The following is a 95,601-nucleotide window of genomic DNA, read 5'->3' as shown; positions in this document are numbered from 1 at the left end:
AACACGAGATGAGAGCCACGGGATCGAGCCAAACCCCAAAAACGGTGTAAAATGGGCTGAATTTGGCAGGAAATCCGCACACAACCGGAGCGGGCGCGAAAATAATTGATAAAAATAGCAAAAACCGGTTGATTTAGTAAAAATTACATGATATAATTATAGACTGTGTGACAGAATTACAACAGCACGGCCTATTTTTATATATAACTACACCGGTGTAGTTATATATAAAAATAGGCCGTGCTGTTGTAATTCTGTCACACAGTCTATAATTATATCATGTAATTTTTACTAAATCAACCGGTTTTTGCTATTTTTATCAATTATTTTCGCGCCCGCTCCGGTTGTGTGCGGATTTCCTGCCAAATTCAGCCCATTTTACACCGTTTTTGGGGTTTGGCTCGATCCCGTGGCTCTCATCTCGTGTTTCATCTCCTTTCATGTGCTCAATATGCCTGTAATTTCCTCATAGGTCAAGCCTAAAATCGCATTTTTATCAAAAATATTTCACCCCCCTCGCCATTAATTTTTATTTTAATGCTTGACGGCCTTTGTCCTGTCAGGGTAATGTAATTTTATCAAAAATGAGGACTTTTCCAATGCCCCGTTTCTGGCTTGACCTCGCGACCGATGTCGCTTCCTTCCTTTCCATGCTGGCCTTCCTTTCCGCCTTTGGCTTCTGGCTGGCCGTGCTCTTCGATTGAGGTGTTCCCCATGAGCGTCCGCAATGCTTGGGCTATGATCTGCGCGAACTCCGCCTGCGGTTCTGATGATGAACTCGACATCGCTGCGACCATCTGGGTGCGCTTAGTCGAGGACGGCACCGACGCGGACGAAGCTTCTTGCCATGACCACGAATGGACGGACGAGAGCCAATGTTGCTGCCGTTCCTGTGGCTGGGCTGGCACCGTCTCCGAGGCCGAAGCCGCCTATCAAGCTAGTCTCACGACACGCCGCCGCAAGGCCAGCAGCAAGCCTCACTGATCAACATGAAGGGCCACCGCCAATGAAACCCTCACCCCCCACCGTCATTGACGTATTCGACCATTCCAGCGGCTTAGGAGGCACGTTTACTGTCTCGATCCTCGAAGAGCTGCCAGATAGATCGATCCGCGTCCGCGTCTGGTATGGACGCGCCACATCATCCGGCTGGGAGCCGTGGCCTGATTGGGATGGCTATCAGTTCACAACAACACGCGACCGCCTGCAAAATGCTCGGCGGATGGAGTTAGTTCGTGTCGCTCGCTAATCTGGGCTGCTATACTTCCCCGGCCTCTTCATCAAGCCCCAACGCCTTGCGCACAAGTCGCCGAACCGCTTCTGGGCGGCCCGGTGCGTCTGGTTGCCTCGCGGCAAATGCGTCCAGCTCACCCAGCATGGTTCGATCCATCCGAACATTGACCGCCTCCGTGTCAACGGGCGGCCTGCCCGGTCCAACATTCGCCTTGGGTCGGGTTCGAGGACGACGACTATTTTTAGCGCTAATTATTGACATCCTTCATTTATAGCGCTATTTATTAATCCTGACAAGCCTGCACAATCTGACAGCCAAGATCATGAAAACGTTCACTCTGAAAAAGCCCTATACCGCACGCCATGCTGTGACCATTGGCGACTTGGAGCGCCTCGCCGGCATCGAGCAATCCCATGACGCTCGTTTCGCCTTCTGGGTCCAATTCGCCCCGCTTAAAGACGGGGCATTCGACGCCGGCAGAGCCGAGCTGTACAGACGAATCGAAACTCGCTCGCAGGGCGACAACGAAGGTGACACGCCATGAAAAAACTCTCCAAGCAGGACATCGCCCGACGCGATGCTATCATCAGGAAGCTTGCAGACGCCGCTTTACGCCTTGCGGCGGAGCACGAAGCTCTCTCTGATGCCGTGGAAAAGTTCAATGGGCGGATCGATGAGTACAACGAGCAGCTTGAAGAGGCGCGCGGCTTCGCCGAGGACATGGTTTCAGAGATGGACAACTATATGTCAGAGCGCTCCGAACGCTGGCAGGACGGGGACACCGGACAAGCCTACTCTGACTGGAAATCCGAATGGGAGAACGTCGAGCTTGACGAGCTGGAGCATGTGGAGGTTCCCGAACTCCCCTCTACCGACCACGGCGATGCGCTAGAACAAGCGCCGGAAGAGCCAAATGTCTAAATCGACCCGAAACACCACCGGATACATCATAGAAGTCAGCGGGTCGCCCGGCTCTGGCAAGGCGCACATAACGTTTTCGAGCGGTGCGACCAGCGAGGACATCGAGTGCGCGCAGTTCTTCATGAAGATGCAGGACGAAGGCAAATCCATCGCCGAGGCGAGAGCCTATGCGAAGATCGGCCCAATGCTCGCTCCGCACGTTGACTGGACCGAGATCAATCGCGTCCTTGAGACGTTCTGACCCGCTAAATCCGACACAGCACGGAGATCAACAAGATGCTCACGACCCTCGAAATAGTAACCCGCAAGACAGCCGAAGGCGACATTTACGAAGCCACCCGCGATGACGCTCGCTCCCCTTGGGAAATCTGTTTCCCCACTGGTCAGGAACGGTTCTACGGCAGCAAATCCGAAGTGTCGTCAGAGATTGGCCGGATCATGAAAGCCCATGGGGCTGTTCCCGTGGCCAACTGATGCTCGGATATGACCGATGACCCGTGAACAGATGATTGAAGCGATCCGCGCCGTCCCTGACGCCAATTTCCAGTCGGAAATCGCGCATCGCATGGGGATTGATGATCGAGAGTACGAGTACGACGAGTTGTCCGCGATCCTCGATCTTGAAGACCGTATTGAGACCGCCATCTCCGATAAGGACGCGACGAAAGATGACCGCTCCGCTCTTCGCTTCGCCCGGCAGACCTTGATCAAGATCGGCTACTACAGGGTCATGCCAGCCGACGAAATCGAGAATACTTGGACCAGCAGCGGGCGTAGCCCTTGGACATTCAAGCTAGGCGGGGTCGCATACACTGAAAACGAGGATTTCCCGGAACCGCAATTCCCCGGCGATGACGACGCCGATCCCAACGAACGCCCGGAGTGATCATGGCTACGAAAGAAGACAAGGAACGCAAAGCCATGAGGATTTCCGACTTCACGGACGAGCGCATTTCCGAGGTTCGTAGCGGTCGTTCACCGCTCACACAGGAAGAACGCGGGTTCCTCATCCGAGACACGCCGACCTTCGAGGAATGCGCAGAGACGGCGGACGATCTCGCCAAGATGACCGACGCCGATCTTATGGCCACCGCCTACGGTGTGTGGGCCGACTACGCATCTTGCCTGTGAAATGAACAGACGCCCGGTCCTTGCCGTCCTCGCCGCTCTTCTATGCACTCCTACACAGGCAGGTGAGCCGGCATGGCCTCTCTGCCATGGCGGCCGACGCGTGACGTGCGTTGTGGATGGCGACACCTTCTGGAAAGATGGTGTCAAATATCGCCTGTTAGACATCGACGCCCCGGAATCGTCATACGACAAGGCACGCTGCGGCAACGAGCGCGAGCGCGCTGCCGAGGCGACACAGCTTCTCCAGCGCCTGTTGCGATCAGGGATCGCGTCGATGCGCCTGCACGGTCAGGATCGTTATGGCCGGAACCTCGTGACCATCGATACCAGCCTTGGCAATGTATCGACTGTCCTGCTCAACGCCGAGCTGGCGGTTCCATTCGGCGATAAACGCCTCACCCAGCGTTGGTGTAGGCTGGGGAGGCAATAGCGGTGATCGGAACGATGATTGTGATCGAATCGGACGGTCGGCGCAGAGAACACGTCTTGCGAAGCACTCCGCCTTTGGCTGACCTTCAAAGGGCCGTGGGCGGAGACCTTCAACTTGTCCCCGCATTCCGCCGCGTAGCGCATGCCAGCGGCATGCAGAAGTGCTTTGTGCTCTGCAATGAGCACGGGAAAAATATGAACCTGCCGGTCAACCTCGAAGCTAATAGGCTGTGGCAGCTTTCGGCTGGAGAGCCGCTTGATGATATTCTGGTTGGGCCGGTCGTAATTCTCTTCGGTGATGCCGAGTTCATGGCCGCATTGTAGGGGATGGCCCTCAGTAATGAAACGCGCGCCGCTCTTCGAGCTGCGCCACCTTGTCGATGGAGAGATCGTAGACCTCCATGATCCGCTGCATGTTCTTGTCGTCATAGTCTGCCGCGATCTCGCGTGACGACTCGCCGGGCTTCACGTAAACCGGGTAATCCTCATAGCTGAACGTGTCACACACTACGATCATGTGCGTGGCCCCCAGCGCAGAGCCTCGCTCAAACCACTCACTGATTTCTGCCTTGCTCGTCACCAACATTCACCTGTCGATTTAGAAGAGATCGAGGACATGGCCGTAGCGCCGTGCTCGCTCTTCCGCCATCTCATCAAAGCAGCCCTCTGCGAGCCATTCGCGCTCTTCTGACGCCTCTTCACGTGTCACGCCGAAGGTCCACTTATGAAGCCCCCACGGGCTATCAACTGCCGGCACGTGCCCTTCCTCGATTCCGCAATACAAACACCACACAACCGTTCGCTCAAAGCCAAACGGCGCTGCGGCGTTGCGACCGCATCTCGCACAGGAACAACCAAACCCTTCGCCCCTGCGCACAGCGGCGTCCCCGCTGTGAGCATAAAAGTCTGGCAGCGATGAAACTAGCTTCAACATCCTACTCGGACGCACCCATGAACCGCCTCCCTTCATCGGTCCAATCGAGAGACGTTCGACTGCCTCGAAGAGAGCCGCCCAAGGTGGCTGGGTTTACGATCCTGACAAGATTGTAATCGACCAGAACGCGGAGCCGCCGCCACGGAAGGTCGATTTCCTCGCCCCGCGCTATGGTCGCCATGTCTTCGGCGGCTTGGTCCGCTGCCACTCCTGCGAGTTTGGGCAGCTCGTTGCCGAGATGGCCATCAGGGCGATCCGCCGCCGCGTATTCCGCTGCGATCTCGCCGAGTGCTCGTATTGCATCTTCTCTCGACGCCTGCCCCTGCACGAGCACACTCCACAGCATGTCCTTTAGCGTCTCGATGCCCAGCTTCGGCTTATGGACTATGATCGACATCGCGTCGTTCCCCTAGTTCTTCCACCAGCGCGAGCAGCACATCGCCATGGCATGGCTGCGGCGCGCAGAAACAAACAAGATCGCGGCCCCGCAGCTCGTGCAGCGAGGCCATCAATTCCGGCTTTGTCCTGATCCAGCGTCGGTACTTCGCTATGACGGTATCCCGGTCCCCGTCACGCCCTATGACGAACGGATTCCCCCATTTGCTCGGCCGGCCGATATAGACCTGCGTTGCAGTCGTCTCTCGGCTGGCCTCGCGCACATGCCTTACCTTTGCCATCAGACGCTTCCCGCTCCGGCCTAGAACGGGATTTCGTCATCCAACTCGCGGAACTCGTTTCTGTCGTCGTCGTAATCCTCTTGCGACGATTGCTTGCCCTCCTGCTCTTTCCGGGCACCATCCATGATCTGCAATTCGCCTTTATAGGGTTGCAGCACGATCTCGGTGGTATAGCGATCCTGCCCCTTTTCGTCCTGCCACTTGCGGGTCTGCAACTGCCCCTCGATGTAGACCTTGTTGCCCTTCTTGACGTACTGCTCGGCGATTTTCGTGATCCTCTCGTTGAAGATCACGACATTGTGCCACTCGGTTCTTTCCTTGCGTTCGCCGGTAGTCTTGTCACGCCACGTCTCCCCGGTCGCGATGCGAAGCCGCGCCACCGGTTTTCCGTCATTCAGTCGTCTGACCTCCGGGTCAGCTCCCAGATAGCCGACCAGAGTCACCTTGTTCACTGTTCCCGCCATCGCAGGCTCCTTTCCCGTTTCAAACGATTACAAAACCGCATGCCGTTTCATTGTCATTTATGCTGATATTGTCAGTTCTGACAAGTATGGATTTCGAAACGTGGAATAGGGCGCGGATCGCGCTTATAGTGGGTCGTTTTCCAACCGCCTGACAGGATCACAACAATGCCCCCAAAGAAGAAAATCCCGTCACCGCAGAGGCCGCGCGCACAGTACAGCTATGTGCAGGAAGTGTGGTCTCTGATCGCCATGACCATCGTACTGCTGATTGCGGCCAGCATGTACCTCGCACTCTTCCACGTCGAGCTGAACGAGGCCAAGAGTATCACCGTCGCCACGATGCTGGCGATCTTGGGAGTAATGATCGGGTACTTTGCCCGGTCCCGCAAAAAGTTCATCGACAAGCTCTGATCGACTGTTCGAGGACCATTTTTTGTTAGAAGCTCCCCTAGCATGAGCAGTGCTCCCGCTAGGGTTGCTTCGTTCACCGTTGATAATTTTTAGCGCTAACAATTGACATCCTCCATTTATAGCGCTAGTTAATACAGGAAGCAGATCACCAGCTACCCGGAGGGGGTAAGATGCAAAAAGGCGACACCGTATTCTACAGCACTGGCAGCGCCGATGTTCGTGCTCGTGTCGAGCGCATGCACCGCGACGACAGTGTGACCGTGACCGCCCTCTTCTACGTGGACAGCGATGGCGAGGACGTGCCGGGCTATCTCGGCTTCAAGTACCGCATGTGGGCCGACGATGTGCGTCCGGCTGCGGTCAATTAGAACGGGGGCTACCATGAACAGGATCGACATCCGCAGCACCGTGAAATGTGACGGCCTGCGGGCGCGTGTAAAACGTGAGGTTTTTGCCGCCGCGACTGCACCGGCCGGTCCAGATCGCGATGCTTCCTTGGCCTACTGGCATGCCCGTCAGCGCAATATGGATCGCGTCTACTACGCAAACCGCCTCTTCGAGAATAGGCATCCAACGAAGGAAGAACGCGCTTTCGCCCGCGAAATGGCGAAAGTTGGAAACTGGTACGACAGCGCCGAAGCTCGCGCCGAGCGCCGGCAGTTGGGGACGGCCGATTAGTCCCTGCAAAACAGCTTGGAGACCCACAATGGAAATGTCCGCTGCTGCTCTTCCGCCTCGCCAACCGCTCGTGACCGAGAGGGATCGGGCGGACCCGCTTTTCCCCGAATATGCGCGCTACTGCGCTTCCATGAACAGCTTGCTGGTCGAAGCGTCAGCCTTCTCCGACTGGAAATTCCAGAGGGAACAGAACGCGATCCGCGACACCGCCGCTCAGCATCCACTCTACCCCGATTTCGTAGCGTGGATGCGCAAAACGAAGGCGGGCCGCCGTTCCTGCCCGGCAGGTGTTTTCCCTGACAATTTCAATTTCTGGCTTACTGGTGGCCGCTGGTAAGCTTTGGAGGCGACAATGCCCGATCTAGAACCGACTCTGACCTATCGCCCCGACTATTACGTCAGAAAGCGGGACGGTCGCCGCGTCAAGGCTGGCGACTGGTCCGATGGAACAGTGTCATGGATACTCGACCCGCTCGCTATCGTCTGGCACGGCTACGCTGCGGGCACTTGCTCCGCACAGACCTTCGAGCGGAACCATATCCGCGTCGAGTCCAACTAGGTTAGGGATGCACCTTCAAGGAGACGATCATGACCCGTGAGCGCGCGAAGATCGCTGGCGAGATCGTCGGCAACGGCGTAGCAGTTGTCGGTGAGACGCTGGCAGACGCCCTCAACGTGGATACTTGGACGCAGATGGCCGACACGATACCCCCACGTACACCGGAACAGGAGGCCACGGCGCGACGACAGCTCGAAGAATGGGAGCGCAGCGTCAAAGCCAATCCACCCAAGAAGATCGCGTAGCTCAGGAGAAATACGATGAACACGACCCTAGACTATTGGCTCCGCTATAGCGGACTTGTCATGTCTGGCATGCTCGCGCTGGCGCGCTTCTTATGCGATCATTTTCCCTTACCAATGGCAGTGGCTATTACCTGTTCGCTGCCTATTGCTCTCTATTTTTCGGTTCCGTTTGTCCTGTTCAAACTGATCGCCGTTGCGATACTTGCGCCGTTCTTCACCTACCTCGTGATCGGACTTTCAAGCAGCGCTTGACGGCGGCACTTTGAGACGTACCGATGTTTTTTAGACGCCGACAGCCCCATGAACGGATCGTCGCTGCGGCGGTTCGGCTTGATGATTTGATCGTTAGCCAACCGCCGCCCGCGCGGCACAATTCTCTTCTGACAACCATCCATCGCGTCACGGGCCAGTTGGTCACACCCGACCAGCAGGGCTTTCTCACCAGTGCCGGCCGCTTCGTTTCGCGGCACGACGCCCGCGAAATCGCCATCGCGGCCAAACAGGTCGATGGCGACTGCATGCTGTTGACCAGCGAGCAACTATGGTGATGGCTCGTCTAATCGAAGCCCGGCCCGCTTGAGCGTTGAATGGTCTGCTGTGCCCCTGCGCTCCGCTCCACCGCAGACTTCACCCGCGACAGCTCTTCGACAAAGCCTTGGTAGGCTTCCGGCATCGCGCCGAGTTCATCATTGAATCTCGCAAGCCGGTCTCCGTCATAGGGCCGACAATCTTCCAGATCGCGGGCGAGCTGGCGTGCGACCTCTCTCCCCTCCTGCACCACGTTCGACCACGACACGAGAACGTTGCCTTGGATGCGCGCCGCATCCCGCAGCGCCTCGAAGCGAGATTCCTGCGGCTCCGCCGTGCTCGACGCCTTCTGTACCGCTGCAAGGCCGGGCTTGATCTGCTCTACGATCTTCGCGCGCTCGGCCGAGAGCCATCCCATCGCGTCTCCATATGCCTTCTCGGCCAGAATACGGGCCATTCCGGGCGTTAGCTCCGGGCGTGGGCGTTGTGTCCCCGGCACGACGACAGCCGCGCCAGCGGTCCCCTCTGGCTCTTCTATGAGGATGTAATGCGTTCCCCTACCAACGCCTTCGACGCGAAGCACGCCGCGCTTCACCAGCTCTTCAAGATCGCGGCCGGCCGTCGCGGTGGAACTCTTTGTGATCTTCGACCACTTCTCGGTTGTAACCTTGCCCTCGAAGCCGTCGAAAATCCGACCGATCATCTTGATCTGGCGATCATTGAACCCGCCCCTGTGGTGCTCCCAGAACCGGGTCTGCCGCAGGACGTTATCGAGCACCAAGGACGTGCTATCAATCGACTTTTCGAGGCAATCGAGAAAGAACCGGTTCCATTCGGTCAGATCGGTGCGCGGGTACTTCGTCGTCGCCTCAAGCGCTGCGTAGTAGCCCTTTTGCTCCTTTTTGAGCTGGGTGGACATGCTGTAGAAACGCATCGAGTTGTAGTCCGCTCGCGCGAGCGCGAGATCGCAGATGTTGCGCGTGATCCGTCCGTTGCCGTCATCGAACGGATGGATCGCCACAAACCAGAGATGGGCCACCGACGCTTTCATCAAAGGATCGGCCGACGACCGATCCTCGAACCAACTTTGGAAACGCTCGACCTCCTGCGGAACCTGCGAAGCAGGCGGAGCGACATAGTAGATGCGCTCCCGGCCGGCAGGACCGTCCTGCACGGTCATAGGTCCGAGCTTGTCGTCGCGCCACTTCCCGACCGTAAGCGGCCGACCCCATTCGTCTCGGCCGGTCGGGAACAGTGCGGCGTGCCACTGAAACAGCCGCTCATCCGACAGGCGCTCGTTCGGATTTAGAGCAGCGTCGAGCGCGATGTGCACGACGCCCTCGACGTTCCTGTCCGCCATTACCGGCTTTTCATAGGAGATACCCAAGCGACGGGCGACGGATGATCGAACCGCCTCCGGGTCGAGCACCTGGCCCTCGATCTCCGAAGATTTCACAATGTCGCTCGTGAGCGTGTCCATAAGCATCTTTTCGCGCTGCTTGAAGCCGAGCGCTTCAACACGACCGCCTATGTTGCCCTGCTTGTGACGGATGCGCTGAAGCTTTTCAGCGATGCCGGTCTCATCCCAGCGGAAATTCGGCCAGTCTTGAGCCTGCCATATGTACTCGACCATCATCGTGTCCTGATGTGCAAAGGGACCATTTGCGCATCATATAATGATGTGTAATTATATTGAAAGCCCCTCGTCGGGTTTTCGCCTCACTTTTTGAGGGGTAAACATCGGTTTTTCCCCTCATCGCTCTTTAGCACCTACTGGAGATCGCCGGTACAACGGCGCGCCAGATTGGTCGCGAATACGAGCATCGCCTAGCGACTGGACGCACGGAACAATGAACGACAGAACGGTCGATGAACACGAAGAAGGCGTTGTAGCGCTCAACTACTGCGCTCACGCGATTGAAGATTTAAAGCTCCTTCTGTCGAGAACCCAGCCGGCGTTCGTCCAGTCCAAGCAGGCCATAAATGCCATAATCGGCCTGTTGCAGAACTCGGTGAAATTCATCCTGCCGAACTGCGGCATGCTGCTGGACGTAGACTCCTTCTCTCAAGCACATTTGGACCTGTTTCGCCTCCCCTATCCAGTCGTGGCGCTGGAGATACCGTGGAAGACAGAGAGGCCCATAGAAACCCTTGGCGGGATCAAGCAGGTAACGGCTTCCCGCCGAATAGCGCTTTGCTGGGAACCGGAGGCTACGCCCGCTGCGCTTCGGGCCGTGGGTCTGAACTCCATTCTCGACCGGGCACCGCAAGGCGGTGTTTTTGTTCTGCCTGTGGCATGGTTCGATGACCATTCGATGTGGACGGCAGGCTTAGGTGGCTCGTTCATCCCGTACGATAATACCTTCACCCCGGTTGATGCCGACACACCGACCAACAGCCTGTCCAACCGGGCCTATGAGGCGCTGAAAGAGGCTGGCCTGATCGGCAAGAAGGTCCAGAAATTCGACAGTGAGCCTTTCATCATACAGCCGGAACACTTTGACACCATGTACGGTCATAACAGGGACGAGGGCTTTTTCTCGATCTCAAGCGACTCCCGCGACGAGGTATTGGCACTGATGCAGGCATGCGCCGTCTTGAACTGCGAGAACGTGGCGACGGCCGAGATCGGCGCTAACCCGAAGTTGAACAAGGCGAGGATCGCCAAGGGAAAGCAGCCGTTTTTCTCCTACAAAGTGCTCACGTTGTCAGGCGAGCGGCCGAGCGCCCAACCCGGCGACGGATCAGGCGGCGGAACGCACGCCTCGCCCCGCATGCACCTGCGGCGAGGGCATATCCGTAGGCTTGAGCACAAGGCCGTTTGGGTGCGGGCGGCCGTGGTGGGAGCGGCATCGAGCGGCGTTGCCAAGAAAGACTATGCCGTTCGGCCCTTGCGATCATGAAACACTCCGGAGCCGGCATCGCGGGCCGCCCCTTGTTCGTAAGCCGGCCGCTCTTCGACTATAGCGGCCTTCTCGAATGGGCTGCGCATGAAGGCTTTCGCGAGCCGATCCCGGCCGCAGCTCTCCACGTGACAGTCGCACTCAGCCGCGAGCCGATCCGGCAACCGCTCCCTGAATGCGATAATGGCGATCTCATCGTTCGAAAAGGTCGGCGACTTGTCTGCCGGTTTGGAGGCGTGGCCGTGCTGACTTTCAGTTGCAGGGAATTGAGCCGCCGCCATGCTCAGTTTCGCCGGGCCGGCGCGAGCTGGGATTACCCCACCTACCGACCCCACATTACCTTCGCGATTGACGATGACCGAGACTTGTCACGCATCTCACCATATCGCGGCCCCCTCCATTTCGGACCGGAATCCTACAAGGAGCCGTTCGATGACTATGCGTGGTCAGAACTTCCGGCGAGGACGCCGACCTAACCCCTACAATCGTGGTCCGGCTGTCCAGTTCTGCGGGCGATCCGGGCGCTGATTGGGCAGCGGCGGTTCCGGCACGCCGCGCAACACCGCGTCGGCGCGGCCTTGAATGTCTTCCTTGATCGCGTCCAGTAGCGGTGTGTCGTCGATGCGGTGACGGGCTTCCTCCCGCAAGCTCTCGACGGCCGACGATATGCGGGTCGCCATTTCATCCAGCTTGCGCAGGACGTGTGAAGCCGGCATGCCAATATCGTTCGCGAACTCGACCCAATGATCGCGGGTGATGTTCGGCCTGTAGTCCTCCCGCGCCACCGGGTTGTCGGACCCGCGCTTGCGGCCGACGCCCATCGCCATGCGCGGCATGATGCTCTGATAGTGCTTCGCAAGGCACGCTTGGTTGTTGAGATCGTAGAGTGGCGACAGCCCCATTTCGCCTCTCGGCGTGTAGCGGATCGAGTAGTTCTTTCCGTGAGCGTCGGGGTTGCCGCTTAGGTATTGAAACAGCGCCCTGTCCAGCATGCCCGCCTGATCCACGGCGGGGCTGTGCATATAGCGCATCAACCCGGCAAAGTCGCGCCATGATGGTCCGCCCCGGTTCTCGTACTTGAACTCTGGATGGACCCCCATCGCCTGACACAAGTCTTCCTGATGGACCCTGTGAAGCGTCGAGCGGCCATCGGCCTTGATCTGCTGTCGGCGGTCGTACCTGCCGATGCGCATATACACGATGTCTTCGGCCTGATGGAGCGACGACTTCGGCACGCTGATGTTGCAGGCTTTCGCCAGCCGCAGACAGAAATGCTCCGTGCGGATGGAATCCGGCAAGAGAGGAATGTCTATCTTGAGGATATGCGATGACGGGAACCCATTGACTGGCAGCGCGACAGCGCCTCCCGTCACCACCACAGCCATCTTGGCCTGTGCGCCAGCCAAGGATATGCGAGTGCCGACATCCGGGTCATCCATGAGGGGTGCTCTGGGCAGGTTGCGCAGCCGCTCCGCAAGCTCCGCCTCGTCCATTTTCAGGAGGCCCGGCCGCTCGCGGATCGCGGCATACTTGTCGGCCGCGTCCGTGAACACCACCGCACCGGCACAATCGCGCCCAATGGCGCGCAGCAGCTCGAAATAGTCGTTGGCGTCCTCTCTACCGAACAGACGCGCTATCTCGCGCCTATGGGCCTCAGAATCGGGCAGGAGGCCCGCTAGAAAGGCTGTGGTCTCCCTTGGCCCGTATTCTCGTTTTGTGATGGGCAGGGAGATCGACAGAGCATGTCCCTTGCCGGCCTGCGCCGCTGCGATCCAGCCCTCGTCGTAGATCAGCACCGGGCCGTCATGGGTCTTCTCCAGCACGCCCACCTGCTGATCGTAGAGCTTTATGTCCAGACGTTCGACCATGGGCTACCGGCCGATCTCGATGTCGTCCGGCAATTCGTCGCCTATCTCATATTCCGGTTCGTCCGACTGTTCCTCTTCCATGTCATCGAAGGTGCCCGGCCGTGGCTCTTCCACGTTGCGTCCTACGATCCCTTGGAGCGCGGCCGTGCGCTCACCGACGAGCGAAAGACCAACAGCGCTCGCAACGGCGAGGGCGAACGATAGAGGCGCGTCTACGCCGTCTTCGAGCGCCTTGATCTGGTGACGGGTCGCGCCTACGGCATTACCCACCTGCTCGCGGGTCAAGCCCAGCGCCTCCCGGCGATTCCTGATCTGCTCGCATAGGGCGATCTGGTCCCCGGAGATAGGCAAGACGACCGACGCATTGCGGGTGCCGAGCTGTGCAAGCCACTCTTCGCGCTGCTCGATGCTCATAAGCTCCCACGCGACAACCAGCGCCGCGATGTAGCGCGGCGGCTCTCCCTTTTCACCATAGAACCCCCGGAGTTGCTGGCTCACGACAATCGGCTGACTTCCGGTGATCTGCGCAAGCGTCTTCTGTTGCAGGCCCGTGGCGCGCGCGCGCGCCTGCCACGGCGACAGGGTTCTTTCCTTACGGATCGGCGGCTTTTCCGCTTCTGACATTGATATAGCTGACCTATATTGACAACGGTTTCGGTTTCAGACATCAATATATGTAACCTATATCGCTAACACCAACAAGGTAGCTCTCGAAATGACACATTGGATGCGGTCTCTTCCCGAAGTCGATCAGGCTTTCATTGACCAATACGTTGTTCCCCTCGAAGAGCTTTACCTAGAACGAGATCGCATTCGCGATCAGATCACGAGGCTGGAGACCAAGGCTCACATCGCCGCCACCGAAAGATGGCCTGACGCTATTATCTCCTTCCAGCGCTGCTTGGCCGCAGCGGCGTGACGCCCTTCTCCCAAGCCTGACTAGCCCGGTTCGCCGGGCTTTTTTTTGACTTTATTTTCGGCCCAGCCGGCAAAAGAAAAGGCCCCGGATTCCGGGGCCTTTTTCGTCCGCTGCACGTCCCTGTTAGCCGCCGCTGCCAAGGCCGATATTCTGGACCCAACCTACGAAAATGCCGACAATTCCGATGACGCCAGCAATGCACGCGGCCATGAACGACCGGCCCGCGTTGTTGCGGCTCTGCTCGTTGTTCGTCGCTTCCCACCACTGGTAAAGCGAATAACCGGCGAACAAGAGGCTTAGAGCGCTCGCGCCATAGAGCGCGACACCTGCCAGATTCTCAAAGCCCGACTTCGCCGAGTCAGGGTTCAGTCGCGAGTTCTGCGCGGCCGACTGTGCCTGTTTCTGAAATTCCAGCGGCGCTTTCGGGTCGGCCTGCGCCAACACTTCCACTGCCCCCGACAGATAAACCGAGCCGAAGGCGAGTGCCCCCAGATACACATCGCGGGCCTTCCGGGCCGCCATCATGACGCTATTCTTCATGCCCTTGCTCCTTCGCAAACCAGCGCCGACACCATCTCTTCGGCTGATACCCCATCTCAAAACGTTTTACAACGATAACAGCTACGATTTTATAGTCGTTGCTGCTGTTATATCCCTATTCCGCTGCCTGCGGCAATGGCTGCGCCATGTCAAGTTTCATGATTTCGTCCACCACGGCCGAAGCCAGAGACTTGTCGCTCGCGCGCGTCCTGCGCCTTGCCATATCTTCCCAGAATGGCAACGCGGTCCCCTCCGGGAACCGGCGCGCCAGAAGATCTAGTGCTCGCTCGAAACTGACGCGAGAATACAGCTCATCGCGCACCGCGCGATCCTCTGCTTTGGTCGAAAGCGCCCACAAGAGGCGGATGCCAAGGGCATTGTTGAAGATCACCCAGCGCTGTTCGTCGTTGCGAAGCTTGTACATCGCAAGCACGTTCGCGCCCTTGGACGGGTCGGTCTTATCCGGGCCGTTCACGTGGCGCATCAACGCCTCGTCCACGGCCTCCGTACCACCCATCGTTTTCATGATCTGCTCGCGCGATTCCGCCGAGTCAGAATTGAGGACGAAAACCGTGCTCGCAATGGCTGTCAGCGTGTTGAAGTCGGGCAGCTTCTGGCTGACCAACACGACTTCAAGGTTCCACTTGCGGCCTGTGCGGCAGTCCGCTTCGACCACCCGGTTGATGTAGTCCACGTTCCCGGTGAGATGATATTCGTCCATCATCAGGCGTTTCGGGGTTTCCGCGATCAACGTGAACTGGCGGGTCCAATAGTCGTTGTAGATACGCAGCAAATCGGGATCGGACTTCGGGAACGTCATCGCCGGCAGATCGTCCCGGTGCCCGGCGATCTTTGCGATGAATATCTGCCGCGTCGCCAAGAACATGAGGGTGTTCTTACGCATGACCTCTTCACTGGTCGCGGTGGACACCAAGTCCTGCAAGTCAACAGCCATCACACGGGCCGGCCCCGTGTCGAGGCGCGTATGTGACGTGAACATCGGATACTGCGACTCGATTGATTCCAGATGCCGTTGCAGGTTCTCGATCATGCGCGGGTCGAAATCGACCTTCATCTGCGGATCGGCGATGACGGTCGCAATGTCCTTCATGCGGGGCACGGCGTAGCGCTGGGCACGCTGCGCCATCTTGAAGTTACCACGGCGCATGAACTCGTCTACCAGCGTCCAGTAGCGGGTTTTTTCGCTAAGCTCGATGCCGGCCGCGCGGGCCGCGTCGTTCAGATCGGGATCGACGTTGGCCTGCCAGCGGTTCGGCTTCGAATCCATCGAGATGTCGGACTTGATCTCGTAGATGCGCCCGATGATGCGGGTAATGAGCTGCGGCAGCAGCTCGTCCTTCATCGGGATAGCCGTCATCAGGAAATTATGGATAAACACCTGCTCGCGGTCGAGCGGCGCACGGCAACCCAGCGATATTTCGAAGGGGTTGACGGCATACTCGACCGTGTTCTGCGGGCGGATGTACATGACCTCGCCCTGCCGCTCTGCCGGGAGCAGCGCGCGCAGCAAGTTCATGCAGCCCGACGACGACACGCCAACGTCCGCGACCATAAGAAACGGCATTTCGCTGCCGGACCTGTAGGCGCACAGATCGAAGTTCATTCGGTTCGTCAGAACCGACTTGCCCGAACCCATGCCGGCAGAAACAAGCGTCAGCCACGCCGGCTGCTCCGGGGCGAATGCCCTATGAGGCATGAGATTGCCATCCAGCGACGTGAACAGGCTGTCTCCGCTGTCGAAGATCGGCGCAGTCCTGTGGAACGGCATGATGACCGAAAGGTCTGAAATCGGGGCCAGTGTGCCGCGCCAGCTCTTCGCCGTCGCGGTCATGCCCGCCACTGTCTCGGTGAGCGTCCGGGCCGGATCGGACGGGCTGTCCGACACCGTGCAGTCTCCCCATGACTGGATCGCACTCATGAGCGACGAGGCGCGGCGCGGCAGCTCTTCCTCGCGCTCCCCCGGCTCGATCCACGTGGTCGCGACGATATTTGCTCGCACCACGGCCTCTTCGTCCGAGTTAAGCGCATCGTTGATGACCCGCAGGTTTTTGCCGAGCAGCTTCGTCGTGCCATTCATGATGCCGAGAAGCTGCGCAAAAACCTGACGCATCTTGATCTTGCTCTTGTCGTTCTGGTTGAGCGCTTCGAGATGCAGGGTAATCCGATAGGGTTGTTTGCTCCGATTGAGCCTGTTGATCAGGATGTTGAACGGCCGCAGGTTCTTCGGGAACCTAAGCACCTGACAAACTGAAAACTGGCGCGTGCCCCATGCGATCCGACGCATGTCGGGTGCAATTGTGGGCGCTGACGACAGGATTTGCTTGGCGAGCGGCTGCGCGAAGAAATCCGACACATCGCTATCGAAACGGCCCTTCATGGGCGGATACTTGACCGCGCCGGCCTCGTGAGGCACCCAATCGTCCGGCGTCTCGTGGTAAAGTATCCCCTGACGGATAGCAGCGATGTCAGCACGCGCTCCGTGCTCGTCGGGGCCAATGACCTTCGCCACCACATTACAGCGCCCCAGCGTCTCCATAAATGCCGATACAAACGCCCTGTGGGGAGCATCCAGCGCCTTGAACTCCAGATAGGGGTTCATGGCCGACTTCATCGCCGGCAGTTCGAGGACCGCCTTATCCCGTTCCCTCTTCTGGGTCATGATCTCGCGGTTGTTCGCTGCCTGTGGCCGAGAGACCAAGGCGCACACAATCCGCTCGTTTAGGGCGCGTTTCAGGAGAACCGCGCGCGTCTCTTCAAGCACCGTATCGACGCGCAACTGTTTCAGCTCCGCGTTGTGGCGCTGCCGCGCAAGGTGCCTGTCGATCACCTGCTCGGCATTGTAGGAGCTTTCGTAGCTGATGATGATGTTGTGGCCGGCTGACTTCATGATCTGCGCCATCTCGGCCGCAAATCTGTTGATCATCGCGTTCACATACTCGTCGTCAGAAACAATCGATTTCGTGCCCATGATCTCGACCAGTGTGACATCCGATCCATCATGGGCGAACAGGACCGGCCGCGGATTCTCGGCGTCGAACCCGCCGAGATCGCAAAACTGGTCAGCAAATCTGTTCATGGCCGTCATGCGCCCTCCTTTCCTGCCTCGACGGCGTAGAGCCAGTCCGGCAGGGTCACTTCCTTGCTGATACCCTCAAGGGTCGTTTCATAGTGCACCGACCCGAAGCTGTTGATGACATTCTCACGCTGTTTCAGCGTTGTATCGAATGCAGCCGCCAAGGCGGCACTACCGTTGGCCTTTTCCAGCGCCTTGCCAATTAGCCCCCGCACGTTCGGGCGGCCGTCCAGCTCCGGGGTAAATACGATGCGTCTCGCCTTTGGGTCTTCTTTCCCTGCCATAGCGAGCCTCAATTCATCGTTGGCCCGTAGCCGGGCCTATGGTCGTACTGGTGGCGGCGGTCGCGGTCGCGGCGTTCGTCGTGCTCGAAGCGCTCCCGAAGCGTTTCTATGCGCTCCGCTGTCTCCCTCATCTCGGGTAGCGGCGTTTGAAGAGCAGCGCTGATTTTCAGACGCGGTGCTTCCGCGTGAGGACCAGTGCCCGACAGCCGGCCCTCCAGCCGCTTCATGATCTGCGGTCCCGTTTTCTGTTGCAGCGTGGCCCATGCCACCTTCATGTGCTCGCTGTAGGTGGCGGCGTCACCGAGGGCTTGGGCGCGAGCGCTCATCGGCCGGGTGACATCCTGCGCTGCGTTAGCAGCCTGCTGCGCCTTTGCCGCGAGCTGCTTGATCGCGGCCATCTCCTTCGCAAGCCGCTGCTCGGCCTCTTCCTGCGCCAGCACGGCTTCCACGCGCGCCGTGCCCGGCGTCAATTCGTTGCGGCGGCCGGATTTAGTGCCCATCGCCAAGCGACGTTCATTCTCGACAATTGCGGACACAGACGAAACGGTCTGCATCCGCTGCTGGAACGAAACGTCCTGCACGCTCCCATAAGCCTTGAGTGTCCGTTCGATTGCATCCTTGGCGGCGGCGCGGCTCTCCAGCCCCTTCACTTTGAGTGTGAGCTTAGGGTCAACCGACTTGTAGGGCTGACCATCGCGATCCACGATACGGAAGGCGAGCGCCTGCCGTTCCATGAATGAGAAATTCCGCTCGACCTTGGCCGTCGCCTTTGCAATGGCCTCTTGATAGCCGGGCTTGATAACCTTCTCCATTGCCTCATTCGCCGTCATACGGCCATGCAGGACTGCATTTGATGCGTCCACCAGCGACCTTTTCATGCCGGCGTCCTCGCACCACTGATCGGCCACGTTCACCATTCGGTGCACCCTGTCGGTGGGAGCGAAAATGTTCCCTTCGATCCATGCCCGGTGCAGCCCTATCTCGAAGAAATCCGACAGCCGATTTTCCCTGCCGTTCGGCTCTACCAGCTTCATGTCGCACGGCAGACGATGTGCCGCAGGGAAATCGCGCTGCGCGCGCTTGTCCTGCACCTGCGCACCGGTTGCTTCGAAGTTAGCCGCTTCCGGGAGAATCCCATAAGCTCGTGCCTGCTCGATCAACGCCAGCACCGCATAACTTTGCTGCAACCGGGCTTCCGCATGCCGTTCCAGCGCGCCAAGCGGAATGCTGTCGGCCGTCCTTGTCACGTCGCTGTACAGCTCATCGAACAACGCTTGTGGATCAGGATCGCTTTGGAATATCTCCCGACCGTTGCGGCGCTGCGAATACCGAAGCTGCTGCTCGGCCGTGTGACCGATCTGGATGGGCGCTTCGGGAGTGCCGGGCACCGGCTGGGCGGCGGCGTGGCGCGCAGCGAGCGACACGATGTTGTCGGCCAGCCGTTTAGCCTCTTCGTTAGCCGACACTTCGGCCGCTCGATCAGCTTCGCGCACATACCCCTTCGGCGGCGTGATAAGATCGGTCGCCCGATCCCACTCCGCCGATGCCGCCGCAGCGTGAGCCGGCGAGCGCGCAGCGAATGTCTCAAACGCCTCTTTTGCAGCTTCGACTTCCTTGCGTCCGCGATCTCGCATGGTCGGATCGTCAGAGTACGGATAGTTGAAATCGGTGCGGGCGAACTGGTGCCGAAGCGCTTCGACCTCCGATGCTTCAACTGCCGCTGACGACGACACCGCATACCGAAGCTGCTGCTCGGCCGTGTGGCCGATCTGGATAGGGTTTGCCGCACTGCCCGGCGTTGCATCTGTGCCCGGCGTACTGCTACGCGCCATCGCGGAGGCCGTGCCCCACGCATCGGCGCGGTCACTCGTGTAATAGGCCACCGCCTCCGAACGTTCGCGAGAGAGATTAGGCTGCGTAATCCGATATTCATCTTCGCGCTTGCTGATCGTCAGGCCAAGAGCACGAACTGCGGCGAACAGCGCCTTGTCGTTGCTCGTCGGATTTACGGTCTCTCGAAGCCCGGATCGCGCGATGTCGGCCGTCATCTTTGCGGCCACGATCCGATCTTCAAGACGGCTCCACTCCTGCGGACTTGGCGGATTGCCCTGACCGTACGCCTTGCGCATGGCGTCCCGGTCGTCCAGCACGGCCATATAGCCGGCCTCCGCCTCCAACCATTCGCTCAAACCCGGATTGAGCGCTCGATCCTCGAAAATCATCCCAGCATTGGCCTCTGACGCTGCCTGCCGGCGTTCCTCAAAGCCGGCACGCGCCAGATTGAAAAGTTCCCTACGGTAGTCTTCCTCCGCAGTTGTAAGCGCCTCTATCTGGCGCGCGCCAAGATTGCCCGCCTTGACGGCCGCCGCGTCGATCTCGTCCACCAGTCGTGGCGCTGTGGCATGCTGTTGCGACAGCGACACGATGCTGTCGGCCAGCCGTTGAGCTTCCCGGTTGCGCTGACCCTCGATCAGCGCTTCACTAAAATGGGCTGACAGTTCGGCGTCCGCCGCGACCATCGCTTTCAGCGCGGGATGATCTGCTTTCAGCAATGAGCGGACGCGCTCTGTTGTCCGTTCCAACGACCGTTCCGCGCGAGCAAGGGCCGTCCTTTGCTGTTTAAGATCGTCTTCGGAACTGTAATACCCGCCGTCCGGCTGTTGCTGGGGATCAGGGCGTTCCAGCTCGCTGACCCAGCGCCCTGCGGCTTCCATCGCCGCCAAGGCGTCCTCGGCCTCGTCTACCGCCCTCTGGCCGTATTGAGTGACGAGGTTTTCATAATCCTGCTCCGACCAGTCCGCCATGTCAGTGCGCCCCTTAACTCCACATGCGCGAAAGCGCGTATGTTACGACAGTTGTGATCCCAAGAAGTGCCCCGAAACCGAAGCCGACAACGTTGCCGTACAAAGTACCGTTGCCTGATCGGCTATGCTCGTTCTGGACCATGTACCAGATGTTGTAACCCGTGTAGCAACATACGGCGAGGCTGATGAAGCCGAATGCAATCGGCATGATATTCGCCATGTCCGACAGGAATGTGTAGAAGGCCGATGCGCCGTCTTCGAGCTTTGCATTCTCCATCTTCGCCCGCCTCTCGTCCTAATCAGTTGAGACCTTCCGGCAGAATGACCGGAGCAAGAAATACTATCCCGACACCAGTGCCGGCCGGGGCCGTCATCGTATGGGGGCGAGCAAATTGCTGCTGTGCTATCGACGCGAGGTTGTTGCCGAGCGGCTGCAACGCCGCCACGGCCGCTTGGCCGTAGTTCACATTGTTCGCGCCGGATACCACCACGCCGTCGCTGACCGTGATCGTGCGGTTGCCCCGCACCAGCTCGTTCGCGACCTGCCCGGCACCCTGAATAAGCGAGCCTACGAGAAGCCCTGACCACCGTTGCAGGGTGTGCCGATCGACATCGGTGGCAACGCCTGTGCGCGCCTCTCTCTCCGAGATCGCGATAGCGTTTGTCGTGAACTCGTGACCATCGCGTGTCACAATCTTGGTGAAGTTGATCGCCGACTGTTCGCCGGAATACTGGATTTGCCCGACGAGGCGCATTCCGGTCAGCGGTCCCGGCCGCTGCCCGCGCACCGGATCGTAGATCACATCGTCCAGCGTCACGAGGATCGGCGCGTTGGGGTCATCACTATTGAAGCCGCGATCCAGTCTGGCAAAAATCACGTCGCCAGTGCGAGCAAACATCCTGCTCTTCCGGGGCGGCGGGCCTTTGCTCTGTCCGTTACCCGCCGCAACGGGTTCCTTCTTCTCTTCTGGCTTGGCATAGGTGTTGCTCGCCATGCTGACAGCGTTTTTGTCAGCGGCGGCCCCCGTGCTCAACGTCATCAGCTTCTTGATCTGATCGTTTATGCCTGCTTTAGCTTCGGCATCGTCCACCGGCTGCTCGACCGGAACGCGCGTGACATAGACGGTGCGGTCATGCCGCTCCTTGATGATGCGCTCCTGAATTTCAGGCTCCTTCTTTTCCGGCAAGACCGGGATGTCCGGCTGGTCTGCCGGTCCGGTCTGCGTGATAACCGTGGGGGCCTGATAGTCGCGGTCTTCTTGACGCGCACGCTGCGCGTCCTCCTGATTGACCGTCGCTCGACGGTCGGCGTCGGTCGGCGGAACAGGCGTCATCTGGTCGTTCTTCGGCACGTTGCTCGCCGCAGGCAGCGAACTGTCCGTTCCAGCGCCCCTGTCGATGACGGCATTCTGCGACAGCAGATAAGCGCCAGCGCCCACCGCCAATACGGTCGCTACGCCCGCTCCGATCACTACTTTGCTGACCATGAGAAAGCCCCTTCCTTAGAACGAAACCGTGGCACCGACTTCGGTGCCGTTTCTGTCGGAGAAAAACACGCGGTACGGCACGCCATCGAAACGATACGCCTTCTCGCCATCCGGCGTTGAGGCGCGAGACGAATAGTGTGGCGTCAGCATCTCGATCCGCCCGACCACCACGAGATCGCCATCGGGGGCGACATAGCCGCGAACGCCCGGTGCGCCGATCCCGACCGAGCGCGCCCCGCGTGGCGGCCGGCCGCTGATGTAGAACGCCAGATCATCATCGCCAGTAACCACAGGCCCGCGCTGCTTTTTGGCGTAATTCTGCGATCCCGTGCGCTTCTTGATCGAGACCGGCTTGACCTTCTCCGCCAGCGGCGAGCGGCCTTCGATGACCACCGTAAGCGGCATGTCCACCGAGACCGCGCCGCCGCCTTTCGGCCTGAAACCGGATTGAGTGACCAGAACCACTGGAAAGGTCCAATCCTGCAAGGCAACATTGATGTTGCCGAAGACTTCGAAATAGCACGGCGTCAGGTTGATCGTCGTCGGCCGGGAGCCATCGACGGACTGTGCGGCGGCATTGTTGTTGCCGCAGCCATTCCCGTCCTGTGCCAGCATCGCCGGGTTGTACGTAACCGACGCAATCGGCCACGGGAAACCATTGCTGTCCACAAACGTGACCGGCGTCTGCAATCCGAACGCCAGCCTCACAGTTGGCGGCGTTTGCATGGGCGTCTTGGCGGCGTTGACCACGCGCGGGGTCGCTTGCGGATATGGGTCTTCCGAATAGGTCGGCCGCACCGCCGCACTCTGCGATCCCAGCGCAGCATCCCTGATCCGGCCTACCTCGTCCGGTTTCAACATCGTCCCCACCGACTGATCGACCATCCCCTGCCGGATCGCATCAAGCTCTTCCTTCGTCAGCTTGCGCGGCGGCAGTGTCGGCTTTGTCGAGGTCTCCTGCGATCCTGCCGGAAGCTGGGCGCTATCCGGGACCGTGCCGGCAGGCAACGCATCGTCGTTTGGCGCAGGCCGCACTATTGGGCCTGAATTTTGCCCGTCGCCTATCGGCGCTGTGATCTGCACGTCCGTGTTCTGCCCCGCTTGCTGCGCAAAGGAAATGGACGCGCTTGCAAGTAGAGCGGCGGCGGTAGCGGCCAGTTTCTTCATGTCACCCTTCCAGACCTATCATTGGCGTCACCCGAATACTGTCGATACCAATCCCGTTAGGATTGGCGGGCGATGGCTTCAACTCGACTATGAGCATCGTCAACAACAACAACTGATTGGTCGTCTCCGCATTCGATTCCCGAAAGACCACCAACGGAACCTCGACGTTCCAGTAGTGCCGGTTGCCAATGTACCCCTCTTCCTTGATGTTCGGCGTCCTTACCTTATAGGCAGTCTGCGTCACAAAGTTCGACCGGATCGCCATCGGCGAGCCAGTGCGATTCAGCTCGGCGACATAGACGTCCGAGCCTGCGGCCGTGAAATACTGCCGCAGGGCCGAGCCTACGGTCACGGACTGATTGTAGTAGTCGTACGAGTTGATCGACACGGCCGCGTCGGCCGCGAAGTCCACCACGCGCGCTGTGCTGATCTCCGGGCGGCGAAGCACAGAGCCGTTGCACTCCGCTTCTGTGCCACTCTCCCGCCAGACGAACTTGTAGACCGGCCGTATCCAGTAGGTGTCCGCCGTCAACGCAATCGCGCTCGTCGCCATCAGGCCGAAGAGGGCGCTCATGCCGACGATCATCGTGCGATAGAAGGTGCTGTTCATGGCTTCGCCTGCCCCGCACTGGCGTCGTTCTGACTGGTGGCCGCTGGCGCTGGCGCTGCTGGCGGCAAAGGCCCCGCCTCTGCCGGACCTGTCGAGCCTGACACCGGCTGCGACGAGATCAGGCGGCCAATCGCGATCCCCTTGGGATTCAGCGGGGATTTTGCCGTGCGCACGACACGAGCGTAGAAATCGCGGTTCTCCACGCGACGGTCGCTCGAATTTCGATAAACGAGCATGGTCGGCACCGTGACCTCCCACTCGTAGCGCGGCAGGCCGTTCGGCGCTGTCACCACGCCTTGCGAAGTGATAACCGCCGGGCCGCGCTGCTGGGCCGTCGCCACCTGAAAGCGCCGGGCAACGTCCGCGATGATGCCCCATTCCGAAACCGAAAGCCTGTAGCTGTTGCGGGCGTCGAGCGTCATGTAGTCGGCCGTGTTCTTGTTGATCTGCTCGCGCCACGACCACCAGTCATAGGTCTGGATCGCGCGAACGGCCTCGACGGCGAAATCGCGCGCAACAGCGTCCGACACCATCGGCTCATCGAGGCCGATTGGCGCGCACACGCTCTGTGCGTCTGTCGTTCCGAGGAACGCCGTCTCCGGGTACTTGACGAACCGCCCGTAAAGTATCTGGGCCAGATGCACCCCTATGATCACATTCGCGATCACCAGCAGGACGAGGAACACGTTCATGTTCCTCAAAATTGCCTGACGGGCTTTGTTCTCTTCGATGATCTGCTCTTTGCCCCGCACTTCCTATAGCTCCCCTGCGTTCAGGATCGGGACCGGGCAACCGAATACCCCACCGTCAACCACATACGGTTCGATATTGGCCATGGCCTGCAAAGAGTTCCCCGCCAACAGTGTTGCGATCACCAGCACGAAAAGGACCGCCCACAACGCCTTGATCAAGTTCTGCTTGGAGACGATTTCCTGCTCTGCGAATGACGGCGCGACGGGAGCGGGCAACGTCTCAAACCCGAATGTCGGGAGTGTCGTCGCCGCTGACCGTCGCTGTTTCTTCTCAAAAAGCCCCATATCTGATCCCTATTGCGCCATCAGCGCGTCGATCACCTGCGGCATGGCATCGGTCCATCCCGTCACCACAGCGAGATTTCCCGACTTCTGCGGGATCATGAACAGCGGCACTGCTGCCTGCTTCGACGGCAGGTTCGCCGCGAGCGTCAGCCACAGCTCCTTGTTTCCAAGCATCTTGTCCTGCAAAGACTGGTCCGGCGAAACGTCGAGACCCGACGCATCGCCGTCCATCAGCTTCGTCAGTGCAGCGGCCGGATTGCTCGACCTCACGACGCCTCGAATGCTCGGCTCGGCCGCCAGCATCGTTCCTTCATCGCCACCGAGCACGCTCAGCGGCACGTAGCGCACCGCGTACTTGCCACTCAAATATTTGTGAGCCGCATGGCAGTACGGGCAGCGTGGGTCCATGAACATGATGATCGTGTCCTTGTCCGTGGCCTGCTTGCCGGACGGGATGTCGCTGACCGTGAGCAACTGCGGCATGACTTCCGAGAACACCTTGCCGACAACCTGCTTGTCCGTGATCCTGAACCCGTCGTCGGGTTTCGGTCCTGCGGACGGAGTGAGCGGCGCAGCGCTCGATATGGTGCGGTCAACCGCTGCCGGCTGCGGCGGGGGAGGAGCCGGATACGCTGGCTGGGGCACAGGCGGCTGCTGGTAGCTCTGCTGTGGGTAAGGCTGCGGCTGCGGATAGGGTTGCGGATAGCCCTGCGGCACTGGCGGTGGCGGGGGCGCATATGCCTGCTGCTGCGGCGGTTGCAACCGATCCAGCAGCCCAAGGCCGCCGAAGACCAAAATTCCGATGATAGCTATTGCCGCGAACGCCCAGATCGCATGAACGCCGAAGCCAGACCCGGACTTTCCGGTTCTCGCCGTGGTTTCGCCTGCCTGCTCTGCCGCCATATGCCTGACCCTCGTTTTCTCTAGTCCTTGCGCCCGATTCGCCTTTGCCAAGTGCCAGACTGGCACCACTCTCTCAGCAAATCGACATTATTTTTCGGATTGGTTTTACTGTATAACCCGATTTCCGACAATTGCCAGTGTACAAAAAAGGCCCCGGTTGTCCGGGGCCTCCTTTCCGCTGCCCGCTACGCGGCAGGCTACGCTTTAAGTGCTGCGGCGCTGTGCCCGCAGCTCTTCGAGGATCGCTGCCTGCGTCTCGTTAAGAGCACGAATGGCGGCGGTCTGCGCCTTAGTCGCCTCGATCTGCTCTGCCGCCCGCTTGGCGGCGTCGAGACGCGCGATCTCGCTATGGACCAAGAGATTGCGCAGCCACCCAACCGTTGCCACTTCTCCAGCGGTCGGAGTGGGCGGCTCTTCAAGGAACATGCCGTTCAGCGCGTCGGGCTTGAAGTTGTCCAGAACGCTCGGCAGCTTCCCCTTTTCCGCCCAATCGGCCTTCTTCCGAAAGAAACTCATTTTCGCCTCCTGTCCACAAACGACAGTAATTTCTATGCCCACAATATAAGTCGTTTTATCAAAGTGGGCAATGGCAAATATGTCACATCCGACAGTTTCTACTCCGCCGCCAAGCGGCGGGTCTTTGCCGCGTCCGCCGCCGCCTTGGTACTGCTGGCGATGGCGCTCGTTCTCAGATCAAACGAGCGCGACTGCCGCAGCGGCGCATCGATCAGCATGCCAAACGCTTTCTGCGCAAGCTTCTGTTCCGCGTCGGACAGGCCCCAAGCTCCCATGGATGTTGCATACCCTTCGATCAACGACGATTGCAGGTTGTTTATATTCCTGTTGATCATCGCATCCGTGCTGCGCTCTTCGAGAGCTTCCAAGGCAAGCCGCAGCGCCAGATCGACCTCCCCTTTCTGAAACATGCCGCTGGCGAGCATCTTTTCCAGACTCTCAGCCAACTCCTCGATGCTCCAAGACTTGTTCGGTGGCCCGCTCTTGCCGAACGCGCTTGCGTTGGGCGCAATGGCACCGAGCATCATCGCTACCTCTGCGATCACATAAGCCAGAGCATCATCGCCAAGATGATCGTTGTATTGGCTCTCCGCATCGGCCTGTGTCAGCGACCATTCCCGCACGGACGCCGCCGTGCTCTCGGTCAGCAGGTTCTCTTGCCGCTCGCGGCGACGGATCGCCTCTATGCTCGCGCCATCGCGGGGCTTCACGGGAACAAAGTGGTTGATCCTCCACTCCGTCACTTCCGGCACGTCGCCCGTGTAGAACGCCATATAGCGGATCGTTCTCGTCTCGCCGAGACGCTGCCCGCCATCGTGCCGTTGCGTGCCGACGATCAAATGAAACTGGCCGTTCTCCTGACCGGCGAGGTCCGGGTAGCGCACCACATCCTCTTCCTCGTAGACGATCTCGTCGCTTAGCGTCGTAGACTTGAAAGCAGCCTTAGCAGCCACCTTCATCGACTTCACGCCGCTGGTGAGCTGCTTGCCGGCCCAGCCGCGAATTGTGCGATAGGTATCGCTGTCTTCGCCGCCGACGAAGCGGCCAATATGCCTCAAGGTCGTATTCTGGATCGTTTCGGACGCCTCGGCCTCCGAAGCTTTCTTCAACGAATCCGTTGTCTGCATGCCGAACGTGCATGATACGCCGAAGGAGCGGGCCTGCGCCGCTGCGACCGAAAACCCGTCCACCACGTAGTAGCCATATTCGTCAAAGATCATCGGGTACGGCATCTGTGATTTCGAGGGTGAGGCATCAACGATCTGACGCCTGTCGCCTTCCAGCGGCTTGTAGAGCAGGTTGCCGAGAACCTGCTTGACGGCCGCAACTGTCACCTTGCCAAGGGACCGGGTGCTTTCCGGGGCCTTTTCCAGCGACGGGATCATCACAAACACGAGACGCCGGTTCAGAAAAACGTCGCTCATGTTGATTTCGCCGACTTCGGCGTTGAATACATGCCCGAACGTATAGGTCAGCATCGCGGCCGGTTCCGACAGGCTCATGGTCATGTAGCCCCACTGCCGGTAAATCTCGCTGCGTGTCGCGTCGGCCGACTGATTGCCCTGCTGCTGATCGCCTCCGCTACCGAAGCCCCCTTCGGCGAGCTTCCGGTATGCTGTCATCATGTCCTTGGACAGAGCTTCCACCGACGACTCGCCCTCCATCAACGCGGCAGCGATCTTCGTATCGTTCGCGTCGATCATCGGAGGCGGCTCTTTGGGCATCACCTGTGTGTAGCCCGGCAGATCGGTCAACACCTGCTCCAAGCTCGCGCATGCCTGTTTGAGCAGCAGGAACTCGCGGTGTTTCCCTTCCTTTTGCAGATTGACTTCCTTGCCGTGCTTGTCCCGGAACCGGCCAAACCACACGAGATTTTCAACGTTGTTGAGCTGAAAAAACTCCGTCAAAAGCCGTGGGTTATACTCGACGTAACCCATCTCTTGCAGCAGCGTCAGTGGTCGCGGAAGCGCTTTGTTGAGCTGCATTGCACGTTGCGCGAAAACGCTGTTCGACCCCTCTGCGCGTGGAATGAACGTCTCCATCAAGGTCGATTTCTGATCCGATGATCCCATGGAGAAAGGGTTGAACGTGTTCGTCAGTTTGACATCCGACTGACCATAAAAATCTTTTGCCCCCATCATGAAGCAAAGAACGAGCAAGTCCTCCTCGCGGCCGAACAGGCGCGCGATCTTCCGCAGGGAATTGAGCGTGTCGGCAGACGCCTTGCCGTCCACGAGGATCGCGCCGGAATTGAGCGAAAGCGCGTTGAATACGAGACCAAGTATTTCTTCGGTCTTACCGGAACCGGTGCCACCTATAACGAGTCTGTGCGTCTGGAGATCGCGCGGAGTGCTCCACACTTCCTGACCTGCGAACGCGCCTCGGCCGACACCATGGTAGATCATGCCGTCGCCGGGGGCGTTGGTCGATTTGTCGAGAAAAGCGCCGGGGGCGTTAAAGCCCAGAGCGCGCGGCACACGGTATGGCGCATCCCAAAGCCGGTTCTTGAAACGCGAATTGGAGAGCGCAATCATCACCGTCAGGAACAGGATGATCTCCGGGACGAATGGTGCCCACATGAAGATCAGCGCCAGCAGCCCCAAAACCAAGTACGGTTTCAGGGCCTCTTCCGGGTCATTATGCGCATCCCGAATGCGCTCGAACAGCGTCTTGTGCCGCTCGCGGCGCGTTGCCAGCCTGACGACATCAGTGTGCTCGACGCCCTCAAATTCGCGGCGGCGTGGGGCCATACCTTACCCTTTCCCGATTCTGGGCTGGCCACCGCCGCCTTTGCGGTTCAACCACATCTGACGGGCGTTGGACCCGATCTGGCGGGACGCCGTGCCAGCCAGATGGCCACGGGCGCTCAACAATGCGCCTGTGGCAACAGCAGCGCCGGGATTTCCAAGCGCCCCTTCGGTGCGCTGACGGGCCTCGGACGTGACCAGTCGGCCGACGCCACTTTCAACCAAGTCCATCACGAACTCGGCCACGCCATCGATCAGCGAACAGCACGTCGAGACGAGCACGAAGGCCATCGAAACATAGATGAAGAACCCGCCAACGGCCATCGCCAAGGTCGAGACCGACAGCCCAAAACCACCGGACCCCGAATAGGTCAGCACCGATAGGGCGTTGCGCGTCAGGACGTTCAGGAAGTCCATGCCAACGCGCATCGCGGCCATGCAGAAGACCAGCCCGATGATGATCAGAGCAGGCCGCAGCAAAAGCCCCAACAGTATAACCAAGATGCGAGCCAGACTTGTTCCGCCTATGCCGCCCTGCCGATTTGGATAGAACATCTGCATGAGCACGAGCGGCGCCGATATGATCGTCTGAATCGCAAGAACAAGCCACGAGAAGGCGGCGAGGAAGAAATAGATCAGCGGCATGTACGGGATGACCACCGCCAGCACGAAACCGATTGTCAGCAGCAGCCAGCCGATGGGGCTGACCATCTCCACGATACTTCCGATGATGGCCCACGGCCCCGGAATCGACGTGGCGACCGATCCGCCAGCGCCAACGGCCGCGATAGTACCGCCTATCGCCATGATCTGGCCGCCCGATTGCTGCATCTGCGGGATCGGATCGACCCAGCCGTCTCCGCCAACCGAATTGACGCCCAGCATCCCATTCAACAGCCCTGCGATCTTGCGAGCGATCCAGCCGGTCGCCCCGGCCACATCCCGCTGCGTCTGATCGTTGGTGCCGGCAGAGTTGGTCCCCTGCGAAGCGGCGACAAACGCACCCTCCAGCTTGTCGATAGTGTCGATGTCGTTCTTGTATTGCCGAAAGAACACGTCGAGCTGTTCCGCACAGGCATTGAGTATCCAACCGCAGTTGAAAGCCTTGGCGAGATCGGTCGTGGGCTGCGTCCACGAGACGCTGATGCCGCTATTGCCTAAATTCGTCAGGCCCATGGTGGAGCTGGCAAGCAGACGCTGGTAGAGCACCGCATACATCCAGCCATTCTCGGTGTTCCGGGCCATGGCCTGCTGCGTCAATGACTTGATCGCGGGAAGCGCGGGTTCGAGGGCCGCCATGCCCGCCTGCTTCGCTTCTTGCGCGATACCCTGCACGGCCTCGTTGATGGCCGTTACCTGCTCGTCGCCAAGCAAGCGTTGGCCGCTTGCCGGGAACAGCCGCGCTTTCAGCGCCGAAGAGCGCTGGTCAATACCGTTGATGATCGCCCGCGCGACGGCCGAGCTGGCCGCATTCGAGTAATTGCGAAGCTGCGAAGCGATCTGCTTTTCGCTGTCGCTGCTGACGGGAATAAGGCTGGCATCGCCGCCGCCGCGATCCTCGATAGGCGAGGCGTTGACGTAGGACACCGTGACGCTGCCGCACAGTCCAACCGACTGTGCGAACGCGCCACCAGCGCGATACAGCAACATTTCAGATGCGCGCGCATTGTCCGCCGTTGCCGGCGTCGAGACCGTGGCGCTCCGTATCGTCGTGTCGCCAGTCGTTGCCATCGCCTGCGCGCCGGCAACAATCCCGTCTTTGCACAACTCGCCAGCTACACGCTGTTGCAACCCGCGTGCAATTTTCGTGCGAAGATCGCCCTCTGACCCTTCCTCGTCATTCCAAGGCATCCATGCGTCTTCACCTTCGGAGGTAAAGACCATGTTGAACGTCCGGTCCACCGCGTTGGCGTTCGCCATCTTCTCGGCGGCCTTGCGCCACATATTGTCGCCAAGCCCTGTGGACCACACGGCAACCTGCATCGTTCCCATCTGCAAGGCAGAGAAGCCATTGAAGGCCGGGAAGCACAGAATGGCACCGATAGCCGCCATAACGAGCGTCCAGCTCGGATTCATCGACCGGCCGCCTGCTTGACCATCGTTAGCCGTGTCTTTCAGCGCCGCGTAGATCAGATATGTGGCAACAGCCGCGATAACCGCCAGCATTGCCCAATTGAAGACCTCGATCAGCGTGGCGATGATGTCGTAGACATCACCGTTGCCACTACATGAACCGGCAGCACCACCGGCTGGCGTCCAGATATACTCGAACGTACATCCGACGAGACGGCGAAGGAAAATCAGCGCTACCGAGTTGCGTTCCGGCTCAAAAAGGCCGCTTACGTCTTCACCTTCCATCGCACCGCCCCCTATATGCCCATCGCCATCGGCGTAGGCCCGGCCTTTGCCGCATTTTGTGCACGGCTTTTCGCCTCGGCCGCTGCGCGGACCTCCGCGTGGCTTTCGACCACCAGCCGGCGCATGTCTCCCATGAACGCTTTCAGCGCTTCGCCGCCCGGTACTTGGTTCGACTGCTTGCACGCCGCGAGACACCCGCCATAAGCGGCGGCGTCAGGGTTCTGCGCTACGACGAACTCATCGAAAGCACGGGCGAAGACCTCGTACGGATCGTTCAAATACTCGCCATATTTGGCGGTGATGAACTGCCTCTCTTCCAGCCTTGACGTGATGATCCTCACGTCTCGCATGAACGGATGGCGTTCAACGGCGGCGGCGATCTCAGAAGCGTTCCCGCCATAATGTATTTGATGACCGATCTCGTGCACCAACGCGGCAGGCCGTGTCGGTGAGATAGTGATGCTGCCGGCCGCCAGTTGGTGTTCGGCGTTCCTATACGACATTATGGACGCCTGTCCGGCCGTGCCGGCGCTGCGGCGCGAGACCACGGGCGTCAGATTGAACGTCACGCTGTTGACACCGAACAGCGCGTCCTTCGGCAACCCGATTGCACGAGCCGCAGCGCCCATAGCTGCGCTGATCCGGCTCTTTGCCTCCGCCGCGATCTCCATGCTGACACCAGCTTGCGGCCTGTATTTGGCTGTACCGAGATCAGGAGCGCCCTTTGGCTGCACGAGTGCCCCATCATAGGCACGGTAGCCCAACCCGTCGCCGAGCATCTGCACGATGTCGCCGCGCAGGACCGCCGCGAGCGGCGGCTTCTCACCGGTAACTTCCGCAACGATCTCGACCGCTTCCTTTGAGCGTGCGCAGAATTGCGCCACCGCTTCTGGAATCTCCGTCAGATAGAACCGGCCGCCGGCGGCCATGTCCATGACCTCGCCAACGGCGCTTTCCCATCCGTCGCCATGACGCGCGGCGGCATGCACCGCCGACGCCCACACGAGCGCCGCATCATAGTCCCCACCGAGACGCACCAGCTCGTCGTAAACCTCAAAGCCGCGTCCCTCGAAGGGCAGCACCTTCGCCGCGCCCAATCGCGCGGAGGTGATCTGGCCCGCCAACTCGACCGTTCGCTTGGCATGCTCGATCAACCCTGCCGGTGCGCCGGGCAGACCGGCAAGGAGGGACTGTACCTTGTCCTGCACGTCTTCCTTTACCGCTGTTGGCGCGTTGATCTCCAGCTTGGGCATGCCCCGCTCGACAAGCGCTGCGCGAACACGATCCGGCCCAAAGAAGCAGGACAGGTGCTCGCTCACTTCGCTCAGTTTCGACACGGGGCCGTAGTGATCGAACACCACGCCAGCCTCGTTGTTCGCCCGCTTCCAGTAGGCGTCGAGCGCACGGCGCACGATTTCCGCTGGCGGCATCGTCGCGAGTTCGAGCCGCAGCGTCACATCACTGCCGATCTTCCTCAGCCGAACGGTCGCCTCATCTCCGAAATCAAACCACTTTGTTGCCATCTCACGCCTCCTACGGCGTACTGCAATTGTACGGGTTCATCCCGAACTGCATCTTTTGAACACGCCCGCTCAACAAGTCTTCGGTGAGATCGTCGTTCGCCGAAGGCTTCCCCCCATCCGCGTAGTCGATGCTCCACGCCCCCTTGAAATTCAGCAGTGACCCGTCACTGTTCGCAGCCTGCAAAAGCGCCAGCGACGAAACCTTGATCTCGCCTTCATTGTCGTCGCCTACCGCCAGTATGACTTCGTATCCACCGGCCGCGCCGTCTTGCGCTGTCCTGTCGGCCATCATGTACAGCCAATTGGAAAGCTTCATATCGACGGTCTTGTACCAGAGTACCGACCGCCCCGGCCGGATTGTCTCGAAGCCGAGTTCCTTCGATAGATAGTCAGGAAGCGACAGCCCGGAGCTTTCCCCCCGGATCACAAGCTCCGTCAGATCGTCCACCTTGCCGTGCACCGGCCCAAGGCGATCCGCGAGGTTGATCGGCCGCGCCTCTGTCTCATCAGGGGCGGCCTCGTCCTCGATCTCCATCTCCATTTCACGTTCGACGGCTTTACGCGATACGCCACCATCGTCGTCTTCGTAGTCTTCCTCTTCGTGAGGCCGCATCGCGATTCCTTGCCATCACTCGTTATGGTCCGGCGACATCCTCAAAGTCGCTGTGGACCCTTCCTCTACCTCCGCTCGCACGGCCTCGGCTCCGTGCAGCATCGTTTCACTGCTTTCCGCGAGCGCCCGGACGCGACTTGCCGCTTCCACGGCCGCGTCTATAGCGCTGGCGCTCAACCTGATCCTGCCCAAGCTCGCCGCTTCGGCAGCTCGCGCCTTCAAGGCGCGATCCTTAATATCGACCGAACCGTCATCCGACCCGGACGGATCAAGCTCGACTTCCTCGTCCAGCTCTTCCATGTCGCCGAACAGATCGTCCGGCTGCGGGTCCGGGATGTCCTCGTCACCGCTCTCCACAAGCGTGCTGCGGAGATCGTCGTCTTCGCCGCGCTGGTCGATCTTGAACTGCTCGATGTCGCGGCCTGCCATCGCTACTACTTCCCTGTTGCTTCGGCCGCCAGCAAGCTGGCCGACACGGCCGCTTGCCGTGCCAGAGATTCCGACACGACAGTCCGCAGCCGCATCGAAAGTGCTCTCAACCGGTTGAGTTCGACCGTCAGGCCACGCTCTGACTGCATCTGCAAGGCATTGGTCCACTTCGCGTAGGCCGGGCCGCCGCCATAATTGTCGATCAGCGCATCCATCGCCTGAAACACGCTTCCCGCCGTGTCGCCGATCCCCAAAGAGTTGCTTTGGTTCATCGCCGATACGGTGGAGATCGACACCAGCGCGGGTGAGCGCCACGCTTCCGCCTGCCGGGAGCGGATCAACTGGAATTCGCCATCCACCGTCCCGGACTGCGCGGGAAGCGGCTTAGCTACCGCGAAGCCGGCGAGCTGCTGGATGACCTTTGCCTTTTCGGCTGCCGATCCGTTTGCAAGCAGGACCGACGCATCCGTCGACGCCGGGTCCATACGTGCGGCGGCCTGACTTCTCGCATCCGGCACCGCGCCCGGCGCTACGTCGAGCGATTTGTAGATGGCAGAACCGCCCGACTTGTAGCCGGACAGCGCCGATGTGACCTTCTGCTGAAATCCGACCGTCGCGCAGGCGTTCGCGCCCTGTCCGCTCTCGTAGCTATACTGTTCCTTGATCTCAACGATCCGCTCATTACGGATTTGTTCGTTGACTGTGTTCACATAGGCTTCGTCGGCCTTTTTCGTCGCTTCCTGTTTGCGCGACTCTTCACCCGACTTCTGCCTGTTCACAACCTTGAGCGCGCCAAGAAGCTGCTCCAAGGTTAGCGCACCCTCTCGCGAGACGTTGTGTTCGAGTTCAATCGTCCGGTTGATCAGGTTCGTTTCCGAGATTTCGTGCTGTCGCTTCCAGAAGTCCACGTAGTAGCAGGTTGCCGCCATGGCGAATGATGGCGTCAACATCGTTACGGCGAGGGCAGCGAGACCGATCTTATTCATCATGCGTCTCCCTGCCCTACTGGTTCAATGCAGCGCGCTGGCTTCCGCCATCACGCACCTCGACCGGCGCGATCACGCGATCCTTGCCGGTTATGATGTCGTTGATCCGCGCCAGCGCGTAGCCGGACAGCGCCAGTTCGGTGCGAGCCGTCTCCTTTACCTGATACGCCAGCAAGGACACGTTGGCCGCCTCCATGCGAACCGCGTCGAGCAGCGCCCCGCGCAGCGGCTGGTCCGCCATCGCGTTCGCCCACTTTTCGCCGCCGTCATCGCCGGTCCAGTGGTTGACCATTTCTTGAAGCTTTGCGCGCGCGCCGCCACTGTCATTTTCCGCAGCAATAGACGACATGATCTGCACCGCGAGCGACCGCTTCACATCGTCGCCGTGCTTTCTCAAGGTGGCAACCTGCGTTTCAGCGGCCGACATATTCGGCTTTTCGAGGGGTGGCCCGGCCACCATGTCGATGTACCGCTGCGCCTCGCCGCTGTTTCCGTTGAACAGCGCTTCGGCATCGGTCGCACCGCTGCCTGTCGCTAGCGCAGCCCATGGACGCGGTGATCCCCATTCGCCGGGCCGAAATTTCGTGCCGCTCGCAAGGCCCCTTGTCCTGCCCTGCTCCGCTTGGTTGGCCTGATAGAAGCTCTGGCTCTTCGTAAGCAGCGTACAGGAATCGTACCCTATAGCGCTGTAACGCTCTTTCGCGTCGGCGATCTTGTAGGCCAATCGCTGCGTCGTGTTCGCGTTCGCTGCCGCTTCGCGCGATTTGGCAATGACCGTCGCCGACTGCTGGCCAGACCCCGATTCCTGCCGCGTCACCACCTTGAGCGCGCCAAGCAACATCTGGCGTTGCCGCAGCTCTTCGGTGATCAGCAATCCCTCCGACTTGACGATCTGCGCCGTCACCTTCGCTTCCAGCTCTTTTGTGCGGGCAATGACCTCTGCCGGCACAGCGCAGATCGCCGCACTCGCGACCTGTGGCATCAGGAACGCCGGCAGCGCTGCCCCGGCCAGAAGCAAGACCTTCGTCAGTCTCATTTATCGCCTCCCATACCGGAGATAACCACGCCCATCATCGCCGAGCGCGCGCCGGACGTTACCGTTGCCCGCAACCGCGCCTTCACCAAATTGATCTGATCGGACGCGGTTGACACATCGGGATTGATAGTCGGATACGGCGCGAGCACATCGATGTAATCCGCCGCTGCGACCGCCTCCGCCGCGCCGTACGTCCGGTTGACCAGAAAAGGAGCGGCATTGCTGTCGCCAGCATCGCGTGCGCTGCGCGCATCCGACTGGCAGTATGTTGAGCCGAGCTTTGCCTGCTCAACGTCCGTGCAGTAATAACCGACGCGCTTGAGGATTGAGTTGCGGGCCACATCCGCCGCATTGCCACCGCGAGAGATATAGCCGCTTTCAGCACTGCTGAAAGCCTGACGAACGCGCTGCTGGCTGTTCGACACGCCAGTCAGGCCCTCTCTCGAATAGGCCGTTAGGCATGCAGAGTCGCCCTGCCCCGTCTCATAGCTGTAGCGCTGTTTTGCCTCGGCGATCTTGTAGGCCAGCTCTTGCGTGTTCTCCGCATTAGCCATCGCCTCGGCGCTCTTCTTCGTCACCTGCTGGGTCTGCTGCTCCGACGCGGATACCTGCCGGTCGTACACTTTCAGACCGCCAAGAAACCGTTCAAAAGACAGTGCCCATTCCGTGATTGTCGCGTGCGCGGGCGAAGCCGCTGCCACGGACGACACTGCGGCGATGATCAGGAGCTTTTTCATTTGAAAATGTTCCCGAACGGAGAGCTGTTATTTTGCGGCTGCGTACCGGTGCCCGGCAGTTGCTGGAACTGCGATCCTTCTTGTGGGCCGGGCGGCGTCACCACCGGATTGCTGAACTCGCCCGGCTGGTTCGTTACCGATGCCTGCGTAAAGTCGTACTGCCCCATCCCCGGAAGGTCCGGGATGTTCAGCGACGAAATCGAGGATGAACCCGAACCCAGCAGATCGCCCATCTGTTGACCAACGAGAGACTGGAAATCGAACATCTGCCCGTTGATATTGCCCACGATCTTTTGGAGCTGTTCGTTCAGGATTTGGCATACCTGCTGCTGGGCTTGCTGGATCACGTTGTTGATCAGGCCGCTTGCGGCGGCGCTGAAATCAAAGGACGTGGGGATCAGGTTCGACAAGTCGAGGTTGGTCAAAAGGCTTGAACCGAGACACGAGTTGACGCCGTTGAAGAACTGCGACGAGTCCACCTTCGCGGCATCGAGCAATGCGAGCTGCTTTTGAACCGCCATGTCCGCTGCCTGCTGGATGGCGCAGCCGCCAGCTTGCGCGTTCGCCGGACTGACATTCGCCATCCAAGCTGTGCCGGCTATACCGGTCGCCAAGGCGATACCCAAAAGACCCTTCTTCATCTCTCATGCTCCCTTAGCGTTCGAGCCTAGCGTTCCCAGCTCGCGACGGCCTTCAAGGCGATTTTAACATTCTGCTCATCTATCATAGTCGCCAGAGCATCCGAAGCGCGTGACGACGCTGCAACCGCATTCGGATTGTCCGCCCGCTTCTGGCTCCATTTCCAGAATAGGTCGTTCAACGTCGCGGCTGTCAACGCCGCATGCTCTGCGCTCGCCATCTTCGTTGCCTTCCCTTACGGCATGCCTCGAACGATTATGAAATCACTCTCAGAAATACTGCAAAACACATGCGTTTGCCAACCCCTCCCCGTTCTCGGCCACCGAAGCACGCCAAGCCCTAAAAATAAGGGTTTTCCCAGCTTTTCCGGCTATTGAAGCCGGTGCTGGGACACAAATTTTGTGAAAATCTGTACTATCGACGGATGCGACAGCGACAATTTCCGGCCGGATGCCCATTTTCGGAAGGCGTTCGCGACCAGATCGCAGTCTGGTACGGTTCCTGTCGCGGCACGGATCACGATCTGCCTCCAGTTGGTGAAGTAGATCGATCCTTTCACCGGGAATGACTGTGCGTCAGGCTCGTTTTGGGCCGGCGTTTTGCGATTATCACCCTTTCGATCCTTATTAAAATATATAGATTCAGCTTTCTGGCGGCTTTTCTGGCCACCCCCCCCCACCGGGCCAGAGCCGCCTTTTCCGAAGATTTTAGCGCGCAGGAAGTCGCGGAAACGCAGCAGCAGCGGATTCGTGATGACAATACGCGACGGCAAACCCTTCGAGCGGCGCGAATGGACCTTGATCCATCCCAACTTGCGCTCCAGTTCGCCGAGATAGTAGTTCACGCTGGCTCGCGAACAGGCCGCTTCACGCCCAAGAGTTTCGCGAGCAGCCACGCATTCCCCCAGATCGCGGGCAGCAAACCGGCAAAGCGCCTCCAGCAGCGTGTACATGCACTTCGTCGCCAGCTTCGCCGTTGCCAGCTCCTCGCATAGCTCGCTCGGTAACTGGCCTATAATCCGACCCAGCCGGAGGCTCCGCTCGTGCAAGAGATCACGAGTTGGCTCGCCGGGCTGTTCCGGGCGCTCCGCCTCCCTGCGGCGCGCCGACAAGATACCCAAGGGCAGAAAGCCGATCTTCTTTTCGGGAAGCCTAAAAGCCGATTTTCCAGATCGGTCACGGCGAAGCCGCTCGATCTCTTCGGATATGAATTGGACCCCATCATCGTCCAGCCGCCCATCGCCATAATCGCGATAAGCGGTCGTCAAAAACTCATCTAACTGCTGGTTGCTGCATGTTCGCAGATAGCTCGAAACCGTGCCTCTATCGAGGCCGTTCGACACAGTGTTTCGCATCTTTTTCCCCTCTGACGAGGAGAGCACCGACCGCTTTTTTTGAGGCCAGCAGGCTTGATTTCCGGGCGCAAAAAAGATACGTTCACTCACAACGTGAATGTCCGATCTAACTAGGCCACCCTCCGGTTTCCAGATCGAAAGAGGCCAAATGGATGTTCAAGTCTCGCTAGCTTGCTCTAGCAATCGTACCAAAAAAGCCGTCTCCTAGTGGTCTTGGAGAGGCTTTTTTTTTGCCCTCATTCGATCTCCGTTCCAGTTTCAACGTGCACGCAACGTCCTGCGACTCGTTTCGCAAAACAATTACGTGCGTAGGAAGACAAACAATGTCGAATTTGTCAAATTTCGCCATTGTCTCTTCATCCTATAGACGGTGCCGCCGCACTGGCGCGGCGACTGTCCGTCCGCGTCTGGTGCTCGACATCCGTCGATACTGACATAACGCTCTCGACAGCCGCCCGCAGATCAGCCTCGGCCACAAGCTTGTCGGCCAGCGCGCGAGCTTCCATCTCCAATATTTCGTGACAGGCGACGTAAGCTCCCTTCAAGCCGATCACGTTGTCGGCGGCATCGTCACGCGCGGCAGAGCAGAGGAAGTTTGCAATGTACTGCTGATCGGTCAGCTCCTTGCCAACCGTGCTATGCCGCACCCGCGTCCTGTAGAACGGAGCGTTCGTCCAATCTGCCGCGACATTGCCCTTGGCGCAGGCGCGGTTTCCGCTCTTCACTACAGCGAGCATTTCGCCACGCGCGCCCGAAGGTACGATGAACGCGCCCTTGTCGCTCATGTAGCGCGTCAGGTTGACCGCGCCGTCCACGTCATTGTTGAGGTAGAACGTCACTTTCGCGTCGTCCTTCTCTTCCCTCAACCGCAGGGACGTGCGGCATGTCTGGCCGTCGCCGAAAGGGTCACTCCCGATGAAGAGACCCATGTTCACCACGCCCATAGCACGGACGCTCTGGACCAGATCGACGCGCATCGCGTCGAAACGACCGGCAACCATATTCTCGACCCAGCTTGCAAGCTCTGGCGGCTCTCCCTTCTTCCCGGCCAGCTTTTTTGCCATTGCCGCGAACTCGGCTGGCACGGCCGTGTCGGATAGGCGGCCGAGCAGATCAGCGGAAATCGCCTTGATTGTGCTGGCCCGGTACGTCTCCGTGGCTGCTGGCGAGCATGTTATCATCTGCGCCGCAGACGACAGGAACGACCTGATCCTCTCTTCGTCGGCAGGGACAAAGGCGACACGGTTGCCGACACTCGTGGTCAGCTTCTCCATGAGCTTCTTCGAGGCGTCCTTCTTCAAAAGGTAGCAGTGCCGGATCGCGCCGTTTTCGTCGGTGTACATCGCTTTCTCGCCGACACGCTTGCCGGCGAGCGTTGCGACCGCCGAGAACAGATTGCCTTCGAGGGTCATCATCGACCGCTTGACCTTGCCACCAGTAGCGCCCTCGAAAACGGCGCGCATCGTGGCGGCTTCCACGCACTCTTCCTGATACAGTGCGACCTTCTCCATGTCGCCAAACGGAGCGCCGGCCGGCAACGTTTGATCGACACGCGACAACTCGTCGGCGATAGCCGGAGACCAGATGCCGGCGACCTCCTGCATCAGGCCGAAGCCCGCTCGGCCGGTCACAGCGCGGCGGATGCACCACGGTTCGTCGCCCGCTGCCTCATAGGCCGCGTAGATAGCGGCCATCGTCACCATGAACCCCGTTTCCTGCCCCGGCACAGCGAACGACAGCTTCCACGATCCCAGATTAAGCGGCTTGCTTTCGTCAAAGGTTGCGGCCAGCAAAACCGCAGGGATCGACACGTCCTGATCGGCGTAAACGGTCCCGTCGATCAGATCGCTTGCCGCATGGAATAGCGTCGTCTCGCGAACATTGCCGATGACCGCAGGATTCAGATCGAGGATCGCGCCGGGTTGTAGCAGGTGGGCGTGGTCCTTGAGGAAAAGCGCTTTCTCGCCGGCTTCGACAACCTGACGCTCGAAACCTTTCAGATCCTTTGCCTTCTCCTTCAACTGCGCGCGCCGGGCGAATATCCCGTCCGCTTCCTCCGCAGCCCGCTCTACCGCTCCCATCGAGCGCAGATCGTCCGTGCGGAACATCACACGGTCAAAAATCTCGTCCGCGAAAGAGATCGGCATGCCCGGCGTGCCGGGCGCAATCTCTTCCAGTCGCTCGACAATGCTCATCACCCGGCCGGTTGTCGCATGGTCGGTGAGAAGATCGATGCCGCGATTGACGGCAAGGCCGATGTCTTCGCCGCGCAACGGCTTCACTGTTTCGAAATACTCGACGCGATTAAGCACGAGCGGCCGCTCCGACATCTTACGGGCGTTCTCGACGCCGGCAATCAGACGTTTTTCGAGCTTCACCCTCGCGCGCCAGTCGTACTCGCGCAGGCGCAGCGGGTTCTCGCCAAGCGCATCAAGTATGGCGACCCGCGTGCTGAACGCATTGTCCAGCTCGCTCATGATCGCCTGCTGTGTCCGCGTCGGAAGCGCTATCATACGACCCATCAGCTTCTCGGCGAAGCCGCGCGGGGCAGTGCCGTCCTCGATCAGCTTCTCGATGTCGGAGTCGAGCTTGATGTCAAGCGTTTCAGCAATGTCCGGGTTGTTCTGTAGGTACTGGTAGCAAACGACCTGACCCACCTCATTCAAGAGATCGAGCGATTCCTTGATGTTCGACTCGTTCTCGCGGGTAGCGGTGCTCGCGGCCGTCAGTGAACGGTTCTTGCGGTTGAACAACTGCGCAAGTCGGTCGGAAGACGCGAGGCCCTGCATGGGCACCGTGTAGAGCGGCGACGACACTTGGCCGACGCGATTGACGCGGCCGTCGATCTGCCGCTCCTGTGTCACGTCGCCTTGCATCTGCGCCTTGATCATCTGGCGGCGGCGGATGTCGAAGCCGTTCGCTGGTGACGAATGTACCGAAAGGCCGACAGCCGCCGACTGGTTGATGACCAGCACGTCAGATCGACCGTTGTTGAACTCGCGAACCACGTCCTGTTTCAGCGGCTTGCCGCGTCCCATTACGCGGAATCCCTTCTCGTCCGGTCGAACCATGAACGACCGGCCGGTGATTTCGCCCAGCGACAAGCCATGCTTTTCGAGCGCGACGGCAAGATCATCGATCACGCAAAGCGACAACATCGCAAAATCGTCGCGGTCCACACGGGCGTTGAAATCGGCCAGCCAGTCCTCGTACTCGACCAGCCGCCTTTCCTCCATCACGCCGAAGCCGTCGCACTCCTTCACCGTCAAAAGCCTGTCGGCCATGCGCTTCACGACATGGCCCAGATGCGGCTTTTCGGGGAGCACTACGCCGGAAGCCGAGATGCGCGGTGTCTCACCGTCCACTTCGGTCTCCGCCAGATTCGCGGCGACAAGATCGGCTACAAGCGCATCGCCCGTATTCGCGACGGCGACTACGGGCTTGTGCCCTCGCGCCAGCGCTTCCATCACCATGTCTTCCATGAAGACCCCGTTGATGGAAAGCGTCAGGTAGTTCGACAGATGATGGAACCGCGAGGCCGGCGACTGAATGTGAACATTCACGTTCCCCAACGCCTTCTCCCGCTCCAACTCATCGCGAACGTTGTCGCGGATGTCCGACTTCATCTCCTTTTCGCGCTCGCCGGCCCAATCCTTGATCTCGCGACCAAGGCGCAGCAATTCGGCCATCCGATAGGCAAATTGATCGACCTTTTCGAGCACTTGCGAGTAGCGGATAGGCTCGATGTCTTGGAGCGTCACGACTTCGCGCTCCACATCCGTATTGTCCAGCTCGCGCGCGATCAGCGACCCGCCGCGCGCCATCTCGTAGGAAAGTGCTTCCTGTAGTGCCAACGGCTCCTTTTCGATCAGTGAAATCAAAACCTCCGTTGGCATGCCCAGCGCCGGCAGCGCCGAGCCGTACACGCGCAGGTTCTTCGCCCCTTTCAGCGCGGTTCCCGACGCATAGACTGTGGTGCCGTCGCGAGCTTTCACGGCTTCGACCAGCCCCGTCAGCAGCTTGCCGACATTCGACGTTTCGCCCGCCGCGCGGTGCGACTCGTCCATGATCAGCAAAGGCGGCTGGTCAAGCGAAGCTATCCATTTTTCGATGATGGCCAGCTTCTCTTGCCGCCCGGCCGCTCCGAGCTGCGAATAGGATGACAGCACAAGGTTCACATCTGCGCTGATCCCGGCGGCGATCTTCTTCTTCGTCTCCGTCGAAGCAGCGAAAATGACGCCGGCACCTTTGCGCCGTTCGCCCTCGAACTCCGGGTCGAGGATCGAGGCGGAGGGCGAGCTGTTCATGATGAACGGCCGTACGACATCCGGCAGCTCGGCGGCCGGGCGGCGAAGCACCGTCGCCAGATCGCGGGCAACAAAGTCTGTGAACAGCGACGGGTTGTCCGTGAAGAATATCACCGGACGATCTTCCTTCATGGCCGCGCGCGCAAGCGCGGCGAGTTGCCGGCCTTTTCCGACGCCCATGAGATCGCCGATGATCACGGACTCCCCGCGCAGCGCGGCGTGGAGCGAAAGGCCGACACCATCGACCTGTCCAGCGTGGAGCAGACCACCAAGGTCCGCCTCGTCCACCCCAAGGCTCTCAGCGACAAACTTGTCGATTGGGCCGCGCCGCCGCTCAAGATCGGCGAGCGCCGCTGCGACAGGCTCCGCAAGCGCCTTTTGGATTTTCAGGTTCGGGCCGCCCACCTTCGAGGCAGGCTCATACGTGATCTGGAACGGATCGTTCTCGATCACAATGTCATCGAGCAGGACATCCGGGCTTGCGAGGAACACGGCTTCCTCGTCCGGCTCTTCTGGCTGCTCGATGACATCCGGCACCTGCGTCGTCTCTGGCACGTCCGGTTCGCCAGCAGCGCCAGCGACGGCCGGGGTGGTGCCAGGTGCGACTTCCGTTGCTGGGAGAGGGGGCGGAGGCGTAACCGTCTCCGCCCCCTCTCCCGCCGTTTGACCGGGGCCGGGGGGAGGGCTTTCCCCGGCAACGGCCGAACTTGGCGGCGGTGGCACTGGCGTAGTCGTCGCTGGGCCAGAGGGCGCGACTGGTGTTGCCTGACCCGGCCGCGCCCCAGCCTGTGTGGCAACGCGGCGCGCAGAAACCCCGCCGCTCCACCACCGCCGTACCTTTTTTGCCGGTGCAGGTGGCTGTGCTGTCGCTTCGGGCGTCGGTGCAGGCGCTTCGCTGGGGGAGGCACGGGAAGCTCCGCTTCTCGCGTCGAGCAAAGCGGCCATTTTCTCGGTCGTAGCATCCGCCCACGCGAACAGCTCGTCCGTGCTTCGCAGGACCGGCAGCTTGTTCGGCAGTTTGGCCGCTTCGGCCGCCGTTAAGGGGGTCTGCCGACGCGGGCCAACTGCGTACAGCAGCACCGGGAACTCGGCACCCGACTTCCGGTATAGCTTGCCGTCCAGAGCCACCGCGCCGGCGACCTCGAAAGTCGCGTTCAGATAGTTGTTGAAGAAGCGGCGTGCGCCGTCCAGTTCGCCTTCCTCGATCATCTCCGCAGGAAGGACCAAGAACGCCCTTCCGTCATCTCTGAGCTGTTCGAGGCTGTCGAATACGATCTGATGATCCAGACGGCTGATGCGGAGCTGCGTGCCTGCGCGATCTTTGACCGTCTGTGCCGGGATAGCCTCGAAAGGTGGATTTGCGAGCACGACGCCGAACGTCTTGCCCGGCGCATCGGGCAACGGCCGCTTGAACTCCCGCGCTCGGATATGCGCCGTCTGCGCCCCGACCTCGCGCAGCACTCTGGTAGCGCGAGCGGCGCGCGCCGGATCGATCTCGAAGCCGTCAATAGCCGCGCCGGCCATCGCCGCGCCAAGCGCGAGCGCTCCGTTGCCGGCCGTGGGTTCGAGAACGCTCTCGCCCTGCTGGATGCGCAGAATATCGGACGCCACCGCCGAGATCGTCAACGGCGTCGAATATTGCTGCAAGCGCTGCCGTTGCGCCGGCCGCTCTGCGTGCGGAGCAACCCGGTCGGTTATCTCGCGCGCCAGATCGCGCAGACGCAACCCATAGACATCGCTGTTCGAAGCGGCGATAACAAGGCCGGCCTCGATCTCTTCCTGAAATGCGAAGAGGCCCAATTCCGGCCAATCCAGCCCGCCAGTCACGTCACGGTGAAGCTGCGCGATCTCCTTCGGCGAGAACGTCTCGCCCGTCAGGATCGAGCGCACCACGCCGGCCGCGCAGTCCGCCAGTTCGGCTTCGTTCGTCGCGCGCAGAAAGCGCTCTCGATACGCTCCCTTGACTGTGCCGTCCGGCAAAACATCGTGCTCGTAGTGAACGGCGTTCTCGTCATTCACCGCAACGCGCCCGCCGATGGTCTCATAGACCGTCGAACCAGCGAGATTAACGCCGATCCGTCGAGGCGTTTCCAACGCCTTTATGTCAGCCGCGACCAAGCATGAACGGAAGCGCCGCATCATGCTGATATGGTCGCCTGTATCCACTGAAAACTCCGGTGCCGCCAAGCGCTCGCGAGAGACGCCAAGGCGGCTCCACAGCGCGGCAGGGTCACCCTCGCGCATGAACCGGACCACCATGGCGGTGGCGGTGTCCGCTCCGTTGTCGATTGTCGAAAGCACAGAACCGCCGAAGTCCTTCAAGGACTTCTCGACCTGTGCGCGCTTGGCCGGGGAGGCCACGATCAAGAGATCGTTGGCCGCCCCGTGCATCCGCGTGGCGCGCGGTATGAACGACGCGCCGACACCATCGATATTAAACTGCGGCAGCGGAAAAGCGACCATCCCCTCCGACCCCCTCCCCCGACTAGAAGTCGAGGCTGGCACCCGCGCCCATGCGCGGCTGCTGTTGGGCCGGTGCTTCTTGCTTCGCTTCTTCCTTCGCTTCGCTCTTTTGAGCCGGCTTCGGCAGCTCGATGTTGAATTGCTTCATATGCGCGCGCACCGCCAGCCGGCCGATCTCCATACCCTCCGACGATCTGCTGATCGCTCGCTCGCTCATGACCGCGTAAGCGGCAGGCCGAGCGAACGGCTCACCTGTCTTCGACACATGGTTCACTGCCGCCGCGCCCTCGAATGCGCCGATCTTGGCGAGCTGACCTGTTTTCAGTCGCTCGGCCACCTTCGTGAAGATCGGCACCGTATAGCCCGGCAGCATGGAAACTTTTACGCCGGCCTGCCGGGCGAAGTCGTAATCTTGGCGCAGCGACTGGACCAATTCCGGGTCGCCCGAAGCGTCCAGCCGCTCGGCCACCTTCTCGAACGGCACGTCGCAGAGCGAAGCGATCATCGCAAAGGCCGGGCCGTTCTTCTTGTCGAGCGTCGTCTTCGCCAACGTCTCTGCGAAACCGTTCGAAACAACGTATGCTCCCGGTTCGTCCGGCTTCTCTTCGCTCGCCGAGCGCAGGAAAGTGTGGCTGAACGCATACGTCCCATCCGGCTTCTGGACGGACGTGACCACGAGGCCGACACGGGGCATCGTGCCCCCGCTCCCAACCGGCGATACAGGCGTCAGTGCCTCCTTTACCGCCACGCGGTTCTTCTGAATATCGCCGCTGGTCAGATCGATTGATCCTTTCGGATCGAACACCTGTAACCGGATCGAGTTATCTTTCTCGAAGTGATCGAGCGCGATCAGGCCGCGCATGAGCGCCTGCGTTTCAGGGTTCTGCACCATCCCGTAGCCCGAATGGGCGTAATACTGGCTATTCGAGAAATCGAGGCGCACGTTGTTGAGCTGCAACACGCCGCCCGGTTTCACATGCGCCGTTGATTTAGGATCAGCATATGAGGCGATCTCGACGCGATCCTTGAACCGTTCCTGCCATTCCTCGGCAGTTCCGGTGAGCATCCGCGCGGCTCGTGCCGGCGTCATGAACTCGACGGCAAGTTCCTTGCCGGTCGCCAGATTGATGCCTTTGACGCCGCCGTCCGTATATTCGCGAACCTCTAGGTTCACATTGTGAAGGTGCCCGTCACGGCGGGGGCGGTTCCCGCCCTGCCCGCCGCCCTGATTATTCCGCGTTCCTGCCGCCTTAGCCATTTCCCGGTCCTTTCTCCGTTATCGCCGCTCGCGGTCGTCGCGGAACAAAAAAAGCAGAGGAAGTCCGTGCGCGGGCTTCCTCTGCTTAGAGTGTTCCATGGTTTTTCCGCGCTTGCACCAGATACGTCCGCAGCGATCCGAAAATCGCTGCCGGTAGCATGAAAACGCAGATTTCAAACGATTGTCAAGTCAGTCGTGTTTTGCAAGTCGTTTGCTATCGTCAGATCAAGCCGCGATGGCGTCCCTGATTCCGGCCAGTCGGCGCGCCGTCATAAGCCCGATCTGGGCGGCTGGCGTGCTTGTCAAAACGCTTCGCGTTGCGACCACCACGAGCTGCGCGAACGCCAGCCCAGCCGCCTTCCTCTCGTCGGGCCTGCTGATTACCGTTGCGCTGGTGAATACCACCCCGAATGCGCCGGCTGGCGATGCGTCGAGGCGCACTGCGAAGATGCGAGCCGCCTCGTCCATACCGATCTCGCCGGCAAGCTCGACCGTCTGGCCCATGATCACGGGCATGATGAAATCAGGTGACACCCACACGGAAGACGCCATGCTGGAGAATTGTGGAGATCGCCACGAAGCCTCCAGCGCCTTGCGGGCAACAGGGTCCACCAGATCGAGAAGCGCGGATGTGACGTGCCCGAACATCTCGCGTTGGACCACCCACGGATCACGCCCATCCTTCTGCGCCCGCATCCGCTCGACCATCATCTGCGAGACGGTCAGCTCCACCGTCCGAATAGCGAGGCTCGACGCCGGAAAACCCTGTCCGTCCAGCATGTTAAACCTTGTACCGGCCCCGGAAGACCTGTCGGATCATTATGCGGCGGATCGCCTCTCGCGGGGAATAGCCTGTCATGCGCGCGTATATCGAGAGCACGATATAAACCCCCCAAAAAAGGAAGAATAGATAGAACGGGTTCCTTCCAGTCATTTGGAGGAACATGCCGGCCAGAACGAATGTCGGGAAGATCAAGGCAACGGTCCCATGGAGACCCAGAGGCCCGTTCAAAGGTTCGCCGGTCCAGCGCCAGTTCTCACTCGAAAAGCTTATGTCGTCACTAGCCATTTCTTGCTACCAATCCCTCACACCCACGGGGCCAACACCGATCAGCACCCACGTCCAGATGGGTGAAACGGGAATAAACGCCGACGCCGCCGCCCCGGAACACGCGGCCGGCGATTGCCAATGCCTTCGGAGGATAACCCGGCACTTTAAAGTCGCCGGCTCGGCCGCCCATGTGCAGACTGTTGCGGGCGGCTCCCTCAATCGAACGATTGTGCGCTTGCGTACGAAACCCACTGGTCAGCACAAACGGGAGCACGCTGCCATGTATCTCAGCCATTGTGGATTGGACCGACGAAACAAAGTCGAAGAGCATCGGGTCAACCCACACCGCTTGATCGCCATCCACGCGGTCGCGCCAGAACCACGATAGCTCTGCGAGCGCGCGAGTGTCGTATTCGTCCCCGATTCGATACCGGGCGGCGATAGAATCATCCGTCCCCTCTCGTACGAGCTGCAACGAACCGAAACCGTGTGCGCGGGTATCGCGCTGCTGCGCACTAGGCGCTGCGCGCTCCGCCTCACGGGCCAAGCGTTGGGTCTCAGGCACCGACATCTGGGGTTCTTCGAGAGTGTCCGGCAGACTCGCCGTCTCTGGCTGCACCGCCAGTGGTACAGGCGGCGCAACGGCCGCAACGCGGCGCTCTGCGTCGAGCGTCTTGCGCCAATCGCCCGGCAGAATGCCGACGAGCGGCAACACTGCCGCGCTGCCCAAACCTATCAATATCTGGCGGCGCGGTAGCGTCTTCACAGTACACGCTCCGTTCTGGCATAGCCGTAGCGCTGCATCACCGATTGTGCCGTCTCTTCGTCTATCACGCCGGCTTTGAACTGTGTGCGAACCGCTTCGATCATCGCGCGACCGTTGCCACCCTTGCGCATGACAGAGCCGAGAAAGCCCGATGTGCCGACAAAGCCAAGCTTGATCATCTCGCTACGGATCGTGTCGTCGAGTATCACCCACTCGCGCAGGCATATACGCGAACCTGCGCGCGTTTTGACCAAGACCTGCGACACGACCATATGCGTTGTCGCTACCGCCATTTCGAAAGCTTGCTCGCGCTGGTCCATCGGGAACTTCCCGACGATGCGCTGAATAGCCAGAGCCGCCGTGTTCGAGTGCACAGTGGTGTAGACCGTGTGGCCTGTGTTGGCCGCTTCCTGTGCGGCGGCCATAGTCTGATAGTCGCGCTGCTCGCCGACAACGATCAGTCGCGGCACGCGGCGCATCGCTTCCTGAATGCCGATCTCGAAGGAGCCAAAGTGCGTAGGGATTTCGCTTTGCGCGATCACGCAACGGTTCGACACCACCGAATCGAAAATAAACTCGATAGGCTCTTCGAGCGTCACCACGTTGCCTTGGATTGGTGTGCGCTCTTCCATCACGCGGCGTTGCAGGGCCGCAAATGTCGTCGTCTTTCCCGAACCAGTCGGGCCGGACAGGATCACAGCGCCCATCGTCGGGGTCGATTCCTCGATGATTTCTTCTTCGAGCTGGATTTCCTGTACGGTCGGCGGACGAGAAGGGATATACCGGCACACCATCTGGCCGCCCATGTCGTCGCCGAACTGGCACGCCGTTACGTTCACGCGGAACCGATAGGTGCGATGCTCGCCGTGGTCATCACGCTCCGAACGGTCGCGAGCGTCAACGGCCTTGTTGAAGGCTCGGCCGCCAGCAAGGCGTGTTTCCAAATCGCTGCCGCCGCCGGCCATCATCTTTGCAGCACGCAGAAAATCGGTCTTGTCGTAGCGCCACTCGGTGAGCGCTATGAGTTCGCCCATCAGGTTCATCAGCACTGGCGCGCCAGTCTGAAAAATCACGTCCTGACACCGTTTCTTCGCGGCGTAGCACAGGATCGCCATCACATCTTCGGCGTTCTCTGTGATCCCGAAGTTTTGCGACAAGTCGCGGCGACCGGACCACACCCCTATGGGCCGTGTGCCGTCCGCTTCGCGCAGCAATTCGAGGTTAATTTCGTTCACTCGACCGTCCGTCTCTATTTCTGCTTCGCCTTGCCCATGAAGTTCTTGTAGGTCGGCCGCATTGTCACATCCGCAGACCCTACAGGAAATGATCCCGCCCCGGCCTGTGGCCGGAACTTTGGTGTTACAACGAGTTCGATCCGGCGCATGCCGACAAGCGCGACCGTGCCATTCTTCGATACGCGAAGGGCGCGACCGTTCTCGACTGTGCTCGGCATCGAGATCGCGCCGCGCCGCGCCAGATCATGATAGCGCAACATGCCCTCATAATCACGTCGCATGCGGCGGACGGCCTCTTTGAACGACGCGCGGGCCTCGGCAATCCCCGTAGCCATCCCGTCGCGATAGCCTTTGTCCCACGCCCTCTCGTCTTCCTTCGAACGTGGATGCACATCCACCCCGTTCTGATCATTCGCCTGCATGTACAGGTATGTCCGCCATGTTGGGGGCTGCGCCGTGACACGCGGCGGCGAAGCGATCTCGAAACGGCCTAGTGAAAGCTCAAGCACGCGCGGGCCGTTCTTCTCCACCCGGTCGCCCGTCAACAGCACGACCGGGGGCACGACATAATCCGAGATCATAAGATCGGGAAAAGCATAGGTCCGATCCAGCCAGCCGGCCTGCTTGTTCAGACTGTCGTTGATCCTCGCAGACTCCTGCGAAAACCCATCCCGGACACCAGCGATACGCGCGGAACGCTTCATCAACTGCTCACGGGCCGGCCCTTGGCCGCCCAAACCCGATCCGGGCGACGGCTGTGGGCCGCGACTTGTCGGCGTCTGACCACGCATACGAACCGAAGGATCAACGGTGATCTCGGGGCCGTTCTCGCGAGCACCGCCAGAAGACAACACTTCGCCAGTTGCGGGGTCTCGCATGACCGATTGGCCCGGCATCCCCGGCATGTTCACATTCGCCTCGCCACCCGGATAGCCGGGGTAGCCCGGTGGTGGATAGCCGGGATAGCCGGGATATGCAGGATAGCCGGGATATGCAGGTGGGTAGCCGGGGTAGCCCGCAGGCGGGTAGCCCGGATACGCCGGATAGACCGGATACGCCCCAGCGGCCTGCTGGCCATAAACGTTCTGTCGAACAGGAGTACCGTTATCCTGCGCAAGCGCTGGTACGGACGTGCTGATCATGAGACCCGCGACCAACGTCGCGACGGAGGATCGCATTACGACCACTTGATGGCTCCCCCTATCAAATTCGCCACTGGCATCAACAACTCTTCCTTCATCCCCTTCCGACCGGAAGATCGGCCACCTTTCGCGTTCAACGACCGGAAGCCGATGAAAGCCAAGCGGGCCAGCTCATAGGGCTGGAGACGTGGAGGCAACCTGTCCAGATAATCGAACAACCCGTCGCCCAGCGTGTCCACGGACACCTCTACGGTGTAACCCTCGTGCTGCTCTTTCCCCGTCATCGCGCCGGATTCCCCCAGCGTTTGCCGCTTCTGAACAGGCCCCGCACTATACTCGTTTCACTTTGAATCGCAATGCGAGAAACATAATCGTTTTCCTCGCCGTCGCGTCTCTCGAAGACTGTTGCGTGCCCGCCACTAAACACTACAAGTTCCGACCCGGCTGACGCTATCGAGCGCGCCAGCGCAGGCAGCACTTTTTCACGCGCCGCTGTAGCAGCCATATCAATATAAACGCCAATGTCCAACCGGTTGCGTGGACCGCGCACGAAGCGATTTGCCATCGCCTCGACCACGCCCGACACCTGCGACCTCATGCGCGATTCGACATCAGAACAAACCGCCCTTTCGATTGCAAAGTCGAGGGCGATTTCGTCAGTCGCTATGTCCGTCACGCCCTTGGCTCCCCGCGTCACGTGAGCAATCCGCAAGGCGCGGGGAGAGCAATCGACCACGCTAAAGCGTGTCTGCTTGACCGCCCGTTCTGATAATTCAATCCCCCCCGAAGAAGACAGGATCAGATCAGCAAGGACCGCCTCGCGAGGCGGCATAACACCGATCCGGGTAGGCGGTGTAATCGCTTTCCCGTCCCGCAGTCGGACCTTCGACAGAGCGGCGCGAACATCTTCCGTTGATACGTTGCACACATTCTCGCTGACTGTGAGCATCAGAACGTCAATGGCATCGACGCCCGTCGCGATAACGACACCGCCCACGAGCGCTGCCAACACTTCGCTGGGCGACAGAGCAGGAGCGATTTCTCGTTCAACAAACCCCAAGCGGCTGCTTACATCACCGACCCGCGCGATCCCGCCTCGGATGAGCACTGCGCGGGGTGGAGCCTCGCGACCGTCAACGTCCCGCTCGCCCATGGCAACACGTGTCGGAAAACAAACCCGGCGAGAGCCGCCCGGCGCGCTCACCGCCGCCTTGGTCATAACCTCTCCGATGTCAATCGCCAGAACAGCCGCCCGCCCTGACATGCCGTCAAACCTCAGAGGCAGCGTCCTGTGCGGGCGCATCCGGCGCGGGCGGAAAAACCTTCTTCGCATCCGTCGAGGCCGGTGTAGCGACAGGCGGCATTCCGTCTCTCAATGTGTCTGTCACGAACTTATCGGTCGAGGCCGTGGACGTGGTTTGGCAACCCGCCAGTGAAAGGCCAACGAGGAAGAGGGCAGCAAGTTTCTTAGGCATCAGAGACTCCGAAGTCAGCATCGTTCTATTATGATTACCACTATCCCGGACATAATGAAAAGCGGTTTCCGACATCTGCGTTACGAATAACGCACGAGCGTTGCAAATGACGCACTTGCGATTCAAACACCATTGCGATAGAAGTTTATAACGCATCGATACGTAAACGTGGGCGAATAGATGGGTCTATCGACCAGAACAGAAAGCGCATACAGGCGAGTGGCAGATCGCATGGATCGCGCTTTGAGTGCAGCCGGGCTTGCGGCGACACCAGCGAATTACATCGCGGTGATGACCGCCGAGCAGCCATCATTGGCGAATGCGACTTGGCGTTTTATGCGGGCTGCGGTGAAGTGGTGGATTGGCGAGACGATTAGTGTTGCCGCAGCGGGCGAATTTACCGCTGCATTTCCGAACGCGCGGCCTCCCGTTAAAGCGCGCATTCGGTATCCAAAGAAGTTGCCAAATAAGATCGCCGATATGATGACCGCGTATTTACGAAGCGGGCGACGTGGGCGCAACAAAGCGCTAGCCGCAGACCTCCTTGAAGCTGGCACTCTCACTGGCTTACGGCCCTGTGAATGGGCTGGCGCTACATTGCGCGGGACAACGCTGATTGTGCCTAATGCGAAGTATCGGCCGGGCATCTCCGGTAATGGCGTACAGCGGGAGTTGAGCTTACTGAAAGAGAACCTGACGACGCGTCAGATCGCGACGATCAAGCGGGTACTGAGCGAGCTAAATGGAACACGTTGGGAGGTTATCGGGGGCAACGTGAGGCGCGCATTTAACAACGCCAAGAAGGCGCTGTTGCGCGCTCGGACGATCACACCGAAGGAGGCGCGGACGCGCATCTATGAGGCACGACATCAGTTCGCGGCAAATGCTAAACGCGATCTTGATTATCGTGGCGGAGAGGTTGCGGCAGCTATGGGACAGCGTAGCGCAATGACCGCGAAGGCTGCTTATGGAAATCGCAGCCGAGCGGGTTCGCGAACCCCGGTGAAGCCAAGCGCTGATAGCGTGAAACGTGTTGACGGGAAGTCTGTTGGACGGCTCCAGCGAGCACTTGCGCGGGTAACGAATTTCTTCGCGGCGAAGAGCGTTCGCGGCGATGTTGCGAGGTCTCCGAACCAAAGTGCCGCGACGACAGTTCCGAAGCCCACGCTGACCCGTCCGCACAAGCGCGAATAAGGTGCAATCGAAGAGTGAAAAAGGGTTGGTGGTATAGGGCGCGTTTGGTATAGTTCGCCGTGCGAGAGACAGTGCATGGAGAGTAGCGGTGGCGAAACAGGCGGACGTGGTGACTGACGTGGCGAAAGCGAAGGCGCTTTTCCAGAAAGCCTTGCAGGATTATCAGACCGGAATCACTACCACTTCACAGAAGGGGCGTGATGCAAAGCTGATCCACGACATCCTGTCGGAGGGTGGCGAAGCACCCACCGCAGTATTTGCGACTGTCTTCACGGACCTGTATAAGGTGCCTAGAGAGCGTGCCACGTCGAGGGTCCAAGCAGCGTTGAAATTGCTCACGGAAACCAAGCGTGTCGAGGTAGTCTCTAGCAGCCGGCCTCGCTTCTTCAAGGCGACGGCCGAGGCGAGTAACGGGTGATTGGCCATGGATGGAATGCAGACCACTCAGCAGGTGCGGCGCTACACCAAGGACGGTTGGTTGATTAGGCCGGGGCGGGATCAGCTACCACCGCGCGAGATCGATATTTCTTTGCCGGTGATCCCCTTGCGGTTTGCCGTGCCCATCGACGTGCTTTTGAACATCGAGCTGGAGCCATTGCCCGCGCCGCAGCCAGACGTGATGTTGCGGGTCAATCATCCTGCCACAGGTGCCGTCTTGCAGGCGCGGTTGTCGGGAAAAGTGGTTCGCAAACAGGTGGGCTCTGTTGCAAAGATTGGCGGCAGTCAGAGGTAGGCTGTCGCTCTGCGCCGATCAGGCGGCTGCTGCGAAATGGTGGTTGAGCATGCCCATGGCCTCCGTCAGCGCCGAGGGCCCAATGCCAAAAGCTCTCTCCACAAGGCGCACCTCGCCCCTGATGCCGGGCTGCAGGCACCAGGGGCGAGCCTGTCCTTTGCGCAGGGCTCGCATGACTTCGAATCCCTTGATCGTGGCATAGGCCGTGGGGATCGATTTGAAACCGCGCACCGGCTTGATCAGTATCTTGAGCTTTCCGTGATCGGCCTCGATCACGTTATTGAGATACTTCACCTGCCGGTGGGCCGTCTCCCGGTCCAGCTTTCCTTCGCGCTTCAATTCGGTGATCGCTGCACCATAGCTCGGCGCTTTGTCGGTATTGAGCGTGGCAGGCTTTTCCCAGTGCTTCAGGCCTCGCAGGGCCTTGCCCAGGAACCGCTTCGCTGCCTTGGCGCTGCGGGTCGGCGACAGGTAGAAATCGATCGTGTCGCCCCGCTTGTCGACTGCCCGGTACAGGTAGGTCCACTTGCCCCGCACCTTGACGTAGGTTTCATCCAGGCGCCAGCTCGGATCAAAGCCACGCCGCCAGAACCAGCGCAGCCGCTTCTCCATCTCCGGGGCGTAGCACTGGACCCAGCGATAGATCGTCGTATGGTCGACCGAAATGCCGCGTTCCGCCAGCATTTCCTCAAGGTCGCGATAGCTGATCGGATAGCGACAATACCAGCGCACCGCCCACAGGATCACATCACCCTGGAAATGGCGCCACTTGAAATCCGTCATCGTTCCGTCCGTCCAATCTCCGCCAAGCATGCTCAAGCTTCACGATTTTTGCAACAGAGCCCTCTTGCCTGCCGTCGACTGGAAGAGCCCCACGACCGGCTCGATCTGGCCGGCGCATGCTCGAGCGGTACGGCAAGTGGAATACGGCAAGCTCTTCAGTCGGTGGGCGGCGGCCGGGTGTGGGAGCGTCTGATCGACGAACTGACGAAGGATTGAGACACTCAGTACCTGATGCTAAGCTCGACCGTGGTGCGAGCTCACAAGCAGGCGACGACAGGCCGGGGTTCCAGCACAGAAAAGAGTGGCCTCAATCCGGCTGTGGGGCGTCCCCGAGGCGGACCTTCACTAAGGCGGTGTGGGGTGCCAGTTGGGGACGAAACCTGGGCCCGGCCCGTATCTGTCGGCCGGACCCCATCTCCCGCAAGCATCAGGCCGCTGGGATCTTCCGCGACGGGTTCAGCAATTGGGGCCGCCGAGCGACCCATGGCAGCGCCCCTTCCAACTGCGCGGCCACCTGAAGGAGGAGGTCCTCGCGTCCATAGGCCGCGACGATCTGCACCCCAATCGGCATCCCATCGCTAGACATGCCGATGGGGAGGGAGATAGCCGGCTGCCCCGAAACGTTGAAGGGAACGGTGAAGGCCAGCATCCGCAGACTGCCCGAGATAAGGGCGGTGTGACGCCCTTCCAAGTCGGTTCCCTTGGCGAGCATGAGTTCCCCAATTTCCGGCGTCTGACGCGTTACAGTCGGCAAGATCAGGAGGTCCCAACCCGCCTCCCACCAACGCTCCACCTTCCCAGCGTAGTATCGAAGCTCGTCCACGCACGCGGCGAAGGCGCGCCCCGTGACTTGGTCTGCGCGTTTGACCATTTCCCAACTGGTCCACTCAACGTCATCCTCCGTCAGCGGCCGGCCGATCAGTTCTCCGTTGCGTTCGATCTCTCGCGCGATCGCGACGTCGCAAATCGTCAAGTAGTCCTTGAGGAAGGACCGATCGCCGAGCGCCTCTGGGTAGGCGTCGTTCACGTCATGGCCGAGCGCGGCAAGCGCCGCAGCGGCGCCCCGTGCCGCCGCGGCGCATTCCGGATCCAGAGCGAAGTCGCCAACGGGGTTGTGGGTCAGGACCCCCACGCGGAGACTGCCCGGATTCTCGCTTATGCCCTGGGCGTAGGGCCGTGACGCTGTCGGTGCGCAGAACGTGTCGCCCGGCCGATGGCCGCTGACGACGTCCAGTAACGCCGCGATGTCCCGCACGCTTCGCGCAAAGAGGCCTTCATGGGCGGCTCCTGCGACGTTGTCTGAATCAGTGACCAAGGGGCCTGGGGATATCCGCCCACGCGTCGGCTTGAGGCCGACGACGCCGCAGACGCTGGCAGGTATGCGCACGGAACCTGCCGCGTCATTGCCGTGCGCAACCGGTGACAGAGCCGCGGCTACCGCAGCCCCTGAGCCGCCGCTGGATCCGCCAACCGACCGTCCGAGGTTCCAAGGGTTCCGAGTGGCGCCCCACGCTTCGGGCTCCGTCGTTACCTGCGTGCCCATCTCCGGTGTATTAACTTTGCCGAGCAAAACGAACCCCGCCGCGCGCATCCGCTGCACGAAATAGGCATCGTGGTCGGCTCTGTAGCCGGACTCTTTCATGCCTTTGATGCTGGACGTGTTGATATCGCCTTGGCTCACGACGGTGAGGTCCTTCAGAAGATAGGGCACGCCAGCGAAGGGCCCGGAGGCCAACTCGCTCTCACGCCGCGCCTTCTCAAAGAGCGGGATGATGACGGCATTGATCTCTGGGTTCACAGCTTGGACATGAGCGATCGTCGCCTCCAGCAGTTCGGTCCGGCTTATCTCTCCCGAGCGCACGAGTTCGGCCTGGGCCGTCGCATCCTGCCAAAGGTCCACCTTGCTCACTGTCGCGCTCCTTCTGCTGGTCTAAGCCGCGTGGACAATAACCTACCGCGACAGCTCCGGCGCATGCCCTGACGACACCGCCGACAGCCGAAATATTATGCATATGTCCTAGATTGTCAAGTGACCGTGTGGAGCCTCAGCCGCGCATCTCGTGGACGAAAACATGCGATTATCCACATCATTCGCGGTATCCGGGTGCATTTTTGCGCACGCAGGCGGCGGCCGAGGTGCACCTTTCTGCACCCAAGCAACGCGCCAAAGTCGGACGTTCTACCTAAAATGCTTGACGAATGGGAGGACGAGTCGGAGTCTGCCCTCAGACTTGGAAGCGCCTTCGCCGCCGGTTGTGGGGCGAACCTTCGCTTCACCTGAGCGAGCGAAACTTGAAGGGGAACCATGAAACACGCCGTCCGCATTTCTCTGTGTGCGTCCGCCATGATGGCGCCTTGGCTTCTCACGACGGATGCATGGGGCGCGCAGGCAGAGACGGGTCCTGCTTCAATGGTCGACGAATTGGTGGTCACCGCGCAGAAGCGTTCCGAGACCGTCCAGGACATCCCCGCCGCCATTACCGCTGTCAGTGGCGCGGTGCTTCAGCAGCGGGGGGTCTCCCAACCTGAAGGCCTACAATTCATCGTGCCGAGCATGCAGGCTGGCCGCTTGTTGGGGCAGACAGCAATCACCATTCGCGGTGTCGGACTTAACCAGGGCTCGCCAGGCGTCGCTATCCACGTGGACGGGGTCTATCAACCTCGCCCCTCGATGGGTGACCTTGCGCAAACCGACATTGCCCGTGTCGAGGTGCTGCGCGGACCGCAGGGCACATTGTACGGACGCAACGCCAACGGTGGGGTTGTGAATTTCGTCACGCAGGACCCGACCGACAGGTTCGAAGGCTACGTGCTTGGAAGCTATGCCAGCTATGACGAAGGTCGACTTCAGGGCGTGCTCAACGTCCCGGTCAATGAGCGCATCCGCGCTCGACTAGTGCTAGACAGCTGGCGCCGCGACGAGGGCTTTGTGAAAAATGTCCTGCCGGGCGGCCAGGATGTCGATCGAGGTCGCGCGACTTCGGGCCGGTTCAAACTGGCGGTGGATGTCACGGACGACTTGGCGCTCGATCTCAGTGCGACGGGTCTGCATTCCTCCGGACCGACCTCTTACTTCACATTGTCCAACAAACCCTCGGCCGACGCCGTCGCCAAGAATCCCTACCTGGCCACCGCTATCGTACCTTTGCAGCCGCGTCGCATCTCAGCCGACGATCCGATCGGCGCCGATCGCTCTTACGCTGCAGCAGGCGCGATCATCACGTGGAAGGTGGCAGGCCTCCAGGTCAAGTCGATCACGGGCTATCAGCGGCTCGCCGACCAAGAACAGCGGGATGATGACGCCATCAACGTCAACGGGCTCCCCGTGGAACGCTGGGCGCGCTCAAACACCTTTACCCAGGAGGTCAATGTCGCGGGCAGTCTGGGGGCAGTCGAGGTGCTCGTCGGCGCTTTCTATATGCGTGACACCGCCTACGATAAGCTGCACTATAATTTCCCATTGGGGCTCTCTCCCCTGCCGGCGGGCAGCACCCTCGACTTCGAGTCATTCGACTACGTCACCAAATCCTATGCCGCGTTTGTGGACCTCACCTGGCACCTCACCGAGCGGGCGAAACTCATCGGCGGGTTGCGATATTCCGAGGATCGGCAGAGCGATGTCCAGCGCAATTTCCTGACGTTTGGACCCGCGGCGCCGATCGACACCTGTCCGCTGCAGCGGAACGAGATCCAATTCCACTCCACGACTCCAAGGGTCGGCGCGCAGTATGACGTCAGCGATAACAGCAACCTATACGCGACATTTTCAAAGGGCTTGAAGATCGGCGGCTTCAACCCTTACGATTGCAACCAGGTATTCAAGCCAGAAAAGGTCACTTCCTACGAGGCGGGCTGGAAGAACAAGCTCCTAGACGGAGCGTTACTGTTGAACGTTGGCGCTTTCTACTATGACTACACCGACCTACAGCTGAACCAAGTCGTCGGCCTAGTCTCGAAGATCACCAACGCCGCCGCGGCGCGCGTGGTGGGCGCCGAACTTGAAAGCACATGGCGCCCAGACCCGCATTGGACTCTGACCGGCAACCTTTCGCTTCTCAAGGCGACGTACAAGGATTTCGTCAATCTGGACACGCTCACGCCCGCGCTCGGCGCCCAGGACGTGTCGGGCAACTATCTGTCCAATGCGCCGCGGGTTTCAGCAAATGTCGGGCTGACCTATGACAGCGAGCCGATCGCGTTTGGTGGACATGTGCGTACGCTGTTAGATGTCAGCTATCGGTCGAAGATCTACTTCCGGGAATTCAACACCGCGCTGGATGCGCAGCGCGCATACGTGCTCCTGAATGCTTCCGTGATCTGGTTCAGCGCTGATGACAAGTATCAGGTTCGCCTGTTCGCTCAAAACTTGACAAACAAGAACTACATCGTTCGCATGAGTTCTTCGGACGGCTCTGTTGCAAAGATTGGCGGCAGTCAGAGGTAGGCTGTCGCTCTGCGCCGATCAGGCGGCTGCTGCGAAATGGTGGTTGAGCATGCCCATGGCCTCCGTCAGCGCCGAGGGCCCAATGCCAAAAGCTCTCTCCACAAGGCGCACCTCGCCCCTGATGCCGGGCTGCAGGCACCAGGGGCGAGCCTGTCCTTTGCGCAGGGCTCGCATGACTTCGAATCCCTTGATCGTGGCATAGGCCGTGGGGATCGATTTGAAACCGCGCACCGGCTTGATCAGTATCTTGAGCTTTCCGTGATCGGCCTCGATCACGTTATTGAGATACTTCACCTGCCGGTGGGCCGTCTCCCGGTCCAGCTTTCCTTCGCGCTTCAATTCGGTGATCGCTGCACCATAGCTCGGCGCTTTGTCGGTATTGAGCGTGGCAGGCTTTTCCCAGTGCTTCAGGCCTCGCAGGGCCTTGCCCAGGAACCGCTTCGCTGCCTTGGCGCTGCGGGTCGGCGACAGGTAGAAATCGATCGTGTCGCCCCGCTTGTCGACTGCCCGGTACAGGTAGGTCCACTTGCCCCGCACCTTGACGTAGGTTTCATCCAGGCGCCAGCTCGGATCAAAGCCACGCCGCCAGAACCAGCGCAGCCGCTTCTCCATCTCCGGGGCGTAGCACTGGACCCAGCGATAGATCGTCGTATGGTCGACCGAAATGCCGCGTTCCGCCAGCATTTCCTCAAGGTCGCGATAGCTGATCGGATAGCGACAATACCAGCGCACCGCCCACAGGATCACATCACCCTGGAAATGGCGCCACTTGAAATCCGTCATCGTTCCGTCCGTCCAATCTCCGCCAAGCATGCTCAAGCTTCACGATTTTTGCAACAGAGCCAACAGGTGAAAACCCTGCGCGCGCTGATCCAGAGCGAGGATCGGCCGTCCGGCAAGCTTCTGCTCAAGGGACATCTGACGCCGGGCGGGATCGTGGAGCAGGCCGGTTTCGAATACGTCCAGAAGGGACGGAACCGGGTCGATCAGGCGGCCTGAACCGCCGCCTTCGGGAATGGTCTCACCGTGAGCGTCTGATAGTTGATCCAGAACACGGATTCACCATCAGGCGCTATCCCGGCTTCATCGAGTAGAAACATCACGACCTCGCTGTAGGCCAGCCGGTTCGTCGTCTTGAAAGTCTTGAAGCGCGCGGCCTCAGAGGCCGGAATGCGCATCGAATGGTCCTCATAGCCAGCCTGCGCCGCTTCCTTCCAGACCGGCTCGTATTTGGCGTAGTCGATCATCATGCGCGAAGTCCCCTCCCCGTTCACATTGAGCTGGTTGAACAGGAACGACACGACCTCATCCACGTTTAACCGGTTCAGCGACCGGAAACGGTTCAGGCGCTCCGATTGACCGCCCGGAAGGCGAAAGCTGATCGTCTCGTAACGCTCGCGGTCTCCCGTCTCGCGTTGTCGTTTAGGGCGTCTTGCCATCCGTAAGCTCCGAGATCGCCAGTCCTTTTTGGAGGGACGCAGCAATCGACTTTCAGTAGGATGCACGTTTTGACAGTCGTTCGCAATAGCGTTGTAACTGCCGCACGGGCGGTAATAGTGCCGGTCGATCAATATCAGTATCGAACGTGCGCTATAACGCACGCACATGCGTTGCATATAACGCATTTTTGCATTAACGTATTGAGAACGCAACCATAAGGAGCGCTTCTATGGGCTTCGCGACCCCCACAACGCCCTTTTCGAGCTGGACGCCACTCGATCAGGCGCACACATCCGTCATTGATGGGTTGGGGCACCCTCCCCTCGCAGTCGCCATCCTGCGACTATGGGGAACCTCGGCCGGTGAACACGTGGATGGCCCCGTGTCATTCGCCGTGGACCCCGATGACGCAAGCGTCACAGCGTCCTTCACGACCAGCGAGGACGATCCAGCCGAGATCAGATTGACGGCCGAGGCCATGATACTGCGGATCGGCGGTTTCGAGGACGATCCCGTCATCATTTCAGTGCCAGCAGGGGAGATTTTCGAGCTGGGGGCGTTTGACGACTGGTTCCAGATACTGCCTCGTCCATGACTGGTTCGGCAGATTTCTTCGCCAAAGCGATTTTAACTCTCGACCGTTTTTGATAATAAAAGTCCCAACCTAACCACGGGAGAAGCGCTCATGGCACTGTGGCGGCGGCGTAAAGCTGCTACTGCGGGAGAAGATAACGGCGAGGAAAAGCCCAAGGCGGGCAAGGATGGGATATTCCGCAAGTACCGTCGAATCATCACTCCTAAGCAGATCAAGTCTGAAAACGTCCACATGGCGTCCATGGTCAAGGACGCCTTTCGTGTTGATCGACCCCCCTGCCCCGATTGCGAAGCGCAAGGCCGCAAGGGACGGCTTCTGCCGGTCCCGGAGAGCGCCAACATGCGCAGGTGCGATACCTGCGATCTAACGATCACCCTGCACGATGTAGCGAACGCGGCAGAGCCGATGTTCTATGCGCCTGAAAAGCGGAGGGACTTCTTTTTACGCCGGGCAACGATCTATTTTGTAATCACCTGCTTACTGCTATCCTGCGCCGTGCTCTACAGCGCATGGCGCGGCTCGTGGATGATGTTCGTCTTCGCGCTCGTCTTCTCAGTGCCGCTGTTCATGTCGGTCTTTGCGATGCGCTACAGGGCGTGGCAGGTCAGCAACAACCGCATGTTCGAGCAGACTGCACCTTTTGGTGACTTCGTGCAGGACGAGCTGCGGGGACTGTTCGCCAAAAATGCCCGTTAGACATCATAAACGCCTCATTGACAGGCAATTGGCGGCAGATACTTTAGCGCTCGAATATGCACGTTATGACATGAATTTGCATCAGAACAACGCTGTCGGAACAGGGCAGCACGAGAAGGAAAACGTTTTGTCAGAGAGCGGACGCGCCAAGGGGAGCGACCGGAAGGCTGAGCAGAAGATTCGCGCACGGATTCGAGAGGCCGTCAACGAACTTAGGCAGCTTGTCGGGGAATATTCGGAACTGATTCGGGCGGATCAAGATTTGATTCGCCACATTCAGCGTAGCCATGTCCGTGCGGACTTTCTTGCCCAGCAGCAAATGAGCGCGCCGGCTAACCAATCCACGGTTCTTGCGGAAATGCACGCCGTACTTTCGCAGCATACCGCCGATCTGGATGACATTCTTCATTCCGTGGCCCGGTTCGAAGAACTCGACAGCGAAGCGCGTATGACCCCGGTGGTGCCGGTGAACAAGGCTGTCACCAAGGATGGGATCGTCAACCTAATCGACGGACGGAAAGGCCGTATCCTCTCGCGTGGCCTTCGGCACTACGATTTGGATGGTGATGACTACCGACGCCTGTTTGGCTTGCCCGACGACTACCTTCTGTGGACTGCTGACTTCGCGAAAAAGCGGGCGGCCGTCATGAAGCGCAATGAAGTCTGGACGACACGGCGTGTCAGCAAGCGTGGAAAGTCGAAAAAGTGACCGGCTAGGAAGCCCGTACAGCGCGTTTGCGCACTTTCGACGTAGATTTCCTCATCGGAGCCGCCTAAACGCGCTGTACGGCCGTTTATGGCGGTATTGGCTATCCGCCCCCCTGCTTTTTGGGGCGAGATTGCGACTGCATGCAGGTGCAGTCATCTGCTATCATGCGATAGATTGCACACGACTGCAAACGACTGCACGAGATTGCGCATGTTGACATACGATTGCGAACGCTATAGCGTGACTGCGCTAGATCGCGAAATCATGCAAATGATTGTTAACGATCCTGAAATCACTATTGCGTATGATGCTGCAATCCGATTGTTGGGAGAACAACCCTAAATGCCTGTAATCGCAGCCTTTAATTCCAAGGGCGGCTCGGCAAAGAGCACCGCAATCCTTGTGCTGGCCGATGCGCTCGCTAGGCGCAACGCCACCGTGACCGTCATCGATACAGACCCTCAACGCTCCATTGCCAACTGGCGTGAGGGAGCAACAACCTCCACCATTCAGGTGGTCGAGGAACAGTCAAGCACTGGTATCCATCGCGCCATACGCGAAGCATCGGAGCGATCCGCGTTCGTCTTCATAGATATGGCAGGTTTCACCTCCGATATGCGCACGCCGGTCGTGAGCAGGGCCGATCTAATGATCGTCCCCATGCAGCCAAGCCCCGAAGACGCACGACTAGCGGCGCGGGCCTTCGCGCTGATCCAGAGCGACGAGGAGACGCTAAATCGTCAAATCGACAAGAAGATTCTCTGGGCGAGGACCGTTCCTAACATGATCCAGAGGGTTGAACGGCGGATCATGCAGGAAATCACGGAAAACGACATCCCGGCGTTCGAGACGCACCTGAATGAGCGCTCGGCCTATAAGGCGATGGTCCTCGATGCAGTGCCCTTGGCCGAAGTGAACCGGGAAGAGTTCAATGGGGTCGATAAAGCCATTGAGAATGCGGACCGGCTCGCGGCCGAGCTGGTCGAACACATCCTCGCCAAGCAAGGGGAGAAGGCAGCATGAAAAAGGGATTGGGCTTTGCCTCTATTGGCAAGGAAGACAACGTGGCCCACGTCAACGAGGCGTTGGCGGCTGCGGCGCAGATGAAACCGCAGCCCGTCGAGGAAAACGGCGTACCCTCGGTAGAGGCGGTCCAGCGTGCGGTGGATGCGCAGGCTGGAACCATCCCGCAAACGCCGCTGCGCGTCAGCCGGAAGCGGCAAAGCAAGGGTATCATTCAGCCATTGGGCATGCGGGTCCGGCTTGCCACCTACAACCGATATGTGGAACTCTCCAAGACGTTGCGGTTGCCGTATGACGAAACACTGGAATGGCTAATGGAGAAAGCAGGCGTGGACCACGAAGGACGGCCGCCGCAGGCGTGATCCTGATGGAGCAGGGCAGGGGGCGTGTGCCGTTCTAGCCTGCTCCCGCCATGCCGAATGCCCGGCACAGATTGTCCAGACCGACATTGAGACCGATTGTGTTGGCGGCCATTGCGGTAATGCCGTTCACGAAATAGCAGAGCACGCCAGCAATGAAATAGGCTATTGGTGTGCCCCACGAAATCGTTTCGCCGTTCGACTTCTGGTAGGCCGTGCGGAAAGCATTGAACAACGCAACCGTACCGATGATCATCCAGATCAGCGTCACGGAATAGTGGAACTGCTGGCAATACGTCCCTGAGATCGACCGCTGCTGGGCATAGTTCAGCACATTCGCCGTGGTCGGATCGTCCGCCACCGCGAACGTGCCCGCCATCTGATAGAACAGCACAGCACCGACCGCAGCGGCGCTTCCCAGCACCAGCTTCATGATCGAACCGGAGAACGTCGCGTGCCGCGTCGAGAACCGGTCGTTGCCCGTGGTGTAGTTATAGCCTTCCAGCAGCCCCATCGCGCCCATTATCAGGCCAAAGACCGTGATCGACAGGATCATGATCGCGAAGATGATCGAGTTGACCGAGAATAAATTGATGATGACTTCTGACAGGTCTGTCATGGAACGGTCCTATTCGCCCTTTTGCAGCGCCGACAGCCGGTTCTTCGTCAGTCGCAGCTCTTCGCTCAGCTCGTACTTGGATTGCTCCAGCTCTCGTATCTGTTCCCGCAGCAAGTCCGCCTCGTTGTAGCAGGCTTCGATCTCACTCGAAGGCTTCGTGTACTGCCAAGACGGTTGATTTTCAGGGGTGTACTCGTAGCGCGATTTATTGTCGTCTCCGCCCGGCCGCTGGACCACGGGAGCGGGCGGAGAAATTGGCTCACTTGTCGATTGCGAAGCGGCAGGCCCGCTGAAAACGGCCGCTACGACGCACAGGGGGATGATTTTGCGCAGGTTCATGGTCTTTCCTATACCACAGTCGGGCAGAAGTTTAACAGTTTTCACGACGCGCACTACGTTGTCATTTGCCTCGGTTTCTGACATCTTGCCGCATGACGTTGCCGCCTCGCGCGGCAGCATGAACCTATGATCTGGTTTGGACGCGGTGATGACGAAAACCATGAAACACACCATCTCACGCGGCAAGCTCTCGCCTGCCGTCATTGCCATATGCCTCGCGGCGGGAGTCTCAGCGGCATGCGCCAAGCCCCTTTCGGTCACGAGCACGTACGACCCCGCCGAGATCGATGATCCGAAGAACGCCATCGGCGCGATCATGAAACAGGTATGGGCAGGCGAAATCTCCAATGTGATGGGCAGCTATGGATTTTCCTATGCCCTCTTCGAGGCCGCTGGAAAACAGTACCTCATATCGTCATTTCGGGATGGTAATTGCACCCCGCGCGAATGTGCTTGGCAGGTTCAGCGACTGTCGTCGTCCTACAAGGTCGAAGCGGCCGGCAAAACGTTCACGGCCTGTGGTGAGCTTAACAAGGTCGATCTAACCGGTGACAAGCTCACGATCTGCGGCAAGGAGACGACGCTGCCATGACACGCATGAGGCGCACCACTTGGCTCGCGCTGGCGCTGCTGGCGACCACTTCGCTTGCCGATGCGCGCACTGCGCAGCCCGTCGCGAACAACTGCCAGCAGTTCATGGTCAACATCCGCAACTCGGAAGGATCAGGGAACTATCAGACCAATACCGGGAACGGCTTCTATGGGGCATACCAGATGGGCCAGCCGGCGCTGATCGACGCCGGGTATATGAACAGGGATGGCACATGGACGGGCCGTAACGGCGTCAATTCGCTTGAGGACTATCTGAACAATCCCGCAGCGCAAGATGACGCCTTTCTCCGCTATGGACAGGCCAACTTGGGCTACCTCGGCAATTGGCAGCAATACATCGGCCAGACCATCGGCGGCGTTACAGTCACCCGTGCTGGCCTGATCGCCGGTTCGCATCTCGTCGGCGCTGGCGGCATGCGCTATTGGCTCACCAGCGGCGGCGATTGCACCAATCTCGGCACAGGTTCCGACGCAGTTGACGGCAACGGCACGTGCGCCGGCACTTATGTCGGAGAAAATCAGACCAACGACGAATGTAAGGCCGGTGAGGATGAAGGCGGCGGGGGAGGCACATGCCTTTCGGCGCATCCTGTCGATAGCCCTGTCATTTTCTCCGAGTACGGAGCGTGGAACCGGCCGGGCACGGCCGGCAACAATGGTTGGCATCGCGGCGTCGATATTTACCCCTCTGGGGCGCAGGGCGGCGCGAGCAAGGGCCAGCCCATGTATGCCGCACACGATGGCAAGACCTCGTACGGATCGATGGGGCCGCAGCTCAAGAGCGGCCAGTTCTGGACGAAGTACCTGCACTCCCCGACGAAGGGCGAGCCTCGCGATCTCAAGGCCGGTGAGGAAATCGGCAAGATCGGCGAAGTGAACTCTGCCGGGAAGCCGCACCTGCATTTCGAGGTTCTGGTGCCGCCGAGCGCCATTTCGAGCACGCGCTGCCTGCCCGGCGAGAACAACGACGACTGCGTGTTCCCGTCCGGGTCGAGCAAGCGTAGCCGTGATGCCTACGCGACGGCCGATGCGATAAAATCGGCGAAGCCCAACACGTGGTACTACGTGAACCCGGAGCGTTATCTGAAAGAGCGCGTGCCGGTGCAGGGCAACGCAACCGCGCGCACCGGCCGCACGCAATCGCTGCCGAATAGCTGTACGCCCGGATCGAGCGTGGCCGACACTCCGACCAGTGCCGGTGAATACGACACCGCCACGGCCATGACGGAAGGCGAGGGCGAATATTACACCAGCCCAGCCATGGCCGTTGCCACGGCCGAAGATGACCGGCGTTCATTGGTTATCGATATGGGGCGGCAGTCCGCTCTGGAAGTCAGGGCGTTTGGTGAGGACTCGAACAAGCTTTCCGCCCGGATGGATAGTGCCTTGGCTCACCTGCTTCTCATGTCGAGCAGCACCCACAAATAGGAAGCGCCGGATGCTGCAAGGAGCGGGTTCTACCGTCTGTTGATAGATGCCTTCCTATACCATCTCTCGGAAACGCTGATCAGGTACGTCCCCCTCTACCCGATAGCTGTCGTTGTGGCCTTGGGCCTTCTTGCGCGTTTCGTTCGGTCGGGCAGGAACCGACCGCGCAAACATTGGCGCTCATTCCTTCCTAGACGTTCTTCCAGCCTCGTTTCGGCTTCCCCATCCGCGCCGAGCGGCGCGGCGCAACTGTCGCCTAACGTTGCAACCCATCACTGGTCATCCGATGCCGCCCGGCAATTGGCTATCGTGTCCAGCGCTTCTTTTGATGCCCTGCCTCTCCTGAACAAGAGCGAGGCCGCCTATTTCTATGCGATTGAAGACGTATTGACCGAGCCGTCCTACAAGCACGCTCGCTTCCGGCTTTTCGCTCAGGTCAGCCTCGGCGAAATTCTCCGGTCGCATAACCGCAACGCTTTCTCTCTGGTGAACAGCAAGCGTGTCGATATGCTGATCGTTGATCGCTACGGAATGCCCGTGGCGGCTATCGAATATAATGGGGGCGGGCGTCGTCAGGGGGTCGCCCATTATCAGGGCGATGCGCTGTTGCGAGATGCCATCAAACGGGAAGCATTCAGAAAGGCGGGTATCGCTTTTGTCGAAATCACCGAGAATGACGTTCCATCCTTGGTCCAGACTAGGATACGCGAAATCCTGACCCTTCGCAGTTCACAGTGACGGGCCGTCATCAATGGCCAGCGCCCAGACTTGGCGCAGGCTTCGCGTCATCATTCCAAACCTCGGATGCTTTCGTAATCGCCGATAGAGCGTCCGTCTGTTCCCTCATCCGCTTCATCAGTTCATCCATGTCACGGGCGGCAAGCGCATCCTTCCCCTGCTTGCGGGCCTCTTGGATGATCGACGTGATCGTGGTGTCCGCGATTTCAGGGCGGGATCGAGCGGATTTAAGGACCAGCTCCATTTGCCAGTGATCGAACATGCCTGACGCCTCCGGGCAGGGGGTCTGCATGCCCACATAATTGAGGAAGCGCCAAAGAGAGCGATCCACGAAGCGGAGCCACAGGAACGTGTTGGGGGCCATTACGCCAGTCGTACGAGCTGCGGGTAGCGTGTTGTTCGATCCGTCGGTCAGCGAAGACGCGAGCACCCCGAAAACATAACCGTGGTATTGCAGGATGCAGTCGATGACATCGACCGGCTTCTTTGGGTTGATACCAAGCGCCGGCTTGGTGATGATCTTTATCAGCCCTTCGCGCGCGGTTTTTGTCGTCTTGAAGCCGGGCCCGACCTCGGCGAGATGATCGGTCAAAGTGACCATATTCGGCGGTGTCTCATTGAAGCCGGACACGGCCGCCTCGCCCGATGATTTTCGTTTGGACAGGAATCCCTTTTTCGCTCCCTTATTCCCCTTTTTAAGCGGGTCCGGGTAATCGAATGGACCAAGAACGAGACGATCTGCCAGCGCGGGTTTCTTCTTCTCGGCGTTGATCTCGCGCCACACGTCGCGCATGAACTCTTCGGCTCCATCGACCTCCTTTTTCAGCTCGGCCGCCGCGTCGTGAAGGGCGTTGATGCGCCGCAGGGCGGAATAAAGGATGATAGCCCCATACCACGGGAGCGATGCGACTGCCTCCGCCACTTCCTTCTCGTTGCGCAAAGAAACGCCCAGAAACGGGTTTCTGGGGCCGAACGGTGCGATCAGGCGCTCTTTGATGCGCCCACGATCTACCACGCGCTCACCGGGCTTGGTGTCCTTCCGGGACGGGCTGGCAGGTGCAGCATTTTCGTCCTCGAAGATCAGGGAGCCGCTATCGACCAGAAGCTCCAGCGCCGACATCGGCTGGGAAGCCGGACCCTTCTGATCTGAAACCGAATAGCGGTACATCGGGAACAGCAGGAAGAACTCGTTGTGTGGGTAGAACGGAGCAAGCCTCTTCATCAGCTTGTGCCATTCCATCGCACGCTTGGCGTCCGGGTCGGGGCGCAGGAAGTTTATGATGTGCCGCGTGTGCGCCCGGCGCGACACAATCGCGCCGATGATCCCGATCAACACTGCGCAGACGACACCGAACGGCAACGACGAAACGTAGATCGACCAGATCTCGTAAGGGCCTTGGCCGCCGTCTCCGAAATAGCGTCCCCACCCTGTCGAGCGCCACAGTCCCAGCGTCTCGAAACTACGGATGTTGTAATACACCTGTGCGATCTGCGGCCGGAAGAGCAGCCACAGGATCGTCAGCAGGACCAGAGGGAACGCGAGCGCGATCGCTACCTGCGGCCATGTCACTGTCGATTGATTGTTGTTCGCCATACGCCTTGCCCATTTTCAAATTCGACTTTAATTTGTGTGCTGATTTTATTATCGAATGGCCGTTCCTGCCAAGGGATTTAACACATGAACTTGATGATCGTCGAAAGTCCTACGAAGGCCAAGAAAATCTCCAGCATTTTGGGGGGTGATTGGGTAGTCAAAGCCAGTATGGGTCATATCATGCAAATGGTGCCAAAGGAGTACGGCATCGCCGCCGGCACCTACGAATTGTCCTATGAGCTGTCGCAACGAGGAAAATCGGTCGTCGGCGACCTAAAGCCGCTCGCTGCACGTGCGCAGGAAATTTATCTGGCCACGGACCCCGACCGCGAAGGAGAAGCCATCTCCGAACACCTGCGGCGGAATCTACGGCTATCTCGCTACAAGCGCGTCACCTTCAACGAGATCACCGAGCAAGCCGTTCGGGCCGCAATCAACCAGCCGCGCCAGATCGATGATCGCCTCGTGGCGGCGCAAGAGGCCCGGCGCTGTGCGGATCGCATGATCGGCTATCGCGTATCCTACCCTATCAGCGATGCTGCCGGCATGGCCCTGTCAGCAGGCCGGTGCCAATCGCCGGCAGTTCGGCTGGTGGTCGAGCGCGAGGACGAGATCACGAATTTCAAAGTGACGGACCACTTTGGGGCGAAGGTCGAGTTTGACGATGGGGCTTGGTCGGCTGAATGGCAGACCAAGCCATTCCTCCCGGCCGATGCCGAGTATATTCTTGACCAGCGCCTTGCCGAGCGCGCGGCGGCGTGCCGACGCTTCACGGTCGCGCAAGCCGTCCAGAAGCCGGTCAGCAAAGCACCGGGAGCGCCATACACAACGTCTGCATTGCTCCAAGCTGCTGGCGCTACCCTCCATTTTCCGCCCGAAAAGACACAATCTGTCGCCCAGAAGCTCTTCGAGAACGGGCACATAACCTATCACCGCACCGATAATCCGAACCTCTCCGATGACGGCGTTGCCGCCATCGCGGCCGTCGCCAAATCGAAAGGCTGGCCGCTCGCCGGCAAGCTGCGGAAATGGAAGCTGCCGGAAGGCGCGCAAGAGGCGCATGAGGCCATCCGGCCGACGCACCCGGACCTACTGGTTGCCGGCGACACTGACGACGAAAAGAAGCTGTATGCTCTGATCTGGCGTCAGGCAGTCGCCTCGCAGCTCGCGGATGCCGTCTACAACACCATCACGCTCGATCTCGATGCAAAGGACGGGGCAGATACCTTCACCTTCCGGGCGAGATCGGCGACGATCTCCGATCCCGGCTGGCGGGTCGTCTTGACGACATCGCAGGAAGCGGAGCCGGATAAGGCCGGCGACGAGGAAGAGAGCGAAGAAGATTCGGGCCGGGTTCCGCTGCTTGCTGTTGGCAACGCGGCAATCGCGACCAAGGGCGAGCTGTTGCGTAAAGCGACACGGCCGCCCGGCCGCTACACAGAGACGAGCCTGATCAAGAAGCTGGAACAGCTCGGAATCGGGCGACCATCGACCTATGCCGCCATCGTCAAGAAAATCCGCGACGAAGACTACGTTGCGGTCCAGAAGCGCAACCTCGTACCGACCGCAGCCGGCCGGGCGATTGTGCGCAATCTGGTTGGGCGGTTCAAATTCGTGGAGTATGCCTACACCAAGGAACTCGAAACGAAGCTCGACAAGATCGCGGACGGCGCAGATCGCTACGTTCCCGTGGTCGAGCTGATAGATCGCCAGCTCGACGGCGAACTTGGCGTCCTCGCCCGTGAGGCACCGCGATGGCCGTGCCCGGCCTGTGAACGGCCGCTGAGGCGTTTGAAGTCAAAGCGCACCGGAAGGCCGTTCTTTGCCTGCACGGGCTATAGCGAGGGCTGCACGGTCATCTGTGAGGACAATAACGGCAATCCCGGCCCGGTGATCGAGCGCGATGGCAAACCGAGCGATAAGCAGCTCGATTTTGCCCGAAAGCTCGCGACCGAGACGGGTAGGGCGCTCACCGACGAGCATATGGCGACGGCCGCCGCACTAAGCGCTTGGATCGAAGAGGCGAAGGCCGCCCGCCCGCCACGGCCTGCCACGGAAGGGCAGGTTGCGGCCGTGCAGCGGATCATTGACGCTAAGGGCGTTGAGCCGCCGAAGGGTTGGCCGGACAATCTTATGTTCGAAGATGCGAGCGGCTTTCTCGACGCGCACTCGAATAAGGGTGGCAAGGGGAAGCCGAGTGGCAAAAAAAGGGACAGCAAAAGGTCGAGGAATTGATCAGTTCGCCGTGAAATTTCGATATATGGAGACGCGGCGGCGACTTAGAAACGAGGAGACTGAACCCAAAATGCAAAACAAGCAATCTGGACTATTGAAGAGCTGCGCAGCCGGCGCTCTGTCGATGATGATCCTCATGACATTCGCAGCACCGGCCAGCGCCGAAAAGGCGCTCACCGGATTGTGGTCTGGCGAGGATGATCTCGCGATCAACTTTGACGAACGATGGGTCGATTTAGGGCCTGATACCGGCTGCAAGATAGCATCTCTAAAGTCCACCGGGTCGAACCGCTGGCGTATGCGGATTACATGCGGCGTTGCCGATCAAGGCGGTGGTTTTAAAGACGACACGACCTTGCAGTTGAAAGGCTCGACGTTGCTCTTCACGACCAGAGATGGCACGGGCCAGCTTCGGCGTCAGGGGGACTGAGAAAGCTTATGGAGCGATTTGTTTCTCTCGTCCTCGGACTGGCACTTATAGCTGTCTGGGTGTGGATAGTTGTCAAGCTGGTGCGAGGGGCCAAGAAAATTGACCGAGAGCGCTTTGAGCGAACCAATGCTAGTGGCGTTCTGGAGTTCGACTCCTACGACGAAAAAGTGCGATTTGAACGGAGAGAGGGGCTAAATACCGCGTTGCAGCGGATCATGGGAGGAGCAGGATTTATCGGATTCCTTATTGGTTTGGTGCTTGTGGCAGTAGCGATATTTGGAGAATAGCGGCGGCGGCGGTCTTCTGATCCGCCGCGACACCCCTAGCGCTCGTATTTGAGCGCCATAATCTCTTGGCTGGCGGTTGGTGCATCGCCGATCATGCTGGCAACGATCTGATCGTCGCCGCGCGTGTTGATGATCAGCCGACCGTAGCCGAGAATGCGGCCAAGCACTGTCTGCACCAACTGGACGCCTATGACCTCTTCAATGGCGGCCGTCATAACGTCGCGGCGAATGAAGCCGAATCGCCACTGCACCCGGTCGGCGAATACGCGCAGCTCTGTGGTGCAGTAACGGATATAGACCTTGACGAAGCTCATGGCGACGAGCCACACGAGGAAGATCGCGGCAACCCAGCCGTAGGTCACGAGGCGGGGATAGCTGCGGGCAAACCCGTCATAGATCGCCGGGCCGAAAATAGCGTGAATTGCTTGGTACAAGGGGGCCAGATTGCCGAGATTGAACCACAGGATTAGCGCCGTCACCACAAGCGCCTGAATCAGCGGGCCGACGAAGACCACGGGCGAGAGCCGATAGGTCTTTCGCATCTCTGCTTCGTTATCTACGGCGTCTATGGCCAAATGGTTCATCCCCTCTCGACTTTGCAGCAGGGCCGCCGAACCATAATTATTCTTTTTGCCGTGCAACTTCCAGCGACATTTCAAATCGCTTGCCGGTTAGGAGCCAATGCGCGTCCACCGGCAGCTCCATTACCAGAGCCACGATCAGCGTGACGGGGGGGTTACGTTCGCCATGCTCGTAAGCCGAGTAGGCGCGTTCGCTCACTCCGAACCGCTTGGAAAATTGCTCGATTGTCATATCGCGAGAGCGTCGAATCTCGCGCAGCCGATCTTTCAGACCGACGATGCTTATGGTCGGACGGCTACGCGCCATCGTGTCTATCTCCGCTTGCCGCATCAAAGTGGGCCGTCTACCGCGCGACCGTTTCAGGCACCCTCCAGAGCCTATGACGATCATTTGCGCTTGCAACCGCGCCCAAAGTTCTATTACAAAACACAGACGTAAAACAATGTCGTTTTGTGTCAAGAGGAATACGTAAATGAGTGCAAATTCCGGCTGGACAGACGCACAGCGCGATCAGATCGCCCAAGGGCTGCGAGACGGCCTATCCGCTTCGCAGATTGCAGGACCGCTCCACGTGAGCCGCAACGCCATCATCGGCGTTGTCCATCGGGACGAGCGTCTGCGGGCCATAGGGTTCCGCAGGAAGTCCGGGCAGATGAATTTACCCCCCAAGCAGCCGCAGGAAGCAAAGGTGACGAAAATGCCGACGAAACCAGCCAAGATCGCGGTTCTAGCGCCTGTGGCGCGTCCGGCCTCACTGGAGGCTGTTTCGTCGCCATTCCCCGTGACCACGCTCGAACTGGAAAGCACAAGCTGCCGCTATCCCGTGGGCCACAACAAGCGCGGAACCATGCTATTCTGCGGAAACAAGGTTCCGGCTGGATGCGGCTCTTGGTGCGAAGGCCACAGGCGGCTCGTTTACGCGACGGCGGCCTGACGGCTCGCGTTGGCATTCTATGAGGCGGCCGGTTAAAACTCGTCCGCCTCATCTCTCTAAAAAGCGGAGCTGGAATATGAACAATGATCAATGGCGGGAAGAGCAGCGGCGCGAAGAAATGCGCCGGGAAGAGCAACGGCGAATCGAGGAACAGCGCCGGGAGGAACAACGGCGTGAAGAGATACGCCGCGAGGAACAGCGGCGGATCGAGGAACAGCGCCGAGCCGAACAAATGCGGCGACGGTAGCTACTTCATGGCCTCATCAACCAGATCGCAAGCGGCTTGGCCGGTGGCTTCTGGTTGGAATTGCCCTGAGCCGTAAAGTTGGACCACTTCGTTCGTGGCCTGCATCTGATCAGCCATCGTGGTGAACTGGCCGGACTTGCCCAGCGTGCGGGCTGCGGCCTTCATCTGGTTCTGCAAGACCAGAGGATCATTCTTGAAGGTGGCGCACTCCTGTGCCGCCAAATAGACGTTGCCAGCCTGCCGCATGGCGGTTTTCTGTGCCTCGGTTTTCTCCTGTGCAAGAGCACCCGTGGCGATGGTGCATGCTGTAACTACGACGATCCATCGCATAGCGTCTCCTTTCCTGAATCGGATTGATTACCGGGCAGGAGAGTACGTGCGCGATCCTCGCGCGTCACCAAAAAAGTCAGATCGCGAGCATGGGCGAGGCCGTGGCCGCTGCCTTGAAGATCGCGGGCCAGTCCAAGCTATCGAGCAGAGCACGCCGCTTCATAGGAGCGGTTCGGAATCCCAGCGCCTCCAGCTCGTCCACCTGTTCGTACAGGATGTCACGCACTCGCTGCGGCGTCATGTTCACCGCAGGCGCGGACTGCACCCGGAAAATCACCATCTCGCGGTCGAACAGACCGTCGCGCTGACATGCAGCAAATACCTTGTAGCCGGCGTTTTCGCGCCAAGGACCGATGGCCCGCAGCCGCTTGCCGGTGACACCATCCGTGCGGACGGCGATCTCACTTTCGTTGCGGCCGGTAGTGGCGAACAGCATGTCGGCCTTGTTCACCCAGCCTGTCGCCACGGCCGGCGTGGCTTCGGCGCAGCGATTTGCGAAGCGCTGCGCGACGGCGCGGTCGGTGGTCCATGAATAGTCGCCGTATGGCGTCTCTTTGGTGGTTCCGCGCCAGACGCGGAATCGGTCAGGAAGCCGATCAAAGAAGCGCTGATCTGATACGCCGAGACATGGCATCACGCGCACAGCCGAGACCTTGCGCCGCTCGATCAGACGGTCGATCAGCGGAATATGCAGATCGTTGCTTTCACTGTTCTCCCATACGTGCACGAAGCAGCGATAGAAGGTGCGGGCGGGCAACATGCTCTCGATGTCGCCTAGAGCCTCCCAGCGCTCGTGCTTGTCGTGGCGGGACCATATAGCGCCGGTAAGGGTTGTGAGCGCCGATCTAGGACTGCGAGCGGTCATGAAGCCGTCACCATCTGACCAGTGTCCAGATCGAGCCATTCGCCGTCGCCCTGATATTCGAGCTGGACGGTCGTTTCGCTATTCCAAGAGCGCTCGCCTTCCGGCCATTCGTTTCGGTAGACGCGCGGCATCTCGAAGAGATCGAGCTTGTGGTTGCGCTGCGCCCAGCCTTTCGCCATGGCGACCGAAGGGAAGGAACGATGTTCATGGCACTCGTCCATCTCCACCCAATCCCACCACGAATCCTGATCCTCTGGATTGACGATCTCGCTCGTCGGGCGGTTGGGGTCGATCTCATGTGCTTTCTTGATCGCGGCAGCGCGGCGCTGCTTGTACAGCCGCTCGGCCGTGCTGCCGTTCACCCACTCCACATAGACCTCGAATGGCAAGGTGGCCTCCCGGATCATGCGTCGGCCGCCCGTTCATCCGAACGGTGCGGTGTCCCGCCGAAATTGAGAAGATCGTAGTATTCGCGCAGGTAGCGTTCGTCTTCCGTCTCCGTAACATAGCAGCCGAAGACCGTGCTGATTTCCCACACCCGGCGATCTACCTCGGTGACTTCGGACCAGTGCCATCCGAGCACGGCAAACTCGTCCCGAAGGTAGCATTCGATAGCGTTCATCCGCTGTTGGCCGTCGATCAGCAGATTGTCGAAGGGCGAGCCGAGAGGCGCGTCATTGTAAGAGTAAGTTCCAAGCGATATGCCGCGCCACGCGCTTTCGATGAAGGAAACTTTCTGGCGCGTGCTCCATACAAGCCCCCGCTGCCACGCCGGCAGACGGAATCCCATGACATAGCGGCCGTCAGCGGCTTCGCCGGCCTCGGCGCGCCAATTGCGATGTCGAAGCATGGGCGCGGCCATAGTCGTTGACAGCGGTCTTCCGAGTTCGACCTTGGAAGGCATGCGCCGGGCCGATTTCACATTGAGGGCCATTTCAGTCCTGCCTTGACCGCGCTGCCTATTCGTAGTGCGGTCGATGTTCGGGGTAGTAGTTCGGTGCAACATCCTTGTACACGGAAGCGGAGTAGCGCCCACCGTCATAGGCGACAGAGCTGACCGGGCGAAGCTTCCGTTGAAGTCGATCCAGCAGGGAATTGGCGCGGCGAGCTGCGCTATAAGCGCGTTCCTCGCTCTTGAAAGTCCGCACGATCCGCACCAGACGACCCGTGTCGTACCACCAGCCGCCTTCCTCCGGGCCGCCATAGGCTTTGTCGATTTCGTAAAATGCCAGCACGTAGGTGGTCATTTTGGAATTGCCTTCTCTCTCACGGTCTACTCGTTGATCATGAGAATTGCATAGCGTGTGCCGCGTGTCAATACATAAGAGTAATGGCACATTTGCGAAGATAACGATCCGCCGCCCGAAAGGGCGATTGTGCGATCTCTGAAAAGAAAAAATGGGGGGAGTTTTTTCGAAGATCAATCGGGGTCGGAACCAAGTTCCGGGGTATTTGGCAAGACGATAATCGGGCCGGACAGCCGGTAGGTGGCAGCGCTGATCAGAGACCAAAGGTGCGCCATCGTTTCGGCCGCCGTCAGCCTTGCGTAGTCCTCCCCATGGCTTTCGGCGAGTGCATTCAGATTGGCGAGATACAGGTCTTTCACCGTTTGGGGCGATGCCTCGCCATCCTCTGTCGGCGAATTGGTAGGGTCGTTCGACATAGATGGCCTCCGTTCGATCATGTCTGCGGAACGATGTACCAGCGCTCGACGCCGGACGGGGGTAGGGGAGCGTCGGGCAGTTCGGTGGCCGGTGTTGCTCCATAGGTCACGCCATCTTCGTTCGACGTGGCGGCCTCGCGCACATATGCCAAGGCACTCTCCCGGCTGACAAAGCGGTGCGTTGTCATGCTGTAACCGCGAGCCTCAAACTGGCTATCGTCAAACTTCGCGAATGAGCGGTCGTCGTCTGCTGTGTCTGGGGTCATGTCGAAAAGCCTGCCGTACTTAATCGGGCGATTGGAATCGCTGGGAGTCAGCGTGATCGCGCGTACAGCCAGCGGCTCGTAATCGTCCGGCAGGCGGATGGAGAGCACGTGATCGAAGATCAGCCGGCCGGTAGCATCCGTGGCGCTCGCCGGCACGAATAGCCGTTCTTCGTCTCGACGCTTTGCCTGCCAGTGGAGGAACCATTCCGCCAGTCGCGGATCGGACAGCACCTGCCCCTGCATTCGGGACAGCATCGCGTCATCGATATAGCCACCGGCCGGGACATGCGCCAACGCGGCGCGCGACAACTGCCAATCGGCTGTCACAACATCGCGGTCGAACCTCTCCGCCGCGCTGGCCTTGTTCGCATAGACCTTGATGAATGCCTTGCGCAGTTGGGCGCGGGCCTCGTCGCTCGGCGCGAGCCGCCAGAGCGCGGCGTGAGCGTTCGTCATGGAGACGCACAGCACGTCGAGGCGACGGTCATAGCGATCCTTCAAAAGAGCGAAGGGGACGACGAATGCCGGGTTCTGAACGTAACGGCCCCCAGCGATCATCTCCTGCCGCGCGGCCGTCCAGCGCTCGTACTGTACCGCAAACTCGGCCTCGCTCATGATAGCGCCGAACGGGCGCAGCAGCTCGGCGCAGTCGTCAAACGAGCCGAGCACGTCCTGTTTGTGCGCGAAGGACTGGAAATCGGTGTGCGCGCCGGCCCATGCAGCAGCACCGTCCCATTCATGCACGAGCGTTTCCGACGCCGCCTTGTCCGGCAGGACGGCCCAGCGGCGGCTTTTCTCGATGATCTTCGTCTTGCCGCGCTCCACCGATATGCGGTGGACCCAAGCATGCGGCTCAAACCTGTCGTCGCGTTCGCTTTCGAGCGGCGCGCAATAGATGATCAGCTTTGCTCCACCTGAAAGGACGAGCCGCAGCGGATCATAGCCAAGGTTGCGGGCGAACTCTTCGATCTCCCCGATCTGACGCTTGCCGTTGCCGGCCAGCATGTACATCTGGTCGAGCAGCGACTTCCATTCGGACGGAGCGCGGCCGTCCGCGAAGACCGGAAGCGGCCGTCCGCGATGGGCGGCCCGCCATGCTATTACAGCCTGCTGGACGATCCCGGCCGCCTCTGCGTCGGTCGCGATGCCGCCATCGCCAAGCGCTTGCGTCAGGCGGTTGCGGGTATCGGCCTCGGCCGCGATCTCGGCCTCGACATAGCGAAGCGCCCGCTTGAAGAAGCGGATGTAGCTGACGTGATCGCGGCGCGACTCCCGATTATGGATGTACCAATGGATTTCGTCTGGGGTGACGGCATCGAGCACGAGATAGGGTCGCTCGACACTATCGGTGTAGGAAGGCTTTCCCTCCGTCGCGAGCGTCACCTTGCAGTTGAATGTCCGGTCACTATGGGAGCTGTAGGAGTAGCCGGAAACCTCGACATCGACACGGATGTCTTTGCCCTGCCGGTAGGCTATCGCCATGCCGGCAGTTTCCTTCGGCCTGTAGCGATGCTCGATATGGCCGCCGTGTTCGCGGAAGACTGCGGACGGGGCGGTTTTCGTCGTCATGACCGCATGCCAGTTGCACATGACGCGCGAGCCGGAACGCAGATAGGCGTTCTTTTCGGCGAGCCATTCGCGAAGCGGCAGGCGGTTTTCTGCTGGCAGCAGGCCCGCGCCGTCCTCGTCGTGCAGGAAGCGGCAATAGCGCTCCTGAAAGGCGAGCGTCACGAAGTCGAACGACGCCGGGCCTTCGTAGAAGTCGCCGAACAGCTTGAGTCTGTGATCGAGGCCACAGGCCAAGATCAGGAAGCGCTTGTAGTGGAGCACCATCACTTCATGGCGCGCCAGCTTGTCCGTGTAGGCCACGTCATCAAGCTTGATCTCGCTGCCGTCGAAGCCCCGGAAGCGCGCCTTGTGCTCGTCATGTGACGGAAACAGGCGAGCGGACCCCAGATGGCTTTCGACCGGCGAATAGACGCGATGGATGTTCTCGCCGTCGCGGATCAGCAGAAACACCATCCGGTTCTGCTCGTTCTTGGCGTAGTTGGTCCACGGGTCGCCGTAGTCGATGTCCCGCCGCGTGGTCGCCATAGCGACGACGCAGCGCTGTGCCGGGAATATCTGTTCCACAAGCGCAGGGTGCTCGCGCAGCGCCTTGTCGAACAATTCGGTTTTCGTGAAGTCGAACCAGTCATCAAGATCGAGATAGACGGCAAGTTCCTCGTCCATGAAAAGCTTGCGCTGGACGAAAGTCAGCAGCTCGGCCTTCGGGGCCGAGCGGCCCTCACGGATCGTCTCGACGCTGACGCCCTTGCCGACATAAAGGTCAAGCGTCTCGATGCCGCGCAGGAGCCGAGCGACATAGGTGCGCACGTCCTCCGTCGCGGCAAGTGCCGCCGCCGCCTGTTCCTCGAAATAAGGCGTCAGTGCCTTGACGGTATCGCCGATGCTCTGCGTTTTGGACTTGATCCAGTCGGCCTTGATCGTCGCGATCTGCGCCTGACGGTGCGCCGCCGCCCTGTAGGCGTCGATGGATTGCGGCGTTACCGAATGCGCGAGTGCGTTTTGCAGCGAACCTTGGGCCATGTCGGCAAGCTGGGCCGGCGAGACGGCCACCGGCACCGGCAGGCCCGGCTTCTGCTTCTTTGCGGCCTCTTCATCGGCAGCGCGCAAGCCTTCTTCAACGATGGGAGCCAGAATGGCCGGATTGGCCTGCGCCTCCAGCAGCTCGGCTTGCAGGTCGTTGATCTTGCCCTGCACCTTGGCTATTTCGCCGGCGCGGATGCGCTCGTAATCCGGTTCGTACTCGAAGCCGGTCAGGAAATCGTCAAGCAGGAAACGATGCTCGTCGTAGCGGAACCACGACTTGACGGTCTGGCCGTCCGCTCCGGTTTTCGTGATATAGGTGGAATGACCGATATTGTCGGGGTGTGGGCGCAGGATGATGGTGTGAGGCGCATCGTCCACCCAGCGGATCGATGCGATCAGAAGAACGGTATCCTTGTTGATGCCCTGCTCGGCGATGTCGCCGAGTGAGCGCCAATACTGTCCGGCCTGCAAGGGCTGGATACGCTCCATGCGTTCAACGGTGGCGTCTTGCCGGCTGTCGGTCATTATCGTCGTCTCTCAGATTGCCGGCCGGTCCCCTAGCGCCCGGCCTTGTCCTCGACCGAGAACACAACCTTCTCGTCCTCGATCTTGTAGGAAATTTCCTTGCTCAAAAGTTTGTGCGCGATGTCGCCCGGTATGCCCCACGTGTCCGCAACGATCTTGCGAAGCGTGGTTTGGTCCTTTTTGAACGCATAGCCATTGATTGCCCAAGCGATCAGGCCCGGTGCATGTGCAAAATCGCTCGATCCAAGTCTGTAGGTTGCCATGGAGAACTCCTTTCCCTGCTATCCTTGACACAATGCGTACTATCTGCCACGATGTCAAGCATAAAAGTAATGGCACATTTTGAAAGGTACTAATCGGGGATGCAATACGGCTATATCCGCCTATCGAAGTCCGGCCCCGGCCAAGGCGCGCAGCGCGCCGCGCTGGCGGCGGCCGGTATTGACGAAGACGGAACCGTCTTCGTGGAAAAGGCCCCGAAGGGACGGCGCAAGCCGAACGAGGATGCGCTGCCGCAGCGCACGGCCGCGATAAACGGCCTCGCGCCCGGCGACGAGCTGGTGATTGCAAATGCTGCCTGCCTTGGGACATCGCTTGCCGATCTGCTCACGGCGCTGGTCGCCATCGGAGAGCGGCAAGCGATGGTGCGGGATGCTGCTTCCGGGCAACTGGTGCGGTGGCATCCAGATGTCATGGAGACAGTGGCATTTCTCGAAAGAGCCGAAATCGGCCGGAATCGCAACCTCACAGCTCTCATGCGGACTGCCAAGGAGGAAAGCGGCGTGCATGGCGGCAAGCCGCCAAAATTTACGGCCGAGCAGTTGAGCGAGGCAAGGGCACTCTGGGAGGACGAACGGTTGACGGGTCAGCAGGTGGCCAGTCGCACTGGCATCAGCTATCGCACGCTCTACCGCGAGCTAGGCCCTCGCGGCACGCCGCGCTTCGGTCATAGAAGCGACGGCTAGTGCAGGTCCATGTGCCGCGTTGCGGGTCAGAAAGTTCGGGATGGCAACCGGGCGTCATCCGCGAGCGAGAAAAAACGGGTGTATTCCCCCTGAAATCCAAGCTGTACGGTGCCGGTAGGCCCGTGGCGCTGCTTGGCTATGACGACTTCTGCCCTGCCGCGCGCCGCCTCCATCGCTTGCTCCCACACCATGAAGGCGTCGGAACCGGGCTGCGGCTCTTTGTTCTTGAGATAGTATTCGTCCCGGTAGACGAATAGCACGACATCGGCATCCTGCTCGATGGAACCGGATTCGCGCAGATCAGAGAGTTGGGGGCGCTTGTCCTCGCGATTCTCTACCTGACGGGAAAGCTGGGAAAGGGCAATGATTGGCACCCCCAGCTCTTTGGCGAGCGCCTTCAAGCCGGTCGTGATCTCGGTGACTTCCTGCACGCGATTATGCTGCCGCTGTGTCGTTCCCTGCATCAACTGGATGTAGTCGATGACGATGACATCAAGGCCGCGCTGGCGTTTAAGACGCCGGGCGCGCGCGGCCAGTTGTGCGATTGTCAGACCACCAGTCTGGTCGATGTAAAGCGGGAGGCGCTGCATCGTCGCAGCACAGCCGGCAAGCCTCTCGAAATCGGTTTCCGTGATCTCACCGCGCCTGATCCTCGAAGAGGCGATCTCCGTCTGCTCGGAGATGATCCGGGTGGCGAGCTGTTCGGAGGACATTTCGAGAGAGAAGAAACCGACAACGCCGCCGTTCTTCGCCTTGAACGCGCCGCTTGCGTCAGTTTCCGCCTCATAGGCGTTGGCGATGTTGAAGGCCATATTGGTTGCAAGAGCGGTCTTTCCCATCCCCGGCCGGCCGGCAATGACGATCAGGTCGGACGATTGTAAGCCGCCCATCATTCGGTCGAGATCGCGCAGGCCGGTGGCTATGCCGGACAGGCCGCCATCTCGCATATAGGCCGCGTTCGCCATGTCGATGGCGGCCTTCGCGGCTTCGCTGAAATTCTCGAAACCGCTGCTTTTCAGACCAGTCTCAGCGAGGGCGAACAATCGCCTCTCGGCATCCTCGATCTGTTCCGAAGGGGAGACATCAACAGGAGAATCATACGCGACATTGACCATATCCTCGCCGACCGAGATCAGCGCCCGGCGCGTCGAGAGGTCATAGATCGCACGGCCGTAGTCGGCCGCATTGATCACCGTGACGGCCTCGGCCGCAAGTCTGGCGAGATACTGTGCCACGGTTATGTCGCCGATCTTCTCATCGGCCGGGAGGAACGTCTTGATCGTGACAGGGTTGGCCGTCTTGCCCATGCGGATCAATCCGGTGGCAACCTCGAAAATCGTGCGGTGAAGGGGTTCGTGGAAATGGTTTGCAGTAAGGAAGTCGGACACGCGGTAGAAGGCGTCATTGTTGACGAGGATCGCGCCCAGAAGGGCTTGCTCAGCCTCGATGTTGTTCGGGGCTTCGCGGTACGGAGCGGCGGTGTCTCGCGCCAGCATGTCCGTACCCATCTCACCTAGACCGAGCAGCCTGCGCGGCTACACGCCGTCAGCCGGTCGATCACAGCCTGCGCTTCCGCTTCGCGGACGAGCTGCTGCGCGTCCTCGATCCTGTCGAACGGATCGCCATAGAGCTTGTTCGTCTTGGTGTTGACGATCTGCCATTTTCCTTTTTGAGGGACGATAGAATAGGTCATGGCATCCTCGCTATGCCTGCTGTTCTTGGATGGCCACCGCCTCGTTCATGAGGCTTTCGTGAAGCTCTTTCAGGGACGCGACACGCCCTTTGTGAATAGCGGCATCACGGGAAAAACCGTCAGGATTGCCGGCATAGTCGCGCATGTTGGGAGCCATTGCCGTGAGCGCGGTTATGGCGGCGTCTAGAGCTACGCATGCACTGATCCGCTGCTGGATCAGCTCTTCGGCGCTCGTGCCGTGGAGGCTGGCCGTAGGGGTCATAAGCATGGTGTTCTCCGATCACTCTGTCGGAATAAATAGCGCTATCAATTGCGCCATGTCAATAGTTAGCGCTAAAAATAAGATCAGCTCTCGGATTGCTGGGGACCAAAGAGGCAATGAACGTTCTTGTCACCATAGGGTGCGTTCAACTCTTCGCATCGGGAGTCAGCATCCGCTTCGGCCTTCTCGAAGCTGCCCGGCTCATAGCAGTTGCCGACATAGCCGCTGTTGATCTCGATCTCGCCGCGAGGGCCACGGCGCACGACGCGGAAGCCCGTGTGAACGCCGCTGATGTACCAGTGCTCGACCTTCCACATGCTGATTACTCCTTATCGGAAGGGCACAGGTTCGTCAGGCATTTGCGCGCTGCCGGGCGAGCGCTTGCCGGCGCTGAACCACACGGAAGGAGCTGTGCCACCGTTCCTTGCGGACCATCTCCGCCGTGATCTCTTCAATCTGCTCGTCTGTGAAGAACGATAGGCCACCGGCCTTGCTGATGACATTGGCAAGAGCCGCGTCGAACGATCCACGGTAGTCAAAGTCGCGGATGAACTTTTCCTGTCGGGTACGAGTACTCATAAGACCGTCTCCGGGTTAGTAGATGATGTAACCGATCAGGGCATTTATGTCCTGCTTGGCTTCTTCGGCCCTCAATCCAGCGGCCATGCACGCGGCCGAATACATATGGCTCCAATATTCCGGGTCACTTTCGTTGACGCCGCCGTCAGTCACGTTCTCGATGTCAACATTCGTGTCGGTCAGATAGAGGCCGGTCGTCTTCTCGATCCGCGCAAGAGCGGCGATCAGCTCGTCGTAATCCCGCTTCATCATCATTTGGCACGCCTCGAAAATCGCTAAGAACCTATCCAATAAATAGCGCTATTAATTGTGCGCGTCAATAGTTAGCGCTAAAAATTATTGAGACCGCGTAGAATGAATTTTACTTTTTTTGGGGGGGGGAGTTTGGTCAGATCAAAAACAGGCCGGGTAGCCCGACGAATAATGCAGGGCCTCGAAACGTCCTCCAGATGACAGGACGAAGGTTCGATCTGTCGACTAGCCAGCGTCGATCAGAAAGAGGAACTATGAAGCTCACCCACTACGCACTTGGCGTCATGATCCTGCTCGTCGCAGTCGCGACGGGATATTTTACGTTGAAGGCCCCGCAAGAGACGCGAGGACAGATAGCAATAGCGCCGGAACATCCGGGCGCTCCGCCACCACCGCCGCCGCGATAAAAGGACGAGGAAGCTTCAATCCTCGATCCGCTCGGCACGAAAGGCGATGGTTTCGACGCCGGTTCGCTCGATCCGAGCCGCCGCCTTCTGGATAGCTTGCTGTTCGTCGGCGGCGGAAACCGTGACACTGCGTACGTCGCGGACTTGCGCAACTACTTTGAACTTCGGTTTGGGCATGGGTCGTCTCATTGTTGCAGGGGTGGAAGGCGATATGTCACCAGCCACGAGGGGCCATGGGAATTGCGCAGGGAGCGCAGGATGCCGGCGTCGTCATATGGAGCGTGCCCCATCCATGCGCCTTGCAGGACACTCTTCCAGCGGCGGCCGTGTTTGGTCGCATAAGCGCGCAAGGCGCGAATCTCGTCGTCAGTCAGGGCACGCAACTTTTCCATCGGAGTTTCCTCTCGCAACCTCAGTGTACGTCCGGCGCTAAGCCAGCGAGCTTGTAGCCACGCTGGACGTGACCGGGGTGAACGTACTCCCACAGTTTGGACCACAGCCCAGCGGTGGTCTCAAATTGGACGCGGTACATCTCGCGCCGCTCGCCCGTGCGCTCGCGGTGCTCGCGATCCCACGTCACAAACAGGATGCGAGCCTTTCGGGCGACATACTCACCATAGCCGCCACGCTCGACGTACACGACTTCGCCGGCCTTATACGGCACGCCGGCAAGGAAGGCTTTCAGCTCCTTTGCGTCTTGGTAGTCGCTCGACGCATCCCACGTGTAGCGGTGTGGCGCGATCTTCGCGTCCTCGACGCGATCCGGCTTCCAGTCTTTAACGATGCGGCTCATTTTCGCTTCTTCCCCTTGACCATGCGAGCCAAGTCCTTGCGGAAGTAGATCGTGCGCTTCGCCGCCGTGTAGGCCGACAAGGCGTGCTGTCCGTAAGGCGCGCTGCCGAAAGACAACTCCGTCCGGCCGCTCGGATAGGTGGAAAGCGCGCCGCCCCCGCTCGTGGCGATCTCGTTCTGATGCGCGCGGTATTGGCGGTAGTAGTGCAGGATCGCGGTGTTCATCACTCTACTCCGGGGGTTGTTTTCTGTTTGTTGCTGCGGCTCTCGGCCGTGTCGGCCGCCGCAGGTGATCCATGGTAGCCGCGCATCCCCATCGCGCGCTCCCATGCCCGTTGCGCAAGGGGCGTTTCGACTTTTCGCAATCCGGCTATTGGCAGCTTGTGGACATCATGCGGGCCGCGATAGGCGAAATATCCCCAAAAACCGGTGTCGCTGTAGCGAACGAAGGTCGATTCTTCGCCTTCTTCATCGATGATGCGATCTCCCGGTTCAAAGGGTCGTGGTGCGGTGCCCATGGTCGCCTCCGGTTCAATTCTGATGCGAGGCGACGAACGCCGCCACGGCATCGTCGCGCGTAGCGAAACCATCGAGGGTTTCGCGATCATCGTTGAAGACGATGAACCATTCGCCCGATGCAAAGGTGCGGTCGATAATGCCGCCACCGTCATTCGGATTGCAGATCAACCCATTGCCGCTCTCGGACCAGCCGGGGCAAAGGGTGTTAAGGGTTTCGAGGGCGGTCAGCATCATTACCTCACTTGGAATCGCTGCGGCGTTCCGCACGCCGCTGCTGCTCTTGCGCCACCCATTCAAGGGCGCGCTGGAAATGCTCTGGGTTCATGCCGTCAAAGTCGCCGCCATCGAACCCGTCACCGGCCAGCGCCGCATTAAGGGCGCTCTCGATGGCTTCCAGAAGGGGCTTGGTCAGGCGGGGCATGGTCAGTCCTGACGGCCACGATAGCGAGGGCGATCCTTGACCATCGCGACGTATGCCGACGCGCTTTCGCCACGCTCGAAGCGCTCGAACGCTTCGTCAATCGAATACCCTTCGCCCTTGCCGTCAACATCAGCGCCGTCGAGGCTATGGCCGAGCAGTCGTTCGGCATCTCCGCACCAGCGCAGCCATGCGCGCTCGCTCTTGTCGGAACCACCCAGCTCGTAGGCGATATTCTCCGGGGAGAAAGGATGATCGGAAAGATCGTTCATGACAGTGCTCCGCGAACGGGATAGGTGGCTGTTATTGGATAAATAGCGCTATTAATTGTGCGCGTCAATAGTTAGCGCTAAAAATTATGACGCCAACCGAAAATAGCCGTAGACGCAACGCCGCTGGATGGAACAAACGCCGTTTTCGTTCCGCCATTGACCGGGTTTCAGCGGTTGCCCGCGATCTGGCTCGATAGCGTGAATTTCCCGGCGAGGATCATGCGTGTCGTGGATAACGCCATCGATCATCGCCGTATAGTGGCCGCTCACCACGACCACGAGACGGCCGGGCGGCAGCTCGTCCGCAGTCAAATGGACGGTGCAGCCTGATCCGATCTTCATCGTCGGCACCCATTCCAAGCCGAGCGAGGCAGCGTAATCCCGGAACCATTTGCGCTTGGTGTTGATGCCGTTCCGAGCGCTGGCGGCTCTTTTTCCGCTGCGGGCGGTAGCGCGCTGCGCGCCAGTACCTTTCGCCAATGCAGCATAGATTTCCGCATATGGACGGCCTGTGACGATGGCGAGGGAACGAGCTACGCAATCGCCTGCTTTGCCCTTGAACCCCGCTTCGGCTCTGCCGCCGTCATCGATCACAAAACCGTCCATCTGAGGGCTTCCTGTATCAGCTCGCTGTGAGCAGCGCGCGCTCACCTGCGGCGGTGAGGACCACGCCAACTTCGGTTGCCATGACGCCACCCGTCATCGTCGTACCGTCCTCGCCGATCAGCTTCATTCGGTCGAGACGCCATAGGGCGACGGCCGAAACGCCGCTTGTTCGTTTGAACGTGTTCCCGTCTGCACGATAGATGCGCTTGACGATGCCGCGTTTCACGGCGTCGAGCGCTTTGTAGTCGGCTTTGGTGAGTTTCACGGGACAGTTTCCTTTTGGGATAGACGTACGCAATTTTTAGCGCTATAAATCCGCAACGTCAATAGTTAGCGCTAGGATTTATTGCCCGCAGCAGCGGGGGATCGGAGCTGAAGAATGAGCTTCAAGGATTTGAGCCAGGTCGAGAACAGGCACAGCTTCAATCTCTACCTCCCGCCAGATGCGTCGAAAGAGCGGCGGATCGTGCATCGGAAGTATGTCGCTGCCATCGAGGCGTTGGCGGCCGAGCGCGGCGATCCTACGGCGGCGCTGGCCGATGTCGAGCGAGCAAGGAAGAATTACGGTGCGATCCTCCTTCGCGAGGACCGGCAGGCTCGGCCGCACATCTACGCCAGATAGGAGCAGGGAATGGCAAAGGTCTACGATTTTCAGGCAGAACGCGCGCATCGCCAGCAGGATATGGGTCTGCTGCTCGCAACCTATGACACCCTAGACTGCCCATATTGCATGCGTCTGGCGCATGCCGTTGATCGGCCTACGCGCCCCTTCGCGGTGACGGTCGATCATGTCGTTTCATATCGCTGCGATGCCGGCCATAGCTGGCGCATCGACGCGGAAGGAAGCCTCATGCGGGGCCTTCGCGGCAATCGGTACTGGTGATCCAAAGGAGCGGAGGCCCCATGCCGATCTCAAAGGAGAAGATGCTGCTGTATCCGGGCGGAAGCACCGCCTCCCCGGAGTGGAAAGCGTTCCGCGTGACTATTCTGGACAGGGCCGGGAACCGTTGTGAGGGCACCCCGCAATTCCCGACCTGTCAGGCGGTCAACGGTCGGTCGCACCCCGAAACCGGCAGCAAAGTTGTGCTCACGGTAGCCCACATGGACCATGATGAAACGCACATGGACCCGAAGCGCTGCCGCGCGCTGTGTCAGCGCTGCCACCTGAATTGGGATGCGAAGCATCACGCGATGAACGCCAGCCTGACGCGCCGCAGGAAGTCACCGCAGATAGACATCGAAGATTATATAGCGGCGCTGCCGGCCGTTGGCCAACTAGAGGAAAGGGGCTGATGCGACTGCATGCTGCGCTGGATCACATCGCGAATAGTCATTACCGGGCGATGGAGACATGGGGTCCGGGTGAACCGGCGCAGCTCGCCCGCTACATCGTTGCTCATGCGGGTGAGACGGTCGAGTTTTCGTTCAGCTTCTTGGACACGGACAATACTGCTGACGCGCTCGAAACGTTCATAGCCTTCGCCAACGATCTCTGGGACGCGGGGATAGCTCCCATACCGCACAACTTCTTTTGGGTGTCATGGTCGCAAATGCTGCTCGGTCAGACCGTCCATATGGCGGCTTTCTGCGAGAAGGTTTTCAGCGAGTATGACAACGCCCTTACCTCGCTTTCTGTGCGAGTGATGTTCGAAAACATGCGGCGGGATGGCTTCGCTTTTGTCAACCAATCCGGGCTGATGGTGGTGCAGGATCATGACCATGTACTGATCAGCCACGCCGACAGCGAATCCGCTGGGCTTTTGGTAGAAAATGGTTTCGGCGTCGTGAAAGCGTTGATGGGCGCTCTGGCTACGCCGCAGGCTATTCGCAGCGAGCAGCCCGCCCCTGACAGGCTCAACAAGCAGCGCGCGAGCAAAGGCAAGACGCCGATTGGTCCCGTCATTGTCATCGATGTTCGGGCAAGCAAGCAGGCCGCCAGTATGCGGAAGGGTGAAGGCGGCTGGATCGTCCGACCGCATTGGCGGCGTGGCCACCTTCGCCATCTGGCGGACGGGCGAGTGATCCCGATTCCGCCATGCTGCGTGAACATGGAAGATGGCATACCGGTGAAGCCGGAATATGTCGTGAAGGTCTAAATGAAAGGGCAGAACACCATGAACGAATGGGCGCATTCCAACCCTTACCACTTCTCTCTTCTGCCCTCCCTGCTGTTGATGGCGTGGGCTTTCGCGATGAGCGGCGTGTTCACCGGCAGCATCAAATGCAGCATTGCCGCGTGTGTCGGCCTCGCCTGTCTGGCGACGGCCGCAGGCGCGTTCTACCTTGGCGTTTTTGATCCTGCGCCGGTTGCGCCAGTCATGATCGCCAACGTCACTTCGAACTAGGGGGAGAAAGACGATGCTGGCAGCAGACGATGACGACATGGTGCAGGGCTATCGAGACGGCTTCGCCGACGAGAGGGATGACTTTCCGGCCAGCCTCGCCAATCGTGGCGCATCCTACCGGCACGGTTGGATGAATGGACGGGATGATAGGTTGCAGCGGCCACGGGCGACTGTAGCGGTTTTGAAAGAGCAGGCACGGGAAGCCCACGAGGCGGACAGATGGCCAATCTAGGCGTGGAAAGAACGACTGCCGGCGATCCGACAGGACGTCGAGCACACTGGAGCCAGCTTTTGACCGGCGTAGCCGCCGAGATCGCGGCAGATGGCTGTCGAGATGCCACGCCAGAAGTCATCGATGCGATGGCGGCACTGTTCAAATTCGCCGCTGCCGATGTTCGGCGTCGAGAGGCCGCATTCAGCGGCCACGAGTAGAGGGGGACGGAATGAAACACCTTCTCGTTTCAGATCAGGAATTGGCGCTTTTGAAGCGGGCACTTGCGGCCGCCTCGACGAGTGAGGCGAACGCTCATATGCGAGTGCTCGAAAAGGCTCTTGAGGATCGCGCACAACAGGCCGGTGCGGTCGTCTCGGCGCTGACCGGCGCGTCTCATGCACTCAGGAGCTATCAGTGTGGCAATGCGTCGGTCGAACTGGCCGAGAGCATCGCAGACGCATGCGACAAAGCATTGAACGAGATAGGTCAGCCGACCGGCCTGACCTATAGCCGAACCCCTGACGGGTTTGCCATTAAGGCGGCTCCGCTGGCGTCGGCCACGAAAGTCGGTATTGGTGAGAACGTCACGGTAGTGGACTTCAAACCCTCAAAATAGAGGAAGTCGGAATGGCTGTCACAACCGGCATGACGCGATGCCTCGGAGATATGATCAAGGCCGAGCAAGAAGGGCGTTACGAGGATTCGGAGATCGTCTGTGATGGCCTGTGGTGTTGGCTGGGCGAGCGCCGTGTGCACCGTAAGACGGTCAAGGCGTTGCTGCGGCTGGTGGCCATCAGCGAGCAAAGCGATAGTGGTGGCGTGCAACGTTTCGTCATCAACGGCGTCGGCCGGTCGATTAAGGACGATCCAAAGATGGCAGATAGCGTTGCCGTCGCGATCATGCGCGGCGGCGGTTTTTCGATTGTCGGCGGCAAGATCGTTCCGCTACCGAGCCAAGATTAACTGCGCGCCACGTGGGCGCGGCCGGAATGTGCTTCGGTCGGGAAATCCCAAAATATCCGAACCTCGCGAGAGCCACATCGAGGGCACCGTAGCCTTTCCTTTAGACGCGCCAAGGGAAAGCCACGGCCACGTGTGCAAAGCAGGGTTTCCATGTCGAGAACCTTCGAATAGTTGCACTCACGGCCGCGCTGGTAGCCCTTGGTGTACGGTCCCCACGCACACCACATGCGGACTGTGACTGAGTGGGTATAGGCATCGCCAAGGGTTTCGATCTCCATCTAAACAGATAGGAACGAATAGCGAACATCGTCAAGTCGATTAGGCGCTAATATGTGCTTTCGGCAGCAGAGGCATCGACATGGTTTACACCTCTTCTTCCGTCAATTCGTGATCGGGCCGCTCATGAGGCAGGCCCTTTGCATCGAGCTGCTCGGCAATCTTGTGTGAGAGGTGCTTTTTGACGCGCCGCGTAGCCCCAGAATCTTTCTGATCGGGAAGCCAGTAACGCATGTACGACGAAGCGGTCTCTATGTCCTTTTCAGTGTGGCCAAGAATCTCGGAGAAGAAGGCGGCCTTGGTTTTGGATTTTGGCCGGAAGAATTGATCGGCGATCTCCGCATAAAGCGACCGAATATTGTTCGCTTTCAGCTTTTTGGCGTCAGCGACATGCCGGCTGTCGCCGATCTCGGCGGCCGGCCAAAGCTTTGCGAACATCTCTTCCCGGATAGCAGGCAAGATGCACTGCACGCCCGGCACTCGCAGAAGGTCGTTCTTGAACTCTTCACCGGTCATCTGCTCCCAGACTTGCCCGGCCTCGGAGGCACGCAAAACCTTCCACGCGAATAAAACGGTCTTAGCCGGTGCGAGCGTGGGGATCGTGAACACCTGATCGAACTGCGTGCCTTCTCGGCCGCGAGTTTTCGCTTGCCCGGAAAACAGGATGCGCCAGTTCTCATAGCCCCGAACCTTGGTGTGCGATGACGTATCCGCATCGCCAGTCGCCTTGATAGGAGCTGGAGCAAACTGCCCTTGGCAAAAGACCTCGTAGGGTCGCCGACCAGTAATAAAGCATAGAGCCATGCCGATCCGTACCGCGTCTGATCTACTGACGCCTTGTGCCGTTTCGGCGCTTTCGTCATCGAGCTGATGCCAAGAGGCATCGGTGCTCGGAAGGGCAGAGCGTGCGATTTCCAGCAGCTCTTGCCAATGCTCGACCGCGACGAGATCGTGATGCTGCTCGATCACAGCTTCACGGTAAGCCACGGTGCGGGTCAGCATGACATCCTCCGGTGCCGCCACCACCGCAAACGTCGCATCGTCGTCTATCCCACGATTGCGCAGCTCGTTCCGGTAATGGGACGTGGTGTTGAGGATCGTGCTCGCTGCCAGCGATGCACGCATGTCTTTGATCTCTTCGTTCCAGCGTTTTGCCAGCGCTCTTTTGTAGTTGGCATCGGCCAGCCCTTGCGTGCTGCCATGGCCTAGCGCGGCCGTGCGGCTCTCGGATAGCGCTGCGACATCATTAGCGAACTGCTCGATCCGCTCCCGGCGTGTGTTTGGCCGACCTCCGCCCGTCGAGCGCGGCGATGAAGTTCGAAGCGGGCTATCGTGCTTGTCGAGCACTTTGATTGCCGCCAATGCTGGGTGGTTGCCCAGCTCGGCGCGAACGGCCTTACGATAGTGCGATGTGTAGGTCGTTCGGGTGGCCAACGATTTGTCAGCCATGGCGCCCCATTCGGCCGCCCAGAGCTGATCAAAATCGTCTGTGTCATCTGAGCGAAGGGCAGCAACGAAAGCGTTGATCGCGTCGGTGATGACAGAGGGCCGTCCCCGGTCCCGCTTGGGCGCTTTTTCATGCGGTTCCATAGTGGTTTCCTCTTCTATTTTTGAAAGCAGGGTATAATAAAATTACACGCTTATCAATGTAATATTAACAAATTACGCGGGCTTTTGATCGGCCGAATTGAGAAAATTCTCAAGGATGGTATCTGCGAGGGCCTTTCCCTCGGCGGGGTCCATCTTGGAGCCATTCTGCCAATATTCGACATTTCGATAAGGGCGGTTTGGAATGATGTAGCGGACGCCCCACGGGGCACGAGTGTAAGTCTGGCCAATGTGCATAACCGCCACGAAAAGAGACGGTCGATCCGGGATCACAGTCGGATCGGTGAGCGGTATTGCACTGGTGCCGGGACCGCGAGCGTTCAACGTCCGGCCCTCAAGGCGTTTTGTGTAGGAAGGCATTGCCAGATAGGGGCAGACCCGCAGGGCGTAGGCGCAGCATTCGTAGTGCATCGGGGTGTCCATGTACCGGCCGTCAGGATGGAAGGCGCTCAGCGGGCCACCAACAGACCAGCGTCCACGATGGAGCTTGCCCGCGCAGATCGGGCAACGATCCTCTTTGATGAAGCGCTGGCGAGTTTCCTCGTCGTTGATCGTGAAGTGCGGCATTCCGGCATCGTCCAGAAGAACGTTGGCGGGGATCGGGAAACCGCGTCGGTCACGAGGCAGGTGCGCCATGCGCGCCGGGATCGGCGTGCATGACAGGGCCTCTTTCATGGATAGGGTCATTCGGACGGCCTCCATTCTGCGAGGCGCTTTTCGAGCACGGAAAGCCATCCTTTTGCTTGCCGGATGGTGCTTTCGAGGCCGGCTATATAGATGGCGAGCTGGCGCGCCCAACCGGTCTCGCCCACCCGCACCGTCTCGCCGCGCAAGGGTGTGATGCTTTCAAGCTTGTCGCTGTCGGCAAGCGCTGCCCTGTCCTTAGCGAGGCTGGTTTTGGTGGTCTCTATCATCCATAGGAGCCCTTCGTTGGAGATTTCGAGCGGCTTGAATCGGACGCCGGGGCAGCTTGCAGTCTGCCAGCCGTAGCCGGGCCGCTGATAGCCGTGGTGAGCCATCGTGCCATTGGTGACGGCGATTTGCCGGAAGCAGCAAGGGCAAGTTTTCACGATCTTGTTGGGATTTACTGGCTTTGCCGGGCCAGTGCTTGGAGCACGTCCCTTGACTACCTTGTCTTTGAGGGAGGCGACGGCCTCGGCCAGTGGCAAGGCTTCGGCCACGAACGCGCGCATCGCGTCTATGGCAGCGCCGTCGAGCTTGGTTTTCGCGAGCTTTTTGCTCACGGACAGCATGTCGTGAAGGTACATGACGGTGAAGCTGTTGTAGAACTGGTAGACTGCTTCGGGCTGTTGCTGATAGCGCCCAGCGAAGAAGAACGGGTCTTGGACGGCCTTTTCCCAGCCGTCATCGACGGCGCGGGAGATCGTGTCCTTGGCGTCTTTTAGGACGATATTGCGGATCGAGCCGAAGGCAACGCCGTCTGCAATCGCATAGACGGCTGCATCGAACTGATCGGGTCGGCGAGCGGCCGCGCGCAGGGAGGGAAAACGGTCGGGATGAATAGTAGCCATGGTGCTTTGCCCTATAGCGGGTAGGTGGAAACAAGCGTAGCGACCTCTTCGCCCGTCTGTGAGTGCCAGACCTCGCCGTTGCAGGAAGCATAGACTTCGATGAACGCTTCGGGGCCAAGTTCATCGATCCAGTCGGCTTCGTAATCGATGAAAGATTCGCTCATGTAGTGAGCGATGCCGCAGCGAACCGCCATAAGGGCGGCGGCGCGGCCGTCAGGGTCTTTACTGGCAACCCAGTGAAGGATGTTGCAGATCATGTCGCCAGCGGCCGTCTGCGGGCCGTCAGCGTTGAGCGAGACATCCAATCCAGCCGACGCAGCGAACGCCCTGATGGCGCTCGCGACGGTTGCTGCTCGTTGGTCATTGTTCATCATTTCCGTGATCCTTTCGGCGATTTGGATGTGTATTCAACCGAGAGCTTGATGAAGGGAGGTATCGAGAACTCGGCGGTGATTTTGAACGATCCTTTCGGGGCAAGTTTCTTGGCGATGCGCTGGAAGAAGCGCTTAACCGAGCGACCCGTCGCGCGGCAGAACTGAAACGTCTGGAACATTTGCGGACCTTCCGTTCAGAGCAGCGAGACCGCCCCGCTGTTGATAAAATTACAGTACACCGAGAGGGCGAAGGCCGTCAAGCATTAAAATAAAAATTAATGGCGAGAGGGGCAAAATATTTTTGATAAAAATGCGATTTTAGGCTTGACCTATGAGGAAATTACAGGCATATTGAGCACATGAAAGGAGATGAACACGAGATGAGAGCCACGGGATCGAGCCAAACCCCAAAAACGGTGTAAAATGGGCTGAATTTGGCAGGAAATCCGCACACAACCGGAGCGGGCGCGAAAATAATTGATAAAAATAGCAAAAACCGGTTGATTTAGTAAAAATTACATGATATAATTATAGACTGTGTGACAGAATTACAACAGCACGGCCTATTTTTATATATAACTACACCGGTGTAGTTATATATAAAAATAGGCCGTGCTGTTGTAATTCTGTCACACAGTCTATAATTATATCATGTAATTTTTACTAAATCAACCGGTTTTTGCTATTTTTATCAATTATTTTCGCGCCCGCTCCGGTTGTGTGCGGATTTCCTGCCAAATTCAGCCCATTTTACACCGTTTTTGGGGTTTGGCTCGATCCCGTGGCTCTCATCTCGTGTT

General features: G+C 59.7%; 126 protein-coding genes. 48 read left to right on the top strand and 78 right to left on the bottom strand.

Features of this window, described 5'->3' with window-relative positions; all coding sequences use genetic code 11:
* The first annotated feature begins 714 nt into the window (after positions 1 to 714).
* The 9 genes from ABWW28_RS23155 (at position 715) to ABWW28_RS23115 (ending at position 4,039) form a co-directional block, all read left to right on the top strand.
* Positions 715 to 984, top strand: coding sequence for a hypothetical protein (locus ABWW28_RS23155; RefSeq protein WP_353392448.1), 270 nt, complete (start codon positions 715 to 717; stop codon positions 982 to 984).
* 572 nt (positions 985 to 1,556) lie between these two features.
* The gene (locus ABWW28_RS23150) at positions 1,557 to 1,778 is read left to right on the top strand and encodes a hypothetical protein (protein ID WP_353392446.1); all 222 of its coding nucleotides are present in this window, start codon (positions 1,557 to 1,559) and stop codon (positions 1,776 to 1,778) included.
* A complete protein-coding gene (locus ABWW28_RS23145) occupies positions 1,775 to 2,155 on the top strand; it encodes a hypothetical protein (RefSeq protein WP_353392444.1) in 381 nt (126 codons plus the stop codon). The genes ABWW28_RS23150 and ABWW28_RS23145 overlap by 4 nt, the downstream gene beginning before the upstream one ends.
* Complete coding sequence (locus ABWW28_RS23140; protein WP_353392442.1) at positions 2,148 to 2,396, top strand: hypothetical protein; 249 nt, start codon at positions 2,148 to 2,150, stop codon at positions 2,394 to 2,396. Before ABWW28_RS23145 ends, ABWW28_RS23140 begins: the two co-directional genes overlap by 8 nt.
* Positions 2,397 to 2,431: 35 nt before the next feature.
* Positions 2,432 to 2,629, top strand: a complete 198-nt coding sequence (locus ABWW28_RS23135; protein WP_353392440.1) for a hypothetical protein — start codon at positions 2,432 to 2,434, stop codon at positions 2,627 to 2,629.
* 16 nt (positions 2,630 to 2,645) lie between these two features.
* The gene (locus ABWW28_RS23130; RefSeq protein ID WP_353392438.1) at positions 2,646 to 3,041 is read left to right on the top strand and encodes a hypothetical protein; all 396 of its coding nucleotides are present in this window, start codon (positions 2,646 to 2,648) and stop codon (positions 3,039 to 3,041) included.
* A gap of 2 nt (positions 3,042 to 3,043) precedes the next feature.
* Positions 3,044 to 3,286 (top strand): RNA-binding protein, encoded by a 243-nt coding sequence (locus ABWW28_RS23125; RefSeq protein ID WP_353392436.1) that lies wholly within the window; start codon positions 3,044 to 3,046, stop codon positions 3,284 to 3,286.
* Positions 3,287 to 3,386: 100 nt separating this feature from the next.
* Entirely contained in the window at positions 3,387 to 3,716 is a 330-nt protein-coding gene (locus tag ABWW28_RS23120) for a thermonuclease family protein (protein ID WP_353392434.1), read from the top strand.
* A gap of 2 nt (positions 3,717 to 3,718) precedes the next feature.
* The gene (locus tag ABWW28_RS23115; RefSeq protein ID WP_353392432.1) at positions 3,719 to 4,039 is read left to right on the top strand and encodes a DUF3846 domain-containing protein; all 321 of its coding nucleotides are present in this window, start codon (positions 3,719 to 3,721) and stop codon (positions 4,037 to 4,039) included.
* A 10-nt stretch (positions 4,040 to 4,049) separates the two neighbouring features.
* Here ABWW28_RS23115 and ABWW28_RS23110 read toward each other — a convergent pair whose 3' ends face one another.
* From ABWW28_RS23110 to ssb, 5 genes are all read right to left on the bottom strand, one after another.
* A complete protein-coding gene (locus ABWW28_RS23110) occupies positions 4,050 to 4,232 on the bottom strand; it encodes a hypothetical protein (RefSeq protein WP_353392430.1) in 183 nt (60 codons plus the stop codon).
* 81 nt (positions 4,233 to 4,313) lie between these two features.
* Positions 4,314 to 4,472 carry a hypothetical protein gene (locus ABWW28_RS23105; RefSeq protein WP_353392428.1) on the bottom strand — a complete coding sequence of 53 codons (159 nt, stop codon included), beginning with the start codon at positions 4,470 to 4,472 and terminating at the stop codon, positions 4,314 to 4,316.
* A 178-nt stretch (positions 4,473 to 4,650) separates the two neighbouring features.
* Entirely contained in the window at positions 4,651 to 5,046 is a 396-nt protein-coding gene (locus ABWW28_RS23100; protein ID WP_353392426.1) for a hypothetical protein, read from the bottom strand.
* Positions 5,027 to 5,326: a DUF4326 domain-containing protein gene (locus tag ABWW28_RS23095; RefSeq protein ID WP_353392424.1), complete on the bottom strand. Its 300-nt coding sequence runs from the start codon at positions 5,324 to 5,326 to the stop codon at positions 5,027 to 5,029. Before ABWW28_RS23095 ends, ABWW28_RS23100 begins: the two co-directional genes overlap by 20 nt.
* 20 nt (positions 5,327 to 5,346) lie before the next feature.
* Entirely contained in the window at positions 5,347 to 5,790 is a 444-nt protein-coding gene (gene ssb, locus ABWW28_RS23090) for a single-stranded DNA-binding protein (protein WP_353392422.1), read from the bottom strand.
* A 165-nt stretch (positions 5,791 to 5,955) separates the two neighbouring features.
* Between ssb and ABWW28_RS23085 the strand changes: the two genes are divergently transcribed.
* The 8 genes from ABWW28_RS23085 to ABWW28_RS23050 all read left to right on the top strand — a co-directional run bounded on the left by ABWW28_RS23085 (position 5,956) and on the right by ABWW28_RS23050 (position 8,231).
* A complete protein-coding gene (locus ABWW28_RS23085; RefSeq protein ID WP_353392420.1) occupies positions 5,956 to 6,201 on the top strand; it encodes a hypothetical protein in 246 nt (81 codons plus the stop codon).
* Between the two features lie 170 nt (positions 6,202 to 6,371).
* Positions 6,372 to 6,569, top strand: a complete 198-nt coding sequence (locus tag ABWW28_RS23080; protein ID WP_353392418.1) for a hypothetical protein — start codon at positions 6,372 to 6,374, stop codon at positions 6,567 to 6,569.
* A 13-nt stretch (positions 6,570 to 6,582) separates the two neighbouring features.
* The gene (locus ABWW28_RS23075) at positions 6,583 to 6,879 is read left to right on the top strand and encodes a hypothetical protein (protein WP_353392416.1); all 297 of its coding nucleotides are present in this window, start codon (positions 6,583 to 6,585) and stop codon (positions 6,877 to 6,879) included.
* Between the two features lie 28 nt (positions 6,880 to 6,907).
* Complete coding sequence (locus ABWW28_RS23070) at positions 6,908 to 7,216, top strand: hypothetical protein (protein WP_353392414.1); 309 nt, start codon at positions 6,908 to 6,910, stop codon at positions 7,214 to 7,216.
* A gap of 15 nt (positions 7,217 to 7,231) precedes the next feature.
* Positions 7,232 to 7,438, top strand: a complete 207-nt coding sequence (locus ABWW28_RS23065) for a hypothetical protein (RefSeq protein WP_353392412.1) — start codon at positions 7,232 to 7,234, stop codon at positions 7,436 to 7,438.
* 29 nt (positions 7,439 to 7,467) lie between these two features.
* Positions 7,468 to 7,683: a hypothetical protein gene (locus ABWW28_RS23060; protein ID WP_353392410.1), complete on the top strand. Its 216-nt coding sequence runs from the start codon at positions 7,468 to 7,470 to the stop codon at positions 7,681 to 7,683.
* Positions 7,684 to 7,698: 15 nt separating this feature from the next.
* Positions 7,699 to 7,935, top strand: a complete 237-nt coding sequence (locus tag ABWW28_RS23055; protein ID WP_353392408.1) for a hypothetical protein — start codon at positions 7,699 to 7,701, stop codon at positions 7,933 to 7,935.
* Between the two features lie 23 nt (positions 7,936 to 7,958).
* A complete protein-coding gene (locus tag ABWW28_RS23050; RefSeq protein WP_353392406.1) occupies positions 7,959 to 8,231 on the top strand; it encodes a Y16D family protein in 273 nt (90 codons plus the stop codon).
* An 8-nt stretch (positions 8,232 to 8,239) separates the two neighbouring features.
* On the opposite strand, the gene ABWW28_RS23045 is transcribed toward ABWW28_RS23050, so the two are convergent.
* Entirely contained in the window at positions 8,240 to 9,844 is a 1,605-nt protein-coding gene (locus ABWW28_RS23045) for a Fic family protein (RefSeq protein WP_353392404.1), read from the bottom strand.
* 217 nt (positions 9,845 to 10,061) lie between these two features.
* On the opposite strand from ABWW28_RS23045, the gene ABWW28_RS23040 reads away from it, so the two are divergent.
* Together ABWW28_RS23040 and ABWW28_RS23035 are read left to right on the top strand one after the other, a co-directional pair.
* Positions 10,062 to 11,114, top strand: a complete 1,053-nt coding sequence (locus ABWW28_RS23040; protein ID WP_353392403.1) for a hypothetical protein — start codon at positions 10,062 to 10,064, stop codon at positions 11,112 to 11,114.
* Complete coding sequence (locus tag ABWW28_RS23035; protein ID WP_353392401.1) at positions 11,111 to 11,590, top strand: phage prohead protein; 480 nt, start codon at positions 11,111 to 11,113, stop codon at positions 11,588 to 11,590. The genes ABWW28_RS23040 and ABWW28_RS23035 overlap by 4 nt, the downstream gene beginning before the upstream one ends.
* Positions 11,591 to 11,593: 3 nt before the next feature.
* Here the strand turns inward: ABWW28_RS23035 and ABWW28_RS23030 are convergent, their stop codons facing one another.
* From ABWW28_RS23030 to ABWW28_RS22865, 34 genes are all read right to left on the bottom strand, one after another.
* On the bottom strand, positions 11,594 to 12,982 hold the full coding sequence (locus tag ABWW28_RS23030) for a type II toxin-antitoxin system HipA family toxin (RefSeq protein WP_353392399.1): 1,389 nt from the start codon (positions 12,980 to 12,982) through the stop codon (positions 11,594 to 11,596).
* A 3-nt stretch (positions 12,983 to 12,985) separates the two neighbouring features.
* Entirely contained in the window at positions 12,986 to 13,606 is a 621-nt protein-coding gene (locus ABWW28_RS23025; RefSeq protein WP_353392397.1) for a helix-turn-helix domain-containing protein, read from the bottom strand.
* 418 nt (positions 13,607 to 14,024) lie between these two features.
* A complete protein-coding gene (locus ABWW28_RS23020; RefSeq protein ID WP_353392396.1) occupies positions 14,025 to 14,441 on the bottom strand; it encodes a hypothetical protein in 417 nt (138 codons plus the stop codon).
* Positions 14,442 to 14,556: 115 nt separating this feature from the next.
* Positions 14,557 to 17,547 carry a putative type IV secretion/conjugal transfer ATPase gene (locus tag ABWW28_RS23015; RefSeq protein ID WP_353392395.1) on the bottom strand — a complete coding sequence of 997 codons (2,991 nt, stop codon included), beginning with the start codon at positions 17,545 to 17,547 and terminating at the stop codon, positions 14,557 to 14,559.
* On the bottom strand, positions 17,544 to 17,819 hold the full coding sequence (locus tag ABWW28_RS23010) for a hypothetical protein (RefSeq protein WP_353392394.1): 276 nt from the start codon (positions 17,817 to 17,819) through the stop codon (positions 17,544 to 17,546). Before ABWW28_RS23010 ends, ABWW28_RS23015 begins: the two co-directional genes overlap by 4 nt.
* Before the next feature lie 8 nt (positions 17,820 to 17,827).
* Positions 17,828 to 20,623, bottom strand: a complete 2,796-nt coding sequence (locus ABWW28_RS23005) for a hypothetical protein (RefSeq protein WP_353392392.1) — start codon at positions 20,621 to 20,623, stop codon at positions 17,828 to 17,830.
* 13 nt (positions 20,624 to 20,636) lie between these two features.
* A complete protein-coding gene (locus ABWW28_RS23000; RefSeq protein WP_353392391.1) occupies positions 20,637 to 20,900 on the bottom strand; it encodes a hypothetical protein in 264 nt (87 codons plus the stop codon).
* A 22-nt stretch (positions 20,901 to 20,922) separates the two neighbouring features.
* On the bottom strand, positions 20,923 to 22,110 hold the full coding sequence (locus tag ABWW28_RS22995; protein WP_353392389.1) for a DotG/IcmE/VirB10 family type IV secretion system protein: 1,188 nt from the start codon (positions 22,108 to 22,110) through the stop codon (positions 20,923 to 20,925).
* Between the two features lie 15 nt (positions 22,111 to 22,125).
* Entirely contained in the window at positions 22,126 to 23,277 is a 1,152-nt protein-coding gene (locus ABWW28_RS22990) for a DotH/IcmK family type IV secretion protein (protein ID WP_353392387.1), read from the bottom strand.
* Position 23,278: 1 nt separating this feature from the next.
* Positions 23,279 to 23,887: a DotI/IcmL family type IV secretion protein gene (locus ABWW28_RS22985; protein WP_353392385.1), complete on the bottom strand. Its 609-nt coding sequence runs from the start codon at positions 23,885 to 23,887 to the stop codon at positions 23,279 to 23,281.
* Positions 23,884 to 24,639: a DotI/IcmL/TraM family protein gene (locus tag ABWW28_RS22980; RefSeq protein ID WP_353392383.1), complete on the bottom strand. Its 756-nt coding sequence runs from the start codon at positions 24,637 to 24,639 to the stop codon at positions 23,884 to 23,886. Before ABWW28_RS22980 ends, ABWW28_RS22985 begins: the two co-directional genes overlap by 4 nt.
* A gap of 3 nt (positions 24,640 to 24,642) precedes the next feature.
* Positions 24,643 to 24,924: a hypothetical protein gene (locus ABWW28_RS22975; protein WP_353392381.1), complete on the bottom strand. Its 282-nt coding sequence runs from the start codon at positions 24,922 to 24,924 to the stop codon at positions 24,643 to 24,645.
* Positions 24,925 to 24,933: 9 nt separating this feature from the next.
* Positions 24,934 to 25,827: a hypothetical protein gene (locus ABWW28_RS22970; RefSeq protein WP_353392379.1), complete on the bottom strand. Its 894-nt coding sequence runs from the start codon at positions 25,825 to 25,827 to the stop codon at positions 24,934 to 24,936.
* Positions 25,828 to 26,031: 204 nt separating this feature from the next.
* Positions 26,032 to 26,343, bottom strand: a complete 312-nt coding sequence (locus tag ABWW28_RS22965) for a hypothetical protein (protein WP_353392377.1) — start codon at positions 26,341 to 26,343, stop codon at positions 26,032 to 26,034.
* Positions 26,344 to 26,441: 98 nt separating this feature from the next.
* Entirely contained in the window at positions 26,442 to 29,093 is a 2,652-nt protein-coding gene (locus ABWW28_RS22960) for a type IV secretory system conjugative DNA transfer family protein (protein WP_353392375.1), read from the bottom strand.
* A 3-nt stretch (positions 29,094 to 29,096) separates the two neighbouring features.
* Positions 29,097 to 31,448 (bottom strand): DotA/TraY family protein, encoded by a 2,352-nt coding sequence (locus tag ABWW28_RS22955; RefSeq protein ID WP_353392373.1) that lies wholly within the window; start codon positions 31,446 to 31,448, stop codon positions 29,097 to 29,099.
* A gap of 11 nt (positions 31,449 to 31,459) precedes the next feature.
* The gene (locus ABWW28_RS22950) at positions 31,460 to 32,971 is read right to left on the bottom strand and encodes a hypothetical protein (protein ID WP_353392371.1); all 1,512 of its coding nucleotides are present in this window, start codon (positions 32,969 to 32,971) and stop codon (positions 31,460 to 31,462) included.
* Positions 32,972 to 32,981: 10 nt separating this feature from the next.
* A complete protein-coding gene (locus ABWW28_RS22945; protein WP_353392370.1) occupies positions 32,982 to 33,584 on the bottom strand; it encodes a hypothetical protein in 603 nt (200 codons plus the stop codon).
* A 15-nt stretch (positions 33,585 to 33,599) separates the two neighbouring features.
* Positions 33,600 to 34,013 (bottom strand): hypothetical protein, encoded by a 414-nt coding sequence (locus ABWW28_RS22940; protein WP_353392368.1) that lies wholly within the window; start codon positions 34,011 to 34,013, stop codon positions 33,600 to 33,602.
* Positions 34,014 to 34,018: 5 nt separating this feature from the next.
* Positions 34,019 to 35,002 (bottom strand): hypothetical protein, encoded by a 984-nt coding sequence (locus tag ABWW28_RS22935; protein ID WP_353392366.1) that lies wholly within the window; start codon positions 35,000 to 35,002, stop codon positions 34,019 to 34,021.
* A gap of 13 nt (positions 35,003 to 35,015) precedes the next feature.
* Positions 35,016 to 36,035 carry a hypothetical protein gene (locus ABWW28_RS22930; protein WP_353392364.1) on the bottom strand — a complete coding sequence of 340 codons (1,020 nt, stop codon included), beginning with the start codon at positions 36,033 to 36,035 and terminating at the stop codon, positions 35,016 to 35,018.
* Positions 36,032 to 36,772: a hypothetical protein gene (locus ABWW28_RS22925; RefSeq protein ID WP_353392362.1), complete on the bottom strand. Its 741-nt coding sequence runs from the start codon at positions 36,770 to 36,772 to the stop codon at positions 36,032 to 36,034. The genes ABWW28_RS22930 and ABWW28_RS22925 overlap by 4 nt, the downstream gene beginning before the upstream one ends.
* Positions 36,769 to 37,413, bottom strand: a complete 645-nt coding sequence (locus ABWW28_RS22920; RefSeq protein WP_353392361.1) for a hypothetical protein — start codon at positions 37,411 to 37,413, stop codon at positions 36,769 to 36,771. The genes ABWW28_RS22925 and ABWW28_RS22920 overlap by 4 nt, the downstream gene beginning before the upstream one ends.
* A gap of 26 nt (positions 37,414 to 37,439) precedes the next feature.
* Positions 37,440 to 37,631 carry a hypothetical protein gene (locus tag ABWW28_RS22915; RefSeq protein WP_353392359.1) on the bottom strand — a complete coding sequence of 64 codons (192 nt, stop codon included), beginning with the start codon at positions 37,629 to 37,631 and terminating at the stop codon, positions 37,440 to 37,442.
* 150 nt (positions 37,632 to 37,781) lie between these two features.
* On the bottom strand, positions 37,782 to 38,855 hold the full coding sequence (locus tag ABWW28_RS22910) for a hypothetical protein (RefSeq protein WP_353392357.1): 1,074 nt from the start codon (positions 38,853 to 38,855) through the stop codon (positions 37,782 to 37,784).
* Positions 38,856 to 39,121: 266 nt separating this feature from the next.
* Positions 39,122 to 45,535 (bottom strand): strawberry notch-like NTP hydrolase domain-containing protein, encoded by a 6,414-nt coding sequence (locus tag ABWW28_RS22905; protein ID WP_353392355.1) that lies wholly within the window; start codon positions 45,533 to 45,535, stop codon positions 39,122 to 39,124.
* 22 nt (positions 45,536 to 45,557) lie between these two features.
* Positions 45,558 to 46,793, bottom strand: a complete 1,236-nt coding sequence (locus tag ABWW28_RS22900; protein ID WP_353392354.1) for a hypothetical protein — start codon at positions 46,791 to 46,793, stop codon at positions 45,558 to 45,560.
* A gap of 225 nt (positions 46,794 to 47,018) precedes the next feature.
* Positions 47,019 to 47,573 carry a hypothetical protein gene (locus ABWW28_RS22895; protein ID WP_353392352.1) on the bottom strand — a complete coding sequence of 185 codons (555 nt, stop codon included), beginning with the start codon at positions 47,571 to 47,573 and terminating at the stop codon, positions 47,019 to 47,021.
* Between the two features lie 281 nt (positions 47,574 to 47,854).
* Positions 47,855 to 48,610 carry a YcbK family protein gene (locus tag ABWW28_RS22890; protein ID WP_353392350.1) on the bottom strand — a complete coding sequence of 252 codons (756 nt, stop codon included), beginning with the start codon at positions 48,608 to 48,610 and terminating at the stop codon, positions 47,855 to 47,857.
* Positions 48,607 to 49,845 (bottom strand): ATPase, T2SS/T4P/T4SS family, encoded by a 1,239-nt coding sequence (locus ABWW28_RS22885; RefSeq protein WP_353392348.1) that lies wholly within the window; start codon positions 49,843 to 49,845, stop codon positions 48,607 to 48,609. Before ABWW28_RS22885 ends, ABWW28_RS22890 begins: the two co-directional genes overlap by 4 nt.
* A gap of 14 nt (positions 49,846 to 49,859) precedes the next feature.
* Entirely contained in the window at positions 49,860 to 51,023 is a 1,164-nt protein-coding gene (locus ABWW28_RS22880; RefSeq protein WP_353392450.1) for a type IV secretory system conjugative DNA transfer family protein, read from the bottom strand.
* Positions 51,023 to 51,271 (bottom strand): hypothetical protein, encoded by a 249-nt coding sequence (locus ABWW28_RS22875; protein WP_353392346.1) that lies wholly within the window; start codon positions 51,269 to 51,271, stop codon positions 51,023 to 51,025. Before ABWW28_RS22875 ends, ABWW28_RS22880 begins: the two co-directional genes overlap by 1 nt.
* A complete protein-coding gene (locus ABWW28_RS22870) occupies positions 51,268 to 52,206 on the bottom strand; it encodes a hypothetical protein (protein ID WP_353392344.1) in 939 nt (312 codons plus the stop codon). Before ABWW28_RS22870 ends, ABWW28_RS22875 begins: the two co-directional genes overlap by 4 nt.
* Before the next feature lie 49 nt (positions 52,207 to 52,255).
* Positions 52,256 to 52,462, bottom strand: a complete 207-nt coding sequence (locus ABWW28_RS22865; RefSeq protein ID WP_353392343.1) for a hypothetical protein — start codon at positions 52,460 to 52,462, stop codon at positions 52,256 to 52,258.
* 231 nt (positions 52,463 to 52,693) lie between these two features.
* On the opposite strand from ABWW28_RS22865, the gene ABWW28_RS22860 reads away from it, so the two are divergent.
* The 3 genes from ABWW28_RS22860 to ABWW28_RS22850 all read left to right on the top strand — a co-directional run bounded on the left by ABWW28_RS22860 (position 52,694) and on the right by ABWW28_RS22850 (position 54,389).
* Entirely contained in the window at positions 52,694 to 53,656 is a 963-nt protein-coding gene (locus ABWW28_RS22860) for a hypothetical protein (protein ID WP_353392341.1), read from the top strand.
* 88 nt (positions 53,657 to 53,744) lie between these two features.
* Positions 53,745 to 54,074 (top strand): hypothetical protein, encoded by a 330-nt coding sequence (locus ABWW28_RS22855; protein WP_353392339.1) that lies wholly within the window; start codon positions 53,745 to 53,747, stop codon positions 54,072 to 54,074.
* A gap of 6 nt (positions 54,075 to 54,080) precedes the next feature.
* Positions 54,081 to 54,389 carry a hypothetical protein gene (locus ABWW28_RS22850; RefSeq protein ID WP_353392337.1) on the top strand — a complete coding sequence of 103 codons (309 nt, stop codon included), beginning with the start codon at positions 54,081 to 54,083 and terminating at the stop codon, positions 54,387 to 54,389.
* 18 nt (positions 54,390 to 54,407) lie between these two features.
* Here the strand turns inward: ABWW28_RS22850 and ABWW28_RS22845 are convergent, their stop codons facing one another.
* Both ABWW28_RS22845 and nylA read right to left on the bottom strand, forming a co-directional pair.
* A complete protein-coding gene (locus ABWW28_RS22845; RefSeq protein ID WP_001389365.1) occupies positions 54,408 to 55,172 on the bottom strand; it encodes an IS6-like element IS6100 family transposase in 765 nt (254 codons plus the stop codon).
* Positions 55,173 to 55,599: 427 nt separating this feature from the next.
* Complete coding sequence (gene nylA / locus ABWW28_RS22840; protein ID WP_353392335.1) at positions 55,600 to 57,081, bottom strand: 6-aminohexanoate-cyclic-dimer hydrolase; 1,482 nt, start codon at positions 57,079 to 57,081, stop codon at positions 55,600 to 55,602.
* A gap of 396 nt (positions 57,082 to 57,477) precedes the next feature.
* Between nylA and ABWW28_RS22835 the strand changes: the two genes are divergently transcribed.
* Positions 57,478 to 59,616 (top strand): TonB-dependent receptor, encoded by a 2,139-nt coding sequence (locus ABWW28_RS22835; protein ID WP_353392333.1) that lies wholly within the window; start codon positions 57,478 to 57,480, stop codon positions 59,614 to 59,616.
* 18 nt (positions 59,617 to 59,634) lie between these two features.
* Here ABWW28_RS22835 and ABWW28_RS22830 read toward each other — a convergent pair whose 3' ends face one another.
* Positions 59,635 to 60,399, bottom strand: a complete 765-nt coding sequence (locus ABWW28_RS22830) for an IS6-like element IS6100 family transposase (protein ID WP_001389365.1) — start codon at positions 60,397 to 60,399, stop codon at positions 59,635 to 59,637.
* Positions 60,400 to 60,465: 66 nt separating this feature from the next.
* Between ABWW28_RS22830 and ABWW28_RS22825 the strand changes: the two genes are divergently transcribed.
* Positions 60,466 to 60,615 (top strand): hypothetical protein, encoded by a 150-nt coding sequence (locus ABWW28_RS22825; RefSeq protein WP_353392325.1) that lies wholly within the window; start codon positions 60,466 to 60,468, stop codon positions 60,613 to 60,615.
* Here the strand turns inward: ABWW28_RS22825 and ABWW28_RS22820 are convergent.
* Positions 60,603 to 61,055: a hypothetical protein gene (locus ABWW28_RS22820; protein WP_353392323.1), complete on the bottom strand. Its 453-nt coding sequence runs from the start codon at positions 61,053 to 61,055 to the stop codon at positions 60,603 to 60,605. The two genes, ABWW28_RS22825 and ABWW28_RS22820, sit on opposite strands and share 13 nt — an antisense overlap.
* A gap of 230 nt (positions 61,056 to 61,285) precedes the next feature.
* On the opposite strand from ABWW28_RS22820, the gene ABWW28_RS22815 reads away from it, so the two are divergent.
* The 5 genes from ABWW28_RS22815 to ABWW28_RS22795 all read left to right on the top strand — a co-directional run bounded on the left by ABWW28_RS22815 (position 61,286) and on the right by ABWW28_RS22795 (position 64,441).
* The gene (locus ABWW28_RS22815) at positions 61,286 to 61,651 is read left to right on the top strand and encodes a hypothetical protein (RefSeq protein ID WP_353392321.1); all 366 of its coding nucleotides are present in this window, start codon (positions 61,286 to 61,288) and stop codon (positions 61,649 to 61,651) included.
* Positions 61,652 to 61,741: 90 nt separating this feature from the next.
* The gene (locus ABWW28_RS22810; RefSeq protein WP_353392319.1) at positions 61,742 to 62,347 is read left to right on the top strand and encodes a hypothetical protein; all 606 of its coding nucleotides are present in this window, start codon (positions 61,742 to 61,744) and stop codon (positions 62,345 to 62,347) included.
* 28 nt (positions 62,348 to 62,375) lie between these two features.
* Entirely contained in the window at positions 62,376 to 63,056 is a 681-nt protein-coding gene (locus ABWW28_RS22805; protein ID WP_353392317.1) for a MucR family transcriptional regulator, read from the top strand.
* A gap of 342 nt (positions 63,057 to 63,398) precedes the next feature.
* Positions 63,399 to 64,079 (top strand): nucleotide-binding protein, encoded by a 681-nt coding sequence (locus tag ABWW28_RS22800; protein WP_353392315.1) that lies wholly within the window; start codon positions 63,399 to 63,401, stop codon positions 64,077 to 64,079.
* Entirely contained in the window at positions 64,076 to 64,441 is a 366-nt protein-coding gene (locus tag ABWW28_RS22795; RefSeq protein WP_353392313.1) for a hypothetical protein, read from the top strand. The genes ABWW28_RS22800 and ABWW28_RS22795 overlap by 4 nt, the downstream gene beginning before the upstream one ends.
* A 34-nt stretch (positions 64,442 to 64,475) precedes the next feature.
* Here the strand turns inward: ABWW28_RS22795 and ABWW28_RS22790 are convergent, their stop codons facing one another.
* On the bottom strand, positions 64,476 to 65,057 hold the full coding sequence (locus ABWW28_RS22790; protein ID WP_353392311.1) for a hypothetical protein: 582 nt from the start codon (positions 65,055 to 65,057) through the stop codon (positions 64,476 to 64,478).
* Positions 65,058 to 65,066: 9 nt separating this feature from the next.
* On the bottom strand, positions 65,067 to 65,558 hold the full coding sequence (locus ABWW28_RS22785) for a hypothetical protein (RefSeq protein WP_353392309.1): 492 nt from the start codon (positions 65,556 to 65,558) through the stop codon (positions 65,067 to 65,069).
* Between ABWW28_RS22785 and ABWW28_RS22780 the strand changes: the two genes are divergently transcribed.
* The 3 genes from ABWW28_RS22780 (at position 65,557) to ABWW28_RS22770 (ending at position 68,174) form a co-directional block, all read left to right on the top strand.
* Positions 65,557 to 65,988, top strand: coding sequence for a hypothetical protein (locus tag ABWW28_RS22780; protein WP_353392307.1), 432 nt, complete (start codon positions 65,557 to 65,559; stop codon positions 65,986 to 65,988). The two genes, ABWW28_RS22785 and ABWW28_RS22780, sit on opposite strands and share 2 nt — an antisense overlap.
* A complete protein-coding gene (locus ABWW28_RS22775) occupies positions 65,985 to 67,436 on the top strand; it encodes a M23 family metallopeptidase (RefSeq protein ID WP_353392305.1) in 1,452 nt (483 codons plus the stop codon). The genes ABWW28_RS22780 and ABWW28_RS22775 overlap by 4 nt, the downstream gene beginning before the upstream one ends.
* Before the next feature lie 309 nt (positions 67,437 to 67,745).
* Complete coding sequence (locus ABWW28_RS22770) at positions 67,746 to 68,174, top strand: DUF2726 domain-containing protein (RefSeq protein WP_353392303.1); 429 nt, start codon at positions 67,746 to 67,748, stop codon at positions 68,172 to 68,174.
* A 10-nt stretch (positions 68,175 to 68,184) separates the two neighbouring features.
* Here the strand turns inward: ABWW28_RS22770 and ABWW28_RS22765 are convergent, their stop codons facing one another.
* Entirely contained in the window at positions 68,185 to 69,768 is a 1,584-nt protein-coding gene (locus ABWW28_RS22765) for a secretion/conjugation apparatus DotM-related subunit (protein WP_353392301.1), read from the bottom strand.
* A gap of 84 nt (positions 69,769 to 69,852) precedes the next feature.
* On the opposite strand from ABWW28_RS22765, the gene topA reads away from it, so the two are divergent.
* From topA to ABWW28_RS22750, 3 genes are all read left to right on the top strand, one after another.
* Positions 69,853 to 72,003, top strand: coding sequence for a type I DNA topoisomerase (gene topA, locus ABWW28_RS22760; RefSeq protein WP_353392299.1), 2,151 nt, complete (start codon positions 69,853 to 69,855; stop codon positions 72,001 to 72,003).
* Positions 72,004 to 72,073: 70 nt separating this feature from the next.
* Positions 72,074 to 72,433 (top strand): hypothetical protein, encoded by a 360-nt coding sequence (locus ABWW28_RS22755; RefSeq protein WP_353392297.1) that lies wholly within the window; start codon positions 72,074 to 72,076, stop codon positions 72,431 to 72,433.
* Positions 72,434 to 72,441: 8 nt separating this feature from the next.
* Positions 72,442 to 72,720: a hypothetical protein gene (locus ABWW28_RS22750; RefSeq protein ID WP_353392295.1), complete on the top strand. Its 279-nt coding sequence runs from the start codon at positions 72,442 to 72,444 to the stop codon at positions 72,718 to 72,720.
* 35 nt (positions 72,721 to 72,755) lie between these two features.
* Here the strand turns inward: ABWW28_RS22750 and ABWW28_RS22745 are convergent, their stop codons facing one another.
* Together ABWW28_RS22745 and ABWW28_RS22740 are read right to left on the bottom strand one after the other, a co-directional pair.
* The gene (locus ABWW28_RS22745; protein WP_353392293.1) at positions 72,756 to 73,262 is read right to left on the bottom strand and encodes a PH domain-containing protein; all 507 of its coding nucleotides are present in this window, start codon (positions 73,260 to 73,262) and stop codon (positions 72,756 to 72,758) included.
* Between the two features lie 79 nt (positions 73,263 to 73,341).
* Positions 73,342 to 73,608 (bottom strand): helix-turn-helix domain-containing protein, encoded by a 267-nt coding sequence (locus ABWW28_RS22740; protein ID WP_353392291.1) that lies wholly within the window; start codon positions 73,606 to 73,608, stop codon positions 73,342 to 73,344.
* 166 nt (positions 73,609 to 73,774) lie between these two features.
* On the opposite strand from ABWW28_RS22740, the gene ABWW28_RS22735 reads away from it, so the two are divergent.
* Both ABWW28_RS22735 and ABWW28_RS22730 read left to right on the top strand, forming a co-directional pair.
* Positions 73,775 to 74,236 (top strand): GcrA family cell cycle regulator, encoded by a 462-nt coding sequence (locus ABWW28_RS22735; RefSeq protein ID WP_353392289.1) that lies wholly within the window; start codon positions 73,775 to 73,777, stop codon positions 74,234 to 74,236.
* A 76-nt stretch (positions 74,237 to 74,312) separates the two neighbouring features.
* Complete coding sequence (locus ABWW28_RS22730) at positions 74,313 to 74,483, top strand: hypothetical protein (protein WP_353392287.1); 171 nt, start codon at positions 74,313 to 74,315, stop codon at positions 74,481 to 74,483.
* Here the strand turns inward: ABWW28_RS22730 and ABWW28_RS22725 are convergent, their stop codons facing one another.
* The 8 genes from ABWW28_RS22725 to ABWW28_RS22690 form a co-directional block, all read right to left on the bottom strand.
* Positions 74,484 to 74,813 (bottom strand): hypothetical protein, encoded by a 330-nt coding sequence (locus ABWW28_RS22725; protein ID WP_353392285.1) that lies wholly within the window; start codon positions 74,811 to 74,813, stop codon positions 74,484 to 74,486.
* Between the two features lie 76 nt (positions 74,814 to 74,889).
* A complete protein-coding gene (locus ABWW28_RS22720) occupies positions 74,890 to 75,678 on the bottom strand; it encodes a hypothetical protein (protein WP_353392283.1) in 789 nt (262 codons plus the stop codon).
* Complete coding sequence (locus tag ABWW28_RS22715) at positions 75,675 to 76,085, bottom strand: hypothetical protein (protein ID WP_353392281.1); 411 nt, start codon at positions 76,083 to 76,085, stop codon at positions 75,675 to 75,677. Before ABWW28_RS22715 ends, ABWW28_RS22720 begins: the two co-directional genes overlap by 4 nt.
* Positions 76,082 to 76,612: a DUF262 domain-containing protein gene (locus ABWW28_RS22710; RefSeq protein WP_353392279.1), complete on the bottom strand. Its 531-nt coding sequence runs from the start codon at positions 76,610 to 76,612 to the stop codon at positions 76,082 to 76,084. Before ABWW28_RS22710 ends, ABWW28_RS22715 begins: the two co-directional genes overlap by 4 nt.
* A 25-nt stretch (positions 76,613 to 76,637) precedes the next feature.
* Positions 76,638 to 76,925 (bottom strand): hypothetical protein, encoded by a 288-nt coding sequence (locus tag ABWW28_RS22705; RefSeq protein WP_353392277.1) that lies wholly within the window; start codon positions 76,923 to 76,925, stop codon positions 76,638 to 76,640.
* Positions 76,926 to 77,098: 173 nt separating this feature from the next.
* Positions 77,099 to 77,341, bottom strand: coding sequence for a hypothetical protein (locus ABWW28_RS22700; RefSeq protein WP_353392275.1), 243 nt, complete (start codon positions 77,339 to 77,341; stop codon positions 77,099 to 77,101).
* Between the two features lie 17 nt (positions 77,342 to 77,358).
* Positions 77,359 to 80,724, bottom strand: coding sequence for a hypothetical protein (locus ABWW28_RS22695; protein ID WP_353392274.1), 3,366 nt, complete (start codon positions 80,722 to 80,724; stop codon positions 77,359 to 77,361).
* A gap of 32 nt (positions 80,725 to 80,756) precedes the next feature.
* On the bottom strand, positions 80,757 to 80,987 hold the full coding sequence (locus ABWW28_RS22690; protein WP_353392273.1) for a hypothetical protein: 231 nt from the start codon (positions 80,985 to 80,987) through the stop codon (positions 80,757 to 80,759).
* Positions 80,988 to 81,086: 99 nt separating this feature from the next.
* Here ABWW28_RS22690 and ABWW28_RS22685 point away from each other — a divergent pair, with 99 nt between their 5' ends.
* Positions 81,087 to 81,689 carry a recombinase family protein gene (locus ABWW28_RS22685; RefSeq protein WP_353392272.1) on the top strand — a complete coding sequence of 201 codons (603 nt, stop codon included), beginning with the start codon at positions 81,087 to 81,089 and terminating at the stop codon, positions 81,687 to 81,689.
* A gap of 26 nt (positions 81,690 to 81,715) precedes the next feature.
* Here ABWW28_RS22685 and ABWW28_RS22680 read toward each other — a convergent pair whose 3' ends face one another.
* The 6 genes from ABWW28_RS22680 to ABWW28_RS22655 form a co-directional block, all read right to left on the bottom strand.
* Positions 81,716 to 83,185, bottom strand: a complete 1,470-nt coding sequence (locus ABWW28_RS22680; RefSeq protein ID WP_353392270.1) for a replicative DNA helicase — start codon at positions 83,183 to 83,185, stop codon at positions 81,716 to 81,718.
* A gap of 17 nt (positions 83,186 to 83,202) precedes the next feature.
* A complete protein-coding gene (locus tag ABWW28_RS22675; protein WP_353392268.1) occupies positions 83,203 to 83,382 on the bottom strand; it encodes a hypothetical protein in 180 nt (59 codons plus the stop codon).
* Positions 83,383 to 83,392: 10 nt separating this feature from the next.
* The gene (locus tag ABWW28_RS22670; protein ID WP_353392267.1) at positions 83,393 to 83,650 is read right to left on the bottom strand and encodes a hypothetical protein; all 258 of its coding nucleotides are present in this window, start codon (positions 83,648 to 83,650) and stop codon (positions 83,393 to 83,395) included.
* Positions 83,651 to 83,727: 77 nt separating this feature from the next.
* Positions 83,728 to 83,961 carry a hypothetical protein gene (locus ABWW28_RS22665; protein WP_353392265.1) on the bottom strand — a complete coding sequence of 78 codons (234 nt, stop codon included), beginning with the start codon at positions 83,959 to 83,961 and terminating at the stop codon, positions 83,728 to 83,730.
* A 34-nt stretch (positions 83,962 to 83,995) separates the two neighbouring features.
* Positions 83,996 to 84,223: a hypothetical protein gene (locus ABWW28_RS22660; protein WP_353392263.1), complete on the bottom strand. Its 228-nt coding sequence runs from the start codon at positions 84,221 to 84,223 to the stop codon at positions 83,996 to 83,998.
* A gap of 15 nt (positions 84,224 to 84,238) precedes the next feature.
* Positions 84,239 to 84,478, bottom strand: coding sequence for a hypothetical protein (locus ABWW28_RS22655; protein WP_353392261.1), 240 nt, complete (start codon positions 84,476 to 84,478; stop codon positions 84,239 to 84,241).
* Between the two features lie 251 nt (positions 84,479 to 84,729).
* Here ABWW28_RS22655 and ABWW28_RS22650 point away from each other — a divergent pair, with 251 nt between their 5' ends.
* A complete protein-coding gene (locus ABWW28_RS22650) occupies positions 84,730 to 84,882 on the top strand; it encodes a hypothetical protein (RefSeq protein ID WP_353392259.1) in 153 nt (50 codons plus the stop codon).
* A 15-nt stretch (positions 84,883 to 84,897) separates the two neighbouring features.
* Here the strand turns inward: ABWW28_RS22650 and ABWW28_RS22645 are convergent, their stop codons facing one another.
* The 10 genes from ABWW28_RS22645 to ABWW28_RS22600 all read right to left on the bottom strand — a co-directional run bounded on the left by ABWW28_RS22645 (position 84,898) and on the right by ABWW28_RS22600 (position 87,754).
* On the bottom strand, positions 84,898 to 85,059 hold the full coding sequence (locus ABWW28_RS22645; protein WP_353392257.1) for a hypothetical protein: 162 nt from the start codon (positions 85,057 to 85,059) through the stop codon (positions 84,898 to 84,900).
* Between the two features lie 8 nt (positions 85,060 to 85,067).
* Positions 85,068 to 85,274: a hypothetical protein gene (locus ABWW28_RS22640; RefSeq protein ID WP_353392256.1), complete on the bottom strand. Its 207-nt coding sequence runs from the start codon at positions 85,272 to 85,274 to the stop codon at positions 85,068 to 85,070.
* A 20-nt stretch (positions 85,275 to 85,294) separates the two neighbouring features.
* Complete coding sequence (locus ABWW28_RS22635; RefSeq protein WP_353392254.1) at positions 85,295 to 85,675, bottom strand: hypothetical protein; 381 nt, start codon at positions 85,673 to 85,675, stop codon at positions 85,295 to 85,297.
* The gene (locus tag ABWW28_RS22630) at positions 85,672 to 85,899 is read right to left on the bottom strand and encodes a hypothetical protein (protein WP_353392252.1); all 228 of its coding nucleotides are present in this window, start codon (positions 85,897 to 85,899) and stop codon (positions 85,672 to 85,674) included. Before ABWW28_RS22630 ends, ABWW28_RS22635 begins: the two co-directional genes overlap by 4 nt.
* Positions 85,899 to 86,192, bottom strand: coding sequence for a hypothetical protein (locus tag ABWW28_RS22625; RefSeq protein WP_353392250.1), 294 nt, complete (start codon positions 86,190 to 86,192; stop codon positions 85,899 to 85,901). Before ABWW28_RS22625 ends, ABWW28_RS22630 begins: the two co-directional genes overlap by 1 nt.
* Positions 86,193 to 86,205: 13 nt before the next feature.
* Positions 86,206 to 86,427 (bottom strand): hypothetical protein, encoded by a 222-nt coding sequence (locus ABWW28_RS22620; protein ID WP_353392248.1) that lies wholly within the window; start codon positions 86,425 to 86,427, stop codon positions 86,206 to 86,208.
* Between the two features lie 4 nt (positions 86,428 to 86,431).
* The gene (locus ABWW28_RS22615) at positions 86,432 to 86,614 is read right to left on the bottom strand and encodes a hypothetical protein (RefSeq protein WP_353392246.1); all 183 of its coding nucleotides are present in this window, start codon (positions 86,612 to 86,614) and stop codon (positions 86,432 to 86,434) included.
* Positions 86,615 to 86,616: 2 nt separating this feature from the next.
* Positions 86,617 to 86,883 (bottom strand): hypothetical protein, encoded by a 267-nt coding sequence (locus ABWW28_RS22610; protein ID WP_353392244.1) that lies wholly within the window; start codon positions 86,881 to 86,883, stop codon positions 86,617 to 86,619.
* An 84-nt stretch (positions 86,884 to 86,967) separates the two neighbouring features.
* Positions 86,968 to 87,489 (bottom strand): hypothetical protein, encoded by a 522-nt coding sequence (locus tag ABWW28_RS22605; protein WP_353392241.1) that lies wholly within the window; start codon positions 87,487 to 87,489, stop codon positions 86,968 to 86,970.
* Between the two features lie 16 nt (positions 87,490 to 87,505).
* Positions 87,506 to 87,754 (bottom strand): hypothetical protein, encoded by a 249-nt coding sequence (locus ABWW28_RS22600; protein WP_353392239.1) that lies wholly within the window; start codon positions 87,752 to 87,754, stop codon positions 87,506 to 87,508.
* A gap of 114 nt (positions 87,755 to 87,868) precedes the next feature.
* On the opposite strand from ABWW28_RS22600, the gene ABWW28_RS22595 reads away from it, so the two are divergent.
* From ABWW28_RS22595 to ABWW28_RS22555, 9 genes are read left to right on the top strand one after another with little or no spacing between them, the layout of a single operon-like run.
* Positions 87,869 to 88,111 carry a hypothetical protein gene (locus ABWW28_RS22595; protein WP_353392237.1) on the top strand — a complete coding sequence of 81 codons (243 nt, stop codon included), beginning with the start codon at positions 87,869 to 87,871 and terminating at the stop codon, positions 88,109 to 88,111.
* Between the two features lie 9 nt (positions 88,112 to 88,120).
* A complete protein-coding gene (locus tag ABWW28_RS22590) occupies positions 88,121 to 88,372 on the top strand; it encodes a hypothetical protein (protein WP_353392235.1) in 252 nt (83 codons plus the stop codon).
* 20 nt (positions 88,373 to 88,392) lie between these two features.
* Positions 88,393 to 88,782 (top strand): hypothetical protein, encoded by a 390-nt coding sequence (locus tag ABWW28_RS22585; protein WP_353392233.1) that lies wholly within the window; start codon positions 88,393 to 88,395, stop codon positions 88,780 to 88,782.
* Positions 88,782 to 89,585 carry an AcrVA2 family anti-CRISPR protein gene (locus ABWW28_RS22580; RefSeq protein WP_353392231.1) on the top strand — a complete coding sequence of 268 codons (804 nt, stop codon included), beginning with the start codon at positions 88,782 to 88,784 and terminating at the stop codon, positions 89,583 to 89,585. Before ABWW28_RS22585 ends, ABWW28_RS22580 begins: the two co-directional genes overlap by 1 nt.
* On the top strand, positions 89,586 to 89,834 hold the full coding sequence (locus ABWW28_RS22575) for a hypothetical protein (RefSeq protein ID WP_353392229.1): 249 nt from the start codon (positions 89,586 to 89,588) through the stop codon (positions 89,832 to 89,834). It abuts the gene before it with no gap.
* A 13-nt stretch (positions 89,835 to 89,847) separates the two neighbouring features.
* Positions 89,848 to 90,066 carry a hypothetical protein gene (locus ABWW28_RS22570; protein ID WP_353392227.1) on the top strand — a complete coding sequence of 73 codons (219 nt, stop codon included), beginning with the start codon at positions 89,848 to 89,850 and terminating at the stop codon, positions 90,064 to 90,066.
* The gene (locus tag ABWW28_RS22565) at positions 90,054 to 90,266 is read left to right on the top strand and encodes a hypothetical protein (protein WP_353392225.1); all 213 of its coding nucleotides are present in this window, start codon (positions 90,054 to 90,056) and stop codon (positions 90,264 to 90,266) included. The genes ABWW28_RS22570 and ABWW28_RS22565 overlap by 13 nt, the downstream gene beginning before the upstream one ends.
* 11 nt (positions 90,267 to 90,277) lie before the next feature.
* Positions 90,278 to 90,664, top strand: a complete 387-nt coding sequence (locus ABWW28_RS22560; protein WP_353392223.1) for a hypothetical protein — start codon at positions 90,278 to 90,280, stop codon at positions 90,662 to 90,664.
* An 11-nt stretch (positions 90,665 to 90,675) separates the two neighbouring features.
* Positions 90,676 to 91,011, top strand: a complete 336-nt coding sequence (locus tag ABWW28_RS22555; protein ID WP_353392222.1) for a hypothetical protein — start codon at positions 90,676 to 90,678, stop codon at positions 91,009 to 91,011.
* A gap of 363 nt (positions 91,012 to 91,374) precedes the next feature.
* Here ABWW28_RS22555 and ABWW28_RS22550 read toward each other — a convergent pair whose 3' ends face one another.
* The 5 genes from ABWW28_RS22550 to ABWW28_RS22530 form a co-directional block, all read right to left on the bottom strand.
* On the bottom strand, positions 91,375 to 92,877 hold the full coding sequence (locus ABWW28_RS22550) for a protelomerase family protein (protein ID WP_353392220.1): 1,503 nt from the start codon (positions 92,875 to 92,877) through the stop codon (positions 91,375 to 91,377).
* Between the two features lie 72 nt (positions 92,878 to 92,949).
* Positions 92,950 to 93,582, bottom strand: coding sequence for a hypothetical protein (locus ABWW28_RS22545; RefSeq protein WP_353392218.1), 633 nt, complete (start codon positions 93,580 to 93,582; stop codon positions 92,950 to 92,952).
* Positions 93,579 to 94,427 carry a hypothetical protein gene (locus ABWW28_RS22540; RefSeq protein ID WP_353392216.1) on the bottom strand — a complete coding sequence of 283 codons (849 nt, stop codon included), beginning with the start codon at positions 94,425 to 94,427 and terminating at the stop codon, positions 93,579 to 93,581. The genes ABWW28_RS22545 and ABWW28_RS22540 overlap by 4 nt, the downstream gene beginning before the upstream one ends.
* A gap of 11 nt (positions 94,428 to 94,438) precedes the next feature.
* Positions 94,439 to 94,801, bottom strand: a complete 363-nt coding sequence (locus ABWW28_RS22535; RefSeq protein ID WP_353392214.1) for a hypothetical protein — start codon at positions 94,799 to 94,801, stop codon at positions 94,439 to 94,441.
* On the bottom strand, positions 94,798 to 94,980 hold the full coding sequence (locus ABWW28_RS22530) for a hypothetical protein (RefSeq protein WP_353392212.1): 183 nt from the start codon (positions 94,978 to 94,980) through the stop codon (positions 94,798 to 94,800). Before ABWW28_RS22530 ends, ABWW28_RS22535 begins: the two co-directional genes overlap by 4 nt.
* Between the last annotated feature and the right edge of the window lie 621 nt (positions 94,981 to 95,601).

This window comes from Brucella sp. NBRC 14130 (assembly GCF_040371715.1).
In the GTDB taxonomy this organism is placed as follows: Bacteria; Pseudomonadota; Alphaproteobacteria; order Rhizobiales; family Rhizobiaceae; genus Brucella; species Brucella intermedia.
This window is presented reverse-complemented; position numbering and strand designations above follow the sequence as displayed.

Coding starts and splice junctions, on each gene's coding strand:
- ABWW28_RS23155 (WP_353392448.1), top strand. CDS start 715: ATGAGCGTCCGCAATGCTTGGGCTATGATCTGCGCGAACTCCGCCTGC.
- ABWW28_RS23150 (WP_353392446.1), top strand. CDS start 1,557: ATGAAAACGTTCACTCTGAAAAAGCCCTATACCGCACGCCATGCTGTG.
- ABWW28_RS23145 (WP_353392444.1), top strand. CDS start 1,775: ATGAAAAAACTCTCCAAGCAGGACATCGCCCGACGCGATGCTATCATC.
- ABWW28_RS23140 (WP_353392442.1), top strand. CDS start 2,148: ATGTCTAAATCGACCCGAAACACCACCGGATACATCATAGAAGTCAGC.
- ABWW28_RS23135 (WP_353392440.1), top strand. CDS start 2,432: ATGCTCACGACCCTCGAAATAGTAACCCGCAAGACAGCCGAAGGCGAC.
- ABWW28_RS23130 (WP_353392438.1), top strand. CDS start 2,646: ATGACCCGTGAACAGATGATTGAAGCGATCCGCGCCGTCCCTGACGCC.
- ABWW28_RS23125 (WP_353392436.1), top strand. CDS start 3,044: ATGGCTACGAAAGAAGACAAGGAACGCAAAGCCATGAGGATTTCCGAC.
- ABWW28_RS23110 (WP_353392430.1), bottom strand. CDS start 4,232: ATGATCGTAGTGTGTGACACGTTCAGCTATGAGGATTACCCGGTTTAC.
- ABWW28_RS23100 (WP_353392426.1), bottom strand. CDS start 5,046: ATGTCGATCATAGTCCATAAGCCGAAGCTGGGCATCGAGACGCTAAAG.
- ABWW28_RS23095 (WP_353392424.1), bottom strand. CDS start 5,326: ATGGCAAAGGTAAGGCATGTGCGCGAGGCCAGCCGAGAGACGACTGCA.
- ssb (WP_353392422.1), bottom strand. CDS start 5,790: ATGGCGGGAACAGTGAACAAGGTGACTCTGGTCGGCTATCTGGGAGCT.
- ABWW28_RS23085 (WP_353392420.1), top strand. CDS start 5,956: ATGCCCCCAAAGAAGAAAATCCCGTCACCGCAGAGGCCGCGCGCACAG.
- ABWW28_RS23080 (WP_353392418.1), top strand. CDS start 6,372: ATGCAAAAAGGCGACACCGTATTCTACAGCACTGGCAGCGCCGATGTT.
- ABWW28_RS23075 (WP_353392416.1), top strand. CDS start 6,583: ATGAACAGGATCGACATCCGCAGCACCGTGAAATGTGACGGCCTGCGG.
- ABWW28_RS23070 (WP_353392414.1), top strand. CDS start 6,908: ATGGAAATGTCCGCTGCTGCTCTTCCGCCTCGCCAACCGCTCGTGACC.
- ABWW28_RS23065 (WP_353392412.1), top strand. CDS start 7,232: ATGCCCGATCTAGAACCGACTCTGACCTATCGCCCCGACTATTACGTC.
- ABWW28_RS23060 (WP_353392410.1), top strand. CDS start 7,468: ATGACCCGTGAGCGCGCGAAGATCGCTGGCGAGATCGTCGGCAACGGC.
- ABWW28_RS23055 (WP_353392408.1), top strand. CDS start 7,699: ATGAACACGACCCTAGACTATTGGCTCCGCTATAGCGGACTTGTCATG.
- ABWW28_RS23050 (WP_353392406.1), top strand. CDS start 7,959: ATGTTTTTTAGACGCCGACAGCCCCATGAACGGATCGTCGCTGCGGCG.
- ABWW28_RS23045 (WP_353392404.1), bottom strand. CDS start 9,844: ATGGTCGAGTACATATGGCAGGCTCAAGACTGGCCGAATTTCCGCTGG.
- ABWW28_RS23040 (WP_353392403.1), top strand. CDS start 10,062: ATGAACGACAGAACGGTCGATGAACACGAAGAAGGCGTTGTAGCGCTC.
- ABWW28_RS23035 (WP_353392401.1), top strand. CDS start 11,111: ATGAAACACTCCGGAGCCGGCATCGCGGGCCGCCCCTTGTTCGTAAGC.
- ABWW28_RS23030 (WP_353392399.1), bottom strand. CDS start 12,982: ATGGTCGAACGTCTGGACATAAAGCTCTACGATCAGCAGGTGGGCGTG.
- ABWW28_RS23025 (WP_353392397.1), bottom strand. CDS start 13,606: ATGTCAGAAGCGGAAAAGCCGCCGATCCGTAAGGAAAGAACCCTGTCG.
- ABWW28_RS23020 (WP_353392396.1), bottom strand. CDS start 14,441: ATGAAGAATAGCGTCATGATGGCGGCCCGGAAGGCCCGCGATGTGTAT.
- ABWW28_RS23015 (WP_353392395.1), bottom strand. CDS start 17,547: ATGACGGCCATGAACAGATTTGCTGACCAGTTTTGCGATCTCGGCGGG.
- ABWW28_RS23010 (WP_353392394.1), bottom strand. CDS start 17,819: ATGGCAGGGAAAGAAGACCCAAAGGCGAGACGCATCGTATTTACCCCG.
- ABWW28_RS23005 (WP_353392392.1), bottom strand. CDS start 20,623: ATGGCGGACTGGTCGGAGCAGGATTATGAAAACCTCGTCACTCAATAC.
- ABWW28_RS23000 (WP_353392391.1), bottom strand. CDS start 20,900: ATGGAGAATGCAAAGCTCGAAGACGGCGCATCGGCCTTCTACACATTC.
- ABWW28_RS22995 (WP_353392389.1), bottom strand. CDS start 22,110: ATGGTCAGCAAAGTAGTGATCGGAGCGGGCGTAGCGACCGTATTGGCG.
- ABWW28_RS22990 (WP_353392387.1), bottom strand. CDS start 23,277: ATGAAGAAACTGGCCGCTACCGCCGCCGCTCTACTTGCAAGCGCGTCC.
- ABWW28_RS22985 (WP_353392385.1), bottom strand. CDS start 23,887: ATGAACAGCACCTTCTATCGCACGATGATCGTCGGCATGAGCGCCCTC.
- ABWW28_RS22975 (WP_353392381.1), bottom strand. CDS start 24,924: ATGGGGCTTTTTGAGAAGAAACAGCGACGGTCAGCGGCGACGACACTC.
- ABWW28_RS22970 (WP_353392379.1), bottom strand. CDS start 25,827: ATGGCGGCAGAGCAGGCAGGCGAAACCACGGCGAGAACCGGAAAGTCC.
- ABWW28_RS22965 (WP_353392377.1), bottom strand. CDS start 26,343: ATGAGTTTCTTTCGGAAGAAGGCCGATTGGGCGGAAAAGGGGAAGCTG.
- ABWW28_RS22960 (WP_353392375.1), bottom strand. CDS start 29,093: ATGGCCCCACGCCGCCGCGAATTTGAGGGCGTCGAGCACACTGATGTC.
- ABWW28_RS22955 (WP_353392373.1), bottom strand. CDS start 31,448: ATGGAAGGTGAAGACGTAAGCGGCCTTTTTGAGCCGGAACGCAACTCG.
- ABWW28_RS22950 (WP_353392371.1), bottom strand. CDS start 32,971: ATGGCAACAAAGTGGTTTGATTTCGGAGATGAGGCGACCGTTCGGCTG.
- ABWW28_RS22945 (WP_353392370.1), bottom strand. CDS start 33,584: ATGCGGCCTCACGAAGAGGAAGACTACGAAGACGACGATGGTGGCGTA.
- ABWW28_RS22940 (WP_353392368.1), bottom strand. CDS start 34,013: ATGGCAGGCCGCGACATCGAGCAGTTCAAGATCGACCAGCGCGGCGAA.
- ABWW28_RS22935 (WP_353392366.1), bottom strand. CDS start 35,002: ATGATGAATAAGATCGGTCTCGCTGCCCTCGCCGTAACGATGTTGACG.
- ABWW28_RS22930 (WP_353392364.1), bottom strand. CDS start 36,035: ATGAGACTGACGAAGGTCTTGCTTCTGGCCGGGGCAGCGCTGCCGGCG.
- ABWW28_RS22925 (WP_353392362.1), bottom strand. CDS start 36,772: ATGAAAAAGCTCCTGATCATCGCCGCAGTGTCGTCCGTGGCAGCGGCT.
- ABWW28_RS22920 (WP_353392361.1), bottom strand. CDS start 37,413: ATGAAGAAGGGTCTTTTGGGTATCGCCTTGGCGACCGGTATAGCCGGC.
- ABWW28_RS22915 (WP_353392359.1), bottom strand. CDS start 37,631: ATGGCGAGCGCAGAGCATGCGGCGTTGACAGCCGCGACGTTGAACGAC.
- ABWW28_RS22905 (WP_353392355.1), bottom strand. CDS start 45,535: ATGGTCGCTTTTCCGCTGCCGCAGTTTAATATCGATGGTGTCGGCGCG.
- ABWW28_RS22900 (WP_353392354.1), bottom strand. CDS start 46,793: ATGGCTAAGGCGGCAGGAACGCGGAATAATCAGGGCGGCGGGCAGGGC.
- ABWW28_RS22895 (WP_353392352.1), bottom strand. CDS start 47,573: ATGCTGGACGGACAGGGTTTTCCGGCGTCGAGCCTCGCTATTCGGACG.
- ABWW28_RS22880 (WP_353392450.1), bottom strand. CDS start 51,023: ATGCGATCCTCCGTCGCGACGTTGGTCGCGGGTCTCATGATCAGCACG.
- ABWW28_RS22875 (WP_353392346.1), bottom strand. CDS start 51,271: ATGACGGGGAAAGAGCAGCACGAGGGTTACACCGTAGAGGTGTCCGTG.
- ABWW28_RS22870 (WP_353392344.1), bottom strand. CDS start 52,206: ATGACCAAGGCGGCGGTGAGCGCGCCGGGCGGCTCTCGCCGGGTTTGT.
- ABWW28_RS22865 (WP_353392343.1), bottom strand. CDS start 52,462: ATGCCTAAGAAACTTGCTGCCCTCTTCCTCGTTGGCCTTTCACTGGCG.
- ABWW28_RS22860 (WP_353392341.1), top strand. CDS start 52,694: ATGGATCGCGCTTTGAGTGCAGCCGGGCTTGCGGCGACACCAGCGAAT.
- ABWW28_RS22850 (WP_353392337.1), top strand. CDS start 54,081: ATGGATGGAATGCAGACCACTCAGCAGGTGCGGCGCTACACCAAGGAC.
- ABWW28_RS22845 (WP_001389365.1), bottom strand. CDS start 55,172: ATGACGGATTTCAAGTGGCGCCATTTCCAGGGTGATGTGATCCTGTGG.
- ABWW28_RS22835 (WP_353392333.1), top strand. CDS start 57,478: ATGAAACACGCCGTCCGCATTTCTCTGTGTGCGTCCGCCATGATGGCG.
- ABWW28_RS22830 (WP_001389365.1), bottom strand. CDS start 60,399: ATGACGGATTTCAAGTGGCGCCATTTCCAGGGTGATGTGATCCTGTGG.
- ABWW28_RS22820 (WP_353392323.1), bottom strand. CDS start 61,055: ATGGCAAGACGCCCTAAACGACAACGCGAGACGGGAGACCGCGAGCGT.
- ABWW28_RS22815 (WP_353392321.1), top strand. CDS start 61,286: ATGGGCTTCGCGACCCCCACAACGCCCTTTTCGAGCTGGACGCCACTC.
- ABWW28_RS22810 (WP_353392319.1), top strand. CDS start 61,742: ATGGCACTGTGGCGGCGGCGTAAAGCTGCTACTGCGGGAGAAGATAAC.
- ABWW28_RS22800 (WP_353392315.1), top strand. CDS start 63,399: ATGCCTGTAATCGCAGCCTTTAATTCCAAGGGCGGCTCGGCAAAGAGC.
- ABWW28_RS22795 (WP_353392313.1), top strand. CDS start 64,076: ATGAAAAAGGGATTGGGCTTTGCCTCTATTGGCAAGGAAGACAACGTG.
- ABWW28_RS22790 (WP_353392311.1), bottom strand. CDS start 65,057: ATGACAGACCTGTCAGAAGTCATCATCAATTTATTCTCGGTCAACTCG.
- ABWW28_RS22780 (WP_353392307.1), top strand. CDS start 65,557: ATGAAACACACCATCTCACGCGGCAAGCTCTCGCCTGCCGTCATTGCC.
- ABWW28_RS22785 (WP_353392309.1), bottom strand. CDS start 65,558: ATGGTTTTCGTCATCACCGCGTCCAAACCAGATCATAGGTTCATGCTG.
- ABWW28_RS22775 (WP_353392305.1), top strand. CDS start 65,985: ATGACACGCATGAGGCGCACCACTTGGCTCGCGCTGGCGCTGCTGGCG.
- ABWW28_RS22765 (WP_353392301.1), bottom strand. CDS start 69,768: ATGGCGAACAACAATCAATCGACAGTGACATGGCCGCAGGTAGCGATC.
- topA (WP_353392299.1), top strand. CDS start 69,853: ATGAACTTGATGATCGTCGAAAGTCCTACGAAGGCCAAGAAAATCTCC.
- ABWW28_RS22755 (WP_353392297.1), top strand. CDS start 72,074: ATGCAAAACAAGCAATCTGGACTATTGAAGAGCTGCGCAGCCGGCGCT.
- ABWW28_RS22750 (WP_353392295.1), top strand. CDS start 72,442: ATGGAGCGATTTGTTTCTCTCGTCCTCGGACTGGCACTTATAGCTGTC.
- ABWW28_RS22745 (WP_353392293.1), bottom strand. CDS start 73,262: ATGCGAAAGACCTATCGGCTCTCGCCCGTGGTCTTCGTCGGCCCGCTG.
- ABWW28_RS22740 (WP_353392291.1), bottom strand. CDS start 73,608: ATGGCGCGTAGCCGTCCGACCATAAGCATCGTCGGTCTGAAAGATCGG.
- ABWW28_RS22735 (WP_353392289.1), top strand. CDS start 73,775: ATGAGTGCAAATTCCGGCTGGACAGACGCACAGCGCGATCAGATCGCC.
- ABWW28_RS22730 (WP_353392287.1), top strand. CDS start 74,313: ATGAACAATGATCAATGGCGGGAAGAGCAGCGGCGCGAAGAAATGCGC.
- ABWW28_RS22725 (WP_353392285.1), bottom strand. CDS start 74,813: ATGCGATGGATCGTCGTAGTTACAGCATGCACCATCGCCACGGGTGCT.
- ABWW28_RS22720 (WP_353392283.1), bottom strand. CDS start 75,678: ATGACCGCTCGCAGTCCTAGATCGGCGCTCACAACCCTTACCGGCGCT.
- ABWW28_RS22715 (WP_353392281.1), bottom strand. CDS start 76,085: ATGATCCGGGAGGCCACCTTGCCATTCGAGGTCTATGTGGAGTGGGTG.
- ABWW28_RS22710 (WP_353392279.1), bottom strand. CDS start 76,612: ATGGCCCTCAATGTGAAATCGGCCCGGCGCATGCCTTCCAAGGTCGAA.
- ABWW28_RS22705 (WP_353392277.1), bottom strand. CDS start 76,925: ATGACCACCTACGTGCTGGCATTTTACGAAATCGACAAAGCCTATGGC.
- ABWW28_RS22700 (WP_353392275.1), bottom strand. CDS start 77,341: ATGTCGAACGACCCTACCAATTCGCCGACAGAGGATGGCGAGGCATCG.
- ABWW28_RS22695 (WP_353392274.1), bottom strand. CDS start 80,724: ATGACCGACAGCCGGCAAGACGCCACCGTTGAACGCATGGAGCGTATC.
- ABWW28_RS22690 (WP_353392273.1), bottom strand. CDS start 80,987: ATGGCAACCTACAGACTTGGATCGAGCGATTTTGCACATGCACCGGGC.
- ABWW28_RS22685 (WP_353392272.1), top strand. CDS start 81,087: ATGCAATACGGCTATATCCGCCTATCGAAGTCCGGCCCCGGCCAAGGC.
- ABWW28_RS22680 (WP_353392270.1), bottom strand. CDS start 83,185: ATGCTGGCGCGAGACACCGCCGCTCCGTACCGCGAAGCCCCGAACAAC.
- ABWW28_RS22675 (WP_353392268.1), bottom strand. CDS start 83,382: ATGACCTATTCTATCGTCCCTCAAAAAGGAAAATGGCAGATCGTCAAC.
- ABWW28_RS22670 (WP_353392267.1), bottom strand. CDS start 83,650: ATGCTTATGACCCCTACGGCCAGCCTCCACGGCACGAGCGCCGAAGAG.
- ABWW28_RS22665 (WP_353392265.1), bottom strand. CDS start 83,961: ATGTGGAAGGTCGAGCACTGGTACATCAGCGGCGTTCACACGGGCTTC.
- ABWW28_RS22660 (WP_353392263.1), bottom strand. CDS start 84,223: ATGAGTACTCGTACCCGACAGGAAAAGTTCATCCGCGACTTTGACTAC.
- ABWW28_RS22655 (WP_353392261.1), bottom strand. CDS start 84,478: ATGATGATGAAGCGGGATTACGACGAGCTGATCGCCGCTCTTGCGCGG.
- ABWW28_RS22650 (WP_353392259.1), top strand. CDS start 84,730: ATGAAGCTCACCCACTACGCACTTGGCGTCATGATCCTGCTCGTCGCA.
- ABWW28_RS22645 (WP_353392257.1), bottom strand. CDS start 85,059: ATGCCCAAACCGAAGTTCAAAGTAGTTGCGCAAGTCCGCGACGTACGC.
- ABWW28_RS22640 (WP_353392256.1), bottom strand. CDS start 85,274: ATGGAAAAGTTGCGTGCCCTGACTGACGACGAGATTCGCGCCTTGCGC.
- ABWW28_RS22635 (WP_353392254.1), bottom strand. CDS start 85,675: ATGAGCCGCATCGTTAAAGACTGGAAGCCGGATCGCGTCGAGGACGCG.
- ABWW28_RS22630 (WP_353392252.1), bottom strand. CDS start 85,899: ATGAACACCGCGATCCTGCACTACTACCGCCAATACCGCGCGCATCAG.
- ABWW28_RS22625 (WP_353392250.1), bottom strand. CDS start 86,192: ATGGGCACCGCACCACGACCCTTTGAACCGGGAGATCGCATCATCGAT.
- ABWW28_RS22620 (WP_353392248.1), bottom strand. CDS start 86,427: ATGATGCTGACCGCCCTCGAAACCCTTAACACCCTTTGCCCCGGCTGG.
- ABWW28_RS22615 (WP_353392246.1), bottom strand. CDS start 86,614: ATGCCCCGCCTGACCAAGCCCCTTCTGGAAGCCATCGAGAGCGCCCTT.
- ABWW28_RS22610 (WP_353392244.1), bottom strand. CDS start 86,883: ATGAACGATCTTTCCGATCATCCTTTCTCCCCGGAGAATATCGCCTAC.
- ABWW28_RS22605 (WP_353392241.1), bottom strand. CDS start 87,489: ATGGACGGTTTTGTGATCGATGACGGCGGCAGAGCCGAAGCGGGGTTC.
- ABWW28_RS22595 (WP_353392237.1), top strand. CDS start 87,869: ATGAGCTTCAAGGATTTGAGCCAGGTCGAGAACAGGCACAGCTTCAAT.
- ABWW28_RS22590 (WP_353392235.1), top strand. CDS start 88,121: ATGGCAAAGGTCTACGATTTTCAGGCAGAACGCGCGCATCGCCAGCAG.
- ABWW28_RS22585 (WP_353392233.1), top strand. CDS start 88,393: ATGCCGATCTCAAAGGAGAAGATGCTGCTGTATCCGGGCGGAAGCACC.
- ABWW28_RS22580 (WP_353392231.1), top strand. CDS start 88,782: ATGCGACTGCATGCTGCGCTGGATCACATCGCGAATAGTCATTACCGG.
- ABWW28_RS22575 (WP_353392229.1), top strand. CDS start 89,586: ATGAAAGGGCAGAACACCATGAACGAATGGGCGCATTCCAACCCTTAC.
- ABWW28_RS22570 (WP_353392227.1), top strand. CDS start 89,848: ATGCTGGCAGCAGACGATGACGACATGGTGCAGGGCTATCGAGACGGC.
- ABWW28_RS22565 (WP_353392225.1), top strand. CDS start 90,054: ATGGCCAATCTAGGCGTGGAAAGAACGACTGCCGGCGATCCGACAGGA.
- ABWW28_RS22560 (WP_353392223.1), top strand. CDS start 90,278: ATGAAACACCTTCTCGTTTCAGATCAGGAATTGGCGCTTTTGAAGCGG.
- ABWW28_RS22555 (WP_353392222.1), top strand. CDS start 90,676: ATGGCTGTCACAACCGGCATGACGCGATGCCTCGGAGATATGATCAAG.
- ABWW28_RS22550 (WP_353392220.1), bottom strand. CDS start 92,877: ATGGAACCGCATGAAAAAGCGCCCAAGCGGGACCGGGGACGGCCCTCT.
- ABWW28_RS22545 (WP_353392218.1), bottom strand. CDS start 93,582: ATGACCCTATCCATGAAAGAGGCCCTGTCATGCACGCCGATCCCGGCG.
- ABWW28_RS22540 (WP_353392216.1), bottom strand. CDS start 94,427: ATGGCTACTATTCATCCCGACCGTTTTCCCTCCCTGCGCGCGGCCGCT.
- ABWW28_RS22535 (WP_353392214.1), bottom strand. CDS start 94,801: ATGATGAACAATGACCAACGAGCAGCAACCGTCGCGAGCGCCATCAGG.
- ABWW28_RS22530 (WP_353392212.1), bottom strand. CDS start 94,980: ATGTTCCAGACGTTTCAGTTCTGCCGCGCGACGGGTCGCTCGGTTAAG.